Origin of the sequence: Microbacterium sp. Nx66, from assembly GCF_904066215.1 — a bacterium.
In the GTDB taxonomy this organism is placed as follows: Bacteria; Actinomycetota; Actinomycetes; order Actinomycetales; family Microbacteriaceae; genus Microbacterium; species Microbacterium meiriae.
This window is the reverse complement of sequence record NZ_LR880474.1, coordinates 1,131,047-1,243,383: the sequence shown is the minus strand read 5'-3', so window position 1 is coordinate 1,243,383 and position 112,337 is coordinate 1,131,047. Positions and strand designations below refer to the sequence as shown.

105 protein-coding genes, 1 tRNA gene and 2 riboswitches (2 of these 108 running past the window's edge) are annotated in these 112,337 nt (G+C 70.9%); of the genes, 47 read left to right on the top strand and 59 right to left on the bottom strand.

Annotated features, from left to right (window positions below; translation table 11 throughout):
- Together MICNX66_RS05820 and MICNX66_RS05815 are read right to left on the bottom strand one after the other, a co-directional pair.
- Nucleotides 1-131: the beginning of a biotin--[acetyl-CoA-carboxylase] ligase gene (locus tag MICNX66_RS05820; protein ID WP_187663682.1), read on the bottom strand. It extends 640 nt beyond the left edge of the window; only the first 131 of its 771 coding nucleotides appear in the window; its start codon is at nucleotides 129-131; its stop codon lies off the left edge, out of view.
- Nucleotides 128-1,411, bottom strand: a complete 1,284-nt coding sequence (locus tag MICNX66_RS05815) for a CDP-glycerol glycerophosphotransferase family protein (protein WP_187663681.1) — start codon at nucleotides 1,409-1,411, stop codon at nucleotides 128-130. Before MICNX66_RS05815 ends, MICNX66_RS05820 begins: the two co-directional genes overlap by 4 nt.
- A gap of 146 nt (nucleotides 1,412-1,557) precedes the next feature.
- Here MICNX66_RS05815 and MICNX66_RS05810 point away from each other — a divergent pair, with 146 nt between their 5' ends.
- Nucleotides 1,558-2,583, top strand: a complete 1,026-nt coding sequence (locus tag MICNX66_RS05810) for a glycosyltransferase (RefSeq protein WP_187664124.1) — start codon at nucleotides 1,558-1,560, stop codon at nucleotides 2,581-2,583.
- Nucleotides 2,584-2,593: 10 nt separating this feature from the next.
- On the opposite strand, the gene MICNX66_RS05805 is transcribed toward MICNX66_RS05810, so the two are convergent.
- From MICNX66_RS05805 to MICNX66_RS05795, 3 genes are read right to left on the bottom strand one after another with little or no spacing between them, the layout of a single operon-like run.
- Entirely contained in the window at nucleotides 2,594-4,030 is a 1,437-nt protein-coding gene (locus tag MICNX66_RS05805; RefSeq protein ID WP_187663680.1) for a CDP-glycerol glycerophosphotransferase family protein, read from the bottom strand.
- Nucleotides 4,027-5,280 (bottom strand): CDP-glycerol glycerophosphotransferase family protein, encoded by a 1,254-nt coding sequence (locus MICNX66_RS05800; RefSeq protein ID WP_187663679.1) that lies wholly within the window; start codon nucleotides 5,278-5,280, stop codon nucleotides 4,027-4,029. Before MICNX66_RS05800 ends, MICNX66_RS05805 begins: the two co-directional genes overlap by 4 nt.
- A gap of 45 nt (nucleotides 5,281-5,325) precedes the next feature.
- The gene (locus tag MICNX66_RS05795) at nucleotides 5,326-6,906 is read right to left on the bottom strand and encodes a S1C family serine protease (protein ID WP_232089209.1); all 1,581 of its coding nucleotides are present in this window, start codon (nucleotides 6,904-6,906) and stop codon (nucleotides 5,326-5,328) included.
- 95 nt (nucleotides 6,907-7,001) lie between these two features.
- Between MICNX66_RS05795 and MICNX66_RS05790 the strand changes: the two genes are divergently transcribed.
- Complete coding sequence (locus tag MICNX66_RS05790; protein ID WP_187663678.1) at nucleotides 7,002-8,204, top strand: aminotransferase class I/II-fold pyridoxal phosphate-dependent enzyme; 1,203 nt, start codon at nucleotides 7,002-7,004, stop codon at nucleotides 8,202-8,204.
- Nucleotides 8,205-8,214: 10 nt separating this feature from the next.
- Here MICNX66_RS05790 and MICNX66_RS05785 read toward each other — a convergent pair whose 3' ends face one another.
- Nucleotides 8,215-9,024, bottom strand: coding sequence for a carbon-nitrogen hydrolase family protein (locus MICNX66_RS05785; RefSeq protein ID WP_187663677.1), 810 nt, complete (start codon nucleotides 9,022-9,024; stop codon nucleotides 8,215-8,217).
- Between the two features lie 78 nt (nucleotides 9,025-9,102).
- Here MICNX66_RS05785 and MICNX66_RS05780 point away from each other — a divergent pair.
- Nucleotides 9,103-9,176, top strand: a tRNA-Met gene (locus tag MICNX66_RS05780).
- A gap of 87 nt (nucleotides 9,177-9,263) precedes the next feature.
- The gene (locus MICNX66_RS05775) at nucleotides 9,264-10,139 is read left to right on the top strand and encodes an aminoglycoside phosphotransferase family protein (RefSeq protein WP_232089208.1); all 876 of its coding nucleotides are present in this window, start codon (nucleotides 9,264-9,266) and stop codon (nucleotides 10,137-10,139) included.
- Nucleotides 10,140-10,161: 22 nt separating this feature from the next.
- On the opposite strand, the gene MICNX66_RS05770 is transcribed toward MICNX66_RS05775, so the two are convergent.
- The 3 genes from MICNX66_RS05770 to MICNX66_RS05760 all read right to left on the bottom strand — a co-directional run bounded on the left by MICNX66_RS05770 (nucleotide 10,162) and on the right by MICNX66_RS05760 (nucleotide 15,409).
- A complete protein-coding gene (locus tag MICNX66_RS05770) occupies nucleotides 10,162-11,004 on the bottom strand; it encodes a universal stress protein (protein ID WP_187663675.1) in 843 nt (280 codons plus the stop codon).
- A gap of 336 nt (nucleotides 11,005-11,340) precedes the next feature.
- Complete coding sequence (locus MICNX66_RS05765; RefSeq protein ID WP_187663674.1) at nucleotides 11,341-14,244, bottom strand: UPF0182 family membrane protein; 2,904 nt, start codon at nucleotides 14,242-14,244, stop codon at nucleotides 11,341-11,343.
- A 73-nt stretch (nucleotides 14,245-14,317) separates the two neighbouring features.
- On the bottom strand, nucleotides 14,318-15,409 hold the full coding sequence (locus MICNX66_RS05760) for a YlbL family protein (RefSeq protein WP_187663673.1): 1,092 nt from the start codon (nucleotides 15,407-15,409) through the stop codon (nucleotides 14,318-14,320).
- A 118-nt stretch (nucleotides 15,410-15,527) separates the two neighbouring features.
- On the opposite strand from MICNX66_RS05760, the gene MICNX66_RS05755 reads away from it, so the two are divergent.
- Entirely contained in the window at nucleotides 15,528-16,940 is a 1,413-nt protein-coding gene (locus tag MICNX66_RS05755) for a zinc-dependent metalloprotease (RefSeq protein WP_187663672.1), read from the top strand.
- 826 nt (nucleotides 16,941-17,766) lie between these two features.
- On the opposite strand, the gene MICNX66_RS05750 is transcribed toward MICNX66_RS05755, so the two are convergent.
- On the bottom strand, nucleotides 17,767-19,488 hold the full coding sequence (locus MICNX66_RS05750) for an ATP-dependent helicase (RefSeq protein WP_187663671.1): 1,722 nt from the start codon (nucleotides 19,486-19,488) through the stop codon (nucleotides 17,767-17,769).
- Nucleotides 19,485-20,366 (bottom strand): NAD(+) diphosphatase, encoded by an 882-nt coding sequence (gene nudC, locus MICNX66_RS05745; protein WP_187663670.1) that lies wholly within the window; start codon nucleotides 20,364-20,366, stop codon nucleotides 19,485-19,487. Before nudC ends, MICNX66_RS05750 begins: the two co-directional genes overlap by 4 nt.
- 97 nt (nucleotides 20,367-20,463) lie before the next feature.
- Here nudC and MICNX66_RS05740 point away from each other — a divergent pair, with 97 nt between their 5' ends.
- Entirely contained in the window at nucleotides 20,464-21,783 is a 1,320-nt protein-coding gene (locus tag MICNX66_RS05740) for a phosphotransferase (protein ID WP_187663669.1), read from the top strand.
- Here the strand turns inward: MICNX66_RS05740 and MICNX66_RS05735 are convergent.
- Together MICNX66_RS05735 and MICNX66_RS05730 are read right to left on the bottom strand one after the other, a co-directional pair.
- Complete coding sequence (locus MICNX66_RS05735; protein WP_187663668.1) at nucleotides 21,729-25,214, bottom strand: ATP-dependent DNA helicase; 3,486 nt, start codon at nucleotides 25,212-25,214, stop codon at nucleotides 21,729-21,731. The genes MICNX66_RS05740 and MICNX66_RS05735 overlap by 55 nt on opposite strands.
- Nucleotides 25,211-28,420: an ATP-dependent helicase gene (locus MICNX66_RS05730; RefSeq protein WP_187663667.1), complete on the bottom strand. Its 3,210-nt coding sequence runs from the start codon at nucleotides 28,418-28,420 to the stop codon at nucleotides 25,211-25,213. Before MICNX66_RS05730 ends, MICNX66_RS05735 begins: the two co-directional genes overlap by 4 nt.
- A gap of 151 nt (nucleotides 28,421-28,571) precedes the next feature.
- On the opposite strand from MICNX66_RS05730, the gene MICNX66_RS05725 reads away from it, so the two are divergent.
- Nucleotides 28,572-28,796: a DUF3107 domain-containing protein gene (locus MICNX66_RS05725; protein WP_025102974.1), complete on the top strand. Its 225-nt coding sequence runs from the start codon at nucleotides 28,572-28,574 to the stop codon at nucleotides 28,794-28,796.
- Nucleotides 28,797-28,803: 7 nt separating this feature from the next.
- A complete protein-coding gene (locus MICNX66_RS05720) occupies nucleotides 28,804-29,091 on the top strand; it encodes a hypothetical protein (protein ID WP_187663666.1) in 288 nt (95 codons plus the stop codon).
- 1 nt (nucleotide 29,092) lies between these two features.
- Here the strand turns inward: MICNX66_RS05720 and MICNX66_RS05715 are convergent, their stop codons facing one another.
- A complete protein-coding gene (locus MICNX66_RS05715) occupies nucleotides 29,093-29,806 on the bottom strand; it encodes a ferritin-like fold-containing protein (RefSeq protein WP_060923156.1) in 714 nt (237 codons plus the stop codon).
- A gap of 196 nt (nucleotides 29,807-30,002) precedes the next feature.
- Here MICNX66_RS05715 and MICNX66_RS05710 point away from each other — a divergent pair, with 196 nt between their 5' ends.
- Nucleotides 30,003-31,523 (top strand): DEAD/DEAH box helicase, encoded by a 1,521-nt coding sequence (locus MICNX66_RS05710; protein ID WP_187663665.1) that lies wholly within the window; start codon nucleotides 30,003-30,005, stop codon nucleotides 31,521-31,523.
- On the opposite strand, the gene MICNX66_RS05705 is transcribed toward MICNX66_RS05710, so the two are convergent.
- Both MICNX66_RS05705 and MICNX66_RS05700 read right to left on the bottom strand, forming a co-directional pair.
- Nucleotides 31,510-32,439, bottom strand: coding sequence for a DUF817 domain-containing protein (locus tag MICNX66_RS05705; RefSeq protein ID WP_232089207.1), 930 nt, complete (start codon nucleotides 32,437-32,439; stop codon nucleotides 31,510-31,512). The two genes, MICNX66_RS05710 and MICNX66_RS05705, sit on opposite strands and share 14 nt — an antisense overlap.
- A gap of 62 nt (nucleotides 32,440-32,501) precedes the next feature.
- A complete protein-coding gene (locus MICNX66_RS05700; RefSeq protein ID WP_187663664.1) occupies nucleotides 32,502-33,365 on the bottom strand; it encodes a PHP domain-containing protein in 864 nt (287 codons plus the stop codon).
- A 115-nt stretch (nucleotides 33,366-33,480) separates the two neighbouring features.
- Between MICNX66_RS05700 and MICNX66_RS05695 the strand changes: the two genes are divergently transcribed.
- Both MICNX66_RS05695 and MICNX66_RS05690 read left to right on the top strand, forming a co-directional pair.
- Nucleotides 33,481-34,503 (top strand): endonuclease/exonuclease/phosphatase family protein, encoded by a 1,023-nt coding sequence (locus tag MICNX66_RS05695; RefSeq protein WP_187663663.1) that lies wholly within the window; start codon nucleotides 33,481-33,483, stop codon nucleotides 34,501-34,503.
- A gap of 36 nt (nucleotides 34,504-34,539) precedes the next feature.
- Nucleotides 34,540-35,961: an aminopeptidase P family protein gene (locus MICNX66_RS05690; protein WP_187663662.1), complete on the top strand. Its 1,422-nt coding sequence runs from the start codon at nucleotides 34,540-34,542 to the stop codon at nucleotides 35,959-35,961.
- 29 nt (nucleotides 35,962-35,990) lie between these two features.
- Here the strand turns inward: MICNX66_RS05690 and MICNX66_RS05685 are convergent, their stop codons facing one another.
- The gene (locus tag MICNX66_RS05685; protein ID WP_232089206.1) at nucleotides 35,991-36,668 is read right to left on the bottom strand and encodes an alpha/beta hydrolase family protein; all 678 of its coding nucleotides are present in this window, start codon (nucleotides 36,666-36,668) and stop codon (nucleotides 35,991-35,993) included.
- The gene (locus MICNX66_RS05680) at nucleotides 36,665-37,393 is read right to left on the bottom strand and encodes a general stress protein (RefSeq protein ID WP_232089205.1); all 729 of its coding nucleotides are present in this window, start codon (nucleotides 37,391-37,393) and stop codon (nucleotides 36,665-36,667) included. The genes MICNX66_RS05685 and MICNX66_RS05680 overlap by 4 nt, the downstream gene beginning before the upstream one ends.
- A gap of 87 nt (nucleotides 37,394-37,480) precedes the next feature.
- Here MICNX66_RS05680 and MICNX66_RS05675 point away from each other — a divergent pair, with 87 nt between their 5' ends.
- Genes MICNX66_RS05675 through MICNX66_RS05660 form a run of 4 tightly spaced genes read left to right on the top strand, consistent with a single transcriptional unit; the run spans nucleotide 37,481 to nucleotide 40,905 of the window.
- A complete protein-coding gene (locus MICNX66_RS05675) occupies nucleotides 37,481-38,749 on the top strand; it encodes a magnesium transporter MgtE N-terminal domain-containing protein (RefSeq protein ID WP_187663661.1) in 1,269 nt (422 codons plus the stop codon).
- Nucleotides 38,749-39,270: a DUF1003 domain-containing protein gene (locus MICNX66_RS05670; RefSeq protein ID WP_187663660.1), complete on the top strand. Its 522-nt coding sequence runs from the start codon at nucleotides 38,749-38,751 to the stop codon at nucleotides 39,268-39,270. The genes MICNX66_RS05675 and MICNX66_RS05670 overlap by 1 nt, the downstream gene beginning before the upstream one ends.
- A complete protein-coding gene (locus MICNX66_RS05665) occupies nucleotides 39,267-40,388 on the top strand; it encodes an Mrp/NBP35 family ATP-binding protein (protein ID WP_187663659.1) in 1,122 nt (373 codons plus the stop codon). Before MICNX66_RS05670 ends, MICNX66_RS05665 begins: the two co-directional genes overlap by 4 nt.
- A 22-nt stretch (nucleotides 40,389-40,410) precedes the next feature.
- The gene (locus tag MICNX66_RS05660) at nucleotides 40,411-40,905 is read left to right on the top strand and encodes a YcxB family protein (protein ID WP_187663658.1); all 495 of its coding nucleotides are present in this window, start codon (nucleotides 40,411-40,413) and stop codon (nucleotides 40,903-40,905) included.
- Nucleotides 40,906-40,915: 10 nt separating this feature from the next.
- Here MICNX66_RS05660 and MICNX66_RS05655 read toward each other — a convergent pair whose 3' ends face one another.
- A complete protein-coding gene (locus MICNX66_RS05655) occupies nucleotides 40,916-41,290 on the bottom strand; it encodes a twin-arginine translocase TatA/TatE family subunit (protein ID WP_187663657.1) in 375 nt (124 codons plus the stop codon).
- Between the two features lie 89 nt (nucleotides 41,291-41,379).
- On the opposite strand from MICNX66_RS05655, the gene MICNX66_RS05650 reads away from it, so the two are divergent.
- Nucleotides 41,380-42,018, top strand: coding sequence for an O-methyltransferase (locus MICNX66_RS05650; RefSeq protein WP_187663656.1), 639 nt, complete (start codon nucleotides 41,380-41,382; stop codon nucleotides 42,016-42,018).
- A gap of 81 nt (nucleotides 42,019-42,099) precedes the next feature.
- Here the strand turns inward: MICNX66_RS05650 and MICNX66_RS05645 are convergent, their stop codons facing one another.
- The 3 genes from MICNX66_RS05645 to dapE form a co-directional block, all read right to left on the bottom strand.
- Entirely contained in the window at nucleotides 42,100-42,273 is a 174-nt protein-coding gene (locus MICNX66_RS05645) for a DUF3117 domain-containing protein (RefSeq protein WP_071328210.1), read from the bottom strand.
- A 92-nt stretch (nucleotides 42,274-42,365) separates the two neighbouring features.
- Nucleotides 42,366-43,583: a hypothetical protein gene (locus MICNX66_RS05640; protein WP_187663655.1), complete on the bottom strand. Its 1,218-nt coding sequence runs from the start codon at nucleotides 43,581-43,583 to the stop codon at nucleotides 42,366-42,368.
- A complete protein-coding gene (dapE, locus tag MICNX66_RS05635) occupies nucleotides 43,565-44,638 on the bottom strand; it encodes a succinyl-diaminopimelate desuccinylase (protein ID WP_187663654.1) in 1,074 nt (357 codons plus the stop codon). Before dapE ends, MICNX66_RS05640 begins: the two co-directional genes overlap by 19 nt.
- A 66-nt stretch (nucleotides 44,639-44,704) precedes the next feature.
- Between dapE and dapD the strand changes: the two genes are divergently transcribed.
- Both dapD and MICNX66_RS05625 read left to right on the top strand, forming a co-directional pair.
- Nucleotides 44,705-45,658, top strand: a complete 954-nt coding sequence (dapD, locus tag MICNX66_RS05630) for a 2,3,4,5-tetrahydropyridine-2,6-dicarboxylate N-succinyltransferase (RefSeq protein ID WP_187663653.1) — start codon at nucleotides 44,705-44,707, stop codon at nucleotides 45,656-45,658.
- A 237-nt stretch (nucleotides 45,659-45,895) separates the two neighbouring features.
- Nucleotides 45,896-47,266, top strand: a complete 1,371-nt coding sequence (locus MICNX66_RS05625; RefSeq protein ID WP_311198660.1) for a DEAD/DEAH box helicase — start codon at nucleotides 45,896-45,898, stop codon at nucleotides 47,264-47,266.
- A gap of 79 nt (nucleotides 47,267-47,345) precedes the next feature.
- Here the strand turns inward: MICNX66_RS05625 and MICNX66_RS05620 are convergent, their stop codons facing one another.
- The 6 genes from MICNX66_RS05620 to MICNX66_RS05595 form a co-directional block, all read right to left on the bottom strand.
- Nucleotides 47,346-48,635 carry a citrate synthase gene (locus MICNX66_RS05620; RefSeq protein ID WP_187663652.1) on the bottom strand — a complete coding sequence of 430 codons (1,290 nt, stop codon included), beginning with the start codon at nucleotides 48,633-48,635 and terminating at the stop codon, nucleotides 47,346-47,348.
- Nucleotides 48,636-48,825: 190 nt separating this feature from the next.
- Nucleotides 48,826-49,938, bottom strand: a complete 1,113-nt coding sequence (dapC, locus tag MICNX66_RS05615; protein WP_187663651.1) for a succinyldiaminopimelate transaminase — start codon at nucleotides 49,936-49,938, stop codon at nucleotides 48,826-48,828.
- Nucleotides 49,939-49,947: 9 nt separating this feature from the next.
- A complete protein-coding gene (gene fdxA / locus MICNX66_RS05610; protein ID WP_017203330.1) occupies nucleotides 49,948-50,268 on the bottom strand; it encodes a ferredoxin in 321 nt (106 codons plus the stop codon).
- Nucleotides 50,269-50,277: 9 nt separating this feature from the next.
- A complete protein-coding gene (locus tag MICNX66_RS05605; RefSeq protein WP_232089204.1) occupies nucleotides 50,278-50,688 on the bottom strand; it encodes a histidinol dehydrogenase in 411 nt (136 codons plus the stop codon).
- Nucleotides 50,689-50,728: 40 nt separating this feature from the next.
- Nucleotides 50,729-51,043, bottom strand: coding sequence for an AzlD domain-containing protein (locus MICNX66_RS05600; RefSeq protein ID WP_187663650.1), 315 nt, complete (start codon nucleotides 51,041-51,043; stop codon nucleotides 50,729-50,731).
- Nucleotides 51,040-51,750 (bottom strand): AzlC family ABC transporter permease, encoded by a 711-nt coding sequence (locus MICNX66_RS05595; protein WP_187664119.1) that lies wholly within the window; start codon nucleotides 51,748-51,750, stop codon nucleotides 51,040-51,042. The genes MICNX66_RS05600 and MICNX66_RS05595 overlap by 4 nt, the downstream gene beginning before the upstream one ends.
- A 105-nt stretch (nucleotides 51,751-51,855) precedes the next feature.
- On the opposite strand from MICNX66_RS05595, the gene MICNX66_RS05590 reads away from it, so the two are divergent.
- A complete protein-coding gene (locus MICNX66_RS05590; protein WP_187663649.1) occupies nucleotides 51,856-52,404 on the top strand; it encodes a helix-turn-helix domain-containing protein in 549 nt (182 codons plus the stop codon).
- Between the two features lie 3 nt (nucleotides 52,405-52,407).
- Here MICNX66_RS05590 and MICNX66_RS05585 read toward each other — a convergent pair whose 3' ends face one another.
- The 4 genes from MICNX66_RS05585 to typA all read right to left on the bottom strand — a co-directional run bounded on the left by MICNX66_RS05585 (nucleotide 52,408) and on the right by typA (nucleotide 58,171).
- The gene (locus MICNX66_RS05585; protein ID WP_187663648.1) at nucleotides 52,408-54,033 is read right to left on the bottom strand and encodes an MFS transporter; all 1,626 of its coding nucleotides are present in this window, start codon (nucleotides 54,031-54,033) and stop codon (nucleotides 52,408-52,410) included.
- On the bottom strand, nucleotides 54,030-55,079 hold the full coding sequence (gene glsA, locus MICNX66_RS05580) for a glutaminase A (RefSeq protein ID WP_187663647.1): 1,050 nt from the start codon (nucleotides 55,077-55,079) through the stop codon (nucleotides 54,030-54,032). Before glsA ends, MICNX66_RS05585 begins: the two co-directional genes overlap by 4 nt.
- 107 nt (nucleotides 55,080-55,186) lie before the next feature.
- Nucleotides 55,187-56,071, bottom strand: coding sequence for a phospholipase (locus MICNX66_RS05575; RefSeq protein ID WP_187663646.1), 885 nt, complete (start codon nucleotides 56,069-56,071; stop codon nucleotides 55,187-55,189).
- A gap of 186 nt (nucleotides 56,072-56,257) precedes the next feature.
- Nucleotides 56,258-58,171 (bottom strand): translational GTPase TypA, encoded by a 1,914-nt coding sequence (typA, locus tag MICNX66_RS05570; protein ID WP_187663645.1) that lies wholly within the window; start codon nucleotides 58,169-58,171, stop codon nucleotides 56,258-56,260.
- Nucleotides 58,172-58,272: 101 nt separating this feature from the next.
- Here typA and MICNX66_RS05565 point away from each other — a divergent pair, with 101 nt between their 5' ends.
- The gene (locus tag MICNX66_RS05565) at nucleotides 58,273-59,106 is read left to right on the top strand and encodes a CPBP family intramembrane glutamic endopeptidase (RefSeq protein ID WP_187663644.1); all 834 of its coding nucleotides are present in this window, start codon (nucleotides 58,273-58,275) and stop codon (nucleotides 59,104-59,106) included.
- A gap of 7 nt (nucleotides 59,107-59,113) precedes the next feature.
- Here the strand turns inward: MICNX66_RS05565 and MICNX66_RS05560 are convergent, their stop codons facing one another.
- The 13 genes from MICNX66_RS05560 to MICNX66_RS05500 all read right to left on the bottom strand — a co-directional run bounded on the left by MICNX66_RS05560 (nucleotide 59,114) and on the right by MICNX66_RS05500 (nucleotide 75,284).
- A complete protein-coding gene (locus MICNX66_RS05560; RefSeq protein ID WP_187663643.1) occupies nucleotides 59,114-59,680 on the bottom strand; it encodes a PH domain-containing protein in 567 nt (188 codons plus the stop codon).
- A gap of 1 nt (nucleotide 59,681) precedes the next feature.
- Nucleotides 59,682-61,355, bottom strand: coding sequence for a dipeptide ABC transporter ATP-binding protein (locus MICNX66_RS05555; protein WP_187663642.1), 1,674 nt, complete (start codon nucleotides 61,353-61,355; stop codon nucleotides 59,682-59,684).
- The gene (locus MICNX66_RS05550; RefSeq protein ID WP_187663641.1) at nucleotides 61,352-62,293 is read right to left on the bottom strand and encodes an ABC transporter permease; all 942 of its coding nucleotides are present in this window, start codon (nucleotides 62,291-62,293) and stop codon (nucleotides 61,352-61,354) included. Before MICNX66_RS05550 ends, MICNX66_RS05555 begins: the two co-directional genes overlap by 4 nt.
- Complete coding sequence (locus tag MICNX66_RS05545) at nucleotides 62,286-63,212, bottom strand: ABC transporter permease (protein ID WP_187663640.1); 927 nt, start codon at nucleotides 63,210-63,212, stop codon at nucleotides 62,286-62,288. The genes MICNX66_RS05550 and MICNX66_RS05545 overlap by 8 nt, the downstream gene beginning before the upstream one ends.
- 102 nt (nucleotides 63,213-63,314) lie before the next feature.
- On the bottom strand, nucleotides 63,315-64,964 hold the full coding sequence (locus tag MICNX66_RS05540) for a peptide ABC transporter substrate-binding protein (protein ID WP_187663639.1): 1,650 nt from the start codon (nucleotides 64,962-64,964) through the stop codon (nucleotides 63,315-63,317).
- A 215-nt stretch (nucleotides 64,965-65,179) separates the two neighbouring features.
- The gene (gcvP, locus tag MICNX66_RS05535; protein ID WP_232089230.1) at nucleotides 65,180-68,020 is read right to left on the bottom strand and encodes an aminomethyl-transferring glycine dehydrogenase; all 2,841 of its coding nucleotides are present in this window, start codon (nucleotides 68,018-68,020) and stop codon (nucleotides 65,180-65,182) included.
- 61 nt (nucleotides 68,021-68,081) lie between these two features.
- A complete protein-coding gene (gene gcvH, locus MICNX66_RS05530) occupies nucleotides 68,082-68,459 on the bottom strand; it encodes a glycine cleavage system protein GcvH (RefSeq protein ID WP_060923660.1) in 378 nt (125 codons plus the stop codon).
- Entirely contained in the window at nucleotides 68,456-69,571 is a 1,116-nt protein-coding gene (gene gcvT / locus MICNX66_RS05525; protein ID WP_187663637.1) for a glycine cleavage system aminomethyltransferase GcvT, read from the bottom strand. The genes gcvH and gcvT overlap by 4 nt, the downstream gene beginning before the upstream one ends.
- 51 nt (nucleotides 69,572-69,622) lie before the next feature.
- Nucleotides 69,623-69,721, bottom strand: a riboswitch (glycine riboswitch).
- Between the two features lies 1 nt (nucleotide 69,722).
- Nucleotides 69,723-69,817, bottom strand: a riboswitch (glycine riboswitch).
- A 49-nt stretch (nucleotides 69,818-69,866) separates the two neighbouring features.
- Nucleotides 69,867-70,724 carry an ABC transporter ATP-binding protein gene (locus MICNX66_RS05520; protein WP_187663636.1) on the bottom strand — a complete coding sequence of 286 codons (858 nt, stop codon included), beginning with the start codon at nucleotides 70,722-70,724 and terminating at the stop codon, nucleotides 69,867-69,869.
- Entirely contained in the window at nucleotides 70,721-71,575 is an 855-nt protein-coding gene (locus MICNX66_RS05515) for an ABC transporter ATP-binding protein (protein WP_187663635.1), read from the bottom strand. The genes MICNX66_RS05520 and MICNX66_RS05515 overlap by 4 nt, the downstream gene beginning before the upstream one ends.
- Nucleotides 71,572-72,552, bottom strand: coding sequence for an ABC transporter permease (locus MICNX66_RS05510; protein WP_187663634.1), 981 nt, complete (start codon nucleotides 72,550-72,552; stop codon nucleotides 71,572-71,574). The genes MICNX66_RS05515 and MICNX66_RS05510 overlap by 4 nt, the downstream gene beginning before the upstream one ends.
- Nucleotides 72,545-73,540 (bottom strand): ABC transporter permease, encoded by a 996-nt coding sequence (locus MICNX66_RS05505; protein ID WP_187663633.1) that lies wholly within the window; start codon nucleotides 73,538-73,540, stop codon nucleotides 72,545-72,547. Before MICNX66_RS05505 ends, MICNX66_RS05510 begins: the two co-directional genes overlap by 8 nt.
- A gap of 43 nt (nucleotides 73,541-73,583) precedes the next feature.
- Nucleotides 73,584-75,284 (bottom strand): ABC transporter substrate-binding protein, encoded by a 1,701-nt coding sequence (locus tag MICNX66_RS05500; protein ID WP_187663632.1) that lies wholly within the window; start codon nucleotides 75,282-75,284, stop codon nucleotides 73,584-73,586.
- A 266-nt stretch (nucleotides 75,285-75,550) separates the two neighbouring features.
- Between MICNX66_RS05500 and MICNX66_RS05495 the strand changes: the two genes are divergently transcribed.
- Genes MICNX66_RS05495 through MICNX66_RS05465 form a run of 7 tightly spaced genes read left to right on the top strand, consistent with a single transcriptional unit; the run spans nucleotide 75,551 to nucleotide 82,892 of the window.
- The gene (locus MICNX66_RS05495) at nucleotides 75,551-76,267 is read left to right on the top strand and encodes an NUDIX hydrolase (RefSeq protein ID WP_187663631.1); all 717 of its coding nucleotides are present in this window, start codon (nucleotides 75,551-75,553) and stop codon (nucleotides 76,265-76,267) included.
- Complete coding sequence (gene nadA / locus MICNX66_RS05490; protein WP_187663630.1) at nucleotides 76,264-77,601, top strand: quinolinate synthase NadA; 1,338 nt, start codon at nucleotides 76,264-76,266, stop codon at nucleotides 77,599-77,601. The genes MICNX66_RS05495 and nadA overlap by 4 nt, the downstream gene beginning before the upstream one ends.
- Entirely contained in the window at nucleotides 77,598-79,133 is a 1,536-nt protein-coding gene (gene nadB / locus MICNX66_RS05485) for an L-aspartate oxidase (RefSeq protein WP_187663629.1), read from the top strand. The genes nadA and nadB overlap by 4 nt, the downstream gene beginning before the upstream one ends.
- Nucleotides 79,133-79,984 (top strand): carboxylating nicotinate-nucleotide diphosphorylase, encoded by an 852-nt coding sequence (gene nadC / locus MICNX66_RS05480; RefSeq protein ID WP_187663628.1) that lies wholly within the window; start codon nucleotides 79,133-79,135, stop codon nucleotides 79,982-79,984. Before nadB ends, nadC begins: the two co-directional genes overlap by 1 nt.
- A gap of 4 nt (nucleotides 79,985-79,988) precedes the next feature.
- Entirely contained in the window at nucleotides 79,989-81,125 is a 1,137-nt protein-coding gene (locus MICNX66_RS05475) for a cysteine desulfurase family protein (RefSeq protein ID WP_187663627.1), read from the top strand.
- Between the two features lie 23 nt (nucleotides 81,126-81,148).
- A complete protein-coding gene (locus MICNX66_RS05470; RefSeq protein ID WP_187663626.1) occupies nucleotides 81,149-82,096 on the top strand; it encodes a glycosyltransferase family 2 protein in 948 nt (315 codons plus the stop codon).
- 22 nt (nucleotides 82,097-82,118) lie between these two features.
- Nucleotides 82,119-82,892: an SDR family NAD(P)-dependent oxidoreductase gene (locus MICNX66_RS05465; protein WP_187663625.1), complete on the top strand. Its 774-nt coding sequence runs from the start codon at nucleotides 82,119-82,121 to the stop codon at nucleotides 82,890-82,892.
- Between the two features lie 12 nt (nucleotides 82,893-82,904).
- On the opposite strand, the gene MICNX66_RS05460 is transcribed toward MICNX66_RS05465, so the two are convergent.
- Nucleotides 82,905-84,980: an ABC transporter ATP-binding protein gene (locus MICNX66_RS05460; RefSeq protein WP_187664118.1), complete on the bottom strand. Its 2,076-nt coding sequence runs from the start codon at nucleotides 84,978-84,980 to the stop codon at nucleotides 82,905-82,907.
- 167 nt (nucleotides 84,981-85,147) lie between these two features.
- Here MICNX66_RS05460 and MICNX66_RS05455 point away from each other — a divergent pair, with 167 nt between their 5' ends.
- The gene (locus MICNX66_RS05455) at nucleotides 85,148-86,623 is read left to right on the top strand and encodes an MDR family MFS transporter (protein WP_187663624.1); all 1,476 of its coding nucleotides are present in this window, start codon (nucleotides 85,148-85,150) and stop codon (nucleotides 86,621-86,623) included.
- 30 nt (nucleotides 86,624-86,653) lie between these two features.
- On the opposite strand, the gene MICNX66_RS05450 is transcribed toward MICNX66_RS05455, so the two are convergent.
- Nucleotides 86,654-86,800: a hypothetical protein gene (locus MICNX66_RS05450; RefSeq protein ID WP_187663623.1), complete on the bottom strand. Its 147-nt coding sequence runs from the start codon at nucleotides 86,798-86,800 to the stop codon at nucleotides 86,654-86,656.
- A 126-nt stretch (nucleotides 86,801-86,926) separates the two neighbouring features.
- Between MICNX66_RS05450 and MICNX66_RS05445 the strand changes: the two genes are divergently transcribed.
- Both MICNX66_RS05445 and MICNX66_RS05440 read left to right on the top strand, forming a co-directional pair.
- On the top strand, nucleotides 86,927-87,520 hold the full coding sequence (locus MICNX66_RS05445) for a carboxymuconolactone decarboxylase family protein (protein WP_187663622.1): 594 nt from the start codon (nucleotides 86,927-86,929) through the stop codon (nucleotides 87,518-87,520).
- 23 nt (nucleotides 87,521-87,543) lie between these two features.
- Entirely contained in the window at nucleotides 87,544-88,128 is a 585-nt protein-coding gene (locus tag MICNX66_RS05440; protein WP_187663621.1) for a 1-acyl-sn-glycerol-3-phosphate acyltransferase, read from the top strand.
- Nucleotides 88,129-88,132: 4 nt separating this feature from the next.
- Here the strand turns inward: MICNX66_RS05440 and MICNX66_RS05435 are convergent, their stop codons facing one another.
- Nucleotides 88,133-88,336: a hypothetical protein gene (locus tag MICNX66_RS05435; RefSeq protein WP_187663620.1), complete on the bottom strand. Its 204-nt coding sequence runs from the start codon at nucleotides 88,334-88,336 to the stop codon at nucleotides 88,133-88,135.
- Between the two features lie 81 nt (nucleotides 88,337-88,417).
- Here MICNX66_RS05435 and MICNX66_RS05430 point away from each other — a divergent pair, with 81 nt between their 5' ends.
- On the top strand, nucleotides 88,418-88,963 hold the full coding sequence (locus MICNX66_RS05430; protein ID WP_187663619.1) for a DUF6328 family protein: 546 nt from the start codon (nucleotides 88,418-88,420) through the stop codon (nucleotides 88,961-88,963).
- A gap of 34 nt (nucleotides 88,964-88,997) precedes the next feature.
- Here the strand turns inward: MICNX66_RS05430 and MICNX66_RS05425 are convergent, their stop codons facing one another.
- Nucleotides 88,998-89,558, bottom strand: a complete 561-nt coding sequence (locus MICNX66_RS05425; RefSeq protein WP_187663618.1) for a Dps family protein — start codon at nucleotides 89,556-89,558, stop codon at nucleotides 88,998-89,000.
- Nucleotides 89,559-89,710: 152 nt separating this feature from the next.
- Here MICNX66_RS05425 and MICNX66_RS05420 point away from each other — a divergent pair, with 152 nt between their 5' ends.
- Nucleotides 89,711-90,166 (top strand): GNAT family N-acetyltransferase, encoded by a 456-nt coding sequence (locus tag MICNX66_RS05420; protein WP_232089203.1) that lies wholly within the window; start codon nucleotides 89,711-89,713, stop codon nucleotides 90,164-90,166.
- Between the two features lie 107 nt (nucleotides 90,167-90,273).
- The gene (locus MICNX66_RS05415; RefSeq protein WP_060921362.1) at nucleotides 90,274-90,573 is read left to right on the top strand and encodes a hypothetical protein; all 300 of its coding nucleotides are present in this window, start codon (nucleotides 90,274-90,276) and stop codon (nucleotides 90,571-90,573) included.
- Between the two features lie 64 nt (nucleotides 90,574-90,637).
- On the opposite strand, the gene MICNX66_RS05410 is transcribed toward MICNX66_RS05415, so the two are convergent.
- Nucleotides 90,638-91,207 (bottom strand): alpha/beta fold hydrolase, encoded by a 570-nt coding sequence (locus tag MICNX66_RS05410; protein WP_187663616.1) that lies wholly within the window; start codon nucleotides 91,205-91,207, stop codon nucleotides 90,638-90,640.
- Nucleotides 91,208-91,351: 144 nt separating this feature from the next.
- Nucleotides 91,352-92,749 (bottom strand): M20/M25/M40 family metallo-hydrolase, encoded by a 1,398-nt coding sequence (locus MICNX66_RS05405; RefSeq protein WP_187663615.1) that lies wholly within the window; start codon nucleotides 92,747-92,749, stop codon nucleotides 91,352-91,354.
- 201 nt (nucleotides 92,750-92,950) lie between these two features.
- On the opposite strand from MICNX66_RS05405, the gene MICNX66_RS05400 reads away from it, so the two are divergent.
- The 6 genes from MICNX66_RS05400 (at nucleotide 92,951) to MICNX66_RS05375 (ending at nucleotide 98,506) form a co-directional block, all read left to right on the top strand.
- On the top strand, nucleotides 92,951-93,832 hold the full coding sequence (locus MICNX66_RS05400; RefSeq protein WP_085606628.1) for a manganese catalase family protein: 882 nt from the start codon (nucleotides 92,951-92,953) through the stop codon (nucleotides 93,830-93,832).
- A gap of 1 nt (nucleotide 93,833) precedes the next feature.
- Nucleotides 93,834-94,874 carry an SDR family oxidoreductase gene (locus MICNX66_RS05395; protein WP_187663614.1) on the top strand — a complete coding sequence of 347 codons (1,041 nt, stop codon included), beginning with the start codon at nucleotides 93,834-93,836 and terminating at the stop codon, nucleotides 94,872-94,874.
- Nucleotides 94,875-95,031: 157 nt separating this feature from the next.
- On the top strand, nucleotides 95,032-97,392 hold the full coding sequence (locus MICNX66_RS05390) for a glycoside hydrolase family 65 protein (protein WP_187663613.1): 2,361 nt from the start codon (nucleotides 95,032-95,034) through the stop codon (nucleotides 97,390-97,392).
- An 84-nt stretch (nucleotides 97,393-97,476) separates the two neighbouring features.
- A complete protein-coding gene (locus tag MICNX66_RS05385; protein WP_060923504.1) occupies nucleotides 97,477-97,734 on the top strand; it encodes a hypothetical protein in 258 nt (85 codons plus the stop codon).
- Nucleotides 97,735-97,742: 8 nt separating this feature from the next.
- Nucleotides 97,743-98,225 (top strand): BLUF domain-containing protein, encoded by a 483-nt coding sequence (locus MICNX66_RS05380; RefSeq protein WP_187663612.1) that lies wholly within the window; start codon nucleotides 97,743-97,745, stop codon nucleotides 98,223-98,225.
- Nucleotides 98,222-98,506 (top strand): hypothetical protein, encoded by a 285-nt coding sequence (locus MICNX66_RS05375; RefSeq protein ID WP_187663611.1) that lies wholly within the window; start codon nucleotides 98,222-98,224, stop codon nucleotides 98,504-98,506. The genes MICNX66_RS05380 and MICNX66_RS05375 overlap by 4 nt, the downstream gene beginning before the upstream one ends.
- Here the strand turns inward: MICNX66_RS05375 and MICNX66_RS05370 are convergent.
- From MICNX66_RS05370 to MICNX66_RS05360, 3 genes are all read right to left on the bottom strand, one after another.
- Nucleotides 98,503-99,945 (bottom strand): GTP pyrophosphokinase, encoded by a 1,443-nt coding sequence (locus tag MICNX66_RS05370; RefSeq protein WP_187663610.1) that lies wholly within the window; start codon nucleotides 99,943-99,945, stop codon nucleotides 98,503-98,505. The genes MICNX66_RS05375 and MICNX66_RS05370 overlap by 4 nt on opposite strands.
- A gap of 75 nt (nucleotides 99,946-100,020) precedes the next feature.
- Nucleotides 100,021-101,094 carry a redox-regulated ATPase YchF gene (gene ychF / locus MICNX66_RS05365; protein ID WP_187663609.1) on the bottom strand — a complete coding sequence of 358 codons (1,074 nt, stop codon included), beginning with the start codon at nucleotides 101,092-101,094 and terminating at the stop codon, nucleotides 100,021-100,023.
- 114 nt (nucleotides 101,095-101,208) lie between these two features.
- Complete coding sequence (locus MICNX66_RS05360; RefSeq protein ID WP_187663608.1) at nucleotides 101,209-101,949, bottom strand: class I SAM-dependent methyltransferase; 741 nt, start codon at nucleotides 101,947-101,949, stop codon at nucleotides 101,209-101,211.
- A 59-nt stretch (nucleotides 101,950-102,008) separates the two neighbouring features.
- Between MICNX66_RS05360 and MICNX66_RS05355 the strand changes: the two genes are divergently transcribed.
- The gene (locus MICNX66_RS05355) at nucleotides 102,009-102,602 is read left to right on the top strand and encodes an exonuclease domain-containing protein (RefSeq protein WP_187663607.1); all 594 of its coding nucleotides are present in this window, start codon (nucleotides 102,009-102,011) and stop codon (nucleotides 102,600-102,602) included.
- A 51-nt stretch (nucleotides 102,603-102,653) separates the two neighbouring features.
- Nucleotides 102,654-103,922 carry a DNA recombination protein RmuC gene (locus MICNX66_RS05350; RefSeq protein WP_187663606.1) on the top strand — a complete coding sequence of 423 codons (1,269 nt, stop codon included), beginning with the start codon at nucleotides 102,654-102,656 and terminating at the stop codon, nucleotides 103,920-103,922.
- A gap of 32 nt (nucleotides 103,923-103,954) precedes the next feature.
- On the opposite strand, the gene MICNX66_RS05345 is transcribed toward MICNX66_RS05350, so the two are convergent.
- Together MICNX66_RS05345 and glpX are read right to left on the bottom strand one after the other, a co-directional pair.
- The gene (locus MICNX66_RS05345) at nucleotides 103,955-104,242 is read right to left on the bottom strand and encodes a hypothetical protein (RefSeq protein ID WP_187663605.1); all 288 of its coding nucleotides are present in this window, start codon (nucleotides 104,240-104,242) and stop codon (nucleotides 103,955-103,957) included.
- A 171-nt stretch (nucleotides 104,243-104,413) separates the two neighbouring features.
- Entirely contained in the window at nucleotides 104,414-105,400 is a 987-nt protein-coding gene (glpX, locus tag MICNX66_RS05340) for a class II fructose-bisphosphatase (RefSeq protein ID WP_060922697.1), read from the bottom strand.
- Nucleotides 105,401-105,587: 187 nt separating this feature from the next.
- Between glpX and fbaA the strand changes: the two genes are divergently transcribed.
- A complete protein-coding gene (fbaA, locus tag MICNX66_RS05335) occupies nucleotides 105,588-106,616 on the top strand; it encodes a class II fructose-bisphosphate aldolase (protein ID WP_187663604.1) in 1,029 nt (342 codons plus the stop codon).
- 64 nt (nucleotides 106,617-106,680) lie between these two features.
- Here the strand turns inward: fbaA and MICNX66_RS05330 are convergent, their stop codons facing one another.
- From MICNX66_RS05330 to MICNX66_RS05320, 3 genes are all read right to left on the bottom strand, one after another.
- Complete coding sequence (locus MICNX66_RS05330; protein ID WP_187663603.1) at nucleotides 106,681-107,214, bottom strand: DUF6264 family protein; 534 nt, start codon at nucleotides 107,212-107,214, stop codon at nucleotides 106,681-106,683.
- A gap of 232 nt (nucleotides 107,215-107,446) precedes the next feature.
- The gene (locus MICNX66_RS05325) at nucleotides 107,447-108,238 is read right to left on the bottom strand and encodes an IclR family transcriptional regulator (protein WP_187663602.1); all 792 of its coding nucleotides are present in this window, start codon (nucleotides 108,236-108,238) and stop codon (nucleotides 107,447-107,449) included.
- A gap of 2 nt (nucleotides 108,239-108,240) precedes the next feature.
- Nucleotides 108,241-109,287, bottom strand: a complete 1,047-nt coding sequence (locus MICNX66_RS05320; protein ID WP_187664117.1) for a 4-hydroxy-3-methylbut-2-enyl diphosphate reductase — start codon at nucleotides 109,285-109,287, stop codon at nucleotides 108,241-108,243.
- Between the two features lie 100 nt (nucleotides 109,288-109,387).
- Here MICNX66_RS05320 and xseA point away from each other — a divergent pair, with 100 nt between their 5' ends.
- The 5 genes in view from xseA to MICNX66_RS05295 are tightly spaced (at most 36 nt apart) and all read left to right on the top strand, a layout consistent with a single transcriptional unit that may run on beyond the window.
- Complete coding sequence (xseA, locus tag MICNX66_RS05315) at nucleotides 109,388-110,665, top strand: exodeoxyribonuclease VII large subunit (protein WP_187663601.1); 1,278 nt, start codon at nucleotides 109,388-109,390, stop codon at nucleotides 110,663-110,665.
- A 36-nt stretch (nucleotides 110,666-110,701) separates the two neighbouring features.
- Nucleotides 110,702-110,935, top strand: coding sequence for an exodeoxyribonuclease VII small subunit (locus MICNX66_RS05310; RefSeq protein ID WP_187663600.1), 234 nt, complete (start codon nucleotides 110,702-110,704; stop codon nucleotides 110,933-110,935).
- A complete protein-coding gene (locus tag MICNX66_RS05305) occupies nucleotides 110,932-111,576 on the top strand; it encodes a DUF4245 family protein (RefSeq protein ID WP_187663599.1) in 645 nt (214 codons plus the stop codon). The genes MICNX66_RS05310 and MICNX66_RS05305 overlap by 4 nt, the downstream gene beginning before the upstream one ends.
- Nucleotides 111,573-112,247 carry a carbonic anhydrase gene (locus tag MICNX66_RS05300; RefSeq protein WP_187663598.1) on the top strand — a complete coding sequence of 225 codons (675 nt, stop codon included), beginning with the start codon at nucleotides 111,573-111,575 and terminating at the stop codon, nucleotides 112,245-112,247. Before MICNX66_RS05305 ends, MICNX66_RS05300 begins: the two co-directional genes overlap by 4 nt.
- Nucleotides 112,244-112,337 carry the start of a class II fumarate hydratase gene (locus MICNX66_RS05295; protein WP_187663597.1) on the top strand. The gene runs 1,301 nt beyond the window's last position, so only the first 94 of its 1,395 coding nucleotides appear in the window; the start codon lies at nucleotides 112,244-112,246; its stop codon lies off the right edge, out of view. The genes MICNX66_RS05300 and MICNX66_RS05295 overlap by 4 nt, the downstream gene beginning before the upstream one ends.

Here is a 112,337-nt window from a genome sequence, read left to right as displayed (position 1 = left end):
AGGACCGAGAAGTGCGGCCAGCCGTCGGCGTCGTCCGCATGCCCACGGAGGTCGGCGTTGGTCGACCCCGCCGCGTCGACGACCTCGAGACGCGGTGCGAGCGCGGCGGAGCGCGGGAAGTCGCCGCTCATACGTCCTCGTCGTCGGCTTCGTCGTCGTCATCGTCCGCGTCACCGCGGACGGCGCCGATCTCGCGGTCGCGCCACCGCTCCCACTCGCCCATGAGACGGTCGACGGCCGCGTGGAACTTCTGCGTCGCGACACCGGGGGTGGTGTCGCCGAAGTAGTGGCGCACCCACATCTGCAGCCGCGCGACGGCCGCCTCGTCCTGCCGCACGCGCTCCACCTCGGCGACGATGTCGTCCGCCGCCTCCGCGGACAGCCACTCGCAGTCCGAGAGGTAGCCGGTGGTGTCGACGGCGGCCTCCTCGTCGACCGGTCGCGTGATCATGAGCGGCTTTCCCGCCGCGAGGCGGTCGTACACCATGGCCGAGATGTCCACGACGGCGACGTCGGCGGCGGCCAGCTGCCATCCGAGCTCTGGACCGTCGTCATACACGTGCTGGGCGGTCGGATCGGCCGCGTTCGCGGCGGCGATGGCCGCGATGATGCGCCTGTGCGCCGCCCCGTAGGCCTCGTCGACGACACCGCTTCGCGGGTGCGGACGGTAGATGACACGGTGCTCCCCCGTCGCGAGGAGTCGCGCCACGAGGCGCTCGCCGTGCGAGGCGATGGAGCCGTAGTGCGCGCTGGGCCGGTCTCCCTCCCAGGTCGGCGCGTACAGCACGACGAGACGGTCGTCCGGTGTGTACGGGAGCGAGCCGGAGTAGTGGTCCGCCTGGGGGCGTCCGATCTCGATCGTCCGGCTCTCCACGTCGTAGTCCCACAGCGTCCGCGACAGCCGGTCCCTCGCCGCCTGACCGGCGACGAAGGCGTAATCGTAGGCCTTGTACTGATTCGTGGTCATGTACATCTTGTCGGACTCGCCGTGGTTGATGAACACGTGCCACCGGCGGCCGTACCGGAACATCTGGAAGTTGCGGGTGTTCTGGTTCACGTACAGCACCACGCGGATGTCCTGCGTGGCCAGGAAGCGCTCGAGATCGCGCACCTTCGGCACGAAGGCGACGGGCGGGCCGTCCTCCTCGAGGAGCTTCTCCGCGCCGGTCGCCTGGCGTGCCAGCACCACGACGGGCCACCGCTCGGCGAGCGCGGCCAGCGGGCGGTACCACTGCCGCATCTGGTACATGTTCACGGCGCCGTCCGCGAAGTACACCGCGACCTGGAAGTGCTCGGCCGGGTACGGCACCTGATCCGCCAGCCGGCGGCGGACGCGCTGCACCGCCGAGCGCGAAGCGAGCGCCCGCTGCAGGAGACGGTAGGCCTTCTTCGCGTCAGACAGTGCACCCATCCCTCCAGGATAGTTCGTCCTGTCCCGGCATCCGCGGCGGCGGACAGGCGGACGCCGCCTGAGAGAGAGCGGCAGGAGCGGCGTGACATGATCGACGTGTGCCAGCCAACGGATCCCCCACCCCCGTCACCGGGGTGTCCTTCGTGATGCCGGTGCTCAACGAACGCGCCTACCTGGAGCACGCCGTCGCATCGGTGCTCGCCCAGGAGGTCGGCGTCCCCGCCGAGCTCATCCTCGCGCTGGGACCGTCATCGGACGGCACCACCGCCCTCGCCCGCCGACTGGCCGCGGCCGACGACCGGATCCGTCTCGTCGACAACCCGGCCGCGCACATCCCGGTCGGCCTCAACGCCGCGATCCGGGCCAGCCGCTACCCCACGGTCATCCGGGTCGATGCCCACTCCGAGCTCGCTCCCGGCTACGCGGCCAGGGCCCTGCAGACCCTGCAGCGCACGGGGGCCGCCAACGTCGGCGGCGTCATGCACGCCGAGGGCCGGACGCCCTTCCAGAAGGCCGTCGCCCGGCTGTACAACTCCCCCGTCGGCCTCGGCGGCGGGGCGTATCACGGCGGACGCGTGGAAGGAGAGGCGGAGTCCGCCTACCTCGGCGTGATCCGTCGGGACGTCCTCGACGAGGTCGGTCTGTTCGACGAGACGATCCGCCGCGGCGAGGACTGGGAGCTGAACCTGCGCATCCGCCAGGCCGGGCACCGCGTGTGGTTCGACCCCGAGCTGTCGGTGACCTACTGGCCCCGCGAGAGCTGGCTGCGCCTGGCCAGGCAGTTCCGCGCGACCGGCGCCTGGCGAGGGGAGCTAGTGCGGCGCTTCGGTCGTCGCAACGGTCTTCGTTACTTCGCGCCGCCGGTCCTGCTGCTGTTCGTCGCGCTCGCCGTGGTCCTCGGGGCCTTGCAGCTCTCCGGTGCGGTGTCGGGAACCGCCTCCCTCATCGCCTCGTGCCTGGTCTACGTCCCGCTCGCGCTCTACGTGCTACTCGTGGTCGGCGTGGCCCTCGCTCCCGGCGGGGGCGGCGTGCGGCAACGCCTGTGGACGCTCCTCGTGCTGCCCACGATGCACCTCTCGTGGGGTCTCGGCTTCCTCGGCGGCGTGCTGCGCGGAGCCGGCGACACGGTGGACGCGTCCCGGCTCGGCACGCGGAACACCCCCCTGCCCTGACGTCCGACGACTACGGCGTGACGAATCCGAGGTCGAGGATCCGGTCGACCACCCGCTGCGCGGCCCGACCGTCGTCGAGGGTGTTGAACTGCCGCTGCCAGGCGGCATAGCGCTCGGCGTACCTCTCCCGGTGCCCCGCATCCTCCAGCGCGGCCACGAGTTCGTCCTGCGTACGGAGCAAGGGCCCCGGCGCCCGCTCCGCCAGATCGAAGTAGAAGCCGCGGAGCTGACCGCGGTAGTGGTCGAGGTCGGGCACGAGGAAGTACATCGGCTTGCCGGTCACCGAGAAGTCGAACATGACGGAGGAGTAGTCCGTGACGAGGGCGTCGGCGGCGAGCAGGAGCTGCGACGTCTCGGGGTAGCCCGTCACATCGATCACCCGGGCGCCGGCGCGATCCCTGCCCTCGCCCAGCGTGCGCGAGTGGCCGCGCACCAGCACGACGGCGTTCGTCTGCCGCGCGAGGAGTTCGGGATCGACGAAGTCGACCATCTCCGCCCGGTCGTCGCGCCAGGTCGGGGCGTAGAGGAGGACGCGCTCGTCGGCCCCGATGCCGAGCGCCGCGCGGACGGCGACCGGGTCCCCGGTACGCAGCGCATCGTTGCGCGGATAGCCGTCGACCCAGATCGGCCGCCCGAAGAACGCATAAGCCTTGCGCAGGATCCGCGCGGCGTACGTGTTCTGCGCGAGCAGCACGTCCCACCGCCGGGACTCCTTGACCACCGCCGCCATCCGCCGGGGATCGAACCCGGGGCGGTGCAGCGCCAGACGCTTGAGGGGCGTGCCGTGCCAGGTCTGCAGCACCTTCTGCCCGGGCTTCCGCGCGAAGCGCCGTCGCAGCCAGTCGTTCACGACGAGCAGGCGCGCGGCCCCGCGGGCGTGCCACCATTCCGGGCTGCCCTCGATCACGGCGATCGCTCCGTCCGGCACCTCGACCGACAGGTCGGCGACGCTCCAGTACCGGCGCACTCCCGGCGCGCGCCGTGCGAGCTCCCGATCGATGGCGCGCGGGTTGCAGCCGACGCTCCGGCCGTAGAAGCTCTCGAAGAACACGGCGTTCTCGGTGCCGCCTGCCTGCGCCACGTAGCGCTCCTCGAGCGTGGAACGCCCCTCGGCGGTGTCGTACACGGGGTCCACGGGCGCCGCGATGTGGACGACGGCACCGTCGACGGCGATCCGCACCCCCGGGAGGAGCACCGGCGCGAGACGCAGCTCGGCCGGATCGACGCCGTCGATCCGCAGGTCGTACTCCCCGGACGGCAGAGGCAGCTCCGGACCGCCCCATCGCGACGCGCGGAGCGCGAACGTCGCCTTCCAGGTCTTCCCCCCACCGGTGAGGCGGGCCTTCACCCGCGCCCGCGGTCCGGTGAGCTCGGCGCTCTCCGGACGCTGCCCGGTCCCTGCGATGACCAGCGCCTGTGCCGTGTCATCGATGCGGGCCGTCGTCATGCTGCTCCCTTCGGCGCGGGGACCCCCCGCGCACGGATCGCCCGGTATACCCGACGAGTGTTCTGACCGTCACGGAACGCGTGCATCTCCGCGCTGAGCGTAGCGGAACGCCCGGCGGCCTCGTCGAACGCGGCCGCATCGCCGAGCAGCGACGCCAGCCGGACGAGGGCGTCTTCCCACCCCGTGGCGACGCCGGACGCGGCGACCTCCTCGAAGCGGCCGTAGAAGCCGCGGGTGCGGGCGTACTCGGCGACATCCGGTGCGAGGAAGACGACCGGCAGGGCGAGGAGCCCCACGTCGTACGCGAGCGACGAGTAGTCCGTGATGAGGATGTCGACGGCGGGCAGCACCGGCGTCACATCGCTGACGACCGTGCTGGGCAGCGCCCGCACCCGCGTCGTCGGCACCGGCGGCGCGTAGCTGCCGTCGCCGAGGGGGTGGGAGCGCACGAGGAGAGCGGCATCGTGGTCTTCGAGCACCCGGATGATCCGCACCCATTCCTCGGCCGTCGGGACGGAGGGGTCGGGAGCGCCGTCGCGCCAGGTCGGCGCGTAGAGGACGATCCGGTCGGTGTCGCCGATCGCGCCCACGGCCTCGGCGAGCAGCCGCCGTGCATGGGCGCGGCGTTCCTCGGGCGAACCGCTCGAGAGCACGTCGACGCGCGGCTCCCCGGTCACCACCACGCGATCATCGCCCAGCCCGAACGCGGACTCGAGGCGTGCTCTGGCGCGGTGCGAGGCGGCAGGGAGGACCCGGATGCGCTGCGCGGCACCCCGGTACATCCAACCGACGAGCCGACGCAGGACCGGCGCACCGGGCACGGCCGGCACCTGGGTCGTGGCGGGAGAGTCGAGGCCGATGCGTTTGAGCGGGATGCCGTGCCAGAGTTGCACCACGAACGCGCCGCCGTTGCCGTAGCGGTTCACGTCGCCGAGGCCGTGGGTCACGATCAGCACCCCGGCGCGCGCGGTCGCCCACCAGCCGCGCAGACCGCCCCGTGGCACACTCCGCAGACCGAGGGCCGCGGCGTCCGCCGCTTCGCGCGGGGACCCGGCCAGCCACAGGGTGTCATGGCCCGCCTCCGCTGCGTACCGCTGCAGGGCGAGGGCGCCGTCCCCGACGCCGGCGCCGCATCCGAAGACCCAGCGCGGACCGCGCGGCACGAGAAGGGTGCCGAGACGGCCGAGGGCGTACAGCGGGATCCGGAGCAGCTTGGCCGCGTTGCCGGTGCCGAAAGAGAAGGACGCCACCCGGCGAGCCTATCGCGCAGGTGGCGTCCTTCTCTGACGTGGGGATCAGCCGGCGAGCGTGCCGAGCGTCACCTCGATGTCGCTCTCCTTGCCGTCGCGGACGTAGGTCACGTCGGCCTTGCTGTCGGCGGCCGCTGCGCGCACCTGCGCCGTGAGATCGGTCGCGCTCGTGATCGGGACGCCGTTGAAACGCGTCACGACGTCACCGGCCTGGAGACCGGCGGCCTCGGCGGCGCCCCCGTCGGTGACCTCGGCGATGTAGGCGCCGGCCACCGTTGCGCCCTCGACGCCGGAGGCATCGCGGACCGAGGCGCCCAGGAGGCCGTGCGTGGCCGCGCCATCGGCGATGATCTCATCAGCGACGCGCTGGGCGATATTGGACGGGATCGCGAAGCCGATGCCGATCGAACCCGACTCCTCCGAGTTGCCCGAGCTCGCGATCGCGACGTTGATGCCGATCAGCTCGCCCTTGCTGTTGACGAGGGCACCGCCGGAATTGCCGTGGTTGATCGCCGCGTCGGTCTGGATCACGGCGATCGAGATCGACTCGGTGGCCTGCTGCCCGCTGTTGCCGGGCAGATCGAACTGGAAGGGCCCCTCGCCCTGGCCGTCCTCCGGTGCCTGCTCCTGCGGGGCGTCCTCGGAAGAGGAGTCGGGCAGCGCGGAGGAGGCGATCTGGATGCTGCGGTTCAGCGCGCTCACGATGCCGGTGGTGACCGAGTTGGCCAGGCCCAGCGGGGCGCCGAGCGCCACGGCGGTATCGCCGACGTTGAGCTTCGACGAGTCGGCGAACTCGATCGGAGTCAGGCCCTCGGCGTCCGTGAGCTTGATCACCGCGAGGTCGTAGATCGGGTCGGTGCCGACCACGGTCGCCTCGTAGATGCGGCCGTCGGAGGTCGTGACGCGGATCGTCGGATCAGCCGCCGCGCCGCCGAGGGTCACGACGTGGGTGTTGGTGAGGACGTAGCCGTCCTTGCTGATGATGACGCCGGAGCCGCTGCCGGCCTCCTGCGACCCGGCCACCTCGATGGTGACGACGGAGGGAAGCGCCTCGGTCGCGACCGCGGTGGTCTCGTTGACCGAGCCGGGGTTGTTGACCGTGACGGTCTGCGGTCCCTGCGCCGTGCCGGAGGACGGGGAGTCCTGCAGCCCGGTGAGCAACGCGCCTCCGCCGAAGCCGGCGACGCCGCCGACGAGGGCGGCTGCGACGATGAACGCCGCGACGCGGGTGCCGCCGCGCGACTTCTCCTTCGTCGCGGTCGGGGTGCCCTCGGCCGGCGGCACCGTGCCGTCGAGCGGCCGGGTGTCGTGCGCCGGGACGCCGAATGCGGCGCCGGGGACGCCCGCCGCGGCGGGACCGGGCGCGGCCAGCCCGTGCGGCACGGGTGCCACGGTCGGGGCACCGGCGGCGTGCGACGCGAACGTCGGCGGCATGTGGTGGCCCTGCGGGGCGACCGGGGCGGAAGCGGCCGGGGTGCCCGTGAGGGTGCCGTCGGCGGCCGGAGACGGCGCGCTCGGCGCGGCCTCGGGGGTCTGAGGGGTCTGGGGGGTCTGGGGGGTGTGTCCGGCCGACACGGCGTCGTCCGACGCCGGTGCCGGGCGGTCCTGCGGGTTGTCCTGGTTCATGGTGTGCTCCTTCAACGCTCCTCCAGGATGCCCCGCATCCCTGTGCGTTCCTTATGCCGAGCTTGAGTTTCAGCTATGGCCTTAGCCTGTTCTTCATGAGTGTCATCCCCGGCGCATGGCGTCGCACGGCGGCCGGCGCCGGTCTGCTCGACGCGGACGGTACCGTCGCGCCCACCATCTTCGCAGAGATGTCCGCCGCGGCGGTCAGAACCGGCTCCATCAATCTGGGGCAGGGCTTCCCGGACGAGGACGGCCCGGAGGTGGTCCTCGCCGCCGCACGCGCCGCGATCGCCGAGGGCGTCAACCAGTACCCGCCGGGGCGCGGCTCCCCCGATCTCCTGCAGGCGATCGCCGAGCATCAGCAGCGGTTCTACGGGCTCGCCGTCGACCCGGGCACCGAGGTCATCGTGACGGCCGGGGCGACCGAGGCGCTGACGGCGACCCTGCTCGCGCTCATCGACGGGCCGGAGGACGAGGTCGTCGTCTTCGAGCCCTACTACGACTCGTACGCCGCGGCGGTCGCGCTCGCGGGCGCTCGGCTCCGGACCGTGCCGCTGCGGGCGCCGGACTTCCAGCCCGACCTGCAGCAGCTCGCGGAGGCGGTCACGGATCGGACGCGGATCATCCTCGTCAACGACCCGCACAACCCCACGGGAGCGGTCTTCGACGAGGAGGTCCGCCGGGAGGTCGTGCGTCTGGCCGAGAAGCACGATGCCGTGATCGTCACCGACGAGGTCTACGAGCACCTCACCTTCCGCGGCCCGCACGTGCCCATCGCCACGCTGCCCGGCGCTGCGGAGCGGACGCTGACCATCTCCTCGGCCGGGAAGACCTTCTCGACCACGGGGTGGAAGATCGGCTGGGTGCACGGCCCCGCCGCGCTCATCACGGCCGTGCTGACGGTGAAGCAGTACCTCACCTACGTCAACGGCGCGCCTTTCCAGCCCGCCGTGGCCGTGGGCCTGCGCCTCGACGATGCGTTCTTCGCCGATGCCGCCGCCCTGCTCGCCCGCAAGCACGCGATCCTCGGCGACGGTCTGCGCGCGGCCGGCTTCACCGTCCATGCCCCACAGGGCGGCTACTTCACGGTGGCCGACGCGACGGCTCTCGGCGGCGCCGATGCGGCGGCCTTCTGCCGCGCGCTTCCGGAACGGGCCGGGGTCGTGGCGATCCCCCTCACCGCCTTCGTGTCCCCCGCGCGACGCCCGGCGTACGCGGGCCTCGTCCGCTTCGCGGCGTGCAAACGCGTCGATGTGCTGGAGGAGGCGGCCGCCCGTCTCTCCGGTCTGCGCGCCTGAAGCGGGTCGGTCAGCGCGGGACCACGTCGTAACGCCGTGCACGCAGCGAGGGGTTCGTCTCCCGGACCCTGGTGATCGCCGCTCCGTCGACCACTCCGAGTGCCACCCCCGGCTCGGGCCCGACCCCCGCGCGGACGACGCCCTGCGGGTCCACGATGCGCGAGTGCCCCACGCCGATCGGCGCCGGGTGGTCGGCGGCGATGACGAACACCGTGTTCTCGATGGCCCGCGCGGCGAGCAGCGTGGTCCAGTGGTGCTCCTTGAGCGGCCCGCGCACCCATTCCGCCGGCACCACGAGCGCGTCGGCACCGGCGACCGCGAGGCGCCGCGACAGCTCGGGGAACCGCAGGTCGTAACAGGTCATCAGCCCGAAGCGCAGACCTCCGAGCTCGAAGACCGCGGGCTCGCCGATCTCCCCCGGCTCCACCCAGTCCGACTCGCTCTGCCCGAACGCGTCGTACAGGTGCTGCTTGCGGTAGACCGCGAGGATGCCGTCGCCGCGCACGGCGACGACCGTGTTGCGCACGCGCCCCTCGTCCGAGGCCTTCTCCGTGACGCCCGCGACGATGACGACGGCGAGCTCCGAGGCCAGGCCGATCAGTCCGGTCACGAACTCACCGTCGAGACCCTCCGCATTCGCCGCGAGGCGTTCGTCCATCGGATCGACGAAGAAGCTCGAGTACTCCGGGAACACGATGAGCTTCGCCCCCAGTCGGGCGGCGTCCGTCGCGAGCTCGGCGATCCGCTCCCTGTTGGCCTCGCGCGAATCGGTGGGAGCGAACTGGCACACGGCGACGGGGACGGCGGCGTTCTCAGGCATGACGCCATCCTCTCGCACCCGTCGCTGCCGCGCTCGATTCGACGCCTTTCCAGATCCGTGATAAGTTATCTCTTGTGCCGCGGGGTGGAGCAGTTCGGTAGCTCGCCGGGCTCATAACCCGGAGGTCGCAGGTTCAAATCCTGTCCCCGCAACAAATGGAAGGCCCTCTGGCCGGGAGAAATCCCAAGCCAGAGGGCCTTTCGCATGTGGCGGGAGCCGACCTCTGGGAGTATCGAGGGGTGAGCCGACCGGTCGACATCGATGCAGCCGTGGTAGCTGAGCTCGTCGAAGAGCAGTTCCCCCGCTGGGCGCACCTGCCCGTCCGCGCCGTGGCGCGTCAGGGGTGGGACAACAGGACTTTCCGCCTGGGTGAGGATCTGTCGGTTCGCCTTCCCGTTGCCGAGTCCTACGCGACGGCCGTGCAGAAGGAGAGCAGAGCGCTCGAGTTCCTCGCCGGACGGCTCCCGGTCGCCGTTCCCTCCGTCGTTGCGCTCGGCGAACCCGGCCGCGGCTATCCGTTTCCGTGGTCCATCCGCCGGTGGCTCGACGGCGACACGGTCGACCGCGTCGCGGGGCTCGATCGTGTCCGCCTCGCCGTCGATCTCGGGGGCCCCCTCCGCGTCCTGAGGTCTCTTCCCGTGCACGCGGGGCAGGCCGCCGGCCGGCACTCGTTCTTGCGCGGTTCGCATCCGAGCGTCTACAGCGATGACGTCCACGCCGCGCTGCAGCGGCTGGACGACACCGTGGACACGGAGAACTGCCGGAGCGTCTGGCTCGCGGCGACGAGCAGCGTCTGGGAGTCCTCGCCCGTCTGGTTCCACGGCGATGTCGCCGTCGGGAACCTCCTCATCAGCGACGGCAGCCTGTCGGCGATCATCGATTTCGGCACCTGCGGCGTCGGCGATCCTGCCTGCGACCTCGTCATGGCGTGGACGTACTTCGAGGGGGACGCGCGTGACGCGTTCCGCGACGCTGTCGGACTCGACGACGCGACGTGGCGACGGGCTCGCGGCTGGGCGCTCTGGAAAGCCCTGGTGACGCTCTCGAGCGGGTCAGGACCGGGCGGAGACGACAGCCGACGCGTGCTTCACGAGGTGCTGACCAGCCCGCTCTAGGCCGCGGATGCCGTCCCGCCGGTCAGCGGACGACGGCGGTGGGCGCGACGAGCGCCGCGAGGACCTCGTGGCTGATCGACCCGAGCAGGAACCGGGCGACGGCCCCCCGCCCATGTGAGCCCACCACGGCGAGGCTCGCGGTGGCGGCCGCCCGGTTGATGACCTCGGACGGGTACCCGCGCTCGACCCGGGGCTGCAGCTCGAGATCCGGATACGTCTGGCGCAGCCCGGCGAGAGCGACGGCGAGAGTCTCTTCGGCCAGCTCCTGCATGGAGGAGAGGTACTGCTCGGGATACGACCTCGCTCCGCGCGGAAGGGGCACGGGCGTCCATACCGTCACCGCGATGAGGGGCTCGCCGAGGCGGTCGGCTTCGGCAGCGGCGAAGGCGACGGCGGCTTCCGAGATCGGCGACCCGTCCACTCCGACGACGACACCGCGGCGGTCTCCCGCCTCGATGTCCGGGATCACCACGACGGGGCAGGACGAGTCGGCGACGATGCGCAGCCCGTGCGCCCCGCGCCGCGGGCTGTCCGCGTCATCGGGTCGGAAGTCGCTTCCGATCACCAGGAGGTTCGCGCCCGCGGTGGCCGAGACGAGCTGGCGGACCGGGTCGCCGCGGAGCACGACGATGTCGACGTCCAGGCCCTGGGCCTTCAGCGTCTCCGCGTGCTCCTCCAGCAGACTCCGGGCAGCCGCGATCGCCGCGTCCACCACAGCGCCCTCCCCGACGGCACCGACCGCTCCCCCGACGACGCTCGCGAGGAGCAGAGTGGCCTTCCGCGACCGTGCGCGATGCGCGGCCCACTCCAGTGCTCGTCGTCCCGCCGACGTGTCCACCACTCCTACAACGATGCGCTCAGCCACGGCGACCTCCCTGTTCGCCTCCACCCTCCCATGCCATCCCCTCCTCGCGCGACGGTTCGTCCCGGACAAAACCCTCCGCCGCTCAGGCACTCGCGCCAGATCAGGCTTCCTACCAGGAGGGCGCCTGACCTCGCGCGCCCGCCTGCTGCCGCGAGAACGCCTGTCCCGGCGCGCCACGCGCGCACGCAGGCACCCGCGCGACAGCAGGCAGGCCTGCAGGATGTCGCCTGAAACGGCGCGAGCGCCTGATGCGGCGGACACGCGTCAGGGACGCGGGAGTGGCGGGGAATGCGAAAGGGCACCCCGTGGGGGTGCCCTTTCGTGTGCGCAGGAAGATTACTCTGCGGCGGCCTCCAGCTCCAGGAGCTTCTCGACGGCCGCGGTGAGCCGCTTGTCCGCCTCACCGAACTTCTCCAGGTCACCCTCGGTGAGGGCCGCCTGGCGGTCGAGGAGCGCCTGCTGCGCCTTCGCCAGGGCGTCGGCCTGCTCATCCGTCGGCGTCGGCGTGGTCGGCGTCTCCCCCGTGTCGGGATCGGTCGCCTCCGGGTCGGTGGGTTCGACCTCGTCATCGCCACCGGTCGCGCCGGAGTCGCCGCCGAACAGCGTGTCCAGCGCCTCGGTGAGGGTGTTCTCGAAGGCCACCCGGTCACCGAAGGCGACGAGCACCTTCTGCAGACGCGGCAACTGCGTCCCCTCGGACGACTGCACGTAGACCGGCTGGACGTAGAGCAGACCGCCACCGACGGGCAGGGTCAGCAGGTTGCCGTAGATGACCTCGGACTCCCCCTGCTGGAGCAGGTTGAGCTGCGGCACCACGGCCGTGTCCGAGTTGTAGGTGTTCTGCACCTGGCCGGGACCGGGCACCGTGGTATCGGTGTCGATCTCCAGCATGCGCAGCTGCCCGTAGCCTTCGGCCTTGACGCCCTTCTCGGCGCCCGCATCCGAGTCGACGGCCAGGTAGCCCATCAGCACGTCGCGGCTGCCGCCCGCGCCCTGGGAGGCGGGGATGAACGTCGAGAACATCGAGAACCGCGGTTCCTCCTGCCCTGGCATCTGCATGGTCAAGTAGTACGGCGGCTGCAGCATCGCGTCGCTGCGCGGGTCGTTCGGCGTCTGCCAGCGGTTGTCCTGCTGGGCGAACGAGCCGGCCTTGTCGACGTGGTAGATGCCGAGGATGTCGCGCTGCACCTTGAACAGGTCGGTCGGGTACCGGACGTGGCTCATGAGCTCGCCGGACATCTCGCTGATCGGCTTGAGGGTCGACGGGTAGACCTTCTGCCAGGTCTTCAGGACCGGGTCCTCCTCGTCCCAGGCGTACAGCGTGACCGAGCCGTCGTAGGCGTCGACCGTGGCCTTGACCGAGTTGCGGATGTAGTTGATGTCGTCGATCGCGAGCGACGGCGTCGGCACGTTCGAGTCGGCGATCGCGTCGGACAGGCTCACGCTCGTCGAGTACGGGTACGTCGAGCTGGTCGTGTACCCGTCCACGATCCAGACGATGCGGCCGTCCACGACGCTGGGGTACGGGTCGCTGTCGAGCTCGAGGTACGGCGCGACCTTCTGCACGCGGGTCTTCGGGTCGCGGTCGTAGAGGATCTGCGAGTCGTCGTTGACGAGGTTGGAGAAGAGGATCTGCTCCGACTGGAACTTCAGCGCGTAGAGCAGCTTGGTGAAGCTGTCGCCGATCTTCGGTCCGCCGTTCCCGGAGAACGTGGTCTTCGTCTCGCTCGAACCGTCCTTGCCCCGCGGGTAGTCGATCTCGACCGGGTCGGCCCCCTCGGGGGCGCCCACGATGGAGTACTCCGGGGAATTCTCGCCGAAGTAGACCCGCGGCTCGAAGTCGCCCTGCTCGGACAGGAAGCCCGAGGTCGGGATGCCGCGCTCGAGGAAGACGGGCTCGCCGTCCGTCGTGCGCTGGTTGCCGGCCGCGGCGACGAGACCGTAGCCGTGCGTGTAGACCGCGACGCGGTTGTTCCAGTTGTCACCGTCGCCCAGACCCGACATGTCGAGGTCACGGACGGAGACGACCGTGTCCTGCTTCACGCCGTCGATCTCGTAGCGGTCGACGTCCATGGTCGTCTGGAACTGGTAGTAGCCGCGGTACTGCTCGAGCTGGCGGACCGTCGGCGGGATGACCTTCGGGTCCATGATGCGGATCGACGCGGTGGTCTCCGCGTCGGCGCGGAGCTGACCGGCCTCGGCGTCCGTCTCAGCCTCGAAGGCCGTGGTCTCCAGGTCGGCGACGCCGTAGGCCTCCTTCGTGCCGTCGATGTTCCGCTGGTAGTACTCGGCCTGATAGGCGTTCTGGTTCGGCTTCACCTGGAAGGTCGTGACCACCCACGGGTAGCCGATGCCGATGACCAGCGAGGCCACGATCAGCAGCGCGGTCGCCGCGAGGGGGAAGCGCCAGCGGCCGATGACGGCCGTGATGAAGAACAGGATGGCGACGACGGCGGCGATGATCGCGAGGATGCCGAGGCCGGGGATGGTCGCGTTGGCGCCCGTGTAGGCGGCACCGGTGATCCGGTCGTCCGGTTCGACGAGGGTCTTGTAGCGGTCCAGCCACAGGCTCGCCGCCTGCACGAGCAGGTACAGCCCTGCGATGACCGCGAGCTGGATGCGGGCCGGCTTCGAGATGCGCAGCTCGCCCTGGCCGATGCGCACGGAGCCGTAGAGGTAGGACACGAGCGCGGTGACGAGAAGGCTCAGCAGCAGGACCGCCGAGACGAACGCGAGGAGGATCGAGTAGAACGGCATCGCGAACATGTAGAAACCGGTGTCGACGCCGAACTGCGGGTCGACCTCACCGGTGGCGACGCCGTTGGCCCACAGCCACACGGTCTTCCAGTTGCCGGCCGCCGCGAATCCCGCGAAGAGGCCGAAGAAGATGGGCATGCCCCACATCGCGAGGCGCCGCAGCGGCTCGATGACCTCCTGGTAGCGGTCGAGCTGGGAGCTCAGCCGCACGTAGACCGGACGGAGCCGGTAGGCGAGCTGGATGACGACGAACAGCGGAACCGCCATGCCGAGGAAGCCGATGACGAACATCACCGCCGTCGCGATCCACTGCGTGGTGAGCACGCCGGTGAACCCGACCTGGTCGAACCAGAGGAATTCGGTGTAGAGCGACGCGAAGACGAAGAACGCCGCGATGAGCGCGGCGATGATCACCAGGGAGATGCCGAGGATGCGTCGGGAGGTTCGAGGCGTGGCCGGGGGCTGGGCTGGGGTCGAGGTCACCCCTCCATCCTAGGCACCGCTCGCTGTGGGCGGGCTGTCACACCGGTCACGGCGGGGTCACGACCGTGCGGGCTCAGGTGGCGGGGACGTCGCAGGTCGGCAGCGCGTCGACGTCGCCGTCCTCCGCGATGACGTCGAGCGCCGCGAGGGATTCGTCGAGGGTCGCGGTGCGGATGACCTGCAGGCCGTCCGGCACATGCCCCACGACCTCGTCGCAGTTCGCCTCCGGTGCGAGGAAGTAGTCCGCGCCGGCGTCACGGGCGCCGTAGAGCTTCTGGCGGATGCCGCCGATCGGTCCGACGGTCCCCTCGGCGTCGATCGTCCCGGTGCCCGCGACCTCCTTGCCGCCGTTCAGCTCGCCCGGGGTCAGGGTGTCGATGATCCCGAGGGCGAACATCATGCCCGCGCTGGGGCCGCCGACGTTGTCGAGCTGGATCGTGACGTCGACCTCGAAGTCGTAGTCGGTGCGCAGCGTGATGCCGATCAGCCACGTCGTCGTGCCGTCCTGGGCCTGCTCCTCCGGCGTGATCTCGACCGTCTGCTCCGAGCCGTCGCGGCGCACCGTGAGCGCGACCGGATCCCCGCCCGCCTCCTGGATGGCCTCGCGCAGCGCGGTCGCTGAGGTCACGGGCGTGCCGTCGATCGCCGTGATCACGTCGTCCGCCTCGAGCAGGCCGTCGGCAGGAGAGCCCTCGACCGCGTCGACCACCACGACCTCGGCTCCGGTGTCGTAGCCGAGCTCGTTCAGCGCGGCGGCCGTCGCCTCGTGCTGCGAGTCGACCATGAGCATCGCGTTCCGCTCGTCGCGCTGCTCGGTCGTGACGCCCTCGGGGAACACCGCGTCCAGCGGCACGACGGCGCGCGAGGCGTCCGTCCAGGCGAGCGCGAGCTCGAACCAGCTCGGCGTGCGCTCCCTGTTGCCGACGACCTGGACGGTCGTCAGGTCGAGCGTGCCGCCCGTCTCGTACGTCTCGGTCCCCTCGACGCTGATGAGCGGGACCTGATCGCCGTCCGCGTTCTTCGCGGTACCGAGGGTGTCGTACACGGGGCCCGGACGCTGGATCACGTACGGCGAGGGCAGGAAGGTGAGGACGGCGAGCGCGGCGAGCGCGACCACCAGCGCCCAGACCCCGAGTCCGAGCTTCCCTGCACGCGGTCGTTCCACAGCAATCCTCCGTCGTTCGCGAGCGGCGTACAGCGATCTGCCCGCTTCGGGGACGCGCACTGAAACCTGTGACTAGCGTAGATGCCACGGCTTCAGACGTGCTGAGAGGGCGAGCGACATGGCAGACAACGAACCGAACCCGGAGGACTTCCAGGAGTTCCTGCGACGGATGCTCTCGAACCAGGGCGGTGGAGACATCGACCCCGAGGCGCTGCGCGGCGCCTTCCAGGGGATGGACGGCTTCGCCTTCGACCCGGCGATGATGCAGACGATCATGTCGCAGCTCCAGGGCGCCTTCGGCGGTGATCCCTGGGAGAACTCGCTCCGGCAGGCCCTGCACATCGCCAACCGCGAGGGTCAGGGCATCGGCGACGGCTCCCGCTCCTCCCTCGCCGACTCGTTCGCACTCGCAGGTCTCTGGCTGAGCGAAGCGACCACCATCTCCGAGCTCGCAGAGCCGCCGGTGGCGATGACCCGCGGCGAGTGGGTCGAGAGGACCCTTCCGGTGTGGAAGGAGATCGCCGGCCCCGTCTCGACGAGCATCGCCGACGCGCTGACGTCCGCCCTCGACACCCAGGTGCCCGAGGAGATGCGCGGCGTGGTGCAGGGCGCGGGACGCTTGATGCGGGGCCTCGGCGGATCGGTGTTCGCCGCCCAGTTCGGTCAGGTCCTCGGCAACCTCTCCCTCGAGGTCGTCTCCGGAGGCGACGTGGGCATCCCGGTGCTCCCCGCGGGTACGGCCGCCGTGATCCCGCAGAACCTCACCGCGTTCGGCGAGGGGCTCGAGATCCCGGCAGACCAGATCGCCCTCTACGTCGCGACGCGCGAGCTCGCCTACGCCCGCCTGTATCGGCACGCCAAGTGGCTGCACCTGCACGTGATGGCGCAGATCACCGACTTCGCCCGCGGCGTGACGGTGGACGTCGATGCCCTGGAGGACGTGGCGAGCCGCCTCGACCCCTCGAACCCCGAGGAGCTGCGCGCGGCGATCGAGGGCGGAGCCTTGCTCCCGACCCAGACCGAGGCGCAGCGCGAGGCCCTCGCCCGCCTGGAGAACCTCATCGCGACGATCGACGGGTGGGTCGACGTCGTCACGGCGGAGGCCACCTCCCGACTGCCGGACGGCGGCCGGATCGCCGAGGCGGCCCGTCGTCGCCGTGCCGTCGGCGGCCCCGCGGAGGACGCTCTGGGTGCGCTGGTCGGGCTCAAGCTCCGACCGCGACGCATCCGCGAGGCCTCGGCCATGTGGCGGGCGGTCACGGACGCGGTCGGCGTCGCCGCCCGGGACTCCCTCTGGGACTACCCGGACCTCATGCCCACCGCCGAGGACATCGACGACCCGACGGCCCTGATCGCGCGTCTGCAGGCCGCGGAGCGCGGGGAGCAGCCCGAGGCCGACGAATTCGATGAGGCGCTCGCCCGCCTGCTGGACGGCGACGACTTCTCCGCGGAGGCGCCCGCCGAGGACGGCGACACGGATCCGCGCACCGACGGCGACGACGACACTCCGGAGGGCGAGCGCCCGGTCTGAGTCCGGCCATCCGGGTCGGGGACGGACGATCACTCTCCCTCCCCGACCACGGACGGACCGCCGACTTCTCCACCGATCCCCCGAATCGGCCTGCGGCTCCACGATGCTCCGCAGAATCGAGGGGTGCCGCTCACCCCGACGACCCTGACCCGTCTCGACCCCGCATTCCCGCTGCTCTGGCGCGACGGGATGACCCTCCAGGTCGGCGACGATCCCGCCATCCGGGTCCCGGCGTCCGAGCCCTGGGTCGAACGGCTCCTCAGCCGCATGCGCCGAGGGTTCCGACGCAGCGCCTTCGATGTCATCGCGCACCGCGCGGGAGCGCCGCGGGAGGAGGCCAGACGGCTGCTGGCCATCGTCGAACCGGCACTGCAGGACGAGCCCGCCCGCCCGCTCGCCGCCCGGGTGTCCACGCTCGGGCTCACCGACACCCGCGCCGAAGGGCGGCTGTGCGAGGCGCTCGCCGACGAAGGGGTGTCGCTCGCGACGACCTCGGCGCCGGCATCGACGGTGGTCGCCGTCGTCCTCGTTCCCGGTGCGGCGGCCGCCGTGCAGTTCGCGCCGTTCCTGCGCACGGACTCCCCGCACCTGCCGATCGCCGTCGAGCCGGCGCGCATCACCGTGGGACCGCTGGTCGTGCCGGGGCTCACGCCGTGTCTGACCTGCCGGGATGCCGAGGACACCGCTCGGGACCCTGCCTGGCCGCTGCTCCACGGTCAGCTCGTCGGCCGCGACCCCGGGCGCATCACACTCGCCAGGGTGGCTGCGGCCGGAGCGGTCGCTGCGCGTCTCCTCGCGGACCCCGATGCCGCCCGCATCGCCCGGATCAGCGCGGACGGCGTGATCGGGTGGCGTTCGGTGCGATTTCGCGCAGAATGCCTGTGCCGCGACCCGTCGTCCCCATCTCCGCCAGGAACCGCGAGGGCGCCCGTTCGCCGCGCCCCGCCGATCGTGCCCAGGACAGCTCCAGCGTGCGCGCAGCCCGCGTGACCCCCACGTAGGCGAGGCGACGCTCCTCGTCCACGGCCTCGAACGTCGTGGCATACGAGATGGGCAGCGACCCCTCCGCCCACCCCGCGAGGTAGACGTGCGGCCATTCGAGGCCCTTGGCCGCATGCAGCGTCGACAGTGTCACCGTCCGCATCGTCGGCTCGTGCTGATCCTTCGCGCGGGCCATGAGCTCGTCGCTGAACGATCGCAGGGTCGCTTCCGGACCGGCATCCTCCGCGAGCCGCAGGATGGCCCGTCGCGCCTCCCAGCCGTCGCGCTGAGCTCCCCCGGCGGCCGGCGGCTCCTCGGTGAGTCCCAGCTCGCGAAGCACCCGCCGCACCCCTGGCAGGAATCCGTGCTCGGTCGGCGCGACCGCCGCCGCACGGAGCGCGAGGATCGCCTGGCGTACCTCCGGCATGGCGAAGAATCGCGTGCCGCCGAGCACCGAGGTGGCGATCCCCTCGGCGGCGAGCGCCTGCTGGAGCACCGCGGACTGCGCATGGGCCCGATACAGCACGGCGATCTCGGACGGGGAGGCGCCGTCGGCGATACGGGCCGCGACACCGGCCGCGATCCCCGCGGCCTCCTCCGACTCCGAGTCGTACGCCGTGACCGTCGGCGGCTCGGCGGTGAAGTGCTCCCGCGCGGGGACCAGCTCCAGCGCCCCGGGGCGACCGTGCATCAGCGCGTTCGCCGCCGTCAGGATGGGGGCCTGGGACCGGTAGTTCGTCTCCAGCCGGATGACCGTCGCGTCGGGGTGCCGCCTTTCGAACTCGAGGAGGAACCGCTGCTCCGCCCCCGCGAACGAGTAGATCGTCTGGCTGGCGTCGCCCACCACGCAGATGTCGTGCCGATCGCCCAGCCACAGCTCCAGGAGCCGGTTCTGGAGCGGCGACACGTCCTGGAACTCGTCCACGGTGAAGTGCCGGTACTGCTCGTGAACGGCGGCTGCGACCCGTGGCTCGGTCTCCAGCATCCCCGCACAGGCGAGCAGCACGTCCTCGAAGTCGAGCTGATGACGCTCGTCCTTCAGCGCCTCGTAGCCGCGCATCAGCTCCACGAGCTGGGTGGGGTCGATCCCGGTGATCGGACGGCCCAGCTCGGCGTACCGGTCGATCGAGATCATCGACACCTTCCGCCACTCGATCTCCGAGGCGATGTCGCGCAGGGTCGCCGTGCGGGGACGCAGGCGGAGGGCATCGGCGGCCTGACCGAGCATGCGCACCTTGTTGTCGATGATCGACGGCGCGGGGGCCCCCGCCAGCGTGGGCCAGAAGAAGTTGAGCTGGGCGAGCGCGGCCGCGTGGAAGGTGCGGGCGGCGACGCCTTCGACGCCCAGCGCACGGAGGCGTCCGCGGAGCTCACCGGCGGCCTTCGCGGTGAACGTCACCGCCATCACCCGGGACGGCGAGTAGGCACCGGTGTCCACCCCGTGCGCGATGCGGTGCGTGATGACCCTGGTCTTCCCGGTTCCGGCCCCCGCGAGCACCGCCACCGGCCCCCGCAGGACCGAAGCCGCCGCTCGCTGCCGCTCGTCGAGGGCATCGAGTGCGCTCACGGGCGCTCCTCGAACCAGTCGACGATGAGAGCGCGCGCGATCGAGGCGGGTCCCGGCAACCCGACGGGACCGTCCCCGGCGAGCGCGGAGCCGATCTCCTCCCGCGTGAACCAGCGCACGTCGATGATCTCCTCGCCGTCGGGTCTAGCCGCGGCTTCGTCTTCGACCGCGGCGCGGAACCCGACCATGAGCGAGCGGGGGAAGGGCCACGCCTGCGAGGAGATGTAGCGCAGCGTCGAGAGGCGCACGCCGGACTCCTCCTCGATCTCCCGGTGCACGGTGGCCTCGAGGGATTCGCCCGCCTCCGTGAAGCCGGCGAAGCAGGAGTACATGCGACCGCCCCAGTTCGCATTGGCACCGAGCAGCAACCGCTCGCCGTCCGCGCTCTCGACGGCGACGATCACCGCGGGGTCGGTCCGCGGGAAGTGCTCGCGGCCGCAGACCAGGCACCGCCGCGACCAGCCCGCGTTGCGCAGCTCCGTCCCTCCGCCGCAGGTGGGGCAGAACGGGGCGTCGCGGAGCCAGCCGGCCAGTGCGACCGCGGCGACGAGCACCTCGGACTCCCCGGCGTCCAGGCGCCCGCCGAGGTCGCGGAGGCCGAGCCAGATCTCGTCCGGCGCCGTGTCCAGAGCATCGGTCTCCGGCGGGAGCGCGGCGAGCAGGAGCGCGGAGCCGTCGGCTTCCCGACCGAGCAGCGCCCATGTCCCGTCCGTGACGTCGTCCGCCGAGACGCGCAGCAGCGCCGAGGCCGCGACGCGCACACGCCCCTCCCGGACGACGATGACGCGCGAGGCCGCGAGGCCGCTGAGACGCTCGATCACGCCCTCCTCCTCGCGGAGTTCGGCGGCGCGGTCGAAGAACGGGCGCGGAATGCTCATCGACTCCCTCTCTCACGGGCGTGGCGGAGGCGGGACCGCCCCTGAGCCGACCTACCCTGGGGGCATGGGACGCTCTCCATTCACTCTAGCCGCGGCGGTGACGGCCGCACTTCCCGGCGCGGAGGTCACGGGCACCCGGGCGCTCACCGCGAACGGCGACGGGCGCTTCGACTCCGCCGTCGCCTCCCTCGCCGACGGCCGGGAGCTCGCGATCCGCGTGGCGGACGATGATGACGCCGCGCGCGAGCTGGCGGCCGAAGCCCTCGCGCTCCGCGCCCTCACCGACGGCGCGCGCGCCATGCTCCCGTTCCGCGCTCCCGGATACATCGGCGAGACGAGGGTGGGCGAGGGCCGAGCGCTCGTGACCGAACTGCTCCCCGGCTTCCAGATCGAGGCGTCGATGGTTCCCGCCGGACGCGGCGCCGCGGAGTCCATGGGGGCCGCGATCGCCGCCGTGCACGCGCTGCCGACGTCGGTCGTCCGCGGTGCCGGACTCGTGATGCGCAGTGCGGAGGAGAGCCGCGCCGAGCTGGAGCGGCTCGTCGACACCGCCGCAGCCACGGGACGCGTCCCCGCCCGCCTCACGGTGCGGTGGCGGGAGGCCGTCGCCGACGACGACCTCTGGCGCTTCGAGTCGACGGTCGTGCTCGGCGGCGCGCAGGCCACGTCGTTCCTCTTCGACGATCATCCCGAGCGCGGCCCCGAGGTCACCGGCGTGATCGGCTGGCACGGTCTCGCGGTCGGCGATCCGGCGCTCGACCTGTCCTGGCTGTCGGCCGCGCCCGACGCCGCGGCCGACGTGCACGGCGCGTACGCCCGTGCGATGGATCGAACTCCCGACGCCGGTCTCGAGATCCGTGCGCGGCTGCTCGCCGAGCTGGAGTTCGCCCGCTGGCTCGTCCACGGGGACGCGCTGCGGCGCGAGGACATCGTGGAGGACGCGGCCGCGCTGCTGGAGGCTCTCGCCGACGGCCTGCGCCACGACGATCTCGGCGTGCCCGGTGATCGCCGCTCGGACGTGGACTCGGCGATGGACGCGCTCGACCGCGTGCCGGTGGCGGCCGCTCCCGAGGTGGACACCTCGATGCAGACCGATGCCTACAACCCGGAAGAGCTCTGGGCGGCGGAGGCGGACGACGTGGATCTCGACGCCGCGCGCACCGTGTCGTCGGTGGCGGAGGCGGGCGAGCCCGCGGGCGCGCCGTCGCAGTCCGACGCGGAACATCGTGCCGCCGTGGCGAGCATCGAGACCGAGGACCTCTCCGGCGTCGCGCACGCGTTCGCCGAGACGCGCGGAAGCGGACGGGTCGAGACTTCCTTCCCCTCCTCCCCCACGACGGACGACGACGATTCCGAAGAGGCTCAGCGCGCGGCGCGGGCGGCGCTCCAGCGCTGGAAGAGCTCCTCCTCGGAGTAGACGCGGTCCCCGCGGATGACGAGGTCGTCGGCCACGTAGTACAGCGCCACGTCGATCTCCTCGAGCGGGACGCCGAAACGCCGGTGGTACGCGAGCCGGTAGAGGGCCAGCTGCAGCATGCGCTCCTCGCGCTCCTGCGGTGTGCGTGGCGCCCGCCCGGTCTTCCAGTCGACGATCTCGATACGTCCGCCGCGGTCGGCGCGTCGGTACACCGCGTCGAGCTTGCAGATGACGATGTGGGCTTCCGTCGCGTCGGGGCGCACTCCCGGGAGGCCGGCTCCCAGCGCGAAGTCGATCTCGATCTCCACGGCGAGCGGCTGCAACGGCCCCCACTCGCTCCGCTCGAAGGTCTCCTGCAGTGCGGCGAGGTCCGCGGCGTCCGCAGCGGCACCGGATGCCGGAGCACCCGGTGCACCGTCGTCCTCGGGCTCGTCCTCGTCGACCTCCCAGAGCGCCTCGTCCACCCGGGTTCCGACACCGACGAGCTCGGAGCGCTGCTCGACCCACGCGTGGAACAGGGTCCCCAGACGGGTCTGGCGGTACGGGCGCTCGGGCATCGGGCGCACGAGCGAGGACAGGGTCCCGGTGTAGTCCGTGACGTAGTCCTTGAACCGGGAGGCGGGCACTCGCGTGGGTGCCTCCGCGTCCGTCCCGCGCTGGCGGGCGGCGCGCTCGTCGAGGAGCCGGCGCAACTCCTCGGTCGGCTCGAGGGTGTCGCCCTGGAGGGCCTCCTCGACGACCGCCGCCGCGGCGCTCACCACGGGGCGCCGTCCGCCGAGCGGGTCGAGCGGCCAGTGCAGCGTGGCGCCGGGACCGTCGTACGGGTTCTCGTCCGGGTCGACCGGAGGGATCGCGTCGAGCCCGAGGACGTCGATGGCCTCCAGGAGGTACGGACTCGGCGTGCGCGGCGCCTTCTGACCCGCCCAGTGGGCGCCGCTCAGCAGCAGGTCGCTCTTGGCGCGGGTGATCGCCACGTAGGCGAGGCGACGCTCCTCCTGGCGCTGATACTCCCGGTAGGCGTCCTTGAAGCGCTTGAGCGCGCCACCGTGGGGGTTCGCTTTCGTCGCCCCGCCCGACAGCGACGCCTGCGCGAGCTTCTGCCGCTTGCCGGGGTCGGCCTCGCCCTCCATCGCCTCCTCCGGGTCCCAGACGAAACGCGGGAGCGCGTCGCGGTCTCCGCGCAGCGCGAACGGCACGACGCCGAACCCGAACCATCCCGAGGTGTCGGACACCCGCCCAGGCAGCTCGTCGACGACGAGGCGCACGACCGCGACGGCGTCCCACTCCAGGCCCTTCGACCCGTGGATCGTGAGCAGTTGCACGACCCCGGGCTCCGGGGGCTCCGGTCGGGGCATGAGTTCGTCGGTGCTCTCCGCCTTGTCGAGCCAGGCCAGCAGGCTGCCGATCGTGCCGCGCTCGTCGGCGGCGAGGAACGCGCGCACCTCGTCGGCGAACGCCCGCAGCTGGGTGGCTGCGACCCGCGCGGGTCCCCGGGTCTCGTTGGCGGCGAGCTCGATATCCAATCGCAGCTCCAGCTCGATGAGCCGGATGAGTTCCGGGATCGGCTGGGACGACGCGCGACGCAGGCGCTCCAGCATCTCCCCCGCGGCGCGGATCCGTGAGCGGCCCTCCGGGGTGATGCCCTCCAGCAGGCGATAGTCGTCGCGGACCGCGCGCACGATGTCGACCGCGTCCACGATGGAGACGGCCTCGTCGGCACCGCGGGAGGAGCGCAGCCGCGCCCGCACCTCTTCCGGCAGGGGCATGAGGGCGGTGTCGCGCTCCGCGAGCGCGCGTCCCAGCTCGTACAGCGCCGCCATATCCGCCACCCCGACGCCGAAGCGCGGGCCCGTCAGGAGCCGGATCAGCGCCGAACCGGCCGTCGGGTCGTGCACCACCCGCAGGGTCGAGACCACGTCGACGACCTCGGGCGTGGCGAGCAGGCCCCCGAGACCGAGGATGCGGTGCGGGATGCCTCGCGCGGCGAGCGCGCCGGCGAAGGTCTGCATGTGGCGTTTGGACCGGAACAGGATGGCGCCGGTGTGCGGGGAGGTCGAGGCCTCCTCGTGGGCGGCGCGACGTTCGGCGAACCAGGCCGCGACCTCGGCGGCCTCGTCGTCGACGGTGAACGGGTAGCGCACGGCGACCGTGCCCTCCCCCGCGCCCGGCCGCGGCTCCAGCGGCGGCACGTCGAGTCCGGGGCGCTGCAGAGGCTCCAACACCCGGTTGGCGACGTCGAGGATCCGGCGGTCGTTGCGCCAGCTCGTCATGAGGCTGTAGGTGCGCACATCCCCCGTGCTCGAGAAGGATCGGGGGAATGCGTAAAGGTTGTCGGCGCTGGCTCCGCGCCACCCGTAGATCGACTGGTGCGGATCGCCGACGGCCATCACGGCCGTGTCGCGGAACAGCTCCGCGAGGAAGCGCGTCTGGATCACCGAGGTGTCCTGGTACTCGTCGAGCAGCACGACCCGGTGCTGCTCCCGGAGCTCGGCGCGGACGTCCGGCGCGGACTCGACGATGTCGTACGCTCCGGACACCTGGTCGGCGAAGTCGAGCACGCCGCGCCGGTCCTTCTCGGCGATGTAGTCGCGCACGAGGCTGGTCAGAGTCGGGAGGGTGCGCAGGTTGACCGCCGCCTTCTCGACATCGGCATGGGAGCGGTAGGGCTCGAACGCCGCGGCCTGTGCTGCCGCGAGACGCTCGGCCTCGGCGAGGTCGACGCGATGGTCGAGCGCCGCGCCGGCGAGCCGCTGCACGGCGTCGATGACTGTTCCGAGGGCGTAGTCGACCTCCTCCAGCTCCGGCAGATCGCTGCGGAGCACGACCTCTCGCGCCAGCATCCAGGACGCCGCCTGGCTGAGCATCGCCACATCGGGATCCCGGCCGATGCGTGCGGCGTGCTCGCGCACGATGCCGTCGGCGAAGGCGTTGTAGGTCGAGACGCGGGGACGGATGAGGAGGTCGTCGGCGGTGCGGAGCGCCCCGGGCTCCCCGGCCGTGCCGTAGTGCTGGGCGAGCTCGTCGAGGACATGGCTGCGCACGAGTTCGCGCTGCCGCCCCGGCGCGGCCTCCGCCACTCGACGCAGTGCCCCTCCGGCGACGATCTCCGGGAGATGCGGGAGCAGGCCCCGCCGACCGTATTCGTCGACGACGGCGAGGCGGGCGCCGATGCGCTCCGCGAGCTCCCCCGCCGCCTTGCGGGTGAACGTGAGGCCGAGGACCTCGTCCCGGCGGACGAGCCCGTTCGCGACGAGCCAGACCACCCGGGCCGACATGGTTTCCGTCTTGCCGCTGCCCGCCCCGGCGACGACGAGCGCCGGCTCCAGCGGCGCCTCGATCACCTGCTGCTGGGCGGGCGTCGGGGTCGGCAGTCCGAGCGCGGCGGCGATGTCGGTCGCCGAGAGCACGGCGTCCGGGGTTCCTGCGGTCATGCGCTCACCGCCGGCACGGTGTGGATGCGGCAGGGATGGACCCGGCGCTGCGTGTCGGCGCAGTGGGCCTCCACCTGGGCCGTGAAGCTCGCCGCCGACATGCCGCGGGCGACCTCGGCGACCCGGTGCAGGAACTGCGACCGGGCCTCGGCGTCCAAGGCGTGCTGGTGCGCGACGCGGTAGTCGCTCTTCGCCAGGGTCTTCGAGACGATCACCAGACGCGCGCCCCCGAGCGAACCGGGCGCGGCACCGGGCACGAGCCCCTCCTGCACAGCGATCTGATAGGCCGCGAGCTGGGCATGGTCGACGACGCCGCCGTCCGCCTCCGGATCGGTCTTCCCGGTCTTCAGGTCGACGACCACCGTGGTCCCCTCCGGCCCACCGGCCATCGACTGCCAGCCGCGACCGCGCGCCGGTCCGTGTTCGCCCGCGCCGGGCGGATACGCCTCGACCCGGTCGATGTAGCCGTGCACGATGGCGCGGTGACCGCGGTCCTCCCCCACCGGGTAGACGCTCGGCTCGGCGGTCTCGCCGGACACGTCGACGGCGAACCGGAACTCCACCTCGCTGCCGAGGACGCGCCCGCCGTCCCTCGTCACCTCACCGAGGTAGCTGTGCAGCCGGTCGACGAACAGGTCGGCGCGACGACGCTCCTTGCGCCCGATCCAGGCCGTCTCGAAGTCGAGCTCCGGCCAATGCTCCTCGACGATCTCCCGCATGCGCGCGAGGTCGCCGTCCGGCACGCGCTCCATCGCCTCGTGGACGATCGTGCCGATGCCCGCCGTCGGCGGCATGACGGTGTCGCCGCCGAGAGCCGAGACGACCCAGTTGAGCCCGCATTCCTCGTACGACTCCACCGCCGAGGGCGACACCCGGGCTCCGCTCGCAGCGAGATCGCGCAGCGGCGCCGCCGTCGAGGGCGCCGTGACGCCGTACCAGTCGTGCGGATGCGCTCCCGGCACGCCCTCCCGGGCGAGGATGGCGAGTTGGGCGGCCGCCTCGCGCCTCGCGGGTTCGGCGTGTGTCGTGGTGAGCACCCGACGGTGCCGCGCGACCAGCCCGCGCAGCGTGAGCGGGTGCTCCGCGGAGGCATGACGCTCCGGCGGCTCCGGAGGGGGAAGGAATCCGAAGAAGGCGCTGGGTGACAGGTCGTCATCGTCCACCGCGGTGATGAGGAGGCGATGGCGCGCCCGCGAGAGTGCCCGCACGAACAGCCGCAACTCGTCATGGAGCGCCGCCCGACGCCGGTCGAGCACGCCCGGGACCTCCGCCGGGAGGCCGGAGCGCGCCGCGGTCAGCGCGTCGGCGAGCCGCCAGGTCTGGAGCAGCCCGCCACGCAGCCGTACGTTGGGCCAGACGCCGTCCTGCACACCGGCGACGACCACCGCGTCGAACTCCGTGCCGAGCGCGGTGGCCGGCGTGAGCAGGGTGACCGTCCCCGGCCGGTCCGGCGACGACAGCGTGTCCTCCGGCACCTCGCTGTCGAGGATGTCGCGCACGAAGACCTCGGGGCGCTCGTCGGGTGTGCGCTCGACGAAGCGCTTGGCCGCGTCGAACAGAGCCACGAGAGCATCCAGCGATCGCGCCGTCTCGGCTCCGGTCGGCAGCAGCGAGATCTCCCGCCACGCGACCTGCAGCCGCCGCCCGTCGACGGCCCTGGCCTGCTCCCAGATGCGCCACAGGAGGTCGTGGATCGTCTCGCCTTCCGCCGCCGCACGAGCGACGCCGGCGACCGTCTCGGCGAAGCGCTCGGCGGTCCGCGACTCCGGTGCATCGATGAGCGTGAGGGTGGCCGGCGCCGACATCGCCGCGCGCAGCAGCTCGCGCGCGGGAGTCGACCCGCCCTGACCGAGTTCGAGGTGGCGGAGCCGCGCGCGCAGCCGACGGAGCGCGATCGCGTCCATTCCACCGAACGGCGTCCGCAGCGCCTCCTCCCAGGCCTGCACGGTGCGGTCCTCGTCCGGAGTCAGCGCGAGCCGCACGATGCCGACGATGTCGCGCACGATCCCCTCGCTCCCGAGCGGGCGCTGCACCCCGGCGGCCCTCGTCGGGATCTCGCGCGCGGCCAGCTCGGTCTCCAAGGCTGTGACCTGACGGGTGTCGTGGGCGATGACCGCCATCCGCTCCCACGGGATGCCGGCGCTCAGATGCCAGTCGCGCATGACTCCCGCGATGCGGTCGAACTCCTCGTAGGGCGACGGCGCGAGGAAGGTCGAGACCTCCGCGCTGTCGTCCCCCGCGGTGGGCGCCGGGGCGCGCCGATGCTCGACGCGTCCCGAGACGCCGATCGCCTGCGTCACCGTGCGCGTCAACGCGGTCAGCAGCGGGCGCTGACGGTGGGCGCCGTCGAGCACGTGCACGGTGGTGAGCGCGCCGGCGAGTTGCGCGAAAAGCTCGGGGCTGGCTCCGCGGAAGGCACCGGAGGAGATGTCGGGGTCGCCGAATGCGTGGACCGCGATGCCCCGGTCGAGGAGCGCCTGCACCACGCCGATGCCTCCGCGCGTCAGCTCCTGGGCGTCGTCGATGAGCACCACCCGCAGGGGCGACAGCGGCCCGAGGGTCGCGCTGTCAGCCGTGCGGAGGATCCCCGCTGCCTCGCTGAGCAGATCGGCGGCGTCGCGGTGCGCGGCCCGTAGGGCATCGAGCACCGCGCGGTACTCCTCCACGAAGTCGGCCGCCGCCGTCCACACCGCATCGCCGGTGGCGCGCAGTTCGGCCGGGCTCGCCCCCAGCTCCGTGCACTCCGCGAGGAAGGCGCGGAGTTCGGAGCGGAAGCCCTTCGAGGCGCGGACGGGCTCGCTGAGCGCCGGAGGCCAGGCGATGCGGGCGTCTTCGGCATCGCCGGCGAGCAGTTCGGCGATGATGCGGTCCTGATCGGCGCCGGTGAGCAGAGCCGGCGGCTCCGCGCCCTCCCTCACCATCGCGCCGCGGACGAGCTGGAACGCGAACGACCCGAGCGACCGGGCCAGCGGTCCCGGCGTCGCCTGGCCGATGCGCACGCCGATCCGGTCGCGCAGCGCGGTGGCCGCCTGTCGGCTCGGCGTGAGCGCCAGCACCTCTTCCGGCCGCAGCCCTTCGACCTCGAGGAGCTGCACCACACGGTCGACGAGCGTGCGCGTCTTACCGGTACCGGGGGCACCGATCACGACGCCCGACGCGGTCGGCGGCGCCGTGATCACGGCTCGCTGCGCGGCATCCGACATCATCCCTCCACGCTATCGGGAGGCGCGGACATCGGCGTCGAGGGCGAACCTCCTCGCGGGTTGTGCGCTCAGGGCGAAACGACCGACGCCGCCGGTCTCCCCCGCTCGGTGCGCGATAGAGTTGGCCGAGTCCGACGACCTGCAAGGAGCACCCGTGGAAATCCGCATCGGCATCATCAACACCGGCCGCGAGCTGAGCTTCGACACCGCTGCCACGGCGGACGAGGTCCGCACCCAGGTCTCCGCCGCGCTCGAGCAGAGCGCCTCGCACCTGAGCTTCGCCGACGTGAAGGGCAACTCCTACATCGTGCCGACCGCGAACCTCGCCTACATCGAGCTGGGCACCGAGGAGTCGCGTCGCGTGGGCTTCGTCGCCTGACCCGCGCATGTACATCCTCCTCGCCCTCGTCGGCGCCTGCGTGCTCGGCATCGCCGCGCACTTCCTGATCGGCGGTCGCGAACGGCGCGGCGTCGCACTCGCCCCGGCGATCGCGACGGCCGTCTCGGCGATCGTCTACACGGCTCTGCAGTGGTCCGGCGTGGGCGAGGACAGCGTCTGGCTGTGGCTGGCGAGCACCCTCGGAGCCGCCGCGGTCGCGGCGCTCGCCGCCGCGGCTCTCACCGCAGCGCGTCGACGCGGCGACGAGCAGCGGAGAGCCGCGCTCGGGATCTGAGCTAGGACGCGAGGCCCATCGCGTCCATGCGCCGGGCGTGCGCCCCCATCAGCTCGGTGTACACCGGCTCGATGCGGGCCTCCTCCACGGCGAGGAGTTCGGGACGCAGAGCCGCGCGACAGACGAGGATCGTGTCGCCCACGAGACGCCGCGCCCACATGGACAGCAGCGAGCGCCACTCCTCGTCGCTCTCGATCGTCTCCTGGATGATCGCGACGATCTCGTGGCGCGCGTCGTCCTCGCGCAGGATCTCCGCGACCCGCCGCCCCGTCTCGCCGTAGCTCGAAGCGAGCGCGAGATAGAAGTCGTCGAGCATGCCCGCCGTGATGTAGACCGCGAGCAGGGTCTCGCGCGGGCGCGCCCCGATGGTCTTGCGCCGGAACGCGTCCAGGTGCTCGCGGAACGGGAGCATGAGCTGCGTCGGGTCCTGACCGCGCGCCGCGATGATGTCGACGATGCCCCGGTGCTTGGTGAGCGCCGCACCGGCGGCCCGGGACAGCGATTCCTTCTCGGCCAGCTCGGGAGTCGCGCGGATGAGCCGCGTCAGCGTCTCGAAGTAGCCGAGCTGGAGGTAGGCCGCCTGGCCGAGGAATCGGTCGAGCTCCGGCGCCAGCTCCGCGAAGTCGACACGCGTCGCATCGCTCTGCTCGCCGCGGCTGCGCAGCGCCAGGGTGCGTCGCGGCGCGGCGTCGCGCTGCCAGAACCACTTAACCACGAGGTGTTCCTCCCGAGTCGGCCACGTCGTTCACAATACTCGGCAGAAGACGTCCTCCCTGCCCGGAGCCGCCCCTCCGGTAGGCTGGGCGTGTCCCCGCCGTCGGAGCGGGGCCCCGCGCCTGTGGCACACGAGACGGCGTGGCTCCGTTTACGAGGCGATCGCGCATGGTCGCCGGACAGGCATCTGAACAACAGTGACAACTTTCGCCGAACTCGGCATCGATCAGGACATCGTCGACGCACTGGCCGCGAAGGGCATCGTCGATGCCTTCCCGATCCAGGAGCAGACCATCCCCCTCGGGCTCCCGGGGCAGGACATCATCGGACAGGCGAAGACCGGTACCGGCAAGACCTTCGGCTTCGGCATCCCGGTCGTGCAGCGCCTCGGGAAGGATCCGGAGCACGGGGTCAAGGCCCTCATCGTCGTCCCGACCCGCGAGCTCGCGGTGCAGGTCTACGAGGACATCGATCTGCTCACGAGCAACCGCTCCACCAGCGTCGTCGCCATCTACGGCGGCAAGGCGTACGAAGGGCAGATCGACCAGCTCAAGGCCGGAGCGCAGATCGTCGTCGGCACGCCGGGGCGTCTCATCGACCTCGCCGGCCAGCGCCTCCTCGACCTCTCGAACGCGACCGAGGTCGTGCTCGACGAGGCCGACAAGATGCTCGACCTCGGCTTCCTCGCCGACATCGAGAAGATCTTCCAGAAGGTCCCCGCGGTGCGGCACACGCAGCTGTTCTCCGCGACCATGCCCGGTCCGATCGTCGCGCTGGCACGGCGGTTCATGACCAACCCGATCCACATCCGCGCCAACGACCCGGACGAGGGCCTGACGCAGGCGAACATCAAGCACCTCGTCTACCGCGCCCACTCGCTGGACAAGGACGAGGTCATCGCTCGCATCCTGCAGGCCGAGGGCCGGGGGAAGACGGTCATCTTCACGCGCACGAAGCGCGCAGCGCAGCGTCTGGTGGACGAGCTGAGCGACCGCGGCTTCAACGTGGGCGGCGTCCACGGCGACATGGGACAGGACCAGCGTGAGCGCTCCATGGCCGCGTTCAAGGCCGGCAAGAAGGACGTCCTCGTGGCGACGGACGTGGCGGCCCGCGGTATCGACGTCGACGACGTCACCCACGTCATCAACCACACCATCCCCGACGAGGAGAAGACCTACCTCCACCGCGCGGGACGCACGGGCCGCGCGGGCAAGACCGGGATCGCGGTGACGTTCGTGGACTGGGAGGACCTGCACAAGTGGGCCCTCATCAACCGCGCGCTCGAGTTCGGTCAGCCCGAACCGGTCGAGACCTACTCGTCGAGCCCGCACCTGTACACCGACCTCGACATCCCCGAGGGGACGAAGGGGCGGCTCGTGAGCGCGCCGAAGAAGGAAGCGGTCAAGACGGAGCGCACCCGTCGTCCGGAGCGCGCCGCGGACGCCGCCGAAGAGGGCACCGGAGAGGGCGGCACGCGCCGCCGTCGCCGCCGCCGCACCGGCTCGTCGTCTGTCGGCTCCACGTTCGCGGAGGGCACGCCCGAAGGGTCGTCCGGCGAGGGTTCCGCCGCGCAGACCGCCGACCGCGGCGCCGAGGGCGCCGGCACCCACGACGGCACCGGCAAGGAGCACCACGACGGCAAGCCCGCCCCCGCCCGCCGTCGCCGCCGTCGTCGCGGCGGCTCCGGCACCGGGGCGGCACCCGTCACCGGCGCCTGATCCGCGTCATCGTCGTCCGAGGGGCGCCCGCACGGTCTACCGTGGGGCGCCCTTCGTCGTGCAGGAGGTCGGCCGGAACCTGCGGCGGGTAGACCCAGGCGACGAGCACCACCGAGATGATCATCAGCAGGAACCAGGAGCTGAGCTTGCTCAGGGACACGGGCTGCCACCCCGCCGCCTGGTCGGGATACGCCCACGCGCCTGCCCAGGTGCCGATGTTCTCGGCCAGGTAGATGAACACCGCCACCCCGGCGAAGACCGCGAGGAGCGGCAGCCGGATGGTGCGGCGCCATACGCGGGCGTGCATGACGGTGGGCAGCCACAGCACCACCACCCCGGCGAGGAGCAGCCACCTGGCATCCCACCACCAGTGGTGGGTGAAGAAGTTGACGTAGATGGCGGCGGCCAGGACGGCCGTCAACCACCGGCGCGGGTAGCGGGTGAACCCGAGGTCGAACAGCCGGTACACGCGCACCATGTAGGAGCCGACCGCCGCGTACATGAACCCGCTGAACAGCGGGACTCCCCCGATGCGGAGGATGCCGTCCGCGGCATACGCCCAGGAACCGACGTCGGTCTTGAACAGCTCCATCGCCGTGCCGGTGATGTGGAAGAGCACGATCACCCAGAGCTCCCGCCCGCTCTCGAGGCGGAACACGAGCATGGCCACCTGGATGAGCACGGCCGCGATCGTCAGCGCGTCGTTGCGGGCGAGCGCGGCGTCGTCGGGGTACCAGAGGCGGGCGGCGACGATCACCACCAGCAGCGCCGCACCGAACACGCAGGCCCAGGCCTGCTTCAGCACGAAGACGAGGAACTCGGCCAGCCCGGCGCGGAAGCCCGATGTCGGCACCGCACGGAGGAGTCGGCGAGCGATCGCGTCGACGCGGCGCTCCAGGGAGGTGGCACGTTGCATGCCTCGGACCGTATCGGTCCGCCTCGACAGAATGCCGGGAGACCGCCGACAGTCCGCCGGGGTCAGGGACGCCGCGGGCCGGAGCCGGAGGCGCGATCGATGATCCGGGCGACCATGTCCCCCGCGGTGGTGTTCTCCCCCGGCACGTTCGGTTTTCCGGTGCCGTGGTAATCGCTGGACCCGGTGACGATGAGGTCGTGCCGGGCTGCCAGTTCGCGCAGCAGCCGCTTGCCGGCGGCGGTGTTCTCCCGGTGGTCCACCTCGAATCCGGCCAGCCCCGCGTCGATCAGACGCTCGATGTACGGCACCGGCATCATCCGATCACGGCCCGCCGTCACAGGGTGCGCGATGATCGCCACGCCGCCCGCCTCGGTGAGAAGCCTCACGGCGGTCAGCGGGTCCGGGGCGTAGTGCGGCTCGTAGTAGCCCTCCCGCGGATGGAGGATGCCGTCGAAGGCCTCGCCCCGATCCCGAACGATGCCGCGCGCCACCAGCGCGTCCGCGATGTGGGGCCGACCGACCGTCGCGTCGAGCGTCGTCTGGGCGAGGACGTCATCCCAGTGCAGGTCGTAATCGCGGCCGATGTTGCGGACGATGCGCTCCGCTCGTCCGATCCGGTCGTTCCGGATCCGGTCGGTCTCCGCCCGCACCGCCGCATCCTCCGGATCGAAGAGATAGCCGAGCACGTGCACGCTGCGCCACTCGTGTTTGGCTGACAGCTCCATCCCGGGGAGGAAGGTCATGCCGAGCGCGACGGCGGCGTCGCCGGCCTCCGTCCAGCCCGTGGTGCGGTCGTGGTCCGTGAGCGCAGCGGTCCGTACGCCGTGCCGATGCGCCTGCCTCATGACCTCGGCGGGCGACTCGGTGCCGTCGGAGTGGTTGGAGTGCAGGTGCAGGTCGGCAGGACCGGCGGGTGGAACGGGCATCCTCCGAGCGTACCGAGCGTCGACGCGCGTGGCGCGGAAACCGGACCCGGATCGCGTGGACGGACCGGCGATGCGAGGCAGGGACTTCACAGGCGGCGCTTCTAGGCTGGAGGGGATGTTTCGTCTCCTGGGGATCCTGCTCACCGTGCTCTTCGCGATCGCGTCGGCGATCGTGGTGTGGCCGCAGTTCTTCCACCTCGAGCAGACCTACCCGTTCGCTCAGCTCGTCGCCGCCCGCGGCCTCGTGCTCGGCGGGTTCCTGGTCATCGCGGTGCTGGCGCTGCTGCTCCTCCTCGCCCGACCGCTGCGCGGGTTCGCGGCCTCGGTCCTGATCGTCGCCCTCCTCGGTGCTGCGGCGACGGGTGCGATCGGAGCGACCCGCGGCTTCGGGGTGGCGGCCCTGCCTGAGCGGACGGACAGGAGTCTGCGGGTGCTCACCTGGAACACGGCGGGTGAGGCCGTCTCCGCCGAGCAGATCGCCCAGGAGATCCTCGAGCAGGAGGCCGACGTGGTGGCGCTGCCGGAGACCACCGAAGAGGTCGGCGAACGGATCGCGCTCATGCTGCGCGAGCAGGGCCATCCGATGTGGGTGCACCACGTGCAGTTCCGCCCGGACGTGGAGGACGGCCCGCAGTCGTGGCAGACCACGGTCCTGGTGGCGCCCGAGCTCGGCGAGTACTCCGTGATCGAGTCCTCCAAGGACGGAAGCAACAACACCGGATCCGTGCCGAGCGCCGTGCTCATGCCGATCGACGGGGACGGCCCCACGATCGTCGCCGTGCACGCCGTCGCGCCGCGCATGGAGGAGATGCAGCAATGGCAGAGCGATCTGCAGTGGATCGCCGACCAGTGCCCTGCGGGTGACTTCATCCTCGCCGGAGACTTCAACGCCACCGTGGATCACATGGCCTCCCTCGGCGTCGACGGCGGCGACATCGGCTACTGCCGGGACGTCGCCTCCCGGACCGGCAACGGGATGTCCGGCACCTGGCCGAGCTCGTTCCCCGCCCTCGCCGGTGCCCCCATCGATCACGTGATGGCGTCCGCCAATTGGCGCCCCACCGGCTCTGCCGTCCTCGAGGATGCCGGCGGGAGCGACCACCGCGCCCTCATCGTGCAGCTCGAGCCGGCCGGCTGATCACGCTGCGCGGCCTCCAGGTGAGAGACTGGACGGATGAGCACCGGAGAAAACGACACGATCGCTGACGAGACCGTCGAAACCCCCGTCGAGAACAGCTCGACCAATCGCAAGCAGCCCTTCCCGCAGGGCTTCCTCGACACCATCTCCACCGGGTGGGCCGAGCGTCCGGAGACGCTGCCCGCGCCGCGCGCCCAGGCTCCGTACGCCGAGCGCCGCCGCGCTGCCGTCTCGGCCGCGTTCCCCGGCAAGCGGCTCGTGATCCCCGCCGGTTCGCTCAAGCAGCGCAGCAACGACACCGACTACGTCTTCCGTGCGCACTCCGCCTTCGCGCACCTCACCGGCTGGGCGTCCGACGCCGAACCGGACTCGGTGCTCGTCTTCGAGCCGACCGACGACGGGCATGACGTCACGCTCTACTTCCGCGAGCGCGCCGACCGCACCACGACGGAGTTCTACGCCGACGCCACGGTCGGCGAATTCTGGATCGGGCCGCGTCCGTCGCTCGCCGGTGTCGCCGCCGACCTGCAGCTGGCCACGGCGCACCTGCACGAGTTCGCCCCGGTCGAGGGCGAGCTGGTCCTCGAGGAGGACGAGACCCTCACCCGTGTCGTCTCGGAGCTGCGCCTCATCAAGGACGACTTCGAGATCGCCGAGATGCGCCGGGCCGTGGAGATCACGGCGCAGGGCTTCGACGACATCATCCGCGAGCTCCCCGCCGCGGTGGCACATGCCCGTGGCGAGCGCGTCGTCGAGGGCGTCTTCCACCGCCGCGCCCGCGAGGACGGCAACGGCGAAGGCTATGACACGATCGCCGCGTCCGGACCGCACGCCTGCTACCTGCACTGGACGCGCAACGACGGCGCCGTCGTGCCAGGAGACCTCATCCTCGTCGATGCGGGTGTGGAGGCCGACAGCCTCTATACCGCCGACATCACCCGCACGCTCCCGGTGTCCGGGACGTTCACCGAGGTGCAGCGCCGGGTCTACGAGACGGTGCGCGAGGCCGCGGACGCGGCTCTCGCGGCGGCGAAGGTCGGCGTCCGCTTCCGCGACGTGCACGGGGCGGCCATGGCCGTGATCGCTGAGCGCACCGCGGAGTGGGGCCTCCTCCCCGTCACCGCGGAGGAAGCCCTGGACGCGGACAAGGGCGGCCAGCACCGTCGCTACATGGTGCACGGCACGTCGCACCATCTCGGCATCGACGTGCACGACTGCGCGCAGGCGCGCCGCGAGATGTACTACGACGGCATCCTTACGCCCGGCATGGTCTTCACGATCGAGCCGGGACTGTACTTCCAGATCGACGACCTCACGGTTCCCGCCGAGCTGCGCGGGATCGGCGTCCGGATCGAGGACGACATCCTGATGACCGAGGACGGCCCGGTCAATCTCTCCGCGGGCATCCCCCGCACGGCCGACGAGGTCGAGGCGTGGATGGCGCGTCTGCGGGGCTGACGACGGACTGAGCGGGGCGGCCGCCCCGCTCAGTCCCGCTGCCCGGTGACGAAGGCGTCGACCACCGGTGCGAGGTCCGCAGCGACCTCCGCCGGCGGACGCCTCCGCCCCTTCACCTCGAAGGAGTGCCCGCCGCCCTCGACCCAGTGCACCCGCGCGTCCTGACAGCCGGCGACGGCCTCGTCGAGCTGGGCGATCGGCTGGATGAACGGGTCCGCGGTGCCCTCCACGAAGAGCTGCGGGACGGTGATCGATGGCAGGTGGGCGATGCGGGGCTTATCCGGGCGGCCCGGCGGATGCAGCGGATAGCCGAGGTAGACGAGGCCGTCCACGGCAAGGCCCTCGGCGACGGCCATGGACGCCATGCGGCCGCCGTAGGACTTCCCGGTGGCCCACACGGCGGATCGCGGCGCCCGCGCGCGGGCCTCGGCGACCGCGGCCTCCCAGGTCGCGACCGCGTGGGCGGCAGGACCGGGCATGCGACGCCCCTGCTCGATGTACGGGAAGTTGAAGCGCAGAGTCGAGTACCCGAGCGCCGCGAGTGCGCGGTCGAACCCGACGAGGAACGGGTGGTCCTTCGCGGCCCCCGCCCCGTGCGCGATCAGTACGACGTCATCACGGGTACCCGGCGTCCACTCGGCGGACACCGTGGTCGCCCCGGCGGGCAGAGCGACCTCGATGCGCAGGGCGGTGGCCCCCGTGGTCACCGCACGGACCCGGGGGTGCCCGTCTCCGGGTCGGCCGGCCGCGGCGGAAGACCCGGCTCGGGAGCCGGTGCCGGCTCCGGAGACGGTGCCGGCTCCGGAGCGGGGGCAGGCTCGGGAGCGGGAGCCGGTGCCGGGTCGGGAGCGGGAGCGGGAGCGGGCTCGGGAGCAGGCTCAGGAGCGGGAGCCGGAGCGCCCTGCGGGATCCGCTCGCCGTACTTCGGCGGCTCGTCCAGGTTCACCGGAGGACGCACGGGGGCGACCCGCTGCGCGCCGAGGACCTGCCGCGCCTTCGCCAGCGAGCCGGGCTGCACGGTCACCTCGTAGTGATCCGCGGCGAACTGCGTCACGCTCGCGAAGTCCCGGCGGCGGCGCACGATGGCGTAGGTGATGAGGCTGAGCAGCATGCCCACCGCGACGCCGATGAGGACGAAGCCGACGAACAGCTGGATCGGCACCTCGGGGTTGCCGAGGACGAGGATCGCCGACAGGAAGAGTCCGATGAGCACCCCGTTGATCGCTCCCGAGCGCGCCGCGGCGGCGTAGCCGAGCCGTCCGGTCACCCGCTCGACCGTCCGCACGCTCTGCCCGACGATCGCGATGTCGCGCGCGGGGACCTCTCCGGCGATCAGCTTCGACACCGCCTTCTGCGCGCTCTCGTAGTCGCGCATGGAGGCGACGATCTCACCGGTGTCCGTGCCGCTCGCGGGGCGATTCAGCATGCTCATCCGGCTATTCTTCCACGTCGTGCCCCGCGGCCGGCCGAGCGACCGCCGCAGCCGCCGCCCCGGCACGCCGCGGGCTACGCTGGTCGAGTGAGCACACAACGGGTTTTCGCCGCGCGCCTGGCAGGGTGCGCCGTCTTCGATCCCGTCGGCGACCGCCTCGGCAAGGTCCGGGATGTCGTCGTCGTGTATCGAAGTACCGCGGCCCCGCGTGTCATCGGGCTGGTCGTGGAGATCCCCGGCCGCCGGCACGTGTTCCTCTCGATCGGCCGGGTGACGTCCATCCGGTCCGGGCAGGTCATCACCACCGGTCTCATCAACGTCCGCCGCTTCTCCCCGCGTGCCGGCGAGGTGCGCGTCCTCGCCGAGATGCTGGGCCGACGGGTGAGCCTCACCGACGGCAGCGGCACGGCCGTGATCGAGGACGTGGCGATCGAACCCAACCGCCTCGGCGAGTGGGCGATCAGCCAGCTCTTCCTGCGTCGCCCGAAGACCGGCGCGTCGCCGTTCGCCAAGGGCCCGACGACGTTCGCCGCCTGGAGCGAGGTGACCGAGGAACAGGCGCCGGGCGAGTCCCAGTCCGCCGAGCAGCTCGTCGCCTCCTACTCCGAGCTGCACGCCGCCGACCTCGCCAACACGCTCCTCGACCTCCCGCAGCAACGGATGATCGAGGTGGCGGAGGAGCTCTCCGACGACCGCCTCGCCGACGCCCTCGAGGAGATGCCCGAGGACGAGCAAGTGCACATCCTCGACCGCCTCGGCGAGGAGCGCGCGGCCGACATCCTCGACCAGATGGAGCCGGACGACGCCGCCGACCTGCTGGCCCAGCTCCCACCCACCCAGCTGGAGGAGCTGCTCCAGCGGATGGAGCCGGGGAGGGCGGAGGACGTGCGGATGCTCCTGCGCTACGGCCCGGACACGGCGGGCGGTCTGATGACCCCGGAGCCGATCATCCTCTCCGCCGACGCCACGGTCGCCGAGGCGCTGGCGCTCATCCGCCGTCACGAGCTGCATCCGGCCCTCGCCGCGGCCGTGTTCGTCACGCTCCCGCCGTTCGAGACCCCCACCGGCCGCCTGCTCGGGCTCGTGCACTTCCAGCGGATGCTGCGCTACCCGCCGCACGAGCGTCTCGGCGCCATCCTCGACGACAGCCTCGAGCCGGTGCCGGTCACCGCCTCCGCGGCCGAGGTCGCCCGCATGCTCGCCAGCTACGACCTCGTCTCGCTGCCGGTCATCGACGCCGCGCACCGCCTCGTCGGCGCGATCAGCATCGACGACGTCCTCGACTACCTGCTGCCGGACGACTGGCGCACCCACGACAGCGACGACGTGGCGCCGCCCGTGACGGAGACGCACTGATGGCGCGCAAGGAGCGGGCCGCCCGCCTCGACGCGCCAGGACGGACGAGCACCCGCCCCCGTTCCACCTCGCGCGACCGCTTCGGCCGCTTCACGGAGTGGGTCGCCCGCGCGATGGGAACTCCCGCATTCCTCGTCATCCTCAGTCTCTTCTGCATCCTCTGGATCGGCTGGAACACGCTGATGCCGCGCGAGGTCCGCTTCGACGACGCCGCGCTCGGCTTCACCGCGCTCACCCTCATGCTGTCGCTGCAGGCGTCGTACGCCGCGCCGCTCATCCTCCTCGCGCAGAACCGCCAGGACGACCGCGACCGCGTGCAGATCGAGCAGGACCGGCAGCGCGCCGAGCGGAACCTCGCGGACACCGAGTACCTGGCCCGTGAGATCGTCGCACTGCGGATGTCGCTGGAGGAGCGCAACGCGCAGGTGGTCACCCGCGACGTGCTGCGGCAGGAGCTCCGTGCCCTGCTGGCAGAGCTGGGCGACACCGAGGAGAAGTCCGCGGGCGGCGCCGCCTCATGACCGCGGCCGAGAACGTCAGAGCCGCAGTGGCGGCGGTGACCGACCCGGAGCTGCGGCGACCGATCGGCGACCTCGACATGGTGCGCGACATCTCGGTCGAGGACGGGGTGGCGCATGTGGGCATCGTGCTGACGATCGTCGGATGCCCCGCCGCCGACCGCATCGAGCGCGACGTGCGCGGCGCCGCCGCCGCGGTCCCCGGCATCACGGACGTCGCGGTCGAGGTGGGCGTGATGACGCCTGCCGAGCGCAAGGCCCTCACCGAACGGCTCCGCGCCGGCCGCCCGGCGCGGCACATGCCGTTCGGGCCCGACTCGCTCACCCGCGTGATCCTCGTCTCCAGCGGGAAGGGCGGCGTCGGCAAGTCGACGGTCACCGCGAACCTCGCGGTCGCCCTCGCCGACCAGGGCCTCGCCGTCGGCCTGGTGGATGCGGACGTGCACGGCTTCTCGATCCCCGGACTGCTCGGGATCCCCTCCGGCACGCAGCCGACGCGCATCGACGACCTCATGCTGCCACCGGTGGCCCACGGGGTGAAGACCATCTCGATCGGGATGTTCCTGCGCGACGGGGAGTCCGTGGTGGCCTGGCGCGGACCGATGCTGCACCGCACGGTCTCGCAGTTCCTCACCGACGTCTTCTTCGGCGACCTCGACGTCCTGCTCATCGACATGCCCCCTGGCACCGGGGACATCGCCATCTCGATCGGGCAGCTCCTCCCCCACGCCGAGGTGCTCGTGGTCACCACACCCCAGGCGGCGGCCTCCGACGTGGCCATCCGCAGCGGGCTCGTGGCACGCCAGACCGGACAGCGCGTGATCGGCGTGGTCGAGAACATGGCCGCATACACGCTCCCCGACGGCACCGTCGTCGATCTCTTCGGGGCCGGCGGTGGCGCATCTGTCGCGGAGGCCCTGTCCGTGCCCGACGCTGCGGTGCCGCTGCTGGCCTCCATCCCGCTCAGCCCGGCCCTCCGCCAGGGCGGGGACGAGGGCGTTCCGGTCGTCACCTCCGCGCCGGACGATGCCGCCGCGGGGGCGATTCGCGCGCTGGCGGAGGCGCTCGCGCGTCGAGGGCGAGGCCTGGCCGGCCGAACGCTGCCCATGTCGATCGGGTGAGCGCGCGTGGGAGGATGGACGGATGCCGCATCGCTCCGTGACCGTGGATGAAGGGCTTCTGCGGAGGATGGCCAGAGACGCGGCCGTCTACGCGCTGACCAGGCCTGTCGCGATCGTGATGTGGGTCGCGCTGGCGGCGGGCCTCGTGCTCTCCGTCCTCACCCTCAACGACCGTCTCGCCGCCGGAGAGGAGGTGAGCGCGCTCGTCGCCTGGATGCCCGCGGTGACCATCGCTCTGGGAGCGTATGCGGTGATCCTCACCACCTCGAGCGCCCGTCGGGCCGTGCGCGCCGCAATGCCGGTGGAGAGCGTGGTGTGGGTCGCGCTCGACGAGGATCGTCTGCAGCTGGGCAGCGATCGCCGCCGTTCCGAGATCCCCTACCGCACGTTCCAGAGCCTGCGCGTCGGCCGGGACGCGGTGATCTTCAAAGTCCGCGATGCCTCCGTCGCCACCGCCATTCCGCGTTCCCTCTTCAGCGACGAAGAGTTGGCGACGCTGCGGACGCGGATCTCGTGACCCGGGCGGCTCAGGTCGCCTCGGTGTCGAACGGCGGATGGTTCTCCGCGCTGAAGGTCGGCGGCGCGGTGCGCGGGGCCACCGGCTCCGCGATCGTCGCCGTGGCCTGCGCGGGGGTCGCGGGCTCCGGCTCCTCCAGGAGCGCGTCGCGGATGATGCGCCGAGGGTCGTACTGCCGCGGGTCGAGCTTGCGCCAGTCCACGTCGTCGAGCTCCGGACCCATCTCCTCGCGCACGCGGGACTTCGTGTCGCGGAGGTATTCACCGGCCTTGCGCACGATGCGCGCGAAGCCCTCCGCGGCACGCGGCAGACGCTCGGGGCCGATGATCAGCACGGCGATCAGGCCGATGAGCAGCAGCTTCTCGAAGGTGAGGCCGAACGTCATGTGACCAGGCTACCGCCGCGCCTGCAGGCTCTGCGCGCGGTGAGCGAATACCCTGGAGACATCAGCCATGCACGCAGGAGAGGCAGGTCATGAGCGAGCACGACGCCAACGCGCGCTTCCTTCGGGAGTCCATCGTCGAGCCGGAGACCATCGCCCGCGCTCGCGCCCACGCCGTCGAGCTGGGGGCCGCCCCGATCAGCGCGGTCGTCGGCTCGCAGATCGCCGTGCTCGCCGCCGCAGGCACCGCCCGCTCCATCGTCGAGATCGGCACCGGCGCCGGCGTCTCCGGACTCTGGCTGCTGCGCGGCGCGCCGACCGCGGTGCTGACCTCGATCGACAACGAGCCCGAGCACCTCGCCGCCGCCCGCCAGGCGTTCGCGGACGCGAAGGTGCCCGCCACTCGTGCCCGGTTCATCGCCGGTCGCGCGATCGACGTGCTCCCCCGGATGAACGAGGCGTCGTACGACATCGTCCTCGTGGACGCCGACCCCGAGAACGTCATCGAGTACGTCTCGCACGGCCTCCGCCTCGCCCGCACGGGCGGCCTGGTCCTCGTGCCCCGCATCCTCGCCGGGGGCCGCGTGGCCGACCCCGTCCAGCGCGACGACATCACATCCGCCTACCGGTCGCTCGTGCAGGAGACCCAGGAGTCGTCGGCGGTGCTGGCGACCGTCTCCCCCGCGGGCGAGGGTCTGCTGCAGCTGATCCGCCTCGACGACCGCGCCTGATCGGACGCCGCTCACGCGAAGAGGGCGAGGGATCCGCGGATCCATCGCCCTCTCGGTTCCGCCGCAGCGGACCAGATTCGATCAGGCCGGGGCCACGACGGCACCGAGCACGTCGTGAAGCTCCTTGGCCTCGGCGTCGTTCACGGAGACGACCAGGCGGCCTCCTCCTTCGAGCGGAACACGCACGATGATGAGTCGTCCCTCTTTCACGGCCTCCATGGGTCCGTCTCCGGTCCTCGGCTTCATCGCTGCCATCGTGGCTCCCTTTCCTCCGGTGGTATGGGACGAGTTTATCGGGTGCGGCCGCGCCGTGGACGTCACCGGACACAATCCGCGTCGCCGCGTCGTCAGGGCACCTGCCAGAACGTACTGCCGAGGGCATACACGTGACAGATCCAGACCCACTGACCCAGCAGGCACAGCGCGAGCACGCCGAGCCGCCAGGCACGGGAGCGCGGTACCGCGACCGCTCCCCACGCCGGGCTGAGCGGCAGCAAGAGGCGGAAGGTGCTCGACTGGGGGAAGAACACCGCGAGCAGATAGAGCAGGTAGCTCGCGCTCCAGAGACGCAGATCCGGGCCGAGCGCGCGCACCTGCGGGGACAGCAGCAGCGCGGCGGCCGCGGCGAGCACGAGGACGACGAGGGCGACGGGTCCCCATCCCGGCGGCAGACCCCACAGCTCGAACCAGAAGTGCGACGCCTGCACCCATCCCTCGAAGGGCACGAAGCCCTCGACGCCGCCGACGATCCAGTGCCGTCGCCACGCGAGCTCCGTGGCGAGGTAGGCGCCGGGGTCTCCGGTCACGACGCCCGCGATCAGCTGCCAGGCGAATCCGGTGGCCGTCGCCAGCGCGCCGAGTGCCACGATGTGCACCACTTCCCTGGCGCCCAGCGGATCGGTGCGGCGGTGCCTCCAGCGAAGGATCCCGTGCAGGCCGAGGTACAGCGCGAAGGCGAGCACGCCGGGACGGGTGAACCCCAGAACGGGGATCAGCACGTACAGCCAGGCGTAGTTCCGCCGGATCGTCGCGTCCAGGGCGAGGAACAGCAGCAGCAGGAAGGGCGTCTCGGCGTATCCGACCTGGAACAGGGCGGCGAGCGGACCGGATGCGAAGAAGACGACGGCCCACAACGCGGCCGCGTTCCCGACGCGGTCGCGGAGCAGCCGATGCAGGGCGAGACAGGCCAGGTAGCCGGCACCGAGCGAGAGCACGAGGGCGCCGGCCGCCCAGGAACCGAGCACGAAGCCCAACGCCTTCGCGGCGTACGCGAACACCGGCATGAACGCCCAGGCGTTCTCGGCCACCTGCCCGTCGTCCGTCAGCGGGAGGTCCGAGGGATAGCCGTGCACGGCCACCTGCCAGTACCACTGCGCATCCCATCCGAGGACGAAGTCGATGAGTCCCGCGTCGTCGCCGAAGCGGGAGAACACCGTGGACAGGGAGGCCGCGGCGATGAGGAATCCGGTCGTCACGACCCGTGCGAGGACGTAGACGATGCCGATGCGCAGGGCGAGCGGCATCCGCGCCCAGCGCCGCGTGAGCGTCAGTGCGACGTGAGCCATGCGCGCAGACCCCGCTCGACGGCGTCGATCTGGGCGAGCGGCACGCGCTCCTCGTCGTGATGGGCGAGATGCGGGTCGCCGGGTCCGTAGTTCACGGCCGGGATGCCGAGGGCCGAGAAGCGGGCCACGTCGGTCCACCCGTACTTCGGCTGCGGCTCCGCGCCGACGGCCGCGACGAAGCGGCGCGCGATGTCGGCGTCCAGACCGGGGCGCGCGCCCTCGGCGGCATCCGTGATCTCGACGTCGAATCCGGCGAGGACCGCCCGGACGTGGGCCTCGGCGTCGGCCGCGGACTTGTTCGGCGCGAAGCGGTAGTTGACCTCGACCTCGCAGGCGTCCGGGATGACGTTGCCCGCGACCCCGCCTGCGATGCGGACCGCGCTGAGCCCCTCCCGGTAGAGCAGTCCCTCGACCATCACCTCGCGCGCCCGGTACTCGGACAGCCGAGTGAGGATGGGGGCCGCGCGATGGATCGCGTTCTCGCCGATCCAGGCCCTGGCACTGTGCGCGCGGACGCCCGTGGTCCGCACGATCGCCCGCAGCGTGCCGTTGCACCCACCCTCGACCTGTCCGTTCGACGGCTCCCCGAGGATGGCGAAGTCGGCCTGGAACAGGTCGGGCCGTGCCGCGGCGAGAAGCCCGAGGCCGTTCAGGGAGGCCGCGACCTCCTCGTTGTCGTACCACATCCAGGTCACGTCGATCGCGGGGTCGGTGAGCTCGGCGGCGAGCTTGAGCTGCACCGCGACCCCGGCTTTCATGTCGACGGTGCCCCTTCCCCACAGATGCGGCACGCCGTCGATCTCGACGTCGCGCGTGGGCAGGTTGTCGTTGAGGGGCACGGTGTCGATGTGCCCGGCGATCGCCACGCGCTGCGCTCGGCCGAGATCCGTGCGGGCGACCACCGTGTTGCCGTGGCGGATGACCTCCAGGTGCGGCAGACCGGACACGGCCTCCTCGATCAGGTCGGCCAGGGTCTTCTCATCGCCGGAGACGCTCGGGACATCGCAGATCGCGCGGGTGATGTCGGCGGAGGACGCGGTCAGATCGAGCACCATGCCCCCAGCCTACTGATGCCCGTCATGCGGGACGGGACACCGTCGTCGGCGCGATACCGTGGAGGCATGAGCGACGCACGATCTGTCTGGGGACTGGGCCTGACGACCACCGCGAGCGACGGCACGGTCCTCGACGCGTGGTACCCGGAGGTCCGCTCGTCCGCGCCGTCCGCGGACGAGGTCGCCACCGCCCGCACCGCGCTCGACGCGCAGACGGGCCAGGACGAGCGGCGTGACGTGACCATCGCGGTCGTCGAGCTCACGATCGATCTGGACGCGGCTCCGGCCTCCACGGCGGACGCCTATCTGCGCCTGCACGCCCTGTCGCACCTGCTCGTGCGGCCGAACGCCCTCAACCTGGACGGCATCTTCGGTCATCTGCCGAACGTCGCCTGGACCAATGCCGGCCCCCTGCTCCCCGCCGATGCGGCGCGCCTGCGCCCGCAGCTCCAGCGCGCCGGGATCCAGATTCAGGGTCTGGACAAGTTCCCCCGCCTCACCGACTACGTGCAGCCCGCCGGGGTGCGCATCGCCGACGCCTCGCGCGTGCGGCTGGGCGCCCACCTCTCCCCGGGCACCACCGTCATGCACGAGGGCTTCGTGAACTTCAACGCCGGAACCCTCGGCGCCTCGATGGTCGAGGGTCGTATCTCGCAGGGCGTGGTGGTCGGCGACGGCAGCGACATCGGCGGCGGGGCCTCGATCATGGGCACGCTCTCCGGTGGCGGGTCGCACCGTGTGTCGATCGGCGCCCGCACGCTGCTCGGCGCGAACGCCGGCATCGGCATCTCCCTCGGCGACGACTGCGTCGTGGAGGCCGGGCTCTACGTCACCGCCGGCACGAAGATCGTCCTCGCCGACGGCCCCGCGACCGCCGACGGCGGACGGAAGACCGTCAAGGGCGCCGATCTCTCGGGTGAGGACGGCCTGCTCTTCCGTCGCAACTCCCTCACGGGCGCCGTCGAGGCCGTCCGCCGGGCCGGTGTCGGCGTGACGCTCAACGAAGCGCTCCACGCCTGACAGCGCACCTGCAGCCTTCGACCGGTCGCCGCTGGTAGACTGGGGTCGTTGCCCGCGCCGCCGGCCGGTCAGCATCGTCGTCGTCTAGGGGTCTCCGAGGACCGAAGCGAGCGCCCGCGCTCCCCTCTCCAGCCCGAACTGGCCATTCGCACGGCGAACGGACGCGCACTCGCTGCGTCTTCGCCCACCTCACCCCACTATCCCGCGCCGTTCTCGTGCGCTGACGGAGTTCTCTGCATGTCTTCCTTCCTCGATCTCGGCGTTCCCGCCGAGCTCGCCACCGTTCTCGCCGCCTCCGGAAAGACCGAGGCGTTCGCCATCCAGCGCGACACCCTGCCCGACTCGCTCGCCGGCCGTGACCTCCTCGGCCGCGGACGCACGGGCAGCGGCAAGACCATCGCCTTCGCGCTTCCGCTCGTCGCCCGCCTGGCTGCGTCCGGCCACAAGCGCCGCTCCGGCCTGCCGCGCGGCCTCGTGCTCGCCCCCACCCGCGAGCTGGCCACCCAGATCGCCGCGACCGTCGCCCCCCTGGCCGAGGCCGTCGGGCTGCGCGTCACCACCGTGTTCGGCGGTGTCAGCCAGCGTCCGCAGGAGCAGGCGCTGCAGGGCGGCGTCGACATCGTCGTCGCCTGCCCCGGCCGTCTGGAAGACCTCATGAAGCAGCAGATCGTGCGTCTCAGCGCGATCGAGGTCACCGTGCTGGACGAGGCCGACCACATGGCCGACCTCGGCTTCCTCCCCGGCGTCACCCGCATCCTCTCGGCGACCCCCGCCGACGGTCAGCGCCTGCTGTTCAGCGCGACGCTGGACCGCGGCATCGACACCCTCGCCCGCCGGTTCCTCACGAACGCCGTCAGCCACGAGGTCGACGAGGCGAGCGTGCCCGTCGGCGAGATGACCCACCGGGTGCTCGTCGTCGACTCCCCGGAGAACAAGACCGTGCTGGTGCGCGACCTCGCCTCCGGCACGGGCCGCCGCATCCTCTTCACGCGCACCAAGCACCAGGCGAAGAAGCTCGCCAAGCAGCTCACCGCCGCCGGCATCCCGGCCGTCGACCTGCACGGCAACCTGTCCCAGAACGCGCGCGAGCGCAACCTCGGCGCCTTCTCCGCCGCTCCTGAGGACGGCGGCGTCCGCGTCCTCGTCGCGACCGACGTCGCGGCCCGCGGTGTGCACGTCGACAACGTCGACCTCGTCGTCCATGTCGACCCGCCCGTCGAGCACAAGGCGTACCTGCACCGTTCCGGACGCACGGCTCGGGCCGGCGCGGCCGGCACCGTCGTCACCGTCGTCCTGCCCGAGCAGCGCCGCGACGTGAAGGATCTGCTGCGCAAGGCCGCGATCACGGCACCGCTGGAGAACCTCACCACCGACGCCGTCACCGAGCTCGTCCCGGAGCGGGCACCGCACGTGCGGCCCGCGCCCCCGCAGCCGCAGCAGCAGCGCTCCGCGAAGCAGCGGCCGGCGGGTGGCGAGAGAAGCACCGCGACCACCCCGCCGTCCCGCCGCCGTCGTCGTCCCCGCGCCGCGGGCCAGGGCGGCGCGTCGGGCTCGCAGCGTCAGGGCGGCCAGGGCCGTCAGGGCACGCGTGGAGCCCAGGGACGCTGATCCCGGCTCGTGCCTGACAACAGCGAAGGCCCCCTCGCACTCCGGTGCGAGGGGGCCTTCAGCGTCTGCGGCGCAGCGCTCAGCGCGTCGGGAAGGCGCGCTCCGGCGACCCGGTGTAGAGCTGCTGCGGGCGGCCGATCTTGGTCTGCGGGTCGAGCTGCAGCTCGCGCCACTGGGCGAGCCAGCCGGGAAGACGGCCGATCGCAAAGAGGACGGTGAACATGCGCGTGGGGAATCCCATCGCCTTGTAGATCACGCCGGTGTAGAAGTCGACGTTCGGATACAGGCGCCGCTCACGGAAGTAGTCGTCGGCGAGGGCGATCTCCTCGAGCTCCTTCGCGAGGTCCAGCAGCGGATCCGTGACGCCGAGCGAGCTCAGCACCTCGTCTGCGGCCTCCTTGACGAGCTTGGCGCGCGGGTCGTAGTTCTTGTAGACCCGGTGCCCGAAGCCCATCAGCTTCACGCCCTCTTCCTTGTTCTTCACCCGCTCGACGAACCGGGAGACACTCTGACCCGAGTCGCGGATCTGCCCGAGCATGGTGAGGACGGCCTCGTTCGCACCGCCGTGCAGGGGTCCGGACAGGGCCTGGATGCCGGCCGAGACGGAGGCGAACTGGTTGGCACCGGTCGAGCCGACGAGACGGACGGTGGAGGTCGAGGCGTTCTGCTCGTGGTCCTCGTGCAGGATGAGCAGCAGTTCGAGGGCCTTCACCATGGTCGGGTTGATCTCGTACGGCTCGGAGTTCACGCCGAAGTTCAGCTTCAGGAAGTTCTCCACGAAGCCGAGCGAGTTGTCCGGGTAGAGGAACGCCTGGCCGACGCTCTTCTTGTGCGCGTAGGCGGCGATCACCGGGAGCTTGGCGAGCATGCGGATGGTGTTCAGCTCGACGTGCTCGGGGTCGTGCGGGTCGGTCTGGCCCTCGTAGTACGTCGACAGAGCGGCGACGGCGGACGACAGCACCGACATGGGGTGCGCGGTGTGCGGCAGCGCGGAGAAGAAGCGCTTGAGGTCTTCGTGCAGCAGTGTGTGGCGACGGATCTTCTCGTCGAACTCGGCCAGCTCCGTGGCGGACGGCAGCTCTCCGTAGATGAGCAGCCAGGCGACCTCGAGGTAGCTGGTGCTGCCGGCGAGCTGCTCGATCGGATAGCCGCGGTACCGCAGGATGCCCTTGTCACCGTCGATGAACGTGATGTCCGACTTGGTGGAGGCCGTGTTGACGAAGCCGTAGTCGAGCCCCGTGAGGCCGGTCTGACGGGTCAGCGTCGAGAAGTCGATGCTGTCGTGGCCCGCGGTGCCGCGGACCAGGGGGAATTCGGCGGTGGTGTCGCCGATCGTCAGCTTCGCCGTCTGGTCTGCCGCAGCGCTCACGCGGACCTCCTCCTTCTGTCTGATCGCCCCGGCGTCGCGGGCGTCAGCAAGTTCTTGATCAAGCCGGAACTGGCGATCTCTCGGGCGCTGAGCGCCTGGCCGGGTGCCGACCGAATCGCCTTTACAGCCTAGTCGTCACACAGGCCTACTGTGACAACCGCCAAAGGGATCGGCACAGCAGGGAGGGTTCCTACAGATCCGCTCCGCGCAGACGCCGAGCCGCCTCGGCGACGAGGTCCGTTGGCGCCGTCAGCGACAGCCGCACATGCTCGGGGGACGACGCTCCGTAGAAGTGCCCTGGTCCGGCGAGGATCCCGAGGTCGGCGAGACGCGCCATCGACTCCCAGGCGTCGCGTCCCTCCGTCGCCCAGAGATAGAGCCCGGCCTGCGACCCGTCGATGCGGAAGCCGGCCGCCTCGACGGCGGGGAGCAGCAGGGCGCGCCGCTCACGGTAGAGCTCCTTCTGCGCCACGACGTGCGCCTCGTCACCGAGGGCGACCACCATCGCCTGCTGGACGGGCGCAGGCGGCATGAGGCCGAGATGCTTGCGCGCGGTGAGGAGCTCGCCGACCACGCGGGCGCATCCGGCGACGAAGGCCGCGCGGTATCCCGCGAGGTTGGACTGCTTGCTCAACGAATAGACGCTGAGGAGGTTCGCCCGTGTGCCGCCGGTCACCCGGGGGTCGAGCACGGACGGGATGGGCTCGTCCGCCCAGGGGCCGTCCCATCCCAGTTCGGCGTAGCACTCGTCGCTCGCCAGCACGGCGCCCAGCTCCCGAGCCCGCTGCACGGCCACGGCGAGCTCGTCGACGGTCCACGTGCGGCCGTCCGGGTTGCCGGGGGTGTTGATCCAGATGAGCTTCGCGCCCTCCGGCCACTCCGCCGGGTCGTCGGCCGCCAGGGGCGTCGCCCCCGCCACCCGCGCGCCGACCTCGTACGTCGGGTAGGCGACGCGGGGATGCACGACGATGTCTCCGGCACCGAGCCCCAGCAGCGTGGGCAGGAGCGCGACGAGCTCCTTGGAGCCGATCGTCGGCAGCACGTTGTCGACTCGGAGGTCCGGGACATCGCGGCGGCGGGCGTACCAGTCGACGATCGCCTCCCGGAGCGCGGGGGTGCCGACGGTCTGCGGATAGGCATGGGCGTCAGTCGCCTCGGCGAGGGCCTGACGGATGACCTCCGGCGTGGGATCGACCGGCGAGCCGACGGAGAGGTCGACGAGACCGTCCGGGTACCGGGCGGCGCGCTCGCGGTAGGGGACCACGGCGTCCCAGGGGTAGTCGGCGAGGTCGCGGACGCTCACGGAGCGTGCCTACTCGCCCTGCGGCGGGAGCGCGGCGATGATCGGGTGGTCGAACGGGTAGACGCCGACCTTGGCGGCGCCGCCGGGCGAGCCGATCTCGTCGAAGAACTCGACGTTGGCCTTGTAGTAGTCCTGCCACTCGTCGGGGAGGTCGTCCTCGTAGTAGATCGCCTCGACGGGGCACACCGGCTCGCACGCCCCGCAATCCACGCACTCGTCCGGGTGGATGTAGAGCGACCGTTCGCCCTCGTAGATGCAGTCAACGGGGCACTCGTCGATGCAGGCGCGATCCTTGACATCGACGCACGGGAGGGCGATCACATACGTCACCCCCTCAGTCTACGACCCGTGGACCTCGGGTTCCTCCGCGGAGGGCGTGGCGGGGCGGACCGGCTGCCGGGAGAACGACGGCCACGCGATGACGAGCAGCACGATGCCGGCGGCGAGATAGGTCCAGATGCGCCCGGCGAGGGTGTCCTGCACGACGACGGAGCCACCGGGACCGACGCCCGAGATGAGCACGATCATGGCCAGCATCCCGAGACCGGCGGCGACCGCGGCCCCCCGGTCGTGGGTGAGCGCCCGCACGGCGATGAGGATCGCGGCACATGCGACAGCGGCGACGATCAGGCCGATCGGGATCGGCCCCCACATGACGCTGTGCGCGATGGTTCCCGCGACGCCGTAGACCCCGCCCACCAGGGCAGCGGCCACCCAGGACAGCACCCTCGACAACCACTTCCCGCGCACCCCCCGATCCTACCCGGGCGGTGCCCGGCGAGACGACGGCTCAGGCGGCGAGACCGGACAGCCGCAGCAGCGCGGCGACGAGGGCGGCGGACGCCACCACCACGAGGAACGACTGCCGCAGCCAGAGGAGTCCCGCCGCGACGAGCAGGGCGGGCACGCGCGCGTCCACGGTGATCGCCTGCCCGTCACCGAGGGACTGCACCGCGACGAGGGCGGCGAGCAGCGCGACGGTGAGGAGGTCGGAGATGCGGGCGGGGCGCGGCGCCTCGAGCACCTTCGGCGGCACGAGATAGCCCACGGCCTTCAGCGCGAGGCAGATCAGGGCGGCGAGGAGGATGGCGCTCCAGAGGCTCATGCGCCCCCCTCCCCTTCGCCGACGCTCGCGGGACGCGGTGTCCCCAGCCAGTTCAACCACCCGACGACGATCGCGACGACAGCGGCGACGAGCACCGGGAGCCCCGGCATGAGGAACGGCGTGAGGGCTGCCGCGATCACGGCGGCCGCGATCCCGACGGCGACGGCCTGCCGCTCACGCAGACGCGGCCACAGCAGGGCGAGGAAGGCCGCAGCCGCCGCGGCGTCCAGCCCCCAGGCCTTCGGGTCGCCGAGCACGTCGCCGACCAGCGCGCCGACGAGGGTGGTGAGGTTCCAGCCGAGGAAGATGCCGACCCCCGTGACCCAGAAGCCCACCCGGCGCAGGCGCTGATCGTCCTGCGCGATCGCCACGGCGGTGGACTCGTCGATGGTGAAGTGCGCGGCGGCCGCTCGCCGTGCCGGTCCGCCCCCGATGAGCGGCGACATGCGCATCCCGTAGGCGACGTTGCGCACGCCGAGGAGTGCCGCCGATGCGATCGCCGAAGGCAGGGCGGCCAGGCCACCGGCGGCGAACACCCCCACGAACGCGAACTGCGATCCCCCGGTGAACATCAGGAGGCTGAGCACGCACGTCTGCCAGACGTCGAGTCCCGCGGCGACGGCGAGCGCGCCGAAGGAGATGCCGTAGGCGCTCGTGGCGAGCACGACGCCGAGCGCCTCGCGCCACACCTCACGCTCAGCGGTCACCGGGTCCCACTCCACCGCGACGTTCGCTTCACTGAACACACGATCATCATTCTGAACATGGCGATCCGTATAGTCAAGCGAACGATCGTTTGCCATGATGAACGCATGGAGGATCTCCGCACCCGCATCGCCCGCACGCTCCGCCGCGAGCGCGAGGCCGCGAACCTGTCCGTCTCCGAACTCGCCCGACGGGCCGGGATCTCGAAGGCCACGGTCTCGCAGCTCGAGAGCGGTGCCGGCAATCCGAGCGTGGAGACGCTGTGGGCGCTGGGCGTCGCGCTCGGCGTGCCCTTCGCGGTGCTCGTCGACCAGCAGGCCAACGCCCCGACCCTCATCCGCGCCGACGACCTCGCGGGCGTGCCGTCCTCCGCCGCGGCCTACAGCGCCACCCTGCTCTCCGCGAGCCCTCCGGGTGCCCGGAGGGACGTCTACCTGATCCAGGCGGAGCCCGGCGACCCCCGCCGGTCCGACCCCCACCACGCGGGCACGGTCGAGCACGTGATCCTCATCGCCGGGCAGGCACGGGTCGGTCCCCCCGACGATGCCGTGGTGCTGAACCCCGGCGACTACCTGACCTATGCCGGCGACGTCGCGCACGTCTTCGAGGCGGTCGAGCCCGGCACGAGCGCCGTCCTCATCTCCGAGCTGCGCTGAGGTTCACTCCCCCGGCCCCGTCGGCGACGGGTCGGGGATCTCGTGCGGTCGGTACTGCGGCAGGCGCGACGCGGGCAGGATCGCGAGCGCGCTCACCGCGGCGAGGATCAGAAGGCCGAGCTTGAGCGTGCGCAGCCGCGACTCCTCGTTCACGGCGACCGCGGCGTCGACCTGTTCCGGCGTCGCGTCCGTGATCTCCAGCACCGCACGCAGCTCGTCGTTGCTGATGAAGTTCACCTCGTTCAGATCGACCTGCGACACCAGCGACGGCGGCAGCTCGGGATGTTCCACGACCGCGCGGCCGACGTTGAGCGCGAGCAGGGACACCAGCAGCGCCCCGGCGAGCGCGGTCCCCACGGCGGAGGCCAGGTTCTGCGTGGTGCCGCGCAGCGACCCGACGTCGCCGGCGAGCTCGGGCGGCGCCGCCGTCACCAGTACGTTGAACACCAGGGTGACGAGGGCGCCCTGGCCGATGCCGAACACGACGAGCCCGGCGATGGTCGGCACCGTCTCCCAGTTGTTCGTCACCACGACCGACAGCCAGACGAGCGCCGCCGTGGTGAGGATGAACCCGAACACGCCGATCGTCCGCGGCGGGTATCGCCTGTAGAAGCGCACGACGAGCGTCGCCGTGATGAACACCGTGAGGTTGAACGGCATCATCGCCAGGGCCGTATCGAACGGCGTGCGTCCCTGGACGATCTGGATGTACAGCGGCACCGTGAAGTTCACGCAGGCCTCGAGGGCGACGACGATGAACATGGCGTACACCGCGGCGCGCTCTCGCGACGAGCCCAGCACGGTCAGGTCGATCAGCGGCACCTTCCCCTCGGCCATCCGCCGCCGGGTCCACAGGAAGAACCCCTGGCCCAGGATGATGCCCAGGACGATGAAGATCGGGGCGGGCGAGAGTCCGAGGACGGAGAACGGCGCGGACGGCGCCGCCGCGAGTGCTCCCCAGCTGTTCAGGTTGTTGAACCCGAGGGTGAGCAGCACGATCGCCGCGCCGATGAGGAGGGCGGCGACGAGATCGATGCGGATCGCCGCGTCCCCGCGGTCGCCGCGCAGCGTGAAGCTCAGGGCGAAGACCGCCACGGCGATCGCCAGCACGATGACGAACAGCGGACGCCACCCGACGAGGGTGCCGAGCGTCCCTCCGATGAGGAAGGCGCTGACGCCGGAGATCGCGCGTGCCGAGCCGATCGCTCCGATCGCGGTGGCCTGCTGCGGTCCCCGGTAGTTCTCGGCGATCAGGGCCACGATCGAGGGGACGATGATCGCGGCGGCCGCACCCGCGACAGCCTGCCCGGCGATGGCCCACCAGACGGTCGGGGCGAGGAGCATCATCACGGCGGACCCGGCGAAGAGCGCGACGACGACGCGGAAGATCAGCACCCAGCCGACGCGCTGCCCGAGTTTGGCACCGGTCATCACGAGCGCGGCGACGGCGAGGCCGTACATCACGATCGTCGTGCTCGCGATGGTCGGCGGTACGCCGAAGTCGGCCACCATGCCGCCGAGCGAGATCGGCAGCGCCGCGACGTTGAAGGACATGAGCACCTGCGCGAGGAACAGGCTGACCATCGGCAGCCAGGACGTCTTCACGGGTGCGGGAGCCGTGCGGGTCATGAGCGCTCTCCTTCCGACGACGACGAGGCGCCCGCCCCGCCGGCATGCTCACGGGCGGGCGCGGAGGCGAAGAGGTTCAGCCCGAGCGACCGCGACAGGTGTCCGATCGCCATCTGCGACCGGATCGAGTTGCCCGCCTCGTCCAGGCGGGGTGAGAACCCGGCGACGGCGCCCTTGCCAGGAGAGACCGCGACGAGGCCGCCGGCGACACCCGACTTGGCGGGCAGACCGATCTCGAACAGCCAGTCGCCCGACCGCTCGTACAGCCCGCTCGCCGCGACGACGGCCAGCGTGTCACGGCAGACGTCCGCGGAGACCACCCGCTCCCCCGTCACCGGGTTCACTCCGCCGTCGGCGAGCGTGGCCCCCATGACGGCGAGGTCGTGCGCGGTGACCGCCAGCGCGCACTGCCGGGTGTAGACGTCGACGATCTCATCGGGGTCGCCGGCGAGCCGGCCGTAGCTGCGCAGCAACCAGCCCAGGGCCCGGTTGCGCTCGTTCGACCCCGCCTCGGACGCGTAGACCTCGCCGTCCAGGCTCAGGGGCCGTCCGGCGAAGGCGGACAGCCCCTCGCGGACACGCTCCCACTGCTCCACCGCCGTGGCGCCCGGCATGAGCGCCGTGGTGGCGATCGCCCCGGCGTTGACCATGGGGTTGCGCGGATGCCCGTCGTTGAGCTCCAGCGCCACGACCGAGTTGAAGGCGAGCCCGGTGTTGTTCACACCCACGATCTCGCGGACCCGCTCGTGGCCGTGCTCCTGGATGGCCAGCGCATAGACGAACATCTTCGAGATCGACTGGATGGAGAACGGGTGCAGGGCGTCTCCGGCGTCGTGGATGCCGCCGCCCACCTCGATCACCGCGAGCCCGAAGAGCTCCGGATCGACCGCGGCGAGCACGGGGATGTAGTCCGCCACCTGGCCGGACACCTCGTCCGCGTACCGGGCGTGGGCCTCGCGGACGAGCTCGTCCACCCGCTCCCACCCGGGCAGCGTGCCCGTGGAGACCTCCTGAGGGACATCGAGCCAGACGGTGGGATCGAGCACCACTCCTCCTCGGAATCGCGACGCCCCCAGCCGTCTCCCTGACACGGTAGCGCCCGTGTCGGGTGACGGCTAGGGGCAGATCCTCCGCGAGGAGCCGGCTCTGCGGCTCAGTACCAGTTCATGGCCTGGGAGTGTCCCCAGGCGCTGCACGGGGTGCCGTAGGCGTCGGCGATGTACTTCAGGCCCCAGGCGATCTGGGTGGCGGCGTTCGTCTGCCAGTCGGCGCCCGCCGTGGCCATCTTGCTGCCGGGCAGCGCCTGCGGGATGCCGGTCGCTCCCCCGTCGTTGTTGTACGCCTGGTAGTTCCAGCCGGACTCCTTGTTCCACAGCGAGTTCAGGCAGGAGAACTGGTCGCCACCCCAGCCGTAGCGGTCCGCCATCATCTGCTGCGCCGTGGCCCGAGCGCCGTCCGGTGTGTTCGCGGAGGCGAGTGCAGCCGCCGCAGCCGCCGCCTTCTCCTCGGCCGCGCGGGCGGCGTCGTCGGCCGCCTTCTTCTCCTGCGCGGCGGTGAAGGCCTTCTGGAGGTCAGCCGTGGCGGTCACGACCTTCTCGGTCTCCGCCTCGGCCTGCTCGGCCGTCACGGTGATCAGGACCAGCGGGAGCGTGGATCGGTCGGCGAGGGTCTCCAGGTCGTCTTCGAGCGCGGTGGTGTCGACGGGCGCCGCGGCGCTCACGTCGAGGCCCGACTCGGCGACCTCCGCGGTCAGGCTCTTCGCCGCGACGACCGCGTCGGTTCCGTCCGAGACCGTCATGACGGCCTGGTCGGCGATGCGGGTGAGCGGCTCGGAGCCCAGGTTCTGGCTCGTAACGGCAGAGGCGGTGTCGGAGCGCTCGGCCCCGGCTGCCGGGGCGGAGGCGAGGCCGACGCTGAGGGTGATGCCGACGAGCGCGGCCGTGGCGGCACCGAGGGCGATCAGGGGTGTACGGGTGACAGTGGCGCGGGCGGCTGCCGCGTCGGAGGCGCGCCGGAGCGCACGGGTCTTCTGAAGCAAGGCTGTGACTTTCGGGTCGTCGTACGCCCTTTCAGGGGACTCATCGGGAGCTCGCCCCGGGCGCAAGTGAACGAGTCTGCGCCATCAACCTGAACGAAAACTAGCCCTCACCTGGGATTTTCATGAGAGAGGGCCCCACGCGGCCAGATGGCGGCGTGGGGCCCTCTCGAGAGGAGTGCGAGACGATCAGGCGTTCGCGTCCTGACGCTTGAGGCGCGAGGCCTCGCGACCACGGACGGTCTGGTCGAGGATCACCTTGCGGATGCGGACGACCTCGGGCGTGACCTCGACGCATTCGTCGTCACGGGCGAACTCGAGGCTCTCCTCGAGGGTCAGCACGCGCGGGGGCGTCATCGACTCGAACGTGTCGGAGCTGGCCGCACGCATGTTGGTGAGCTTCTTCTCCTTGGTGATGTTCACGTCCATGTCGTCGGCGCGGGAGTTCTCGCCGATGACCATGCCCTCGTAGACCTCCTGCGTGGGCTGCACGAAGAACGACATGCGCTCCTGCAGGGCGATCATCGCGAACGGGGTGACGACACCCTGGCGGTCGGCGACGATCGAGCCGTTCTGGCGCGTCGTGATGGAACCGGCCCACGGCTCGTAGCCGTGCGAGATCGCGTTCGCGATGCCGGTGCCGCGGGTCGTGGTGAGGAACTCGCTGCGGAAGCCGATCAGACCGCGCGACGGGACGATGAACTCCATGCGCACCCAGCCGGTGCCGTGGTTGGTCATGTTCTCCATGCGGCCCTTGCGGTTCGCGAGGAGCTGCGTGATCGCGCCGAGGTGCTCCTCCGGCGTGTCGATGGTCAGGTGCTCGAACGGCTCATAGGTCTTGCCGTCGATCTTCTTGGTGACCACCTGCGGCTTGCCCACGGTGAGCTCGAAGCCCTCACGACGCATGTTCTCGACGAGGATGGCGAGGGCCAGCTCGCCGCGGCCCTGCACCTCCCACGCATCCGGGCGCCCGATGTCGACGACCTTGAGCGAGACGTTTCCGATGAGCTCCTTGTCGAGACGGTCCTTGACCATGCGCGCCGTGAGCTTGTGCCCCTTGACCTTGCCCATGAGGGGCGAGGTGTTGGTGCCGATCGTCATCGAGATGGCGGGGTCGTCGACCGTGATCGCGGGAAGCGGGCGGACGTCCTCCGGGTCGGCGATGGTCTCGCCGATGGTGATGTTCTCGAAACCGGCGATCGCGACGATGTCGCCGGGGCCGGCCGACTCGGCCGGGTAGCGCTCGAGAGCGCGGGTCTTGAGCAGCTCGGTGACGCGCGCGTTGCTCGTGGTGCCGTCGGCACGCACCCAGGCCACCGTCTGGCCCTTCTTGAGCGTGCCGTTGAAGACGCGCAGCAGGGCGAGGCGGCCGAGGAACGGGCTGGAGTCGAGGTTCGTGACCCAGGCCTGCAGCGGAGCCTCGTCGTCGTACGCCGGAGCGGGGACGTGCTCGAGGATCGCTTCGAACAGGGGCTCGAGGTCGTCGTTGTCGGGCAGCGCTCCATCGGCGGGACGGTTCCGCGATGCAGCGCCGGCGCGACCGGAGGCGTAGACCACCGGCACGTCGAGCAGCGCGTCGACGTCGAGGTCCGGCACGTCGTCGACCAGGTCGGAGGCGAGGCCCAGCAGCAGGTCGTGCGCCTCCTCCTCGACCTCGGCGATCCGGGCGTCCGGACGGTCGGTCTTGTTGACCAGGAGGATGACGGGGAGCTTGGCCTCGAGCGCCTTGCGCAGCACGAAGCGGGTCTGCGGCAGCGGGCCCTCGCTCGCGTCGACGAGGAGCACGACGCCGTCGACCATCGACAGGCCGCGCTCGACCTCACCACCGAAGTCGGCGTGGCCGGGGGTGTCGATCACGTTGATCGTGATCTCCTTGCCGTCGGCGTGCTTGCCCTTGTAGGTGATCGCCGTGTTCTTGGCGAGGATCGTGATGCCCTTCTCGCGCTCCAGGTCGTTGGAGTCCATCGCGCGCTCCTCCACGTGCGAGTGGTCGCCGAAGGAGCCCGTCTGGCGGAGCATCGCGTCGACGAGCGTGGTCTTGCCGTGGTCGACGTGGGCGACGATTGCGACGTTGCGGAGGTCAGAGCGGAGGGCGTGCGCCATACAAGGGTCCTCAAAGAGTGTGGGGTTGCGCCGGGAAGCCGACGTTCCAGGATAACGTACGCGCGGATCGGGTTCCTGAACGCACGTCGTACCATCGTCCCGTGACCCTCCCCGACCCGACTCCCCCGGTCCCGCAGACGTCCTCGACCGCGCCGAGGCGGAGCCACGAGCCGCGCGAAGGCTCAGGGCGGCTGTGGTGGGAGATCGCCATCGTGCTGGCCCTGGGTCTCGGTCAGTCCGCGATCTACGCGATCGTGCAGCTCGCCTATCGACTCACGGACGACACGCCCCTCGCGGATCAGACGGCCACCCTCAACCCCTCCCGCAGCGACCGGGAGGTCTTCGACCTCATCTATCAGGTGCTGTCGATCGGCTTCGGGCTGGTGCCTGTGCTCCTCGTCTGCTTCCTGTTGTGGCAGCGCCGCCGCCCCCACCTGGAGCGGCTGGGACTCGACGGCACACGGGTGGCGGCCGACATCGGCCGCGGCGCGCTCCTCGTCCTCGCGATCGGCGCGCCGGGACTGGCGCTCTACTTCGGCGGCCGGGCCCTCGGACTCTTCGTCGCCGTGAACCCGGCGGGCCTCGACGCCCATTGGTGGACCGTGCCGATCCTGCTGCTCGCCGCCGCGCGCGCGTCGCTGCAGGAGGAGTTCGTCGTGCTCGGGTACCTGTTCGCCCGCCTGCGGCAGCTGGGGTGGTCGCCATGGACGATCATCGTCTCGACCTCGGTGCTCCGCGCGACGTACCACCTCTATCAGGGGCCCGGCGCCTTCATCGGCAACCTCGCGATGGGGCTGCTCTTCGGATGGCTCTACCACCGCACCGGTCGGCTGCTGCCGTTCCTGGTGGCGCACTTCCTCATCGACGCGGCGGCCTTCGTCGGCTACCCCTGGGCCGCGGCCACCTGGCCCGCCCTGTTCGGTCTTCCCGGCTGAGGCCCGCTCAGCCGAGGTTGACGACGACGAGCGCCGCGACGGCCCACAGCACGATCACCGCGAGGGCGATGAGGGCCGGGCCGTCCCAGCTGCGTCGGATCGGCGCGTCCGCCGTCGAGGGAGCCGCGGTCCACAGATCGCGGATGCCCGTGAGCACCCGGAGCGCGGACGGCACCTCCGGCTCGGCGTCCTCCTCGCGGGAGCGACGAGGCGGACGCGCCTTGGCCGGTCCGCCCCAGCAGCTCAGGGTACGGCCGTCGTCCAGCGTGAACTCGAGCTGCCACCGCATGTCGATGTCCTGCACGTGCGCCCAGCCGAAGGTCGTGCGACGCAGCAGGTTCTGCACCACGGCCCCCTCCTGATCCACGCGGACGAAGGAGACGAAGGCCGTCTCGTACACGATCCACAGGCCGAGCAGCAGCCAGGGCGCCACGAGCAGCGCCTGCACGATGCTGCCATTGACGACGGTGTCGCCCAGCAGGAACAGCACGAGCAGGATGCTGAGCACGAAGACGACGGTGCCCGAGGGCGCACGGAAGGTCCGTGCGCCCTCGGGGTGTCCGGGAGACGCCACCTCAGAGGCCGCCGAGCGGGATCGACGCACCCGGGATCGCCTGCAGCAGACGATCCGTGTACTCCTCCTGCGGGTTCGCGAAGATCTCGTCGACCGTCCCCTGCTCGACCACCTTGCCCTTCTCCATGACGCAGACCAGGTCACTGGAGACCCGGACGACCGCGAGGTCGTGCGTGATGAAGAGGTAGGTGAGGTCGAGCTCGGACTGCAGGTCGGCGAGGAGCTTCAGGATCTGATCCTGCACGAGCACGTCGAGCGCCGACACCGCCTCGTCGAGGACGATGATGTCGGGCTTGAGCGCCAGCGCACGCGCGATCGCGACGCGCTGACGCTGTCCGCCGGAGAGCTCGTTCGGATAGCGCGTGGCCAGCGCCTGCGGCAGGGCGACCTGCTCCAGGAGCTCCTCCACACGGGCGCGATGCGAGGCCCGGTCGCCGACGCCGTGGATCTGCAGCGGCTCCGCGATGGTGTTGCCGATGTTCCGCAGCGGATCCAGGGACCCATATGGGTCCTGGAACACCGGCTGCATGCGCCGGCGGAGTCCGAACGACTGCGCGTTCGACAGGTGGGACACGTCCTGCCCGTCGATCTCGATCGTCCCGCTCGTCGGCTCCTCCAGCTTGAGGACCATCTTCGCGACCGTGGACTTCCCCGAACCCGACTCGCCGACGAGGGCCAGCGTCTTTCCGCGCGGGATCTCGAACGACACGTCGTCCACCGCCCGGAACGCCTCGCTGCGGAAGTTGCCCTGCCGGATCTTGTAGTCCTTGGTCAGCCCGGCCACGCGGACCGTCGGCGGGATGTCGGCCAGGTCGTCGAGCGTCTCGATGCCCCGGTCCTCCACCACCGCCTGGATCCGCTGCGAGGCGACGCTGGGCGCCGCAGCGACCAGTCGCTTCGTGTACGGGTGCTGCGGGTTCTCCAGGATCTGCCGGCTGGGGCCCGCCTCGACGATGTTGCCGCCGTTCATGACGATGATCTTCTCGGCGCGTTCGGCCGCGAGTCCCAGGTCGTGCGTGATCAGCAGCACCGAGGTGCCCTTATCGCGCGTGAGCGACGCCATGTGGTCGAGGATGACCCGCTGCACCGTCACGTCGAGAGCCGAGGTCGGCTCGTCGGCGATGAGGAGCTTCGGGTCGGCCGCGAGACCGATCCCGATCAGCGCCCGCTGGCGCATACCGCCGGAGAACTGGTGCGGATACTGGTGCAGGCGACGCTCGGCATCCGCCAGCCCGGCCTGCTGCAGCACCTCGATCGTCCGCGCCTTCGCGGCGGCGCGCCCCTGGGCGACGCCGTTCGCGCGGACGGCCTCCTTCACCTGGAAGCCGATGCTCCACACGGGGTTCAGGCTCGACATCGGGTCCTGCGGGACGAAGCCGATGTCTCGACCGCGCACCGCCTCCATGTCGCGCCGGCTCAGCCCGGTCAGCGGGCGTCCCTCCAGCGTGATGGACCCGCCCGTGATCGTCCCCGTGCCCGGGAGCAGGTCGACGATGGCGGTCGCCGTGGTCGACTTGCCCGAGCCGGACTCGCCGACGATGGCCACGGTCTCACCGGGCATCACATCGAACGTGATCCCGTGCAGGACCTCGCGCATCCCGTCCTGCGTGCGGAACGCGACGGTGAGGTCGCGCACGCTCAGCAATGGGATCTGTGGGGTGTTGCGGTCGCTCATCGGCGAGCCCTCGCCTTCGGGTCGATGGCGTCTCGGATGAGCTCGCCGAGGCTCACGAAAGCGAGCACCGCGAGGGTGAGCGCGATCGACGGATAGATGAGGGACATCGGAGCGACGCGCAGAGCCGCCTGCGCCTGGCTGATGTCCTTACCCCAGGAGACGACGGTGCCGTCGAGCCCGACGCCCAGGAACGACAGCGTCGCCTCGGCCACGATGGCGGCGGCGAGGCCGAGCGTCGACACGACCAGCAGCGGTGCGATCCCGTTGGGAACGACGTGGGTCACCAGCGTCTTGAACTGCGACAGCCCCAGGGCGCGCGATGCCATGACGAAGTCCGCCTGACGCACCCGCAGGATCTCGGCACGCACGACGCGAGCCGTCGAGGCCCAGGAGAACCCGCCGATGGCGAGCGCGAGCGTCCACACCGACCGGTAGTCCGACAGCACCGTCATCACGACGAGCGCGGCGAGGATGTACGGGATCGCGAAGAAGATGTCGCCCACGCGGGAGAGGAGGGCATCGAGCCAGCCGCCGTAGAAACCGGCGATCGCTCCCATGATCAGGCCGAGGACCGCGGAGATCACGGTCGCGATCAGTCCGACGGCGAGCGAGGTCTGCGCACCCCACACGACACGCGCGTAGATGTCGCATCCCTGGAAGTTGTAGCCGAGCGGATGACCCGCGGTGGGTCCCTCGTTGCTGTACGTCAGTTCGCACACGCGCGGATTGACCTGTGTGAACAGCGTCGGCCAGAACGACATCAGCACGAACACGGCGGCGAGGAACACGGCGAACCAGAACAGCGGACGACGGCGCAGGTCCCGCCAGGCGTCACGCCACAGGTTGCTGGGCTTCTCGCCGACGCGGACGGCGTCGACGGAGATCGTCTCGGTCTCGACCGGGGCGACGTAGTGCTTCTGCGTGGTGGGGTCAGACATAGCGGATCCTCGGGTCGAGCAGACCGTAGAGCAGGTCGATGACAAGGTTCACCAGCACGTACAGGATGACGAACACCGTCACGAAGGAGACCACGGTCGGTCCCTCGCCCCGGATCGCCGCCTGATAGAGCGTGTTGCCGACACCGGGGATGTTGAAGATCCCCTCGGTCACGGTGGCCCCGACGAGAAGGACACCGAAGTTCGTGGCGGAGTTGGTGATGACCGGGATGAGGGAGTTGCGCAGCACGTGCACGGGGAGGACGCGTCGCCGCGAGAGCCCCTTGCTGTATGCCGTGCGCACCCAGTCCTGGTTGAGGGTGTCGATCACCGAGCTGCGCATCAGGCGCATGCTGACGGCGAACAGGCTGAACCCGAGGACGAGCGCGGGGAGCCACAGGCCGCCCCAGTCGTTGTCGGAGCCGACCGTGGGGCTGAACCAGCCCCACTGGATCGCCAGGAAGTACTGCGCAAGGAAGCACATCACGAAGATCGGGATGGCGAGGGCCACGAGCGCGACGAGCAGGGCCGTCGTGTCGAAGAGCTTCCCCTTGCGCAGCGCCGAGATGGTTCCGACGGAGATCGCGAGGGCGAACTCGATGCCGATCGCCATGATCGCGAGACGACCCGTGACCGGCAGGGTGTCGACGAGAACGTCGGAGACCGGCCGGCCGGAGAACGTCACGCCGAGATCACCTTGGAAGACACCGGTGATGTAGTACCAGTACTGCACCAGGAACGGATCGTTGAGGTGGTACTCCTCGCGGAGCGCGTTGACGAGGGCCTCGCTGGGCGTACGGTCGCCGAACAGCGCGAGGATCGGGTCTCCCGGCATCGCGAAGACGAGGAAGTAGATGAGCAGAGTGGCCCCGAAGAAGACGGGGATCACCTGGAGAAGACGTCTGAGGATATAGCTGAGCATCCGCTGTCGCTTTCGGGCGGTCGCGAACAGGCAGGACGGAAGCACCCGACGAGGCGGTGACGGAAGACCGTCACCGCCTCGCGGTTGCGAGCTCCGTCAGGCCTATTCGGCAGCCTTCGTGATCTCGTAGTACAGCGGCACCGAGTTCCAGCCGAAGGTGACGTTGTCCACCGTGTCGGCGTAGCCACCGGTCACGTTGGAGTACCACAGCGGGATCGCGGGGAGGTCGTTGAAGAGGATCTCCTGCGCCTTGGTGAACTCCTCGACCTGAGCCGCGGTGTCGGTGTTGCTGATGCCGTCGGCGATCAGCTTGTCGAACTCGGGGTTCGAGTAGTCGCCGTCGTTCGAACCGGCGTTGGTCGCGTAGAGCGGGCCGAGGAAGTTGTACAGACCGGGGTAGTCGGCCTGCCAACCCGAGCGGGCGGCGGTCTTGATGCTGTTGTTGTTGATCTCCTCGCGGATGACCGAGAAGGTCGGGTACGGGTCACCCGAGGCCTCGATGCCCAGCGTGTTGGAGATCGCGTTGGTCACGGCCTCGACCCACTCCTGGTGGCCGCCGTCGGTGTTGTAGGCGATCTTGAACTCGCCCTCCCACGGGGAGATCGCGTCGGCCTCGGCCCACAGCTCCTTGGCCTTCTCCGGGTCGTACTTCAGGACCTCATTGCCCGAGATCGAGTCCGACCAGCCGTCGATGACCGGCGACGTGAAGTCGGAGGCCGTGGTGCGGGTGCCGAAGAAGATCTTGTCGGTGATCTGGTCGCGGTCGAACGCCATCGAGATGGCCTGGCGACGGAGGATACCCTCTTCGCCCGAGAAGTGCGGCAGGAACTGCCCGATCGTGAACGACTGGAACACGGCGGACGGCTGGTTCACAGCGCGGTCGCCGAGGTCATCCTGGAACGTGGGCAGCGAGACGGCGGGGATGACGTCGATGACGTCGACCTTGTTGCCCTGCAGGTCCGCGTAGGCCGCATCCTGGGTCGCGTAGAACTTGATCGTGAGACCGCCGTTCTTCGCCTGGCGCCCGCCCTCGTAGTCGTCGTTGCGGACCAGGTCGATCTGCACGTCGTGCTGCCAGGCGCCCTCGCCGTCGAGCTTGTACGGACCGTTGCCGATCGGGTTCTCCCCGAAGGCGTCCATGTCCTCGAACGCCGCGTCAGGCAGCGGGTAGTACGCCGAGTAGCCGAGGCGCAGCGCGAAGTCGGCGGCCGGCTTGTTCAGGGTGATCTTGAAGGTGTAGTCGTCCACCTGCTCGAGGCCGGTCAGGTCGCCCTGCGCGCCGTACACCTCTTCGGTGTTCTGGAAGCCCTCGATGTCCTCGAAGAAGTAGTTCGAGAGGTGCGCGTTCTCCGCCTGGGCGCCGTAGTTCCACGCCTTGATGAAGTTGTCGGCCGTGACCTCTTCGCCGTCGGAGAAGGTCTGCCCCTCCTTCAGCGTCACCGTGAGGTGCTGCGGGTCTTCGGTCACGATCTCCTCGGCCATGTCGTTGACCGGCTTGCCCTCGGCGTCGTAGTAGACGAGCCCGGCGAAGATCTCGTCGAGGATCTTGCCGCCGCCGACCTCGTTGGTGTTGGTCGGGATGAGCGGGTTCTCGGGCTCGGAGCCGTTCGTGGTGATGATGGCATCCGGGTCGGCCTTCGCCCCGCTGCCGTCGTCTCCCGAGTTGCCGCCGCCGCTCGCGCAGCCGGCGAGAGTCAGGGCGCCGATCACGAACAGTGCGCTGCCCGCGAGGGCGATCTTGTTGCGCTTCACTTTTGTCCTCCTGTGGACGTGGGAATTCTGCGCGGCTCATCATCGAGCGCGCAGGGATACCTGAGCGTAACCCGGGGGTCGCGCGTCCAGGACGTTCGGCTAACGAACTGTTACTGAGTGGTGACCATCTGTCACATGACGGAAACATGGCGTAACGCGAACGGCGCCGCGCCGCCGGGAGGCGGGCGCGACGCCGTTCGTCGTGCGGGTCCGTGTCAGGCGAAGGCCTCGATCGGCGGGCAGGCGCAGACGAGGTTGCGGTCGCCGTACGCCTGGTCGATCCGGCGGACCGGCGGCCAGTACTTCGCCGCCACCAGCGAGCGCACCGGATAGGCGGCCTCCTCGCGGGTGTAGGCGTGCGCCCACTCTCCCGCGATGAGCGAGACCGCGGTGTGCGGGGCGTGCACGAGCGGGTTGTCGTCTGCGGGCCAGCGCCCCGCGGCGACGGCGTCCGCCTCGGCCTTGATCATGATCATGGCCTCGATGAACCGCTCGATCTCGTCGAGGTCCTCCGACTCGGTGGGCTCCACCATGAGGGTGCCCGCGACCGGGAACGACATGGTCGGGGCGTGGAACCCGTAGTCGATCAGGCGCTTGGCGACGTCGTCGACGGAGATGCCGGTGGCCTCCTTGAGCGGACGCAGGTCGAGGATGCACTCGTGCGCGACCCGACCGTTCTCCCCCGTGTAGAGCACCGGGAAGTGGCCGCCGAGGCGCTCGGCGATGTAGTTCGCCGAGAGGACCGCCGCGGCGGTCGCGCGCCGGAGCCCCTCGGCCCCCATCATGCGCACGTACGCCCACGAGATCGGGAGGATGCCCGCGGAGCCGTACGGTGCCGCGGATATCACGGCGCCCTCGAACGTGTGGCCGCCGAAGTGCTCGGCGCGCTGCGCGAGCGGGTGCGACGGCAGGTGCGGCGCGAGGTGCGCCTTCGCCGCGACCGGACCGATACCCGGGCCGCCGCCGCCGTGCGGGATGGCGAACGTCTTGTGCAGGTTGAGGTGCGAGACGTCGCCGCCCAGGTCGCCGAACCGGGCGTAGCCGAGGAGCGCGTTGAGGTTCGCGCCGTCGACGTACACCTGACCGCCGGCCGCGTGCACCGCCCCGGTGATCTCGACGACCTGCTCCTCGTACACGCCGTGCGTGGACGGGTACGTGATCATCAGCGCCGCCAGGTCGTCGGCGTGCTGGGCGATCTTCGCGCGCAGGTCGTCCAGGTCGACGTTGCCGAGCGCATCGCTCGCCACCACGACGACCTTCATGCCCGCGAGCACGGCGGAGGCCGCGTTCGTGCCGTGGGCGGAGGACGGGATGAGGCACACGATGCGGTGGTCGTCGCCGTTCGCGCGGTGGTAGCCGCGGATCGCGAGGAGGCCGGCGAGCTCCCCCTGGGATCCGGCGTTCGGCTGCAGCGACACCGCGTCGTACCCGGTGATCTCGGCGAGCCAGCTCTCGAGCTGGTCGATGAGCTCCAGGTAGCCGCGCACGTCGGCCTCCGGGGCGAACGGGTGGATGCCCGCGAACTCCGGCCACGTGATGGCGGCCATCTCGGTGGCGGCGTTGAGCTTCATGGTGCACGAGCCGAGCGGGATCATTCCGCGGTCGAGCGCGTAGTCCCGGTCGGACAGGCTCTTCAGGTACCGCATCATGGCGGTCTCGCTGCGGTGGCTGTGGAACACCGGGTGCGTGAGGTACTCGTCCGCGCGGCGGAGGGCGTCCGGCAGCGCGTCCGCGTCGCCGAGGCCGAAGCCGAAGGCGCGCTCCTGCTTCCCTCCGAAGACCTGCGCGACCTGGTGCAGCTCGGCCACCGTGGTCGTCTCGTCGACCGCGATGCCGATCGTGTCGACGTCGGCGACCCGCAGGAGGATGCCGTAGCCGCCCCGTGCCTGGTCCGCGTACTCCGCCGCCCGGCCGGGGACGCGCACGGTCAGTGTGTCGAAGAAGTGCTCGTGGACGACCTCGGCGCCGGCCTCGACGAGCCACTCGCGCAGCAGGGTCGCCTTGGCGGTCACATCGCGGGCGATCTGTCGAAGCCCGTCCGGGCCGTGGTAGACCGCGTACATCGACGCCATCACGGCGAGGAGCACCTGAGCGGTGCAGATGTTCGACGTCGCCTTCTCGCGGCGGATGTGCTGCTCGCGGGTCTGCAGCGAGAGGCGGTAGGCCGGCTTGCCTTCGGCGTCGACGGAGACGCCGACGAGGCGTCCGGGCAGCTGCCGCTCCAGGCCTGCGCGCACGGCCATGTAGCCGGCGTGCGGGCCTCCGAAGCCCATCGGCACACCGAAGCGCTGCGTCGTGCCCACGGCCACGTCGGCCCCGAGGGCGCCGGGCGCGGTGAGGAGCGTCAGCGCGAGCAGGTCGGCGGCCGCGACGGCGAGCGCGCCGGCGACGTGCGCGGCGTCGAACACCGCGGACGGATCCCACACGCGGCCCGAAGCCCCCGGATACTGCACGAAGACGCCGAAGAGCTCGGCGGGGAGCTCCTCCCCCGCCGCGAAGTCGACCGTGACGAGCTCGATGCCGAGCGCCTCGGCGCGGGACGCGAGCATGGCCTTCGTCTGGGGCAGCGCATCCGCGTCCACTGCGAACACGTTCGACGCGGTCTTCGATGCCCGGCGCGCGAGCAGCATCGCCTCCACGACCGCGGTGGACTCGTCGAGCATCGACGCGTTCGCGGTGGTGAGGCCGGTGAGCTCGGCCACCATCGTCTGGAAGTTGATCAGCGCTTCCAGGCGCCCCTGCGAGATCTCGGGCTGGTACGGCGTGTAGGCCGTGTACCAGGACGGGTTCTCGAGGACGTTGCGCTGGATGACCTGCGGGGTGACGGTGCCGTAGTAACCGAGGCCGATCATCGAGCGGTTCACGGTGTTGCGCCCGGCGAGGGCACGCAGCTCGGCCAGCGCCTCGGTCTCCGACGCGGCGACCGGGATGCGGGAGTCGGCGACCGCGCCCTCCGGTCCCGTGTAGATCGAGGCGGGGACGGCCTGACGCATGAGCTCCTCGACCGGGCTCAGCGTCCCGCTGTCGACGGAGCCGAGACCGAGCGCGTCGAGCATCGTGCGCTGGGCGGCCTCGGTCGGTCCGATGTGACGATCGGCGAATGCAACCACTTCCGGATCAGCCCTCCGTGAGTGCGACGTAGGCGTCGCGGTCCAGCAGTCCGTCCAGCGCGCCGGCGGCGACGGACACCTTGAGCAGCCAGCCGCCCTCGAACGGCTCGGCGTTAACGAGCGAGGGGTCGTCGACGACGGCGTCGTTGATCTCGACGACCGTGCCGGCGACCGGGGCGTAGAGCTCCCCGACCGACTTGGTGGACTCGATCTCGCCGACGACGGAGCCGGCGGTCAGCTCGGTGCCGACGGCGGGGAGTTCGACGAAGACGACGTCCCCCAACTTCTCGGCGGCGTAGTCGGTGATGCCGATGGTGACGGTGTCGCCATCACCGGCGATCCACTCGTGCTCGTCGGTGTAGCGGAGTGCGCTGAGGTCGGTCATTTTGTCCTCCGGTAGAAAGGCAGGGCGGTCACGGTCGCGGGGATGCGGGTCCCCCGCACATCAAGGAATACTGCGGTTCCCTCCTCTGCGGAAGAAGGGTCGACGAAGGCCATCGCGATGGGGTGGCCGAGCGTCGGGCTCAGGGCGCCGCTGGTGATCTCTCCGATCGAGGTGCCGTCGGCGTCGACGACCGCGTAGCCGGCACGGCCGGCGCGTCGCCCCTCCGCCGTCAGGCCGACGAGGATCCGGGCGTCGTCGGCGGGCGCCGGCGCGTCCTTGCCGACGAAACTGTCCTTCGCGGCGACCACGACGCGGCCGAGGCCGGCCTGGGCGGGTGCGGTGGCGAGGCTGAGCTCATGGCCGTACAGCGGCATGCCGGCCTCCAGCCGGAGCGTGTCGCGGGCGGCGAGGCCGGCGGGGACCAGACCGTGCGGAGTACCGGCGTCGAGCACCGCGTCCCACAGCGCGGTCGCGTGGGCGGCCGGGACGAGGAGTTCGAAGCCGTCCTCTCCGGTGTAGCCGGTGCGGGCGAGGAGCAGCGGCTCCCCCGCGAAAGACGCGGTCGCCCACGCGTAGTACTTCTGCTCCGCCCACGGGACGCTGACGTCGGCGATGCCCTCCGTCGCCGCGAGGATCTCCTCGGCCCGAGGGCCCTGCACGGCGATCAGCGCGTAGTCGTCCGAGACGTCCGCGACCTCCACGGGGCCCGCGTCGGCGTCCGCCACCCGCTCGGTGAGTGCCTGACGCACGGCCTCGCGGTTGCCCGCGTTGGAGATGATGAGGAAGTCGTCGTCCGCCAGGCGGTAGACGATCACATCGTCGACGATGCCGCCCTGAGGCGTCAGCAGCAGCGAGTACTTCGCCTTGCCGACCGCGAGCGCGGACAGCCGTCCGGCGAGGGCGTAGTCGAGGAACCCCGCGGCACCGGTGCCGCGGACCGTGAACTCCGCCATGTGCGAGATGTCGAAGACGCCCGCCGCCTGCCGCACCGCGTGGTGTTCGGCGAGGTCGGACGTGTAGCGCACCGGCATCTGCCAGCCGCCGAAATCGGTGAAGGAGGCGCCGAGCGCCTCATGGCGCTCGCGCAACGGGGTGTAGCGGGGGTCGGACATGGAGTTCTCCCGGGCTGGGTCGGGCGGGACGACGACGTCGTCCCTGGGAACTCCCCCTCTGTCATGGGCCTGAGAGCTTCGCCCGCGCGCGTGCACAGGGCTTTCACCGTCGGCGGATCCCCCGGTGCTCGGGATCGCTTTTCAGAGCGGCCGGACCTCCGCGGTACGCGTACCTGAGAGATTGGCGGGGAGGCTTGCTCCTTCGGTGCCCGGCTGCATGCGCCGGGGCTCTCCCGCGTCGGTCGTTCGGCCTGTCTTCGATTGTGGGTTCAGTCTAGCGGTCTCCCCCGCCCGCTCAGGAGCCCAGGGCGAGCTCCGCCCTGACCTCGTCACGGAGCCTGCCGAGGTTCTCCGGTTCGGGTGCCGCCGCCAGGAGCGTCTTGGTGTACTCGTGCTGCGGGTTCAGGATCACCTCGTCGGCTGTTCCCCGCTCCACGACATCGCCCTGGAAGAGCACCATGATGTCGTCGGAGAAGTGCCGCGCGGTCGCCAGATCGTGTGTGATGTAGAGGACGCCGAGGTTCTCCTCGCGCTGCAGCTCGGCGAGCAGGTTGAGCACGCCGAGCCGGATCGACACGTCGAGCATCGACACCGGCTCGTCCGCCACGATGAACCGGGCACCGGGGGCGAGGGCCCGCGCGATCGCCACGCGTTGCCGCTGCCCACCGGAGAGCTCGTGCGGGCGCCGTTCGGCGAAGCTCTCCCCCGGAGTGAGCCGCACGCGCTCCAGCAGCTCGATCGCCCGCGCCCGCACCTCGCGGCTGTCGAGCTTCGGGTGGTGCAGCCGGATCGGACGCTCCAGGTGGTGCACGATCGTGTGGAAGGGATTCAGCGAGGCGAACGGGTCCTGGAAGACCATCTGCACGTCCGACCGGTAGCGCTCCAGGGCCGAGCCCCGCGTGCCGGATTCCTCGCCGTCCAGGAGGATGCTCCCCGAGGTCGGCGTCTCCAGCTTCATCAGCATCCGGGCGATGGTGGATTTCCCCGATCCGGACTCGCCGACGAGGGCCGTGGTCCGCCCCGCCTCCAGGGTGAACGACACGTCCTTCACCGCGTGCAGCACACTCGTGCGGAACCCCGACCGCAGGTGGAAGTCCTTGACGAGGTTCCTCGCCTCGAGGGTGCCCGCACGCCTCGTCCCGTCCACGCTCATCGGATGACCTCCTGGTTCACGCCGCCGCTGCGGACGAAGTCGCCCCGCTCGCCCGTGAGGGACGGGAAGCTCGACAGCAGCCGCTGGGTGTACTCGTGCTGCGGGTTGCGGTAGATCTCCTCGGCCGTGCCCTGCTCGACGATCCGTCCCTGCAGCATGACGGCGATGCGGTCGCTGATCTCGATGAGCATGGGCAGGTCGTGGGTGATGAAGATCACGGCGAACCCGAGCTTCTCCCGCAGACGCATGATCTCCCGGATGATGCCGCGCTGCACGACCACGTCGAGCGCCGTGGTGGGCTCGTCCATGATCATGACCTGCGGGTCGAGTGCCAGCGCCATCGCGATCATCATGCGCTGGCGCATGCCGCCGGAGAGCTCGTGCGGGAAGCTCGTCAGCCGCCCGGGGTCGACGCCGACGAGCGTGAGCAGCTCCTCGGCGCGCTCGTGCTTGGCCTTCTTCGACATTCCGGGGCGGTGGGTGTCGAAGATGTCGAAGATCTGCGCGCGGACCGAGATGACGGGGTTGAGGGAGTTCATCGCCCCCTGGAAGACCATCGAGATCTTGTCCCAGCGGAATGCGCGCAGCCCGTCGCCGTCGAGTCCGACGACGTCGATGTCATGGCCGTCGCGGTCGTGGAACACGATCTCGCCGTCGGTCATCAGGGCCGGCGCCTTGAGCAGCCGGTTCATCCCGTACGCGAGGGTGGTCTTCCCGCAGCCCGACTCCCCCGCGAGCCCGAGGATCTCGCCCCGGTGGAGAGTGAGTGAGACATCGCGGACGGCTTTGACCGGCGGGTCGACCTCGTACTCGATCGAGACGTTCCTGGCGGTGAGCACGGCGTCGCTCATGCGGTGACTCCCTTCTCCTTCGCGGCCTTGCGCAGACGACGGGCCGCATCGGGCGCGTTGCGCAGCTTCGGGTTGATGACCTCGTCGATGGCGAAGTTGATCAGGGCGAGCCCCGCGCCGAGGATCGCGATCATGATGCCCGGCGGCACGAACCACCACCAGGCGCCGCGGCCGAGGGCCTGACCAGACTGGGCGTCGTTGAGGATCGAGCCCCAGGTGATCGAGGAGTTCGGGCCGAGGCCGAGGTAGGAGAGCCCCGCCTCGCCGAGGATGGCGAAGATGATCGCGAACAGGAACTGCGCGGTCAGCAGCGGGAGCAGGTTCGGCATGATCTCGACGAGGATCACCCGGAGGGACTTCTCGCCTGCCACCTTCGACGCGTACACGTAGTCGCGGGTGCGGAGCGAGCGGGTCTGCAGCCGCAGCACGTACGCCGCTCCGGCCCAGGAGGTGATGCCGAGGACGAAGGCGACGAGCTGCCAGCTGCGCTGCGGCACGAACGACGCGATCACCATGACCAGCGGCAGTCCGGGGATCACGATCATGACGTTGGTCAGCAGCGCGAGGACGTCCTCCCGCCAACCGCCGAGGTACCCGGCCAGGACACCGAAGAGGAGCGAGAGCACGATGGCGATGCCGCCGGCCGTGACGCCGATGAGCAGCGACCCCTGCGCTCCGATCGCGAGCTGCGCGAGCACGTCGTTGCCGAGCTTGGTCGTGCCCAGCCAGTGCTCCGCCGACGGCGCGGCGAGGGCGGGGTTGTCGGTGCTGCGCGGGTTCTGCGTGAAGAACGGCGCGATGATCGCGAAGAGCACGATGGTGAGCACGAGCACGGCACCGACGATGAACTTCGGCGAGGTGCTGGGCAGGATGCGGCGACGTCTGCGTTCCTGACGCTGGGTGGCCAGAGCGACGGTGCCCTCGGGGGCGACGGTGGGCGACTCCTCCACGAGGAGCGGGTTCTTCGTGTCAGACATTCTGGCGAGCCCTCGGGTCGATGAAGCCATAGACGAGGTCCATGAAGAAGTTGGCGACGAGCACCGTGAGGGTGATCACGAGGAACAGCCCCTGCATCAGCGCGTAGTCGTTGTTGGTGACGGCCTGGAACATGAGCTTGCCGACACCCGGGTAGGTGAACACCTGCTCCATGACGATGGAGCCGGCGACGACGAAGCCGAGGGTGATCGAGAAGCCTGCGATCGACGGGATGGCGGCGTTCCGCGCGGCGTACGTCGTCATGATGCGCCGCGGCCGCAGTCCCTTCGCCTCAGCGGTGAGGACGTAGTCCTCGGCGAGCGTGGAGACCATCATGTTGCGCATGCCGAACATCCAGCCGCCCACCGAGCTGATCACGATCGTGATCGCGGGAAGGAGCGAGTGGGTGACGGCGTCGGTGAAGAACGCCCAGGTCGGCTCCGGGCCGTCCGGGAAGTCGAAGACGTCATACCCGCCGAACATCGGGAACCATCCCAGACCGACGGCGAAGACGGCGATGAGGACGAGCGCGAGCCAGAAGTACGGGATGGACTGCAGGACGGTGGTCGCCGGGATGAGGTGGTCGACCCAGGTGCCGCGCTTCCACCCGGCCCACGCGCCGAGAACGACGCCGAGCAGGAAGGAGATGACCGTGGCGGTGCCGACGAGCACCAGCGTCCACGGCAGGGCGCCGGCGATCAGCTCCGACACCGGGGTGGGGAACTTGGTCACCGACACCCCGAGATCGCCGCGGAGCATGCGTCCCCAGTACGCGAGGTACTGCTCCCAGAGGGACGCATCATCACCGCCGAGCAGGAGCTTGATGTTGCGGATGGTGGTCTCGGAGACCTCTCCGCCGGCCCGCTGCATCTTCGCGATCATGATGTCGGCGGGATCCCCCGGCATGAGCCGGGGAAGCAGGAAGTTGATGGAGATCGCGGCCCACAGCGTGAATGCGTAGAACCCGATCCTTCGTGCATAGAACTTCATGTCACCTGTCCTGACTTCCTGCTTCCCCTGCTCCTCTCGAGACTCAGCCGGCGGGCTTGATCTGCGTCAGCACGTACCCGGCCGCGATCGCACCCCAGGAGGGCGGGAACGCGTAGAGGTTCTCCTCGGTCGGCCAACCGGTGTAGTCCTTCGTGTTGTAGAAGGTCTGCGTGGCGTTGATCACGAGCGGGATGTAGGGCACGTCAGTGACGATCGCGTCCTGGATCGTGGCGTAGAGCTCCTTGCGCTCCGCCTCGTCCTCGGTGCTGATGGCCTGCTGGATGGCCGCATCGACGGTCGGGTTGTTGTAGCGGCTGAAGTTCCAGCGCCCCGGGGGGATCTCGGTGCCGACGGGGCTGGTGGACTGCACCTCGGTGCCACCGAACCAGTCGCGGTAGATCTGGAACGGGTCGGCGATGGTCGTGCCGACCACGCCGCCGACGATCAGCTGGAACTCGCCGGACTGGCGGGCGTCGACGAACTCCTGCCACTGCACGGTCGACGCGGTGATCTTGATGCCCGCAGCCTCGGCCTGCTCGGCGATGAGCTTCGCGGCGTCGTTGTAGTCCGTCCAGCCGTCGACCGAGATCAGGCTGAGCTCGACGGGCGCGCCGTCCTTCTCGTAGATCCCGGAGGAGCCCTTGGTGTAGCCGGCAGCCTCGAGGATGGACGCGGCCTCCTCGACGTTGGCCTCCTGCGGGCTGACCTCGTACGCGTCGTCGGTGAGCCACTTCTCATCGCGCGGGAGCAGCGTGTAGGCGGGCGAGACGTCGGCGGTGAGACCGACGAACGCCTTGTCCTTGATGGTGGCGCGGTCGACGGCGACGTTCAGCGCCTGCCGGACCGCCACGTCCGTCTGCGGGCCCGTGCAGCCGAGCTCGGCGTTCGAGCAGGTGTAGAGGACGGTCGGGTCCTGCGGCGTGTTGATCCACTCGATCTTGCCGTTGGCGGTCGCGTCGTCCGGGTTCGGGATGAACATGCCGGTCCAGTCCAGCTCACCCGCCGTCACGAGATCCTGCGCGGTCTGGTTGTTGTCGACCGCGATGTACTGGACCTTCTTGATGGCCAGCTCGTCGGCGCCGCGGTAGTTCTCGTTGGCGACCAGCGTGTAGGACTCGCTCGTGGTCTTGTCCACGACGTACGGGCCCGACCCGACCGGCTCCTCGTTCGTGAAGTTCGCGAAGTCGTCGACGTCCTTCCAGATGTGCTCGGGGAGGATGTAGCTCGACCCCATCCGCTGGAACTCCGTGGTGTACTGCGCGATGCCGTAGGTGAGCACGACCGTGGTGTCGTCGGTGGCCTCGGCGGAGACCAGCTGGTTGCCCTCGGGGTTGTTCGCCTCGTACAGGAAGGTGAAGGCCACGTCCGCGGCCGTGAGCGGCTCGCCGTCGCTCCACTTCAGGTCGGGCTTGATCTTCACCGTGATCTGCGTGCCGTCTTCGTTGTACTCGAAGGACTCGCCGATGAGGCCGATGGGCTCCTCGTCCTTGGTCTTGTTGTAGAAGAACAGCGGCTCGTAGATCGGGCCGAGTGCGCCGTGGAGCACGTTCGGGGCGAACGGGTTGTAGTTCGTCGTGATCGGCGTCGTGCTGCCGGCCCAGACGCGGAGGGCACGGTCGCTGGACGCGTTGCCGCCCTCGTCGCCGTCACCGCCGCCGCCACCACAGGCCGTCAGGCCCAGGGCGAGGACCGAGGCCCCCGCGACCGCCGTGAGCGCGATCTTGCGCTTTCCGTTACGGATCATTCTTCATTTCCTCTCGGTGCTGCACTGCAGGAGGGATTCTCCGGTTGGAGCCGAACCCCGGGCGGGGTTCACGGGAACCCCGGGAGGTGGCCTGCGGGCCGCCCTCGAAGGGGTTTGTTAGGACAGTAACCTAACAAACCCGCTCCGGGGGAACAAGCCTTCCTGCGGGCAGGAGATAACGTTTCGGACTCGACACCTTTCTGCGTCATGCGCCCGCACTAAAGGTCGTCGTGACACTAAGATCGTCTACGGAGGTTAAGGTGCATATGACTCGAAGTGCGGACATCCGCGTCGCCGTCTCGACGGTGATCCTCACGCTGCGCCGCGGTGACGACGGTCCTCCCGTTCTCGCGCTCCCCCTCGTCCGCCGTACCCGCGAGCCGTTCGCAGAGCGATGGGCGCTTCCCGGCGGGTGGCTCACCCCCGAGGAGTCGCCGGTCGACGCCGCGGCCCGGACACTCGCCGAGACGACGGGCCTTGCGCCCACCTACCTGGAGCAGCTCTACGCCTTCGGCGCCGTCGACCGCTCCCCCACGCGGGTCGTCTCGATCGTGTACTGGGCACTGCTGCGTCAGGACGACGTCGAAGCCCAGATCACCGCGCATCGGGCGTCCGGTCGCGCGCCGGAGAACGTGGAGTGGTTCGATGTCGACGGCCTGCCCGCACTCGCCTTCGATCATCACGAGATCATCGAGTACGCGCTCTGGCGCCTCCGCAACAAGGTCGGCTACAGCCGCGTGGCCCAGGGCTTCCTGCCCGCCGAGTTCACGCTCGCCGAGCTGCGGGAGGCGTACGAGTCGATCCTCGGGCGCCCACTGGACCCTGCGAACTTCCGGCGGCAGGTCGAGGCCGCGGGCAACCTCACCCGCACCGACCGCTTCCGCACGGGCAGCCACCGCCCGGCCCGCCTGTACCGCGACGACACCGACGTCGAGCTGGCCGACCGCGGCCCGCTCCGCCCCGAGGAAACGAGAACCCGATGAGCATCACCTTCGTCCCGACCCCCGTGGTCCCTGCGGCCGACCCGTCCGTCGATCACGCGATCCAGGCCATCGTTGGCGGGACCTCCACCGACGCTACGTGCACCACCGACCTCGCCGTCGGCCCGTGGGACTTCGACACGCGCCCCGGGTACGGGCCCGGATCCTCCATGGGCGACGTCATCCCGACCGGGGCTCCCCGGCAGGGGGAGCTCCCCGCCGCCTACCGCGAGGCGGACGAAGCCGAGCTCCACCGGCGCATCGAGGCGGCCAAGGCGACCCTCGGAGACCGGGTGGTGATCCTCGGCCACTTCTACCAGCGCGAGGAGGTCGTGACCCATGCGGACGAGGTGGGTGACTCGTTCCAGCTCGCCACCGCCGCCACGATGCGGCCGGATGCGGAGGCGATCGTCTTCTGCGGCGTGCACTTCATGGCCGAGACCGCCGACCTCCTGTCGCAGCCCGACCAGGCCGTGATCCTGCCGAATCTCGCCGCCGGGTGCTCCATGGCGGACATGGCCGACATCGACCAGGTGGAGGAGTGCTGGGAGCAGCTCGCCGATGTGCTGGGCGACCTCGACACCCCCGACTCCGACGGCCGCGTGCCGGTGATCCCCGTCACCTACATGAACTCCTCCGCGGCGATCAAGGGTTTCGTCGGGCGGCACGGCGGCATCGTGTGCACCTCGTCGAACGCCGCCACGGTGCTGGAGTGGGCCTTCGCCCGCGGCCGTCGCGTGCTCTTCTTCCCCGACCAGCATCTGGGTCGGAACACCGCGAAGGCCATGGGGGTGCCGCTCGACCGGATGCCGATGTGGAACCCGCGGCGAGCGCTCGGCGGCTCCACCCCGGAGGAGCTCGTCGACGCGGAGGTGATCCTCTGGCACGGCTTCTGCTCCGTGCACCGGCGGTTCACCGTGGCGCAGATCGACCAGGCCCGCGCGGAGCACCCGGGGGTCCGTGTGATCGTGCATCCGGAGTGCCCGATGGAGGTCGTCGACGCGGCCGACGAGGCCGGCTCGACGGAGTACATCCGCCGCGCCATCGCCGAGGCCACGGAACCGACGACGTTCGCGGTCGGGACCGAGATCAACCTCGTGCGCCGCCTGGCCGCGCAGTACCCGCAGCACCGGATCTTCTGCCTCGACCCGGTCGTCTGCCCGTGCTCGACCATGTACCGCATCCACCCCGGCTACCTCGCGTGGGTCCTGGAGGAGCTGGTCGCCGGCCGCACCCCGAACCGCATCACGGTCTCCCCTGACGTCGCCGCCCCGGCTCGCCTCGCGCTCGAGCGGATGCTCGCCGCCAAGCCGCCGGTGGCCGCCGGGGCACGATGAACGTCGTCGTCGTCGGCTCCGGGATCGCCGGACTCACCGCCGCGCTGCACGCGCACGAGATCGGGCATGCCGTGACGCTCGTGACGAAGAGCGCGCTCGGGGGCGGATGCACGCCGCTCGCGCAGGGCGGCGTGGCCGGCGGCTACGGGCCGAGCGACGGACCGGCGGCGCATGCCGCCGACACGATCAGCGCCGGAGCGGGTCTGTGCGATCCGGCCGCCGTCGACGCCCTCGTGGCGGACGGCGCCGCCCGGATCGCCGAGCTCCTGGCCCGCGGCGTCGCCTTCGACCGGGCGCCGGGCGGTGCCCTCGCCCGCGGGCGGGAGGCGGCGCACACCCATGCCCGCATCCTCCACGCCGGGGGCGACGCGACCGGGGCCGCGATCTCCGCGGCGCTATGCGCGGCCGTTCAGCGCACGCCGATGTCCGTCCGCGAGCGGACGATGCTCCTCGATCTGATCGTCGAGGCGGGACGGATCCGCGGGATCACGGTCCTCCGCGAGGGCGCCGCGGTCGAGATCCGGGCCGACGCCGTGATCCTCGCCACGGGCGGGGCAGGGCAGCTCTACGCGCACACGACCAATCCGATCGAGACGACCGGCGACGGCATCGCGGCGGCTCTGCGCGCCGGCGCCGCCATCGCCGACCTGGAGTTCGTGCAGTTCCACCCGACCACCCTCCCCGGCGTCCCGGTCTTCCTCCTGTCCGAAGCCGTCCGCGGTGAGGGAGCCGTGCTCCGCGACAGCGACGGACGACGGTTCGTGTTCGACAGCCACCCCGACGGGGAGCTCGCCCCGCGCGACGTCGTCGCCCGGGCCATCGCCGGGCAGGCAGCCCGGCAGGGGACGCCCGTGCACCTCGATGCCACCGGGCTGGGGGCCGATGCGCTCGCCCGCCGCTTCCCGACCATCGACCGCGTGACGCGCGACCGCGGTTTCGACTGGTCCCGGGAGCCGCTGCCGGTGACCCCCGCCGCGCACTACCTCATGGGCGGCGTCGTCACCGACCGGCACGGACGGACCACCATCCCGGGGCTGTACGCCGCCGGCGAGATCGCCCGGACAGGAGTGCACGGAGCCAACCGGCTCGCCTCCAACTCGCTCCTCGAAGGAGCCGTGTTCGGAGCCAGGGCCGCCGCCGCGCTGGACGAGCCATGGCCCACCGCTGCCGTCGACATCACCCCGTGTCCGTCATCGACGGACGGGACAGACGCCGCGGACGCGGATGTCGCACCGGAGCCCCTCCCCCCGTTCGACCGCGCGGCTCTGCAGCGGCTGCTGTGGGACGAGGTCGGCCTGCGGCGGAACGTATCCGGCCTGCAGCGCGCTCTCCGCATCGTGCGCGGGTGGGCCGTCGGGTTGCCTCCTGCGGTCGACGTCCGCACGCACGAGGACCGGAATCTGCTGCTGGTCGCCGACGCCACCCTCCGTGCCGCCCTGGCACGCCCGGCCTCGGCCGGCGCCCATCACCGTGATGATCCCGCCCCCGACGCACCGACCATGGGACACCCGTCGATCCTGGAGACCGCCTGATGCTCACCCACGCCACCCTGCACCGCGTCGTCGGAGCCGCGCTCGAGGAGGACGCCCCCTGGGGCGACCTCACCAGCACCACCCTGCTCCCCGCGGAGACGACGGCAACGGCCGACCTCGTCGCCCGCGAGCACGGGGTCTTCAGCGGCGGCGAGGTGTTCGCCGCCGCGTTCCTCCTCACCGACCCGGACGTCACGGTCGACCTGCACGTGGGCGACGGCGATGCCTTCAGGGCTTCCGACGTGCTGGCCACCGTGACAGGGCCGGCCCGCGCTGTGCTCACCGCCGAACGCGTCGCGTTGAACTTCGCGCAGCGGATGTCGGGCATCGCGACGCTCACCGCCGCCTACGTCCGCGAAGTCGAGGGAACGCGGGCGCGCATCGCCGACACCCGCAAGACCACGCCCGGTCTGCGAGCGTTCGAGCGGCACGCGGTCGTGTCCGGCGGCGGGCGGAACCATCGGTACTCGCTCTCCGACGCGGTCATGGCGAAGGACAACCACCTCGCAGTGCTCCAGAGGTCCGGGCTCGATCTCGCGACGGCTCTCCGCGAGGCACTCTCGCGGCTGCCGCACACCGCCCACGTCGTCGTCGAGGTCGACCGTCTCGACCAGATCCCTGCGGTGCTCGACGGCGGCGCCCATACCGTGCTCCTGGACAATTTCTCCCTCGACGATCTGCGCGCCGGCGTGGCGCTCATCGGCGAGCGCGCCATCGTGGAGGCCTCGGGCGGCGTCGAGCTGACCACCGTCCGCGCCATCGCCGAGACCGGGGTGGATGTGATCTCGGTCGGAGCCCTCACGCACTCCGCGCGGGCGCTGGACCTCGGACTCGACCTCCGGATCGACTGACTCCGTGCTGTACCTCGACCACGCCGCGACGTCTCCGGTACGCCCCGAGGTGCGGGCGGCCATGGAGCCCTTCCTCACCGAGGTGTTCGGCAACCCCGCCAGTCACCACACCGCGGGCGAGACCGCGGCGCGCGCGCTGGAGGACGCCCGCGCCCGGGTGGCCCGCGTGTTCGGGACGCGGGCAGGGGATGTCGTCTTCACCGGCGGCGGCACGGAGGCGAACAACCTCGCTGTGAAGGGACTCGCCCTGGGAGCGCTCGCCTCCGGCCGGCGGCGCGTCGTCGTGTCCCCCATCGAGCACGAGTCGATCCGGGAGTCGGCGGCGTACCTCGCGCGGTTCCACGGGGTGACGGTCGCGATGCCCGCCGTCGACGGCACCGGACGGATCACGCCTGACGCCCTCGACACGGCGCTCACCGACGACACGGCCGTCGTGTCCTTCGGACACGCGAACAACGAGATCGGCACCGTCCAGGACATCCCGGCGCTCCGCGAGGTCGTCCACGCCCGCCGCGTGCCCCTCCACGTCGACGCCGTGCAGTCGGCCGGCTGGCTGCCGCTGCACGAGCTGCATGCCGACGCGGTGTCGATCGCCGGGCACAAGCTCGGCGCTCCCAAGGGCACCGGGGCGCTCGTCGTCCGCGGACGCCTCCCTCTGGAACCGCTCCTGCACGGCGGCGGCCAGGAGCGTGGGCGGCGGTCCGGCACCGTCGACGTCGCCGGAGCGGTGGGCCTGGCGACGGCACTGGATCTCGCCGAGCGGGAGCGCGAAGACACCGTGACCCGGGTGGAGGCCGCGACGGCGCGTTTCATCGCCGAGGTGCAGCGCCGCGTGCCCGTGGCCGCGCTCACGGGGCATCCCACGCAGCGGCTCCCCGCGACGGCGAGCTTCACGATCGCCGGCGTGAGCGGCGAGGCGGTGCTGCTGGAGCTGGAGCGCCGCGGGGTGATCTCGTCCAGCGGCTCCGCCTGCGCCGCCGGCAGCGACGAGCCCTCCCCCGTGCTGCTCGCGTGCGGCATCGCCCCGGAGGTCGCCCAGACGGCCGTGCGCTTCACCTTCGGGCGCTCGGCCCTCCCTGCGGACGCTCCGGAGCGTCTCGCCGCACTCGTGGCGGAAGCGGTCGACGCGGTCCGCGGCTGACGGACGGCCCTAGACTCGGCGGAGTGACCGCCCCCGCCCCGATCGTGACGCTGATCGTGCCCGGACGCGACATCGCCGCGTTCGCCCCCGCCGCCCTCGACTCCCTCCGTGCGCAGACGGACGAGCGGTGGCGTGCGATCCTCATCGACGACGGCTCCACCGACGACACGGGAGCGATCTTCGCCGACGCCGCCGCGACGGATCCCCGCTTCACCCTGATCCGGCATGAGGCTTCCGTCGGGCTCGGCGCCGCGCGCAATGTCGGCCTCGCGCGGGTCGACACGCCCTTCACGGGCTTCCTCGATGCGGATGACGAGCTGATGCCGGACGCCCTCTCGACGCTCGTGGGCACGCTCGAACGCACGGAGAGCGACTTCGCCGCCGGTGCCTACGTGCGGCTGCGTCCCCAGGGGCGAGGGTACGTGCCCGGCCGCGTACAGCCGTGGGTGGCCGCGGCGACCTCTCCTCGCCGTCTCGGCACCACCCTCGCGGAGCATCCGCAGGCCGTGTCGAACATCGTCGCATGGTCCAAGGTGAGCCGCACCGAGATGTGGTCCGACCTGCGGTTCCCCGAGGGTGTCGCCTACGAGGACCAGGTCGTCGCGCAGACGATGTACACCCGGGCGCGCGCCTTCGACGTGCTGCCTGACGTCGTGGTGCGCTGGCGCGTCCGAGCGGACGGCACCTCGATCACCCAGGGCAAGGCGCAGCTCCCCGTGCTCCGCGACTACCTCGCTGCGCTCCGCGGCGGCATCCGTGTGCTGCAGACGGCGGGCGCGCACGCCGCCGTGACCGCTCGACTCGACCTCATCCTCGCGATGGACGTCGCTCCGCTCCGGGAGATCGCGGACACGCACCCGGATCCCGCCTACGCGGCGGAGGTGTCCGCGTTCCTGGCCGAACTGCGCGCCCTTCCCGAATTCGCCGACGCCCGCCCCGACCCCACCCTCGCCGACGCCCTCGCGTGGTGAGCCCCGCCGGAAGGACCCCCACATGACCGACTACCTCTCCTCGCTCTTCGCGCTCGACGGCCGCACCGCCGTCGTGACCGGCGGCAGCTCGGGCATCGGCCGCGGCATCGCGACGGCGCTCGCCCGGGCCGGCGCGGCCACGGTGATCGTCGCCCGCGGCGCGGAGCGCATCGCGGAGACCGTCGAGGAGCTGAACGCGCAGGGGTGCCGGGCCGCGGGCGTCGTCGGCGATCTGGGCTCCCGCGACGGCATCCACGCGGTCGCGGAGGCCGCTGCCGTCCCCTTCGGCGAGCCGGACATCCTCGTCAACTCCGCCGGCATCAACATCCGTCCGCCCTACGCCGAGATCACCGAGGCGGACTGGGACGCGACGATGACCGTCAACGCGCTCGCCCCGTTCCTTCTCGGTCAGCGCTGGGCGCAGGGCATGGCTGTGCGCGGGTACGGGCGGCTCATCCACATCAGCTCGCAGCAGGCGCACCGGGCATTCGTGGGCAGCGGGGTGTACGGCGCCTCCAAGGGCGCGGTCGAGTCGCTCATGCGCTCGGAGGCCGAGGCCTGGGGTGGTACCGGCGTGACGAGCAACACCCTCGTCCCGGGATTCGTCCTCACTCCCCTGAACGCCCGCCTGCAGGAGGATCCCGCCACGATCGCGGCCCTCGCGGCCCGGACGATGGTCGGACGCAACGGCCTCCCGGAGGACTTCGCCGCGGCCGCGGTCTTCCTCGCGGGTCCCGGCTCGGCGTATGTCACCGGCCAGTCGCTGTTCGTCGACGGCGGGCTCTCCGTCCACTGACCCGCGAAGCCGTCAGCCGTCGGTCGGGCGCGGTCGGGCGTCGGCGCTGGATGCCGTCGGCAGCGGTACGCCGGTCGTGAGCGCCACGACGGCGTCGGCCGCCGCGGAGTCCTCCGGCTCGCGGTCCGCACGGCGCCCGGCGAGCGCCGCATCGACGCCCTCCTCGACACCGCCACGGATCGCGGCCTCCTCCTCGGCTTCTGCTTCGATCTCGGCGTTCAGCACACGCGACGCGGCCACCTGCTGTGCCGCCAGCTCGGCGTAGAGGCCGCCCTGCGCGAGGAGCTCCGCGTGGGTGCCGGACTCCACGATGCGACCGGCCTCGAGCACATGGATGACGTCCGCCCCCATGACCGTCGAGAGGCGGTGTGCGATCGACAGGGTCGTGCGCCCCTTGGCCGCCTCGTCGAGGGCTTCCTGCACCACGCGCTCGGACACGGTGTCCAGGGCGGAGGTGGCCTCGTCGAGCAGGAGCACCGGCGGGTCCTTCAGGAGCACGCGGGCGATCGCGATCCGCTGCTTCTCCCCGCCGGAGAGCCGGTATCCGCGCTCCCCCACGACGGTGTCGTAGCCCTTCTCGAAGCCCGCGATGATGTGGTGGATGTTGGCCGCGGTGCAGGCGGCGACCAGTTCCTCGTCCGTCGCATCGGGCTTCGCGTAGCGGAGGTTCTCCCGGATCGTCGCGTGGAACAGGTAGGTCTCCTGGGAGACGATGCCCACGTCGTCGATGATCGACTCCTGCGTGAGCGTGCGCACGTCCGCCCCCGCGAACAGCACCGCGCCACCCTTGGCCTCGTACAGCCGCGGGGCGAGATAGAGGATCGTGGTCTTGCCGGCGCCGGACGGGCCGACGAAGGCGACGTGCTGCCCGGGCTCGGCCACGAACGAGACCCCGTGCAGCGTGGGGCGCGAGTCGGCCGCGGCATCCGGATAGCGGAACACGACGTCCTGGAACTCGACGCGTCCGCGCGGCCCAGGGGCCTGCGCGACGGTGACCGCGTCGGGGGCGTCGGTGATCTCCGGTACGAGGTCGAGGTACTCGAAGATGCGGGCGAACAGCGCGGACGAGGTCTGCAGATCGAGCGAGACCCGCATGAGCCCCATGAGCGGCATGAGCAGCCGCGCCTGGACCGTCGTGAAGGCCACGATCGTACCCGCGGTGATCGCTCCCGTCCCGCCCGCGATGAGGTAGCCGGACACCAGATAGATGACGGCCGGCACGCTCGCCATGATGACCTGCACGACCGCGAAGAAGCCCTGGCCGCTCATGGCCCGGCGCACCTGCAGGCGCACCTGGTTGCGGTTCTCCTGCTGGTAGCGCTCGGACTCGGTGCGCTGGCGGTTGAACGCCTTGGACAGCAGCATGCCCGAGACGCTCAGGGTCTCCTGGGTGATGGAGGTCAACTCGGACAGCGACTCCTGGGTCTCCCCCGCGATGCGCGCCCGCACCTGCCCCACGCGTCGCTGCACGAGCACGAGGAAGGGCATCAGCACGACCGCGATGAGGGTGAGGCGCCAGTCGATGAGGATCATCGCGACGAGGGAGGCGATCACCGTGACGGCGTTGCCGAGGATGCTGGTGACCGTGTTCGTGAGCACGCCGGAGACGCCGCCGACGTCGTTCTGCAGCCGGGACTGGATCACCCCGGTCTTCGTCCGGGTGAAGAAGCCGAGCTCCATCGCCTGCAGGTGCTCGAACAGCCGCACCCGGAGGTCGCCCGTGACGCTGTTGCCGACCGTCGCCGTGAGCCAGGTCTGCGCGACGCCGAGGACCGCCGAGAAGAGGAAGAGGCCGACCATCGCCCCGACGAGCACGCCGAGCAGGGAGAGATGGGGGCCGCCGCCGTCGACGGGGAACAGGGCGTCGTCGAAGATGCGCTGCACGAGGAGCGGCGGGATGACCGCGATACCCGCGCCGACGACGACGAGGACGCCCGTGAAGAGGATGCGCCACCGGTAGGCGCTGAACAGAGCGACGACCCGGGTGCCCAGCCCGTCGATCTTCGGGGCCTCCGCGTTGAGCCGACGCTGGGCGTCCTCGTCCACGCCGCGGAAACCGCCCCGCGGACCACCGCCCATCCCGCCCATGCTCATGGCGCCAGCGTACTCAGGACGGCGGACACCGCGGGCCGCCGTCTCCGCTCAGGGCGGATATCGCAGGGATCGGAATGAAATGTCCCACCGACCCGTTACGCTGAATGACTCTCGCGAACTCTCGCACATCTCTTTTTCTTCCGATGCCCTGGAGGCCGCCCATGTCTGCCGTCGATACCGGCTCCATCACGACGCCCCCCGCATCGCACGGGGAGATCCCGCGCAAGGACATGCGGGTCATCTGGCTGCTGCTCGTCGCCGCCTTCGTCGCCATCCTCAACGAGACGACGATGGGCATCGCGATCCCGCATCTGAACACCGACCTCGGCATCCCGCCCGAGCTCGGACAGTGGCTGACGAGCGCGTTCATGCTGACGATGGCGGTGGTCATCCCGACCACCGGCTTCATCCTGCAGCGCTTCACGACCCGGCAGGTCTTCATCGCCGCGATGACGGCGTTCTCGCTCGGCACGCTCGTGGCTTTCGTGGCGCCCGGCTTCTCGGTGCTGCTCGTGGGCCGCGTGATCCAGGCCGCCGGCACGGGGATCATGATGCCGCTGCTGATGACGACGATCATGAACGTCGTGCCCGCGCAGTCCCGCGGTCGCATGATGGGCCGCGTCGGTCTCGTCATCTCGCTCGCTCCCGCGATCGGCCCGACGCTCGCGGGGGCCGTGCTCGACGCGTTCAACTGGCGCGCGCTGTTCGCCATCGTGCTGCCCATCGCCCTGATCTCGCTCGCCATGGGCGCGAAGTGGATGACCAACCTCGGCGAGACCCGCAAGGCTCCGCTCGACGTGCTGTCCATCCCGCTCGCGGCGCTCGGCTTCGGCGGCATCGTCTTCGGCCTCAGCCAGTTCGGCGGCGAGGGCGGATCGGGCGGCACGACCGGCGTCATCGCTCTGGTCGTCGGCGCCGTCTCGCTCGCCCTGTTCGTCTGGCGTCAGATCGTGCTGCAGCGCGTCGACGACGCCCTGCTCGACCTGCGCGTGTTCCGCTCGGCGAACTTCTCGCTGGCCGTCATCATCATGACGATCCTGGCGTTGTCGATGTTCGGCACCCTGACGCTGCTGCCGCAGTACCTGCAGAACGTGGCGGGACTGACCGCGCTGGAGTCGGGCCTCATCCTGCTCCCCGGTTCGGTGCTGATGGGCCTGCTCGGTCCGATCATGGGCCGCGTCTACGACGCGAAGGGCACCCGTCCGCTGCTCATCCCCGGGACGATCCTCGTCTCGGCGGCGCTGTTCTTCTATTCGACGGTCGGAGAGCACACCGTGTGGTGGCTGCTGATCATCGTGCAGGCGGCCATGTCGGTCGGCCTCGCGATGTCGTTCACGCCGCTGTTCTCCTCGTCGCTCGGGTCGTTGCACCGCTCGCTGTACTCGCACGGCTCGGCGGTGCTCAACACGCTGCAGCAGGTCGGCGGGGCGGCCGGCGTCGCCCTGCTCACGGTCACGTACTCGGCGATCCTGCACGCCGGCGAGGACGAGGGCCTGTCGCGGGCCGTGGCCGGTGCCCCCGGAGCGCGGACGGCCTTCCTCATCGCGGCGATCATCTCGCTCGCGGCGGTCGCGCTCAGCCCGCTGGTGCGCAAGCCCGCCGACGACATCGGCGACGCGGCGCACGGCGGTCACTGACCGCGCAGCCACACCGACGGCGTCTGCTGCTCACCGCTCCTTGGGGGCGGGGATGTGGCAGACGCCGTTGCTGCAGTAGCCGGCGGCATCGCCCTCGAGCAGCTCGATCGCACCCGGCAGCGGCTGCAGCCCGAGCGGCGCGTCCTGCCCGGTGTTCTCCTGCTTCGATTCGGTCATCCCTCGATCGTACGCCTGCCAGGAGCACCGGGCGCCGCACGCTCTTCTCTGCGGCCTGAGAGCGGCGTATCGTTCCCGGCGAGGGGTGCGCACCCTCGCCGCGCGCCCCGGAGCCGAGGAGGCGCCATGATCATCCACCCTCCCGAACGGGCCACCGCGACCGGCCACGTCGCCGCGATGTACGAGAGCGACCTCGTCGACGACGGCATCGTGTTCGCTCACACCAAGGCCATGGCCGTGAACCCCGACGCCCACGCCGCCTTCGAAGCCCTCGTCCGCGCGGTCGTCCCGTCGATCGGCGTGCCGATCTACGAGGCCGCGACCCTGGGGGCGGCGCGGGCCATCGGATCCGCGCACTGTCTGCTCGCCCACGGCCGCCGTTCCCTGCGCGCCGGCGTCGTCGACGAGGAAGGACTCGCCGCCTTCGCCGCGGGAGACGACCGCGGTTTCACGGAGCAGGAGCAGGCCGTGATCCGCTTCGCCACGCGGCTGTCGACCGATCCGGGGGCGATGACCGACGCCGATGCGCAGGAGCTGCGAGACCGGGGGTTCAGCGACCGGCAGATCGTGGACATCACCCTGGCGGCGGCGGCGCGCAACTACTTCAGCAGGGCTCTTCTCGCGCTGGCCGTGCCCGTCGAGGACGTCCCGGGGCTGGACCCGGCGCTCACCGCGGCTCTCACGCGGACCACCGGGGCCCCGCCGCCAGGCGATCGATAGGCCGTTCCGCCTAATCTGGACGGATGCTCCGACGATTCCTCGCCCGCGTGTACTGGGCCGTCAGCCGGTGGACCCTCGTCGCCGACGCCGCGCCGACGCGACCGACCGTCCTGATCGGCGCCCCGCACACCTCGAACTGGGATTTCGTGCTCATGCTCGCGATCGCGTGGCGCCTCGGCATCGACGTGCACTGGCTGGGCAAGAAGAGCCTGTTCCGCGGCTGGCGGGGGCCGATCATGCGCGGGCTCGGGGGCATCGCCGTCGATCGCACGGATCCGGCGCGCGTCGTCGGCGAGGTCGTGGACCAGGTGCATGCCGGGACGGTGTTCGGCCTCGTCGTCACCCCCGACGGCACGCGGGGCGGCAACGAGTACTGGAAGAGCGGCTTCTACCGGATCGCGCGAGCCACCGGCATGCCGGTCACCCTCGGCTTCGTCGACCGCCACACGATGACGACGGGCCTCGGGCCGACGATCGACCTCACGGGCGACGTGGCCGCCGACATGGACCGGATCCGCGCGTTCTACGCCGACAAGCACGGCGTGCGCCCCGAGCGTCGCACGGAGCCGCGGCTGCGCGAGGAGACCGCCGAGCAGCCGGAGGGCTGACGTCTCAGTCCTCGTCGGGTGCGTGGTCCCGGGCGTACGCGAGGTCGTCGTCGGACAGCGACTCGATCATCCCCACCACCGCTCCGGTGATCTCCCGGATCTCCTCACGGACGTCCTCGTCGAGATGCCGCGACCCGCTGTCGATGACCGCGCGACGCGCATCGTCGGACAGCTCGGGCCACCATTCGTCGATCGGGGGAAGGGTCATCTCGGGTCCTTTCCTGAGGCCTGTCCATCCGGCAGCGCAAGGTTCTGGACAGCGGCGGATCGTGCCCACGAGACTATCGCCATGACAGCAGAATCCCGTGGCGGCGCCGACGAGCGCGACGACCGCGATGACGGCCGCGACGAGACCCCGAACGAGCGCGCGGACCGCAACTGGGAGGAGCTGCTGCAGGAACTGCGGGTGATGCAGACCGGCACGCAGATCCTCACCGGCTTCCTCCTCGCGGTGGCGTTCCAGCCGCGCTTCACCGATATGGACGAATTCCAGCGCGACCTGTATGTCGTGCTCGTGGCACTCGCGGCGGTCGCCACCATCCTCGCCCTCGCCCCCGTCGGCATCCATCGTGCCCTGTTCGGCAGCCGGCTGAAGCCTGAGCTCGTCCGGACGGCGGCGCGCCTGGTGAAGATCGACCTCTTCGTGATCGGCCCCCTCACGATCGGGGTCACGACGCTCATCGTGGACTTCACGGTCAGCCGCACCGCCGGGATCGTCGCGCTGATCGCCTCGCTCCTGCTCGTGGTCGGGCTGTGGATGGCGCTGCCCGGCCTGCTGCGGCGAGCCCGCGCGCGGGTCGGAGCAGACGAAGGACCGCCGCCCTCGTCGGCATGAGCGCGACGGGGGCGGCGGTCGGACAGCGGGCTGATCAGCGGCCGGCGGGGCTGCGGTTCTCCGCGCTCACCATCCACGCGAACTGCTCCAGGCGCTCGATGACGGCGTGCAGCAGATCCGCGGACGTGGGGTCTTCCTCGTCGACGGCGTCATGCACATCGCGCATCGTCCCGACTGCGGCTTCGAGGCGCGCGGTGACGAGGTCGATGGTCTCCGTCGTCGACACCTCACCGGTCGGGAACTCGGGGAGCGTCGTCGTCTTCGCGATCGTGGCGCTGCGCCCGTCAGGCACGGCGTGCAGGGCGCGCATGCGCTCCGCGATGGTGTCGCTGAACGTCCGGGCGTCCTCGATGATCTCGTCGAGCTGACGGTGGGTGTCGCGGAAGTTCCGTCCGACGACGTTCCAGTGGGCCTGCTTGCCCTGCAGCGAGAGTTCGAGAAGGTCGACGAGCACCGCCTGCAGGTTCGCCGCGAGGGTCGGGGATGCGGTGAACCCCTTCTCCGCATTCTGCTGGCGCGTGGTCTTGACGCCCGCCTTCGTCGCTCCGCTCTTGCTGCTGGAGCTTCCGGTCTTCTTGGTCTTCGTGTCTGCCATGGTGTGACCTCCTGCTGTCACGGTAGCCCCGCGGCACAGCCGATTCGAGGGGGTTGACACCCACCGGGCGGACCCCCGAACGTGAGGGAGGCGACAGGGCCATCGAGAGAGGCGGAACAGTGGGAACAGCAGCACAGGAGGATCGTCCCGAGGTGGTCATCGCGCCTCTCACCGCGGCGGATGCCGGAGAGGTGCTCACGATCCAGCGGGCGGCCTTCGTGTCCGAGGCGGCGATCTACGGCAGCGTCGACATGCCGCCGCTGACGCAGACGCTCGCCGAGATGGAGGCAGAGCTCACCTCGGAGAGCGGGCTCGGCGCACGGATCGACGGCCGCCTGGTGGGGGCGATCCGGTTCGTCGAGGACGACGACCTGCTCCTGATCGGGCGGATCGCGATCGCCCCCGACATGCAGGGCGAGGGCATCGGGAGGAAGCTCCTCGACGCGGCGGAGAAGGCCTCGGACGCCCGCGAGTCCGAGCTCTTCACCGGAAGCCTCAGCGAGGCGAACATCCGGCTGTACGAGTCCTGCGGCTACGAGGAGCGCGAGCGGGTGCCGCAGGGCGACGGCACCGCTCAGGTGTTCCTCCGCAAGCGGCTGCGAGGCTAAAGGCACCACCCCCGCAGGCGCAAGGGGGTCGAACGGATCCGGACGATGCGGAATCGTAGTCCGCACATGTCGCGACCGCGTCATGCCCCAACCGGAAAGGAGAGCTCATGCTCACCCTCACCGACAACGCCACCGCCATCGTGTCGACCCTCGTGAGTCGTCAGAACGACGCGCCGGCCGCTGGGCTGCGCATCCATACCGCCGAGGCGCAGGACGACACGGGCGCGGCCCGTCTCGCCGTCGCCGTGACCGCCGACCCGGAGCCCGCCGATCAGGTCGTCGAGCTGTCGGGCACCCGCCTGTTCCTCGACGAGGCCGCCGCCTCCGCCCTGGACGACAAGGTGCTCGACGCGGGCGTGGACGACGAGGGCTCCGTCTCCTTCGCCGTGCTCCCTCAGGTCGCCTGAGAGCTCAGACTTCGAACGCCGCGGCCGATCCGGCCGCGGCGTTCGCGTGTGCACAGGGTCGGGCTCAGTCCCAGTCGAGATACTCCTCGAGCACGACAGCCGTCTCGATGGGGTGCGTCATCGGGAAGAGGTGATCCCCGCCCTCGACGACCTTGATGCTGGCGCGTTCCGGAGCCATGGCGCGCACGCTCTCGGCGTTCGCGGGCGGGGTGACCTCGTCGGCCGTCCCCTGGATCAGCAGCACCGGGATGACCGGGGCGAGGGGGGTGTCCACGTCCTCCACGCCGAGGAGGGCCAGACCGTTCACGCGCTCCGGGTGAACGAGCGCGAACGACCGCGCGATCGTGCCGCCGAAGCCGTGCCCGCCGATCCACGTGTCGCCGAGGCCGATGTGGTCGATGACGGCGAGCGCGTCCGCGACGCGGTCCTCGACCGAGATCTCTGCGTCATCCGCGCGATGGCCGATCCGCACCACGTGGAATCCGGCCTCCTCCGCCAGGTAGTGACCGACCACTCCGAGCACGTCGGCGGCCAGGCCGCGCTCCTGGATGAGCACCAGCTTGACCGGCCCATCGCCCTCATCGACGAAGGGGATGGCGCGGCCCTCGGGCTCGAAGATCTGGGTGTCGGTCATCGGCGTCGTTCTCCTCAAGCCGTCGGTGTCAGGTTCGCAGGCGCCGTCCGCGCCGGGCTCCTGCGACCGGGCACCGGGCGGTGGCGCCTGCGTCCAGCGTAGCCCGCCGGGGGACGAGCCTCCTCCTCGCATCCCCCGGCGGAGTCATGAGGCGGCGGCGAGCTCGCGCCACAGATGCGCGAGGGTCGCAGCGCCGCGGACCAGCATGCGCAGATCGATGCTCTCGTCGCTCGCATGCCAGTGGTCCTCGGGCAGCCCGGTGCCGAGGAACACGACCGGGGCGCCGAGTTCCCGGGACAGCAGCTCGGCCGGCCCTCCCCCGGCGTTGCCCATCCTCCCCCGCACCGCGCGACCGTAACCGCGGGCGAGGGCCCGCTCCAGGGCGTCCCGATAGGGTCCGGGACGAGAGACATACGGTTCCTGCGCGATGTCCTCGTCGACCTCGAGGCGATACGTCGCCTCGGCGGGCATCACGTCGGCGATGAAGGCGCGGAGCGCGTCGGCGACGTCGTGGTTACGCTGATCGGCGACGGTTCGGATGCTCAGCGAGGCCATGGCCTCCCGCGGGATCACGGAGCGCTCGATGCCCTCCGGGTCTCCGGCGAGCAGCGAGATCACCTCGATGGCCGGGCGCACCCAGAGGCGCTCCTTCGGGGTGAAGCCCTCCTCCCCCACGATGACCCTGGTCTCGGTACGCCGCGTCCAGTCCTCGGGGTCGAAGGGCAACGCGTCCAGTTCCGCAGCGCGCTCGTCGCTGAGCGGGGCCACGCCGTCATGGAATCCGGGGATGGCGATCCCGCCGTCCTCGTCGTGCAGCTGCGCGAGCACGCGGGAGAGCACGAGGGCAGGATTCACCGTCACGCCGGAGGCGGCACCGCTGTGCACGTCCCGGTCGGGCCCCTGCACCGTGAGCGTCGCGGTGAGCGTCCCCCGCATCGAGGTGACCGGAGCCGGGGAGTCGACCTCCCACTGCAGGGTGTCGGAGAAGACGACGAGGTCGCACGCGAACCGGTCGGGGTCGGCCTCCAGGAGGTCCTTGAGGTGCGGGGAGCCGATCTCCTCCTCGCCGTCGATGAGCAGCTTGAGGTGCACCCCGGCTCCGACGCCGTCCACGGCCTCGACCGCCCGGTGCGCCCAGACGTGCGCGAGGGCCTGGCCCTTCGCGTCCGACGCGCCGCGCCCGTAGAGCCGCCCTTCTCGGAGCACCGGCGCGAACGGCGCCGTCTCGTTCCACTCCTCCGCCTTGGCGTGGCGGACGTCGTGGTGCGTGTAGACGAGGACCGTGGGTGACCCCGGCGCGCCCTCGCGCTCGGCGAACACGGTCACCGCATCGCCCGCCGGGAGCAGCGACGTCGTGAAGCCCGCGTCGCGCAGCTCTGCGGCGATCCAATGCGCGGATCGCACCCCGTCCATCCGACGCTCGGGGGCCGCCGAGACGGAGGGGATCTCGACCCAGGCCGACAGCCGCTCGACCATCTCAGCGAGGTGGGACTCGAGGAAGGCGTCGATCGCGTCCTGCGCTGCCGCCGTCTCCTCCGTCATGGGGACAGACTGCCGGGAGCGCCGGGGATACGGGCGGGGGTTGACGGCGTCGGCGCCGACCGGCTATCACCGCGGCGAAGTCCGATGTCGCGCGGGCCGAGAGTGATTGTCCCAGGCGCGTCGGGCTTTGGAAAGGCCCTGCGTGGATCGGCCGACCGGGCGTTGCATGGCCAGCCCATCCCCAGAAGAGAAAGGCTCGATATGTTCTTCCATCGACAGGAGCTCCAGTTCTCCGCGACGCCCGAGGCCCCGGACGCCGTCTACGCCCGCAAGCTGCAAGAGGTCCTCGGCGGGCAGTACGGCGAGATCACCGTCGCGCTGCAGTACCAGTTCCAGGCGTGGAACATGCACATCCCCGGCAAGTACCGCGACCTCGTCTTCGGCATCGGCGCCGAGGAGATGGGGCACGTCGAGATGCTCGCGGTCATGATCGCGCAGCTGCTCGAGAAGTCCCCGCTCGGCATCACGGAGGACGCCGTGCAGGATGACCCGACGGTCGCCGCCATCGTGGGCGGCACGGATGTGCAGCAGGGCATCGTCGCCGGTGCCGGCGCGCGTCCGGTCGACAGCAACGGCAACCCGTGGCAGGGCTCGTACATCACCGCCAGCGGCAACCTCCTCGCCGACTTCATGGCCAACGCGAACGCCGAGATGCAGGGCAGGGTGCAGGTCGCCCGGCTCTACCACATGACCGACGACCACGGCGTCCGGGATCTGCTGAGCTTCCTGCTGGCGCGCGACACGATGCACCAGAACCAGTGGCTCGCCGCGGCCGAGGAGCTGAAGGCCGAGGGCGCCGAGAAGCTCCCCGTGCCGAGCAACTTCCCGCTCTCCAAGGAGCACCGCGACGTGTCGTACCAGTACCTCAACTTCAGCGACGGTCCTGCCGCCGCGGAAGGCACCTGGGCATCCGGCCCCACGCCGGACGGACACGGCGAGTTCAGCTACCACGAGGGCCCGACGACCACGGCCGAGATGCCTCCGCCCACTCACCCGGACGCACGTTTCTACGGCACCACCGAGCTGCCGAACGTCGTGGAGAAGGTGGCCGGCGCCGCGCAGGACGCGCTCCACAAGGAGTGACATGCCGTCATCGGTCTCGCGGAAGGGACGGTCGCCGCGCACACGCGTACGGCGGCCGCCCCTCGACGCCCAGGTGGTGGTGGTCACCGGCGGCTCCCGCGGGATCGGCCGGGAGGCGGCCTTCGGCTTCGCCCGAGCGGGGGCATCCGTCGTCCTGCTCGCCCGCGGTGAGCAGGCGCTGACCGAGACGGTCGAGGAGATCGCCGCGGAGGGCGGGGACGTCCGCGGCGTCGTGTGCGACATCTCCGATCGCCGGGCGGTGCAGGACGCAGTCGACCAGATCACGCATGCGTTCGGCCGGATCGACACCTGGGTGGGCAACGCGGGGGTGCTCCTCTACGCCCCCGTCGCCGACACCACCCCCGAGGAGCTCCGCCGGATCCTCGACGTCAACGTCGTCGGACAGCTCAACGGCCTCCAGGCGGCGCTGCCGGCGCTCCGGCACTCGCGCGGGACCATCATCGTGGTGAGCTCGGCCGAGGCGGTGGCGGCGATGCCGCTGCACGGGGCCTACGCCGCCTCGAAGCATGCGGTGGAAGGAGCGGTCGACGCCCTCCGCCGCGAACTGCGCGCCGAGCGCGCGCCCGTCACGATCACCGTCGTCCGTCCCGCCGTCATCGACACCCCGATCTACCGCCACGCCCGCAGCCGCATGACGTATCGCCCGAGCGGACCGCATCCGCACTACCGCGCCCGGTCCGTCGCGCGGGCGATCGTCTACGCCGCCGTCCATCCGGCCCGCACGATCCACGTCGGCGGTGGCGCCCTGCTGCTCACCGGGGTCCAGCGGATCGCGCCCGGTCTTCTCGATGCGGCGCTCGGCCGGTTCGGGTTCCGGATGATGCGCACGAACGAGAGCGCCCCTGCGCAGTTCGGGAACCTCGTCGGTCCACTCCGCGACACCGATCAGCGGGGCGGGCTGCCGCACCGCGGACGGGGCAGCATCACGACCTGGCTGCGTGTGCACCCCGGGTGGCGGACCGTGGCGGTCGCGGGCGTCCTCGGCGCGGTACTGGTGCCCTGGCGCCGCTCGCGCCGCTGAGCACCTACCCGACCGGCTCGGCGCCGCGCAACTCCCTCGTGCCGACGCGTGGGCACGGATACCGTCGAGGCACACGGTCTCCGGCAGAAGGGAACTCCATGCTCCTCGGCATCCTCACCTCCTCCTCGGACGGGCGCCCCGAGGGTCGGGCGCGCCGATGACGGCGCGCTTCACCGTCGAACCGTGGGCCGTCGGCATCGAGAGCGTCGACACCGCCCATCTCGCGCAGGAGGAGTCCGTCTTCGGTCTCTCCAACGGCCACGTCGGCTGGCGCGGGAACCTCGACGAGGGTGACCCGCGAGGCGTCGCGGGAAGCTACCTCAACGGCGTGTTCGAAGAGCATCCGATGCCGTATGCCGAGGACGGGTACGGGTACCCCGAGACCGGACAGACGGTGATCAATGTCCCGAACGGGCAGCTCATCCGCCTGCTGGTGGGCGACGAGCCGTTCGACGTCGAGCACGGGGCGGTGCACACGCACACCCGCCGCCTCGACCTCCGCGACGGCACCCTGCACCGGGAGGTCGACTGGGAATCGGCGGAGGGCCGTCGCGTGCACATCACGTCGACCCGTCTGGTCTCCCTCGAGCACCGGTCGCTGGCCGCCGTGCGCTACCGCGTGACAGCGGTCGACGGCGCACTCGCGATCACCGTGCTGTCCGAGCTGCTCGCGAACGAACCGCTTCCCACGACCCACGACGACCCGCGCGTGCAGGAGCTCCTCGCCCGCCCGCTGGAAGCCGTCGCGGGATCGGAGCGCGGCGCGCGGAGCACGCTGCTGCATCGCACCCGGCGCAGCGGCCTGCGCGTCGCGGTGAGCGCTGACCACATCGTGCGCGTCTCCGGAGAGGGCGCTCCGGAGGTGACGACCGAGGTCGACGACGACCTGGCACGCACGCGCATCCGCGTGGACCTCGCGCCCGGCGAGGAGCTCGAGGTCGTCAAGCTCATCGGACACGAGTGGTCGGCCACCCTCGCGCCGCAGACGCTGCGGGACCGCGCGGAGGAGGCCGTGGAGGAAGCCGCTCGTCTGGGCTGGGAGGCGCTGATGGCGGGTCAGCGCGCGGTCCTCGATCGGTACTGGGAGTGCGGTGACGTCCGTATCGACGGCGATGCGCGGCTGCAGCAGGCCGTGCGCTTCGCGCTGTTCCAGGTGTTCCAGGCGTCGGCGAGAGCCGAAGCCCGATCCGTGCCGGGCAAGGGCCTCACCGGCTCCGGTTACGAGGGCCACACGTTCTGGGACTTCGAGGCGTTCGTGCTCCCCGTGCTCACCTCGACCGCTCCCGATGCCGCGCTCCAGGCACTGCGCTGGCGTCATGCGACGCTCGATCACGCCAGGGAGCGGGCGCGCACGCTCGGCCTGCGCGGCGCCTCCTTCGCCTGGCGCACGATCGACGGCCGGGAGAGCTCCGGCTACTGGCCCGCGAGCACGGCGGCCTTCCACATCAACGCCGCCGTCGCAGGTGCCGTGATGCACTACGTCCGCACGACGGGTGACCAGGACTTCGAGCGGGAGGGGGGCACGGAGATCCTCGTCGAGACGGCGCGCCTCTGGCTGTCCCTCGGGCGCGGGGATGACGACGGCGGCTTCCACATCGACGGCGTCACCGGCCCGGACGAGTACACCGCCGTCGTCGACGACAACGTCTACACGAACCTCTCCGCGCGCCGGAACCTCCGGGGGGCGGCGGCTGCCGCCCGACGGCACCCGGAGGTCGCCGCAGCGCTGGGAGCGGACGAGGAGGAGGTCGCCGCCTGGGAGGCCGCGGCCGACGCCATGACCGTGCTCTACGACGAAGAGCGACAGGTGCACCCGCAGTCGGCGGGCTTCACCGCGCACGCCCGGTGGGACTTCGACGCCACGGCGCCCGACGAGTATCCGTTGCACAGCCACTTCCCGTATTTCGACATCTACCGCAAGCAGGTGCTGAAGCAGGCCGACCTCGTGCTGGCGCTCTACACCTCCCACGAAGAGTTCACCTGGGAGGAGAAGGCCAGGGCGTTCGCCTATTACGACGCCCTGACCGTGCGAGACTCCTCGCTCTCCGCGGCCGCTCAGGCCGTGATCGCCGCCGAGGTCGGGCATCTCGAACTGGCATCGGCCTATCTGGCCGAGCTCGCTGCCCTCGACCTGGACGACCTCCACGGCAACACCGACGAGGGACTGCACATCGCGGCACTCGCCGGCATCTGGACGGGCGTGACGGCCGGCTACGGGGGTATGCGGGAGGGAGACCACGGCCTGTCCTTCCGGCCGCAGCTTCCGGACGGCGTCACCCGTCTCGCGTTCGGAGTCCGGCTGCACGGCTGCATCCTGCACGTCGACATCGCACCGACGGAGACGACCTACCGACTGAGCGCCGGGGAGCCGGTGACGATCCGGCACGCCGACGAGGAGCTCGTCCTGCACGCCGGCGTTCCCGCGAGCCTGCCGACGCCGGACCGCGTCGAGCCGCTCACCCCGGCACCTGTGCCGCCGCGCTGGCGGGAACCGGGACGCCCGCGCGCCGGCGACTGAGGCCGCGCCGGGTCCGTGTGCCATATCGAGGCGGGTGCGCGCAAGGCCCGCGGCGATGTCGGCCGTCCACCGTAGGGTGGAGCCGTGCCTGATTCCCCCCACCCCGCATCGGATGTCCTCTGGGCGTGCGTCGAGGACGGCTTCCACGTCGGAAGCCGCGGCGGAGACTTCCTCGGCTACGTCGACCGTCAGCCGGACGGCCGCTTCGCCGCGTTCTCCGCGTCCGCGCAGCCGCTCGGCCTGCACGCCACGCTGAGCGACGCGACCACGGAGGTCGTCGCCCACGCCGGCCCGTCGGAGGGCGATGCCGCCCTCGGAACCCCGGAGCTGGTGCAGGGGTGACGGCGGCCATGACCGACGGGTTGCTCCGCCTCGTCTACACCAGCACGGCGGCGCAGCCGTTCCGTGAGACCGCCCTGGAGCAGCTTCTGGAGCAGTGCCGTCGGTCGAACGCGGCCCGCGACATCACCGGTCTCCTCCTGTTCCGCCAGGGGCGCTTCCTCCAGGTCCTCGAAGGACCGGTCGAGGCCGTGCGCCGACTCGTCGACACGATCGCGGACGATCCGCGTCACCACGCGATGCGCATCCTCCTGGAGACGCCGATCACCACCCGGCTCTTCTCCGACTGGTCGATGGGCTACCGGTCGTTCCGCGCGGGGAGCGCGGCCGCACCCAGGGGCTTCCGCGACTCCTTCGACGACCTCGTCGACGGCGCGGACGCCTCCACCATGGAGCGCGCCCTGTTCGAGCTCACCCTGTGGTTCCGCACCCGCTCCGGCGCTGCGGTCCCGATCCCTGCCGGCAGCGTCGAGGGCACCTCCCTCCGGGTATGAGCAGGCCCGCGGGCGGACCGGAGCCGTCGCTCATCCAGCAGCGCATGGCACTGGAACGGCGGCGGAACTGGGGCATCTACGCGATCGTGTTCTCGTCGGTGATGACGGTCGGCTGGACGGTCGCGTTCCTCCTCGATGCGCCCGCCGGGTTGTGGCGCGTTCTCAGCATCATCGTGTTCGCCGCCGGGATCGTCGTCGGTATCGTCGAGACCCGCCGCGCGAGGCGCGCGATCCGTGAGTTCGAGGACCGCCACGGGCCGGACGCCGGTGTACGGCACTAGTGAGGGCGTTCAGCCTCGTCGAGGCGCTCTTGACCTAAGGCTGGAAATCCATCCAGACCGTCAGCGACAACGACGTCGCCTCGTTGTACACGCAGATCGAACGGCTGTGCTCGCCGCAGCAGATCAGCCATCAGCCTTTCCGATGACTCCCGATTGAGGTTGGAAGCGACCCACACGGCCCCGCGACCGTCTACAAGAACTTCCTTCGCACGAGTCCCTGGGGGGAGATCAGAGCTCACGTCGATGAGCCCGTCGGTGACCACAGCTTCTCGTCCGCGATCACCGGCGATCATTCTTACGACCTCGCGTAGAGCGCCAACAGCGGTGTAAGGCCCCGCATTGAAGGTAGCCGACGGGGCACGGCTGGACAGAAGATAGGTGCGGTAGCGCGTCTTTCCTCGCAGCCGGTCGTATCGCCACTCCAGCTGCAGCGCGCGATGCCTGCCGTTTCCGGCGGATTTTGTGAGCTCAATGTACTCCTGCCCGAAATGAGCCAGGAGCTCATCGTCGAGGCGTCGCACGCGCGTTACCGGCACGCCGGAGTCCATGAGGGCACGCACTTGGTCGCTATCGACGTCCTCCAATGTCGCTTCCAGCTGGTCGATGCTCTGCAAACGGCACGCCCGGACCAGCTCGAGCCCGAACTCGACCCCCTTCGCGCTTCCCTCCGCATCATCAGAGAATCGCGACGCAAGAAAGCGGGCGAGGCTCTCGATGTCGAGGTCCGAAGGTGCTTCCGATGACGCCGAATCGCGAACTGGTCGCTCCTCGACGCGCGACACCTCGATATCGATCGTGGGTCGCGCAAGAATGCGATCGATCGCCACGAACGTCTCATCAAGCGCGCTTCTCGCGTCAGATGCGGCGCCGAACAGTCGATCGATCGTTTCCCTGTCCTGCACGCTGATCGAATGGTACGCGGCGCCTTTATACCGCCGCGCATGCTCAAACTCAGCCCACGCGTGTCCAGCGACGGTGCGGATCTGGACTTCGAGACCCCCGAAGGCAGTGAAGTATCGTTCGAGGTCTCCGCCCGACACCATCCAGTCGGAGTCCCTCTCCTCGGATTCGCCCGACACCACGATGTGAAGGCAATCGTAGCCTCGCAGATGGTCCGGTTTCTCTCGGCCAGGATTTCGGTCTTCGCCTGGCAGGACGGCAAAGCGGGTTCGGATGAGTTCACGGACTCGATCTCGGTCGGTATTGGAGTACGTGATGATGCGAAGGGCGACGATATCCGTAATCTGCGCCATCGGATCGTCGTACTGCTTCAACCGTTGCTTGCGCTGAAACGAGGCGATGGACTTAGCCCGAGCAGAGACGTCATGTGGCTGGATGCTCGACTCGGCGAGGAGACGCCGCACGTAGTTCTCGGCTTCGTTCGCCGCCCGCGGTAGCCAATCCCAGCTCGTGTAGTCCACGTCATCGACGCCGCTCATGCTTCTTGCGCTCCTTTGCCCCGGCAGACCTCCGGCGATCGAAGCCGTGGTCACCTCACCGTACTGGAGCGGAGCTTAGTTGTTGAAGCGGAACTCCACGACGTCGCCGTCCTGCATGACGTAGTCCTTGCCCTCCAGGCGCGCCTTGCCCTTGGACCGAGCCTCCTGCACGGAACCGGTCTCGACGAGGTCGTCGAACGACACGATCTCGGCCTTGATGAAGCCCTTCTCGAAGTCGGTGTGGATGACGCCGGCGGCCTGCGGGGCCTTCGATCCCTTGGGGATGGTCCAGGCGCGGGCTTCCTTCGGGCCTGCGGTGAGGTAGGTCTGCAGGCCGAGCGTGTCGAAGCCGATGCGGGCGAGCTGGTCGAGGCCCGACTCGTCCTGCCCCGTCGAGGCGAGGAGCTCGGCAGCGTCCTCGGGGTCGAGGTCCTTGAGCTCGGACTCGATCTTCGCGTCGAGGAAGATGGCCTGCGCCGGCGCGACGAGGGCGGCGAGCTCGGCCTTGCGGGCGTCGTCGGTCAGCACGGACTCGTCGACGTTGAAGACGAAGATGACGGGCTTGACCGTGAGGAGCCCGAGTTCGCGGATCGGCTCGAGGTCGAGGCCGCTGGTGGAGAGCAGAATTCCGCGCTCCAGCGCATCCTTGGCGGCCTTCGCGGCTTCGAGGACCGACGGGTCGATCTTCTTGCCCCGCACCTCCTTCTCGTACCGCGTGATGGCCTTCTCGACGGTCTGCAGGTCGGCGAGCATGAGCTCCGCGTTGATGGTCTCCATGTCCGACGCCGGGTTCACGGCACCGTCCACGTGCACGACGTCGTCGTCGGAGAACCCACGCACCACCTGGGCGATCGCGTCGGCCTCGCGGATGTTCGCGAGGAACTGGTTGCCCAGGCCCTCCCCCTCGCTCGCCCCTCGGACGATGCCCGCGATGTCGACGAACGACACGGCGGCGGGCAGGATGCGCTCGCTCCCGAAGATCTCGGCGAGCTTCTCGAGCCGCGGGTCGGGCAGGTTCACCACGCCGACGTTCGGCTCGATCGTCGCGAACGGGTAGTTCGCCGCGAGCACGTCGTTCTTGGTGAGAGCGTTGAAGAGGGTGGACTTGCCGACGTTGGGCAGGCCGACGATACCGATAGTGAGAGCCACGGGGAACGAGTCTACCTGCGCCGCCCTCCCCCGCCTCACCCTCGCGAGCGCAGGCACCCACGCGGGATCAGGCGGGAGTGCGCGAAAGGTGCCTGATACGGCGCGGGCGCCTGTTCAGCCGCGGGTCGCGCGGAACGCCCTCGTCACGTACGGCACCTCGACCGTGTCGTCCCCGTGCAGGCCGAGCTCGTCGAACAGCGCGTCCATCTCGCGACGGATCCGGTCCTTCTCGGCCTCGTCGGCGGTGATCACGGCGCTGCGCGACGCGGCCATGCGGTGCAGGAGCTCCCGCGTCATGGGGCGCGACCACTCCCAGCGTTCCTGGGCCAAGGAGCCGAACGGCTCCGCCACCACGGGGTCGCCGGCCGCGAGCATGATCTCGGCGTTGCTGCCGTGCATGATGTCGGTGAGCCGCTTCACCCAGTCCACGCGCTCGTCACGGAGGTTCCAGACGAGTCCCAGTACACCGCCCGGCCGCACCGCACGACCGATCTCCGCGGATGCGGCGACGGGCTCGACCCAGTGCCATGCCTGACCGAGCACCACGGCGTCCACGCTCGCGTCCGGCAGTGGGAGCTCCTCGGCGGTCCCGACGAAAGTGGGGACCCCTGGTACGGCCTCGCGAAGCGCGGCGAGCATCGCGGGGTCCGCGTCGATCGCCACGACCTCGGCGTCCGCAGCCGCGACGAGCGCCCGCGTGAGCTTGCCGGTCCCGGCGCCGACGTCGGCGACCCGACGCGCACCGTCCGCCATCGGCTCCAACATCCAGGCGACCGCCTCGAACGGGTACTCGGGCCGTCCGGCCTCGTAGCTTCCGGCCGCCGCACCGAAGGACCTCGCCAGTTCGTCCGCCATGTGGCCAGCATACGGCGAGCCTGCACAGCGACGTCGGAGGCCCGGGAGAGAGTGAGGACGTGCCACTGGACTTCACTGCGATCGACTTCGAGACCGCGAACTCCAGCCCGGCCTCCGCGTGTTCCGTGGGACTCGTGCGGGTGCGGGACGGGAAGGTCGTCGCCACCGCGAACTGGCTGATCCAGCCTCCGCCCGGCCATGACGAGTTCCAGGAGTGGAACGTCCGCATCCACGGCATCCGCCCCGAGCACGTGCTCTCGGCGGACACGTGGGTCGACCAGTTCGAACGGCTCTGCGCCTTCGCCGGAGCGGACGTGCTCGTGGCTCACAACGCCGGCTTCGATCTCAACGTGCTGCGTCGGGCGACGGAGGTCACGGGCCAGATCTGCCCGCCGTACCGTTCGCTGTGCAGCCTCCAGGTGGCGCGGAAGACCTATCAGCTCGACTCGTACCGCCTTCCGCTCGCCGCCGCGGCGGCAGGGTATGCGGAGTTCTCGCATCACGACGCGCTCGCGGATGCGCTCGCCTGCGCACAGATCATCGTCGACGCGGCCGCCCGCGCCGGCGCCTTCGACGTGTTCGGGCTCGCCGACGCCCTCGGCCTCCGCGTCACCGAGCCCGCCGTGCCGGCGCTGGAGCGCGCCGTCGCCTGACGCGCCTCGCCGCCTCCCGGCGATGTCGGAGGCCCTCGGCATCATGGAGCCATGGATGCCCTGTCGATCGTTCTCCTGCTCGCGGCCCTCGCCGCGGGCGTCGCTCTCGGCTGGTTCCTCCGAGCCGGACGGAGCGCCGCCGACATCGCGCGCACGCAGGCTGAGCTCGCGGCGGCGCGAGACGACCGCGACCGCCAGTACGACCTCTACCGGGACGCGGTCGAACACGCCCGCTCCGAGCAGCGGGCGGAAGCGCAGCGTGTCCAGCAGCAGAACGCCGTGCTGCAGGCCCTGGCGCCGGTGCGCGAGAGCCTCCAGCAGATGCAGTCCAAGGTCGCTGCGATCGAGAGCGAACGGCAGGCGCAGTTCGGCACGCTCGCCGAGCAGCTCCGACGTGCCCAGGAGTCCGATGAAGCGCTCCGCGCGACGACCGAGTCGCTCGCCGGCGCGCTGCGCTCCACGTCCACGCGCGGCGTCTGGGGCGAGACCCAGCTGCGACGCGTCGTCGAGGCCGCGGGGCTGACCAGGCACGTCGACTTCGATCTGCAGGCGGCGATCACCTCCGACCGCGGCCAGGGGCGCCCCGACATGGTGGTCCGCCTGCCGGGCGGCACGTCGATCGCCGTGGACGCGAAGGTGCCGCTCGACGCCTATCTCGAGGCGTCGGCGCTGCCCGCAGGCGACGCCCACGAACCGCAGCGTCGTGCCCACATGCAGAAACACGTCCGTGCGGTCCGCGCGCACGTCGACGCCCTCGCCAAGAAGGCCTACTGGTCAGGCCTCGACGCGAGCCCGGAGTTCGTCATCTGCTTCCTGCCGAGCGAGTCGCTGCTGGCCGCCGCCATCGACGAGGACCCGACGCTGCTCGACTACGCCTTCAGCCGCCGCGTGGCGCTCGCCTCCCCCGTGAACCTCTGGGCGGTCCTCAAGACGGTCGCGTACACGTGGACGCAGCAGGAGGTGTCCACCGAGGCCCGGAGCCTGCTGGCGCTCGGCACGCAGCTGTACGAGCGCCTCGGCACGCTCGCGGGTCATGCCGACGACCTGCGGCGGGCGATCGAACGTACGGTCGACAGCTACAACCGCTTCGCCGGATCTCTGGAGTCCCGGATTCTCGTCACCGCCCGCCAGTTCCCCGGCGTCGATGCGGAGGCCTTGGCACCGGTCCCGGCGATCACCGCGGACGGACGGCGCTTCACCGCGCCGGAGCTCCTGGTCCCGACCGAGGCCGAAGACGCCGCCGACGCGATGCAGGCTGATGTCGGCGAGGTTCGCGCGCGTCTGGATCACGCCGCCGCGCTTCCCGACCGGGAGGACTGACAGCGGCGACGGATCGACCGGCCGCGAGGGCGTCAGGCGACGCCGGGAACGCCGCTGAGCAGCAGGATGACGAGGCCGCTCGTAGCGAGGAAGGCGCCGATCATCCACCAGGCACTGACCTCGTGCCCCTCGGCGCGGCGGACGCGGAACAGCACGTCGGCGCGGCGAGCCGGATCGACGGCCGGCTGCGCGACGGGTGCCGGCGGGGCCACGGCCGCCGCTTCGGCATCGGCGCTCACCCGGAGGATGCGTCCGGTGTTCGTCGTGATGATCTTGGTCGGCGCGGCGCTCTTCGAGCCGCTCGTGTGCTGCGTTGTCATGCGTTCGCCCTCCTGTGCCTGCGGTGCCTGGCGGCTCCGTCGACGGCGACAAACCCAGTGACAATTGTGACACGACGGCTCGCCGAACCGGGGCCGACCCGTGGAGGAGGCGATACCGGGTCGGTAACGATGGCGGGAATCCGGCCCACGATCATCACCGCGGGAGAGGCCTCACAGCCACTTCGAGACGAGGTGCTCCGACGCGATGCGGCGCAGAGTTCCGGAGGCTCCTCGCAGGACCACGCTCTCGGTGTAGACGTAGCCGCGCTCGCGCCGCACACCGGCCACGAGCTGGCCGTCCGTGACACCCGTCGCGACGAAGATCGTGTTGTTCCCCTGCACCAGGTCGTCGGCTTCGTAGACCTTGTCCATGTCGAGCCCCGCGTCGATGCCGCGCTGGCGCTCGTCGTCGTCCCGCGGCCAGAGCCGACCCTGGATATGACCGCCAAGGGCCTTGATCGCACACGCGGTGACGATGCCCTCGGGGCTGCCGCCGACCCCCACGCACATGTCCGTGCGGGCGTCGTGCCGGGCGGCGTTGATGCCGCCGGCGACATCGCCGTCGCTCATGAGGCGGGTTCCGGCTCCGGCGTCGCGGATCTCCTGGATGAGCTGCTCGTGCCGGGGGCGGTTGAGCACCGACACCACGATCTCGTCCACCGGCTTGTCCAGCGCACCGGCGAGCTTGCGGATGTTCTCGCCGATGGGCAGACGGATGTCCACCACGCCCACACCGGCGGGCCCCGTGACGAGCTTGTCCATGTAGAAGACGCTGGAGGCGTCGAGCATCGTGTCGCGGTCGGACACGGCGATCACCGAGAGGGCGTTCTGCCGCCCGGCGGCGGTCAGCGACGTGCCGTCGATGGGGTCCACCGCGATGTCGCAGAGGGGCCCGCGACCGGTCCCGACGACCTCGCCGTTGAAGAGCATCGGGGCGTTGTCCTTCTCGCCCTCGCCGATCACCACGCGGCCCTGGAAGTCGACCGTCCCGAGGAAGGCCCGCATGGCGTCGACGGCCGCACCGTCAGCGGCCTCCTTCGCCCCGCGGCCGATGAACGGCACGGCTCGGATCGCCGCCGCCTCGGTCGCGCGCACCAACTCCATCGCGAGGTTGCGGTCAGGACGCAGCGGACTCAGGTCGGCAGTCAGACTCACCATGATTCCCAGCCTAGCCACGAGGAGGGCACCGATCGGCTCGTTTTCCGCTCGCAGACTATGAAGAAATCGCGGTTCTTAACACCGACGAAGGAGACCCACCGCCACGGCGTGCCTCGCCCTGCCGACGCCGCACACCCGCCCCGATAGAGTGGCAGCTGTCCCGGCTTCACCTACCGCAGGAGTTCTCATGCCCGTCGCCACCCCGGATCAGTACGCCGACATGCTCGACCGCGCGAAGGCAGGCGGCTTCGCGTACCCCGCGTTCAACGTCTCGAGCTCGCAGACGATCAACGCCGTCCTCCAGGGCCTGACCGAGGCCGGCTCCGACGGCATCATCCAGGTCACCACCGGTGGCGCCGACTACTTCGCCGGCCACACGGTCAAGGCGCGCGCGACCGGCGCCCTCGCCTTCGCCCGCTACGCCACCGAGGTCGCCAAGAACTACCCGGTCACCGTCGCCCTGCACACCGACCACTGCCCGAAGGACGCCCTCGCGGGCTTCGTCGAGCCGCTCATCGCCGCCTCGGAGGAAGAGGTCAAGGCCGGCCGCAACCCGATCTTCCAGTCCCACATGTGGGACGGCTCGGCGGTCCCGCTCGCCGAGAACATCGAGATCGCCAAGGAGCTGCTCCCCCGCATGAAGGCCATCAACGCTATCCTCGAGGTCGAGATCGGCGTCGTCGGCGGCGAGGAGGACGGCGTGCAGCACGAGGGCTCGAACGAGGCCCTCTACACGACCTTCGCCGACGTGGACCAGGCCGTGCAGGCACTGGGCCTCGGCGAGCAGGGCCGGTACATCGCCGCCCTCACCTTCGGAAACGTGCACGGCGTGTACAAGCCGGGCGGCGTGAAGCTGCGTCCCGAGCTGCTCGGCGAGATCCAGGCCGAGGTCGCCGCGAAGTACAACACCGGCGCCAAGCCCCTCGACCTCGTCTTCCACGGCGGCTCCGGTTCGACCGACGAGGAGATCGCGCTCGCGGTCGCCAACGGTGTCATCAAGATGAACATCGACACCGACACGCAGTACGCCTACACCCGTGCCATCGCCGACTACATGTTCAAGAACTACGACGGCGTGCTGAAGGTCGACGGCGAGGTCGGCAACAAGAAGCAGTACGACCCGCGCGCCTGGGGCAAGATCGCCGAGACGGCCATGGCCGCCCGCGTGGTCGAGTCGACCCGTCAGCTCGGCTCGTACGGCCAGTCGAAGAGCTGACCGTCCGCACGCACACGAAGGGGCCCGGCATCATGCCGGGCCCCTTTCGTGTCTGCGCGCGGGGTCAGCGGGTCCCGGTCGCCTGGTCGAGGTAGGCGATGAAGGCCGGATCGCCCATCATCGGTACGACGAGACAGAAGGCGGCGATGCCCACCGTGACCACCGCCCCGACGACCGGGAGCCACCATGTGACGCGGCCACGGCGCAGGCGACGGATGGACAGCGCCGCGGTGACGCACCAGCCGACAGCGAGCACCACGGCGGCGATGGTCCCCCACATGCGGCCCGCGGCGTAATTCGTGAACTCGCCCTCGATGCCCAGCATGCCCATGGTCTGGTTCATGACGGGAACGATGTCGAGGTAGGACAGACCGGTCACCACGACGTTGACGAGGCCGTAGGCGAGGAGTGCGATCGTCGCGAACCTGTCCACAGGGTGGGGGCGCGCCGGAGCGGACGTCTGCGGTGCGGCCGACGGTGCCGGCGCCGGGGACGGCGCCGTCGGTGCGACCACCTCCGCCAGGGGTGGAAGACCCGCGGCCCTCCGCTGCTCCTCTGGCGTGGCGAGTTCCCCGTAACGGGGGCGCTGGTCGGTCATCCCGCCATGGTATCGGCAGGGGCTCAGCGGGCCGTTCAGGGAATCGGGCCCCAACCGATAGCGGCCCCGGAGAAGTGGGGACTTCTCGGGGCCGCGGACGTGGAGCGCTGGGGACGCTCCTCATCCCGTTGGTCGCCGGCGCTGGGGACGCCGTAGGCGATCAGTAGGGCGTTGTCAGCCACTACGTCTTCGATCATAGGGAACCCGCGATGCCCGCACCAGGCCCCGGAATTCAGATGGTGAACTCCGCGTCCGGCCCGTCGGTGTCGAGGGCATCCGCCCCCAGCTGCAGCGAGAGCCGCCGCGCCGTGCGTTGCAGGTTCGACACCAGTCGGCGGTTGACGACGGCCCGGTCGGCGGGCAGGGAGACCGCCAGCGACGCCGTGACGCCGGGCGCGATGACGGGCACCGCGACGCACGTCGCGCCGATCGCGTACTCCTCCCGGTCGACCGCCCACCCGGGCGTCTGCTCGAGCTGGGTGAGGAGGGTCCGCCGATCGCTGATCGTCCGCGGCGTGAGCTCTTCGAGCCGGTGCCGGGAGAGGTAGTCCAGGCGATCCTCCTCGGAGAGCGCCGCGAGGATCTGTTTGCCGAGCGCGGTGGCGTGGGCACTGGCGTGCAGTCCCACCCAGAGCTCGATGCGCGGATTCCGCACGGAGTCCACGATGTCGACGAGGTGCATCTCCCCGTCCGCGTATCGGGAGAGGTAGGCCGTGGCGCCGACGTCCTCCGTCACTGCGCGCAGCGCGGCGCGCACCCGCGCCAGGAACACCCCGCGCGAGTCGATCTGCTGCTGGAACGACGGAAATCGGCCTCCCAGCACGAGTCCGTCCGGCTCTGCGCTCAGATACCCCTCATGCACCAGCGTGCGCACGAGGTTGTAGGTCGTTCCCGGCGTGAGTCCCGTGATCGACGAGAGCATCTTGGCCGGAAGAGGCCGTGGGGAGTTCGCGACGATGTCGACGAGGCGGAGCGCGCGTTGCACGGACCCGATGAGGGTCGGCTCCGCCTCCGCGGCGTTCACCGCTACGCACCCCCTCCAGCGGAGGCGCGGCCGCCGAGGGCGCGCGCGTCGCGCTGACCCGCGGCATCCTGACGGAGCTCCTTCGGCAGCGAGAACATGAGGTCCTCCTCCGCCGTCTTGACCTCTTCCACGTCGCGGTACCCGGCATCGCCGATCGCGTCGAGCACCTCGCGCACGAGAACCTCGGGCACCGACGCACCGCTGGTGACGCCCACGGTCTCCACCCCGTCGAGCCACTCCTGGCGGATCTCCTCGGCGTAGTCCACGCGGTAGGCGGCCTTGGCGCCGTACTCGAGGGCGACCTCGACGAGCCGGACGCTGTTGGACGAGTTGGCCGATCCGACCACGATCACGAGATCGGCGCCCTGGGCGACCTTCTTGATGGCGACCTGCCGGTTCTGCGTGGCGTAGCAGATGTCGTCGGACGGCGGGTTGTGCAGCTCGGGGAAGCGCGTGCGGAGCCTGTTCACCGTCTCCATCGTCTCGTCGACCGAGAGCGTCGTCTGCGACAGCCACACGACCTTCGACGGGTCCTTCACCTGCACGGTGTCGGCCTCTTCCGGCGAGTTCACGACGGTGACGTGGTCCGGGGCCTCCCCCGCGGTTCCCTCGACCTCCTCGTGGCCGTCGTGGCCGATGAGCAGGATCTCGAAGTCGTCCCGGGCGAAGCGCACGGCCTCGCGGTGGACCTTGGTGACGAGCGGGCAGGTCGCGTCGATCGCGTGCAGGCCGCGATCCGATGCGGCATTGACGACGGCCGGGGAGACGCCGTGCGCGCTGAAGACGACGTGCGCCCCCTCGGGCACCTCGTCGACCTCTTCGACGAAGATCGCGCCCTTGGCCTCCAGCTCCGTCACGACGTGGATGTTGTGCACGATCTGCTTGCGGACGTACACGGGGGCGCCGTAGCGCTCGAGCGCCTTCTCCACAGCGACCACCGCGCGGTCCACCCCTGCACAGTATCCGCGGGGGGCGGCGAGCAGGACGCGCTTGTGTCCGGGCACCGGGTTATCCTGAAGCCGCCCGGCCGCGGCGCGCACTCGTGGGATGCGAGGAGCGGGAAGATGAACGGCAGTCGAAGTCACCCCTCGATTCTACCGTCGCGCGGCTGGACGGGGCCGGTGAGCGCGCGGGCAGGAACGGGAGCAGATGACAGTCTTCGAAGCGGCGACAGGACCGGGCGAGACGCCGCCGGCGGATGCCGTGGCCCCGCGCGACTCCACCGCCCAGGCGCCGACGTCCGTGGCCCGACTGAACGCCACCATCCGCGACTTCGTGGCCCGCTGGAACACGGTCTGGGTCGAGGGCGAGATCACCTCGTGGAACGTCCGCGCCGGGAACGTCTTCGCCCGCCTCAAGGACACCCGCTCCGACGCGCAGATCTCCATCCGCGTCTGGTCGAGCGTGCGCGGCCGCATCCCCGCCGACGTGGGTGTGGGCGATCACGTCGTCGCCGCCGTCAAGGCCGACTACTTCGTCCGCTCCGGCGACTTCAGCTTCGCGGTCTCCGCCATGAAGCACGTCGGGCTCGGCGACCAGCTCGAACGCCTGGAGCGGCTGCGCGTGCAGCTCCGCCAGGAGGGCCTCTTCGACCCCGCCCGCAAGAAGCGCCTGCCGTTCCTCCCCCACGTCGTCGGCCTCATCACCGGCGAGCGCTCCGACGCCGAGAAGGACGTGCACCGCAACGCCGAGCTGCGCTGGCCGCAGGTACGGTTCAAGACCGCGTACGCCGCCGTGCAGGGCGACCGCTGCGTGCCGGACACCCTGGCCGCGTTGGCCCGTCTCGACGCCGACCCCGAGGTCGACGTCATCATCATCGCGCGCGGCGGCGGCGACCCGCAGACCCTCCTCGGCTTCAGCGACGAGCGCCTGGTCCGCGCCGTCGCGGCGGCCTCCACGCCGGTGGTCAGCGCCATCGGCCATGAGAACGATCATCCCCTCCTCGACGACGTCGCCGATCTGCGCGCGTCGACGCCGACCGACGCCGCCAAGCGCGTCGTTCCGGACGTCGGGGAGCAGCGCGCGCTCATCGCGCAGCTCCGGTCCCGCGCCACGACGCGCCTCACCCAGCGCCTCTCGCACGACATCGCCCAGCTGGAGCAGCTGCGGTCCCGTCCCGTGCTGCGCTCGCCCGCTCCGATCATCGACACGCGCGCGCAGGAGACCTTCCTGCTCCTCGCCCGTGGCCGCGACGCGGTCACCCGGCAGCTCGACGACGCCGGCCGCCGGACCAGCGAGTTGCGCGCCTCACTGCGCGCCCTGTCCCCCGCCGCGACCCTGGCCCGCGGCTACGCGATCGCACACCTCGAGGGCGGTGTCATCCTCCGCGATGCAGCCGATGCGCCCGCGGGCAGTGCGCTGACGCTCACGGTGGACCGAGGGTCGTTGGCGGTGCGCTCGGAGGGCGAGATCGCGGAGGACGCCTGAGCGGGAGGCGTCCGAGGCACGACGTAGGATGGAGGAGTGAGCGCCGTGAACGACACCCCCGTGGACACGCTGTCGTTCGAGGCGGCCCGTGACGAGCTCGTGCGGGTCGTCGCCGAGCTCGAACAGGGGGCACCGACCCTCGAGCACTCGCTCGCACTCTGGGAGCGCGGCGAGGCCCTGGCCGCCCGTTGCGAGGAGTGGCTGCTCGGCGCGAAGCGCCGGCTCGAGGCCGCTCGCACCGCCACCGCCGACGAGAGCGACGCGTCATGAGCAAGGGCCCCGCGATCAACGCCGACCTCGGTCGGCCGGAGACACCTGACGAGACCGCCGCGCGCAAGGCCGCGTCGAGCAAGGCCTATCGGTCGAGCCAGACGGTCCGCAATCTCGTCGCCGCCCTCGTGGTGACCCTCGCGGTCGTCGTCGTCATCATCGCGCTCGTCCCCCGCGGTGAGCCGGTCGCGGCGAAGCCGATCGACGTGGCCGCCATCGCCGCCGACGTCGAGTCGTCCATGGGCAGCCCGGCGATCGTTCCCGAGACGGACGAGTTCTGGCGGGTGAACGCGGCGGAACTCCAGAGCGGAGCCCCCGTGGTCTGGGAGGTCACCCTCGCGCCCGCGGCGCAGGATGAGCGCGGATTCATCAAGCTCGCCCAGGCGTTCGACGCCGATGCCTCCTGGGCCCCGCAGCGGCTGAACGGCGTCGCCCCGACCGACACCGTGCGCATCGGCGGCCGGGAGTGGGACGTCTACCAGCCCGGCTCCGCCAGCGCCGAGGCGAACGTCACCTATGCCCTCGGCACCCAGGCCGGCGACGACTACGTGCTCCTCTACGGCTCCCGCTCCGCGGACTCCACCGCCGAGCTCGCGGAGTCGCTCATCCCCCAGATCCGCACCGTCTCGGAGGCCCGATGACCCACCCGCTGACCCCCGCCGCCGCCTGGAAGCAGATGCAGGACGGCAACCGTCGCTTCGTCCGCGACGAGCCCCAGCACCCGAACCAGAACGTCGACCGTCGCAAGGACCTCACCGCGGCCCAGCACCCCGTCGCGACGCTGTTCGGCTGCTCGGACTCCCGTCTCGCCGCCGAGATCATCTTCGACCTCGGCCTCGGCGACCTCTTCGTCGTGCGCAACGCCGGACAGGTGATCGGCGAGTCGATCGTGGCGAGCCTGGAGTACGCGGTCGCCGTTCTCGAGGTGCCGCTCATCGTGGTCCTCGCGCACGACTCCTGCGGTGCGGTGCGTGCCGCCATCGACGGCACGGCCATCGACGCCGACCCGCTCCCCCCGCACATCTGGAAGCTCATCGCGCCGATCGTCCCTGCCGCCCGCAAGGTCCTCGCGGAGAGCGGCGGCGGCACGGTGGCCGACATCGATGCGGAGCTCGTCGGCCGCGAGCACCTGCGCAACACCGTCAACGACCTGCTGCAGTCGTCCGAGATCATCAGCAACGCCGTCGCCGAAGGCCGTCTCGGCATCGTCGGCGCCAACTATCGTCTGGCCGAGGGCGAGGCAGCGCCCGTCGTCACGGTCGGCATCGAAGCCGAGGGGATCGACCCCGCAACCAAGGAGGGTTCGGAATGACCGACACCGAGTACCGCATCGAACACGACACCATGGGTGAGGTGCGAGTGCCCGTGAACGCGCTCTACGGGGCGCAGACACAGCGCGCCG

Coding starts and splice junctions, on each gene's coding strand:
- MICNX66_RS05815 (WP_187663681.1), bottom strand. CDS start 1,411: ATGGGTGCACTGTCTGACGCGAAGAAGGCCTACCGTCTCCTGCAGCGG.
- MICNX66_RS05810 (WP_187664124.1), top strand. CDS start 1,558: ATGCCGGTGCTCAACGAACGCGCCTACCTGGAGCACGCCGTCGCATCG.
- MICNX66_RS05805 (WP_187663680.1), bottom strand. CDS start 4,030: ATGACGACGGCCCGCATCGATGACACGGCACAGGCGCTGGTCATCGCA.
- MICNX66_RS05795 (WP_232089209.1), bottom strand. CDS start 6,906: ATGAACCAGGACAACCCGCAGGACCGCCCGGCACCGGCGTCGGACGAC.
- MICNX66_RS05790 (WP_187663678.1), top strand. CDS start 7,002: ATGAGTGTCATCCCCGGCGCATGGCGTCGCACGGCGGCCGGCGCCGGT.
- MICNX66_RS05785 (WP_187663677.1), bottom strand. CDS start 9,024: ATGCCTGAGAACGCCGCCGTCCCCGTCGCCGTGTGCCAGTTCGCTCCC.
- MICNX66_RS05755 (WP_187663672.1), top strand. CDS start 15,528: ATGGCAGACAACGAACCGAACCCGGAGGACTTCCAGGAGTTCCTGCGA.
- nudC (WP_187663670.1), bottom strand. CDS start 20,366: ATGAGCATTCCGCGCCCGTTCTTCGACCGCGCCGCCGAACTCCGCGAG.
- MICNX66_RS05735 (WP_187663668.1), bottom strand. CDS start 25,214: ATGACCGCAGGAACCCCGGACGCCGTGCTCTCGGCGACCGACATCGCC.
- MICNX66_RS05730 (WP_187663667.1), bottom strand. CDS start 28,420: ATGATGTCGGATGCCGCGCAGCGAGCCGTGATCACGGCGCCGCCGACC.
- MICNX66_RS05720 (WP_187663666.1), top strand. CDS start 28,804: ATGTACATCCTCCTCGCCCTCGTCGGCGCCTGCGTGCTCGGCATCGCC.
- MICNX66_RS05705 (WP_232089207.1), bottom strand. CDS start 32,439: ATGCAACGTGCCACCTCCCTGGAGCGCCGCGTCGACGCGATCGCTCGC.
- MICNX66_RS05700 (WP_187663664.1), bottom strand. CDS start 33,365: ATGCCCGTTCCACCCGCCGGTCCTGCCGACCTGCACCTGCACTCCAAC.
- MICNX66_RS05695 (WP_187663663.1), top strand. CDS start 33,481: ATGTTTCGTCTCCTGGGGATCCTGCTCACCGTGCTCTTCGCGATCGCG.
- MICNX66_RS05690 (WP_187663662.1), top strand. CDS start 34,540: ATGAGCACCGGAGAAAACGACACGATCGCTGACGAGACCGTCGAAACC.
- MICNX66_RS05680 (WP_232089205.1), bottom strand. CDS start 37,393: ATGAGCATGCTGAATCGCCCCGCGAGCGGCACGGACACCGGTGAGATC.
- MICNX66_RS05670 (WP_187663660.1), top strand. CDS start 38,749: ATGGCGCGCAAGGAGCGGGCCGCCCGCCTCGACGCGCCAGGACGGACG.
- MICNX66_RS05665 (WP_187663659.1), top strand. CDS start 39,267: ATGACCGCGGCCGAGAACGTCAGAGCCGCAGTGGCGGCGGTGACCGAC.
- MICNX66_RS05660 (WP_187663658.1), top strand. CDS start 40,411: ATGCCGCATCGCTCCGTGACCGTGGATGAAGGGCTTCTGCGGAGGATG.
- MICNX66_RS05655 (WP_187663657.1), bottom strand. CDS start 41,290: ATGACGTTCGGCCTCACCTTCGAGAAGCTGCTGCTCATCGGCCTGATC.
- MICNX66_RS05650 (WP_187663656.1), top strand. CDS start 41,380: ATGAGCGAGCACGACGCCAACGCGCGCTTCCTTCGGGAGTCCATCGTC.
- MICNX66_RS05645 (WP_071328210.1), bottom strand. CDS start 42,273: ATGGCAGCGATGAAGCCGAGGACCGGAGACGGACCCATGGAGGCCGTG.
- MICNX66_RS05640 (WP_187663655.1), bottom strand. CDS start 43,583: ATGGCTCACGTCGCACTGACGCTCACGCGGCGCTGGGCGCGGATGCCG.
- dapE (WP_187663654.1), bottom strand. CDS start 44,638: ATGGTGCTCGATCTGACCGCGTCCTCCGCCGACATCACCCGCGCGATC.
- dapD (WP_187663653.1), top strand. CDS start 44,705: ATGAGCGACGCACGATCTGTCTGGGGACTGGGCCTGACGACCACCGCG.
- MICNX66_RS05625 (WP_311198660.1), top strand. CDS start 45,896: ATGTCTTCCTTCCTCGATCTCGGCGTTCCCGCCGAGCTCGCCACCGTT.
- MICNX66_RS05600 (WP_187663650.1), bottom strand. CDS start 51,043: ATGAGCCTCTGGAGCGCCATCCTCCTCGCCGCCCTGATCTGCCTCGCG.
- MICNX66_RS05590 (WP_187663649.1), top strand. CDS start 51,856: ATGGAGGATCTCCGCACCCGCATCGCCCGCACGCTCCGCCGCGAGCGC.
- MICNX66_RS05585 (WP_187663648.1), bottom strand. CDS start 54,033: ATGACCCGCACGGCTCCCGCACCCGTGAAGACGTCCTGGCTGCCGATG.
- typA (WP_187663645.1), bottom strand. CDS start 58,171: ATGGCGCACGCCCTCCGCTCTGACCTCCGCAACGTCGCAATCGTCGCC.
- MICNX66_RS05555 (WP_187663642.1), bottom strand. CDS start 61,355: ATGAGCGACCGCAACACCCCACAGATCCCATTGCTGAGCGTGCGCGAC.
- MICNX66_RS05550 (WP_187663641.1), bottom strand. CDS start 62,293: ATGTCTGACCCCACCACGCAGAAGCACTACGTCGCCCCGGTCGAGACC.
- MICNX66_RS05545 (WP_187663640.1), bottom strand. CDS start 63,212: ATGCTCAGCTATATCCTCAGACGTCTTCTCCAGGTGATCCCCGTCTTC.
- gcvP (WP_232089230.1), bottom strand. CDS start 68,020: ATGCTCGACGCGCTCGGTCTCGGCTCCGTCGACAGCGGGACGCTGAGC.
- gcvH (WP_060923660.1), bottom strand. CDS start 68,459: ATGACCGACCTCAGCGCACTCCGCTACACCGACGAGCACGAGTGGATC.
- gcvT (WP_187663637.1), bottom strand. CDS start 69,571: ATGTCCGACCCCCGCTACACCCCGTTGCGCGAGCGCCATGAGGCGCTC.
- MICNX66_RS05520 (WP_187663636.1), bottom strand. CDS start 70,724: ATGAGCGTGGACGGGACGAGGCGTGCGGGCACCCTCGAGGCGAGGAAC.
- MICNX66_RS05515 (WP_187663635.1), bottom strand. CDS start 71,575: ATGAGCGACGCCGTGCTCACCGCCAGGAACGTCTCGATCGAGTACGAG.
- MICNX66_RS05510 (WP_187663634.1), bottom strand. CDS start 72,552: ATGTCTGACACGAAGAACCCGCTCCTCGTGGAGGAGTCGCCCACCGTC.
- MICNX66_RS05505 (WP_187663633.1), bottom strand. CDS start 73,540: ATGAAGTTCTATGCACGAAGGATCGGGTTCTACGCATTCACGCTGTGG.
- MICNX66_RS05500 (WP_187663632.1), bottom strand. CDS start 75,284: ATGATCCGTAACGGAAAGCGCAAGATCGCGCTCACGGCGGTCGCGGGG.
- MICNX66_RS05495 (WP_187663631.1), top strand. CDS start 75,551: ATGACTCGAAGTGCGGACATCCGCGTCGCCGTCTCGACGGTGATCCTC.
- nadA (WP_187663630.1), top strand. CDS start 76,264: ATGAGCATCACCTTCGTCCCGACCCCCGTGGTCCCTGCGGCCGACCCG.
- nadB (WP_187663629.1), top strand. CDS start 77,598: ATGAACGTCGTCGTCGTCGGCTCCGGGATCGCCGGACTCACCGCCGCG.
- nadC (WP_187663628.1), top strand. CDS start 79,133: ATGCTCACCCACGCCACCCTGCACCGCGTCGTCGGAGCCGCGCTCGAG.
- MICNX66_RS05465 (WP_187663625.1), top strand. CDS start 82,119: ATGACCGACTACCTCTCCTCGCTCTTCGCGCTCGACGGCCGCACCGCC.
- MICNX66_RS05460 (WP_187664118.1), bottom strand. CDS start 84,980: ATGGGCGGGATGGGCGGTGGTCCGCGGGGCGGTTTCCGCGGCGTGGAC.
- MICNX66_RS05455 (WP_187663624.1), top strand. CDS start 85,148: ATGTCTGCCGTCGATACCGGCTCCATCACGACGCCCCCCGCATCGCAC.
- MICNX66_RS05450 (WP_187663623.1), bottom strand. CDS start 86,800: ATGACCGAATCGAAGCAGGAGAACACCGGGCAGGACGCGCCGCTCGGG.
- MICNX66_RS05445 (WP_187663622.1), top strand. CDS start 86,927: ATGATCATCCACCCTCCCGAACGGGCCACCGCGACCGGCCACGTCGCC.
- MICNX66_RS05440 (WP_187663621.1), top strand. CDS start 87,544: ATGCTCCGACGATTCCTCGCCCGCGTGTACTGGGCCGTCAGCCGGTGG.
- MICNX66_RS05435 (WP_187663620.1), bottom strand. CDS start 88,336: ATGACCCTTCCCCCGATCGACGAATGGTGGCCCGAGCTGTCCGACGAT.
- MICNX66_RS05430 (WP_187663619.1), top strand. CDS start 88,418: ATGACAGCAGAATCCCGTGGCGGCGCCGACGAGCGCGACGACCGCGAT.
- MICNX66_RS05425 (WP_187663618.1), bottom strand. CDS start 89,558: ATGGCAGACACGAAGACCAAGAAGACCGGAAGCTCCAGCAGCAAGAGC.
- MICNX66_RS05415 (WP_060921362.1), top strand. CDS start 90,274: ATGCTCACCCTCACCGACAACGCCACCGCCATCGTGTCGACCCTCGTG.
- MICNX66_RS05410 (WP_187663616.1), bottom strand. CDS start 91,207: ATGACCGACACCCAGATCTTCGAGCCCGAGGGCCGCGCCATCCCCTTC.
- MICNX66_RS05405 (WP_187663615.1), bottom strand. CDS start 92,749: ATGACGGAGGAGACGGCGGCAGCGCAGGACGCGATCGACGCCTTCCTC.
- MICNX66_RS05400 (WP_085606628.1), top strand. CDS start 92,951: ATGTTCTTCCATCGACAGGAGCTCCAGTTCTCCGCGACGCCCGAGGCC.
- MICNX66_RS05395 (WP_187663614.1), top strand. CDS start 93,834: ATGCCGTCATCGGTCTCGCGGAAGGGACGGTCGCCGCGCACACGCGTA.
- MICNX66_RS05390 (WP_187663613.1), top strand. CDS start 95,032: ATGACGGCGCGCTTCACCGTCGAACCGTGGGCCGTCGGCATCGAGAGC.
- MICNX66_RS05380 (WP_187663612.1), top strand. CDS start 97,743: ATGACCGACGGGTTGCTCCGCCTCGTCTACACCAGCACGGCGGCGCAG.
- MICNX66_RS05375 (WP_187663611.1), top strand. CDS start 98,222: ATGAGCAGGCCCGCGGGCGGACCGGAGCCGTCGCTCATCCAGCAGCGC.
- MICNX66_RS05370 (WP_187663610.1), bottom strand. CDS start 99,945: ATGAGCGGCGTCGATGACGTGGACTACACGAGCTGGGATTGGCTACCG.
- MICNX66_RS05360 (WP_187663608.1), bottom strand. CDS start 101,949: ATGGCGGACGAACTGGCGAGGTCCTTCGGTGCGGCGGCCGGAAGCTAC.
- MICNX66_RS05350 (WP_187663606.1), top strand. CDS start 102,654: ATGGATGCCCTGTCGATCGTTCTCCTGCTCGCGGCCCTCGCCGCGGGC.
- MICNX66_RS05345 (WP_187663605.1), bottom strand. CDS start 104,242: ATGACAACGCAGCACACGAGCGGCTCGAAGAGCGCCGCGCCGACCAAG.
- glpX (WP_060922697.1), bottom strand. CDS start 105,400: ATGGTGAGTCTGACTGCCGACCTGAGTCCGCTGCGTCCTGACCGCAAC.
- fbaA (WP_187663604.1), top strand. CDS start 105,588: ATGCCCGTCGCCACCCCGGATCAGTACGCCGACATGCTCGACCGCGCG.
- MICNX66_RS05330 (WP_187663603.1), bottom strand. CDS start 107,214: ATGACCGACCAGCGCCCCCGTTACGGGGAACTCGCCACGCCAGAGGAG.
- xseA (WP_187663601.1), top strand. CDS start 109,388: ATGACAGTCTTCGAAGCGGCGACAGGACCGGGCGAGACGCCGCCGGCG.
- MICNX66_RS05305 (WP_187663599.1), top strand. CDS start 110,932: ATGAGCAAGGGCCCCGCGATCAACGCCGACCTCGGTCGGCCGGAGACA.
- MICNX66_RS05300 (WP_187663598.1), top strand. CDS start 111,573: ATGACCCACCCGCTGACCCCCGCCGCCGCCTGGAAGCAGATGCAGGAC.